Below are 115343 nucleotides of genomic sequence, written 5' to 3' on the forward strand. Positions count from 1 at the left end.
CGTGAGCATGTCGGGCGGTCGCTGTGTGAGGCTGCGTTCGCGGAGATGCGTGCGGCCGGGGTCGAGGTTGTGGAGATCGGGACGGGTGGGGACGAGTTTCACGCTCCGGCCCGGGCGTTCTACGAGAGCCTTGGATTGATCAAGGTTCCGGTGGCCGTGTACTTCGGCGTGCTCTGAGGCGAGGGGTGTCGGATTTGGGGTTGGGCGTTCGTAGTACGGGTGAGAGGCGGCTGTGGGCTGCCGGGACGAAGGGTGACGCGCGATGCCGAAGTACCTGATCTCGTTCGAGAAGGGCGCGATGGACCACATCCCGGAGGGGGACTTGGGCGAGGTGGGCAAGGCTGCCCATGCGGTGTGCCAGGAGGCCAGCGACGCCGGGGTCTTCGTGTTCGGGGGTGGGCTGAGCTACGACGACGGTGATGTCGAGCATGCGGTTGTGGACGTCGACGGGTCGGTCACCGACGGGCCGTATCTGGAGGGCAAGGAGCTCATCGGCGGGTTCTGGATCGTCGACGTACCGACTCGGAAAGCGGCGCTCGAGTGGGCCGCGAAGACCGCGGTCGCCTGCCGCTGTGCACAGGACATCCGCAAGTTCGGCGGCGACCCGGAGCTGGACGAGATCGTGTAGGCAACCGTCCGGGCCGTCAGAACTTGCTCTGCCTGGGGAAGGCGGAGTGGAACTGGCGGCCCCGGGCGGGCTGGCTTCGGGCTGGCCTGGCTGAGTCAGGGGTGTGCCAGTGGTGCGAGTGCCTGGTGCAAGGGGGTGTTGTCAGGGTCGTTGTGTGACTCGACGACGGGAGATTTTGATGTATGACGTGGTGGTAGTTGGGGCCGGGCCGGTGGGGTTATTTCTTGCTTGTGAGCTGGGGCTGGCGGGGTGTTCTGTGCTGGTGCTCGAGCGGGAGGCGGATGAGGTGTCGCCTTGGCGGGCGATGCCGTTGGGGATGCGGGGGTTGTCGGCGGCGTCGGTTGAGGCGTTCTATCGGCGGGGGATGCTGGGGGAGGTGCTGGAGGCTTCTGGGCGGCCGGCGGATCTTGAGGAAGATGAGCCGTTGGCGCCTCGGCGGGTGGGGCATTTTGCGGGGATGATGCTTGATCCGGGCAAGGTCGACCTCGCCGCGCTGCCCCACAGGCTGCCCACCCCGGCGCCGGGCGGCGCGATGACCAGCCTTGAGGCGGTCGAAGGGGTGCTGGCGGAGCGGGCGGCCAAGCTGGGCGTGGAGATCAAGTACGGCGTGACGGTCGATGCGCTGACGCAGTACGAGGACAAGGTTGTCGTTGGCAACGAGTACGAGGCGCGCTGGGTTGTCGGGTGTGATGGCGGGCGGAGTGCGGTGCGCAACCTAGCGGGCTTCGAGTTCGTCGGTACGGAGCCGGAGTTCACCGGCTATGTCATGCACGCCACGGTCGCCGAGCCCGAGATGTTGAAGCCCTGGTTCAATCTGACGCCGACGGGCATGTACCTGCAGATGCCGACGACGGGGCACCTCGGGATGATGGACTTCGACGGTGGCGCGTTCGATCGCTCGCAGGAGCTGACTCGCGAGCATCTGCAGGAGGTACTGCGGCGCGTGTCGGGCACCGACGTGACGGTGAGCGAGGTGCTGCGCGCGTCGAGCTTCACCGATCGGGCGATGCAGGCGACGACGTACCGGCGAAGGCGGGTGCTGCTGGCCGGCGATGCTGCTCACATTCATTCGCCCCTGGGCGGGCAGGGGCTCAACCTCGGCCTCGGCGACGCGATGAACCTCGGCTGGAAGCTCGCAGCGACGGTCAAACAACAAGCGTCGGACGGCCTCCTCGACAGCTACACGATAGAGCGGCATCCGGTCGGCGCGCGGGTGCTCGACTGGTCGCGCGCGCAGGTGGCGACGATGGCGCCGGGATCCCAAGCGCTGCAGGGGCTGGTGCGCGAACTGCTGGAGACACGCGACGGTACGACGTACGCGTTCGAAAGGTTGTCGGGGGCATCTATCCGGTACGACCTCGACAGCGCGCAACCGCTGGTCGGCCGGGTTGCTCCGGAGTTCCGGCTCGAGGACGGCACCCGGCTCGCCGACCTGATGCATGGCGGCGAAGGCGTCCTTCTCGACTTCACCCAAGATCTGCAGGGCGCGGCAACCGACTGGGAAGGCCGGATCCGGTACTCCGGAAAGCCGGCCAAAAACGACCTAGGACTGGCCGCCGTCCTGATCCGGCCGGACGGCGTCGTCGCGTGGGCAGCAGCCAACCACGACGTCGAAGGCTTCGAGCAGGCCGCAACGCGTTGGTTCGGCGTCAGCTGACCCCGAGGACATCCTCGACCAGTCGGCGCCAGTCTGACTCCGCGCCTTCGCGCGTCACCTCGGCGAATCGGGCTTCGCCGAGGTGGCGTCGCGTGTCCTGCTCGATCCGGACCGCGTCCAATTGCGAAAGTCCCACCCGCCCGTAGACCGCGGTGCCGGCTGCGAGCAACCGGGCTGCCTGTTCGTACTCGCCGACGCGAGCAGCCAGGTCCGCCAACCCGACAAGCATCGGCCCGAGCAGGAACGCGAGTCCCACCTCTGACGCCGCCTCCCAGGCAGCCACTCGGTGAGTACGGGCCTCCTGGAGATCGTCGGCCAGGTACGCGCGCAGGTCGTGGAGCTGAGCGCGAACACTCGCCTGCGCAGCGGCATCGCCTAACAGGGTGGTAGCGAGGCTGACCTGACGGCGAGCCTCGTCCACATCGCCGGACAGGCGAGCAAGCCCGGCCTTGGCGAGCGCCAGGGCAGCCAGGGCGTACGGCCAGGTGACCCCCTCGGCGAGCCGCTCGGCCTCGACGATGGCGGCTGCGCTGGCGTCGCGATCGCCCATCAGCCAGTACAGCATCGCCTGCTGGGTCCGCGTCTCGATGACATCCTCGATGGCGCCGAGCTCGGTGAGGACCGTGACCGCCTCTTCGTAGTACCCGCAGGCACGGGCGTACTCGCCACGGGTCGCCAGTTGGGTCGCCAGCTCGGACTCTGCCAGGTAGATCCCGAACCGGTCGCCGAGGACCCGGAACTCCGCGAGCGACAACTCCACCTGGGCCTCCGCCTCCGGACCGCCCTGGCCGAAGAGGGTGCGCATCTTGCCGACCTGCCAGCGCGCCAAGGCCGCGACCCACGGGTCCTCGCTGTTCAGTTGAGCCTCGAACGCGGGCAGCGCCTCCGCCGGCGCCTCGAGCAGGCGTTCCATCGGGATCACCAGGCCCAGCATGGGGTGTTTGCTCGTACTGAGCTGGCTGAACCGGTACGCCTTGCGGATCCACTCCTCGCCCAGGTGCTCGTCGCCCTGCCCGGAGGTCACGTACAGCACCACCAGCCCGTACACCAGAGCGCGGACGTCATCGGGCACATCGCCGGGGAGCTCGACGGCCGCGAGCGCCAACTCAAGGCCTTCGCTACGGCGCCCGCCCAGCCACCAGTACCACCCGGTCGCAGCCGCGAGCCGCATTGCCGTCTGCCCGTCTCCAGCCGCGATCGCTCCCCGCAGCGCGGCGCTGAGGTTGTCGTGGTCGGCCCTGAGCAGAGAGAGCCACTCCAGTTGCTCGGCCCGACGCAGATGCGGCTCTGCGGCCTCGGCGAACTCAGTGAAATAGGTGAGATGCGCCTGTCTGGTCTGGTCCGATTCGCCAGCCTCGGCAAGCCGATCCGCGGCGTACTCCCTGATCGTCGTGAGCATCCGGTACCTCGGAGCGCCGTCGCCCACGGGGACCAGCAGCGACTTCTCGGCCAGTGAGGTGAGCAACTCCAGTACTTGATCCCGCTCGACGTCGTCACCGGAGCAGACCCGCTCGGCCGCCTCCAGGCCCGCTCCGCCCGAGAACACCGACAGCCTGCGCAGTACCGCCCGCTCGGCGTCGGTGAGCAGCTCCCAACTCCAATCGACCACCGCGCGCAACGTCTTGTGTCGCGGCAACGCAGTACGGCTTCCGCTGGTCAACAGCCGGAACCGGTCGTCGAGCCGGTTGGCAAGTTGCTCGATGGTCATCGTGCGCAGCCGGGCCGCGGCGAGTTCGATCGCGAGGGGCATCCCGTCCAGCGCCAGGCAGATCCGGACCATCAACGCCTTGGTGCGTTCGTCGGTCCCGAGGTCCTTGCGTACTGCGCCGGCCCGATCCCGCAGCAACCGAAGCGCCGGTGAAGCGTCGCTGGTACCGGTCGGCAGGGCCAGCGGCTCGACCTGCCACAACGCCTCGCCGGTGATCCCGAGCGGTTCTCGACTCGTCGCCAGGATCCGCAGGCGCGGGCATTCGCCGAGCAGCCGTCCGGCCAGCGTCGCCACCGACTCGATCACGTGCTCGCAGTTGTCCAGGATCAGCAGCAGTTCCCGATCGTTGATCGCGGCAACCAATCCGTCCACCGGGTCCGACGTCGGTGACGTACCGACCAGCGCGTCCCTGAGGCCGAGAGCGGCGAGCGCGGTCTGTGCCACGTCGCCTCCCGCACCGATCGGGGCGAACTCGATCAGCCAGATCCCGTCGGTCATGACACCGATCGTCGTCCGCGCGGTCTCCGTCGCCAGCCGGGTCTTACCCGCGCCGCCCGGCCCGATCAGCGTGGTCAGCCGGTGCTCCGCGACCAGTTCGCGCACCGCGGCGACATCGGCGTCCCGGCCGACGAAACTCGTCAGCTCGGCCCGCACATTGGTCTTCCGCGTCTGGCCCAACTCGCCGCGCAGCAGTGCGACATGGAGGGCCGAAAGCTCGGGCGAAGGATCGACGCCGAGCGCGTTGGCCAAGGCTTGTCGCGTCCGCTCGTACAGGACCAGCGCTTCGCTGTCGCGACCGGCGGCCACGAGCGCACGCATCAGCCCGGCGACCAGTCGCTCCCGGAGCGGATACGCGGCCACCGCGTCGGTCAGCTCCGGAACCAGTTCGGCGCCGTTGCCGAGCGCGACCTCGCCTTCGAACCAATCCTCCATCGCCGTCAGCCGCAGCCCGTCGAGCCGGGTCGCCGCCGCATCGAACGCCTCGCTGTCCTCCAGACCGACATCCTGGAAGGCCGCACCCCGCCATAAGGCAAGGGCCTCGCGCAACAGCCGTACCTGCCGCGGACCCTTCTCGGTGCGCGCCTGGCTGACGAGGCGTTCGAACTCCAGGGCATCGACCGCCTCGGGTTTCACCGTCAACCGGTAGCCGCCCGTTTGCCCTTTGACCGCCCCTTCCGGCAGCACCTTCCGCAGCCGGGAAACCAAGCGCTGCAAGGCATTCGCTGCCTCGGCCGGCGGTTGCTCACCCCAGATCCAGTCGACCAGCGTCGCCTTCGGGACCGTACGCCCTGCCTCCAGTGCAAGCGCGATCAGCAACGCTCGCAGCCGGGCACCCGGTACGTCGGCCAGGCGCCCATCGCCCGCCCGAACCTCGAATGACCCCAGTATCCCGATCTGCACCCGACAGATCTTGCCATCTGACCGGCCCGACCCGCCGACCCGTGCCTCCCACCGGCAGGTCAGTCGGCGAACCGTGGTGTCAGAACGAGAGATCGCGGAGCTGGCGGCGCGAGGTCAGGTCGAGTTTGCGGTAGATGTTGCGGAGGTGGGCGTCGATCGTGCGCGGGCTGAGGAAGAGGGTGGCGGCGACTTCCTTGGAGGTCGCGCCGCCGGCGACCTTGGCGGCGATCAGGCGTTCCTGAGCGGTGAGCTGATCCAGCTGGTTGACCCCGTCACGGCGTGGGCGTTGACCGGTCGCGGCGAGTTCGCGAGCTGCTCGCTCGGCGAATCCGTTGGCGCCCATCTCGGCGAGCCGTTCGTGCGCGGCCTGGAGTTCCACCCTTGCCTCGGCGCGACGGGACTCGCGGCGTAGCCATTCGCCGTACAGGAGTCGTGCGCGGGCATGTTGAGCCCGTACTTCGGTCTGCGCGAGCAGATCAATTGCCTCCCGGAACCGGCTGTCCGTGCTCGCCGACGACGGATCGAGCAGCGCCTGCGCGAGAAGGTGTGAAGCGACGGCCCACGGTGTCGGGTTGGTGCGGGCCAGTGCGTCGATTCGCTCCAACGCAACGGCTGCGTCCTCGGGGCGGCCGGCTCGGGCGGCGGCCTCGACGAGTTCCGCGTCGAGGGTCCACACGACGTACGAACCGCGTTGCTGTTCTTGCTGGGCGGTGAGCCCGGCCTTGAGCGCGGCTGGATAGTCGCCGAGGCCGTTGCGCAGTACTGCGGTGGCGTAGAGCTCGGCGACGATCTCATCCCGGCCGACGCGCTCGTGCATGCCGGCCAACAGTTCTTGGAACTGGTCCGCCTCGCCACGCCAGGCAGCGAGGATGAATTCGGCGAAGGCCAGGTTGACGGTGCCTGCAGCCTCGTCGACGGCGCGTGCCTCTTCCAGATCGGCAGCCGCTGCGTCGAACCGGCCGAGCATCGTCTGGCCGATGGCATGGAACTTCAACGCCTGCGGCAGTACCGCGAAAGCCGATTGCCGGCGAGCCAGTTCGACCTGCCGACTGGAGACCTCATCCATCGCCTCGGCGTCGCACAGGTCGATCGCCATCATGCAGATGAGCTCCATCCACCAAGGGCTGGTGAACTCCGTCGTACGGAACGCGTCCACCGCAAGGCGCATCGTCGGTACCGCCTTCTCGGCCGGCAGCATGGCCTGGTCGAGTAACGCGTCCAGCAGCCGGTCGACCGGGCGTGGTTGCTCTGGCGTCGGTACCTGGTCACGGATGCGGGTGCCGAGCTGACGCAGCCGCCCGGGCAGGCGGTCGAGGAACATGGCGGAGGAGAAGGCTTCGAGGTAGGTCTCCCTGGCCTTGTCCGGTTCGAGATCGGCGGCGGCGCTGACGAGTGCCGCGGTGGCCTCGGGGCTGCGGTCGACGTGGAGGTCGATCAATGCCTTTTGGAGCCGGGCGTCGGCTTGGTGGGCTGGCTCGAGGGGGCGGCGCTCGGCGTGGGTGAGCAGCTCGCGGGCCTCGGGGAAGGCACCCAATCGCATCCTGAGCCGGGCTGCGGCTAGGAGGCGGCCGCCCTGGTCGGCGGCGTCGGGGGTCAGTTGCGCGGCACGTTCGAGGAATGCGGATGCGGCTGCGAGGTCGCCGCGTCGTTGCGTTCGCTCTGCCGATTGGGTCAGTTCGGCGGCGACGTCCTCGTCGGTGTCGATGACGGCGTGCGCTCGGTGCCACGCGCGCCGGTCGGGATCGAGCTGGCGATCGGTCGCTTCGGCGAGTGCTGCGTGCAGGTTTCTGCGGGTGCCCGGAGTTGCTGCCTGGTACGCCGCTGCGCGGACGAGCGGGTGGCGAAAACGTAGCCGTGGACCGAGTACCACCAGGCCGTCGTCCTCCGCGTCGGCCAGGGCGGCGGGGTCGAGGTTGAGCAGTTTGGCGGCTCGGCGCAGCAGGCCTAGGTCGCCGACCGGCTCGGCGGCCGCTAGCGCGACGAGGGATTGAGTTGCCGGTGGCAACCGTAGTACGCGGCGGGTGAACTCGTTCGCCAGGACGTCGACGACGCTGTCCCGCGGCCGGTCGTCGCGGTCGGCGGGCAATGCCATCGGGCCGTCGTCGTGCCCGAACTCCAGCAGTGCAAGCGGGTTGCCGCGGGCCTCGGCGAGGATCCGATCGAGTACTTCGCTGTCGACGCCGGCTCGCGTGGACGACTGCAGCAGGGTCAGCGCGTCGTTCTCGTCGAGACCGGCGAGCTGGAGTCGGGGGAGCTCGGGGAACGCGGCGGTCGGCCCGGTGGCTAGGGGGCCGCTCTCGCGGACCGCGAGGACTATGGCGAGCTGTTCGGAGGCGATGCGGCGGGCGACGAAAGTGAGGACTTGGCGGGTACCGGCGTCGATCCACTGGACGTCGTCGATCACGCAGCAGACCGGCTGGCGGCGGGCGACTTCGCAGAGCAGGCCGAGGACCGAGACGCCGACCATCAGGGGACTCGGCGTGGTGCCGTCGCCGAGTCCGAAGACTGATTCGAGTGCCCGTTGCTGCACGGCGGGAAGTTCGGCGCGGTGCTCGATCACCGATGCGCAGAGCTGGTGCAGGGCGGCGTACGGGAGATCGCGCTCGAACTCGGTGCCGTCCGCGCGGAGGATCAGCCAGCCGTCGAGCCCGTCGGTCACGGCTTCGATCAGCGAGGACTTGCCGATTCCCGCCTCGCCGACCACGACGATGGCTCCGCCGCGACCGTCGGCGGCCGCCTGGGTCACCTCGCCGATCGCCTGCAGTTCCGCCTGCCGGGCCACGAACTGCATCGAGTCGGCTCTCCTCGGTAGTCGTCTTACGTCTGCGCTGGGCGCCATCGTAGGTCAGCGGCCGAGCTACCTACGTACGCGATCTACGTAGTTTTCGCCGACGCGCCACTTGCCCTCGCCACGGCATCGTCTTACTCGTCAGCACGACACTTTGGACGAAGGGACAGCGAGATGATCACCGAGGTAGAGCTGCCGGGAATCGTCGAACCGGACGGCCTGCGGCTGCGTCAGCGGGAGGTCCCGCAGCTCGCGGCCGGCCAGGCGCTGGTCCGGATGGAGGCGACCGGGGTCTCGTTCGCCGAGCAGCAGATGCGCCGCGGCCGGTACTACGATCAGCCGCCGTTCCCGTTCGTACCGGGGTACGACGTCGTCGGGGTGATCGAGGCGCTCGGGGACTCTGCGGCCGCCGGGTTCGCCGTCGGGCAGCGGGTCGCCGCTTTGACCAAGGTCGGGGGATGGGCGGATCGGCTGGTACTCAACACAGCCGACCTGGTCCCGGTACCGGATGGTGTCGGTGCTGAGGAGGCCGAGGCGCTGATCGTCAACGGCGTGACGGCCTGGCGAATGCTCCGGATCGCTGGGGTCGAGCGCGGCGACACCGTCGTCGTCCTGGGTGCGAACGGCGGCGTGGGATCGCTCCTGGTGCAGTTCGCCCGGTACCTCGGTGCGCAGGTCATCGGGACCGCTTCCGGGCGTCATCTGCCGTACGTGCGTGAGCTCGGCGCGATCCCCGTTGATCGGCAGCAGGACACCGTCGCCGCGGTCAAAGCGATCGCGCCGGACGGAGTGGACGCGGTCTTCGATCACGTCGGTGGTACCGGGATCCGGAACTCGTGGTCGATGCTCGGACGCGGCGGATACCTCGTGTCGTACGGGACCGCTGCTACTCGTGACCAGCAGGGCAACGCCAAGCTGCCCGTGCTCGCGCTGATCGGCCGACTGGTCACCTGGAACCTGCTGCCCAATGGCAGGTCCGCCACCTTCTTCAACCTCTGGGCCGGCAAGGCGCGACGTCCCGAGCGCCACCAGGCCGAGCTGCGAGCCGATCTGGAAGCCGTCTTCGGACTGCTTGCCGCAGGTGAGATCACCGCTCGCATCGCGCGTGCCTTCCCGCTGTCGGACGTAGCCGACGCCGTCCGCTACGCCGAATCCGGCGCCGCCGCCGGCAAGGTCGTCCTGGTCCCCGACACACTCTCCTGACCCCGTCCTCCACAGCTCCGTCAGTTCGGTCTGCCTGCCGGCCCCTTCACGCCGCCCGCCATGGGCTGAACCCCCAACCACAGCGCGACTTCGGCAGTACCGTCGCAGAAGTCACACCGGCGAGCGGGCGATTCGCTCGTATGTTGGTGAGGTGACTGACGACGCGTGGGCAGGGTTGGTGGATTCTTTCGCCGAGGGAGCTTATGCCTCGGCGAAGGGGCTTGTCCGTACGTACGTGATGCACCAGCAGTTGCTCGAACACCTGGCCGGGCCGCCGGGGACCGTACTTGACGTCGGTGGCGGTGCGGGGCATCAGTCGTTTCCATTGGCGCAGGCTGGTTATGAGGTGACGCTGCTCGATCCATCGGCGGCGATGCTGGACAAGGCGCGAGAGCGGCTCGATCGGTTGCCGGAGGAGGTCCGGCGGCGGGTGACGCTTTTGCAAGGTGATGGTGAGAAGGCTGTCGAGGCGGTTGGTGGGCGGGTCTTCGATGCTGTGTTGTGTCATGGCGTGCTCGGGTACCTCGAGCAGCCGGACGGTTTGGTCGATCAGTTGTGCCAGTGCGCTGTCCCGGGTGGTCTGGTGTCGATCATGACCGGGAACGCCCAGACGATGGCGGTGCGGCCGGCGCTGGAGCAGCGGTGGGCGGATGCGTTGGCGGGGTTCGATTCCGTCGAGGAAGTCGGGGTGCTGGGGGTGCCGACCAGGGCCGACACGGTCGAGCACCTCAGCGAGTTGCTGTCGAAGCATGGGGTCGAGGCTTTGCAGTGGTACGGCGTGTGGCTGTTCACCGATTGGCTCGACTTCAGCGGGGTCGAGGTGGATCTCAGCGACTCAGAGCGGGTCGCCGCGATGGCTGCCGTCGAGTTGGAGGCGAGCAAGCGGGATCCCTATCGGCAGCTCAGTCGGCCTTTCCATCTGGTGGGGCGTCGGCTTCCGTAGTACGGGCTAGCTGGCGGCCTTCTTGATCAGCGCGGTGAGCTGCTTCTCGACGGCGGGGGTCAGCTTGGTGAGGGCCCAGGACGTCGGCCACATGTCGCCGTCGTCGAGGTTGGCCGGGTCGTTGAAGCCGAGGGTGCTGTAGCGGGCCTTGAACTTGTCAGCGGGCTGGAAGAAGCAGACGATCTTGCCGGCCTTGGCGTAGGCGGGCATCCCGTACCAGGTCTTCGGCTCGAGTTCCGGGGCCTCGGACTTGACGATGGCGTGGATCCGCTCGGCGATCGAGCGATCACCCGAGTCGGCGATCTCGGCGATCTTCTCCAGGACCGCGGCCTCCGCTTCCTCCTTGTTCGCCGCCGCCTTGAGTTCGCGGGCCCGCTCCTTCATCGCCCCCTTCTCTTCCTCCGTGAAGCCGTCGTACGACTTCGACTTGGCGGTGGTCTTCTTCGCGGTGCTCTTCGTTGTGGTCATGACCTCAGCCTACGAACCCGCCGCCGTCCGGTGCTTCTCGAAAACTGATCGATCTCTCATGTGCAACTAAGGGTTGCGCATCGGCTGGAGTCGGGCTAGCTTTATGTGCAACAAGAAGCTGCGCATGAACCTCGAGAGGAATCGAAATGGTAGACATCCTGCACAGAGTCGGAGTGAAGTCCTCGGTGGCCGAGGTATACGCGACCCTGACCACGATCGAGGGCCTGGCCGGCTGGTGGACCACCCAGACCACGGGCGAGGCCGGCCAGGTCGGCGGCGTGACGGAGTTCAAGTTCGGCCCCGGCGGCTTCAACATGAAGGTCTTGGAGCTGGACCCTGACAAGCGAGTCCTCTGGGAGGTCGTCGAAGGCCCCGAGGAGTGGATCGGCACCCACGTCATCTGGGACCTGGAGCAGGTCGACGAGTGGGCCATCATCCACTTCAAGCACGAAGGCTGGAAGGACCCCGTCGAGTTCATGTCCCACTGCAGCACCAAGTGGGCCATCTTCCTGATGAGCATCAAGTCCCTCGTCGAAACCGGCAACGGCTCCCCAGACCCCACCGACGTCCCCATCAGCAACTGGCACTGACCCACCCCAGCCTCCGTGTCCCGCTCGACAGGAGGTACTGCCCGTACTGCCCCCAACCTCCGCCCACACAAGCGTGCGCCCCGACCAGCCCGGCCACTACCTCCTGTCGAGCGGGACAAGTTCGAGCGCAACCTGCCCGGACGAAGCCGCCGCCACCGGCAGAAACGACGGGTTCGCTGCGAACCATCGCTATCGTGCAGGCGTGGCAGATCCCGTACTACGCCCGCTGCTCTTCCTCGACGTCGACGGCCCCCTCATCCCGTTCGGCCCGGCCTCCCAGCCGCACCCGACCTATCGGACCGGCTCGCAGCCAGCGGGCGACAACTCGAATCCGTTGCTCGATCGGGTCAATCCGTCCCATGGCCCGCGCTTGGAGGCGCTGGGGTGTGAGCTGGTCTGGGCGACCACCTGGATGACCGACGCGAACGACAGCATCTCCCCGCGACTCGGGCTGCCGGACCTGCCTGTGGTGATCTGGCCGGATCCGGGCGATGACGATGAGCGATCCGGCTTGCACTGGAAGACGCGTGCCCTGGTCGACTGGGCGGCGGGACGGCCGTTCATCTGGGTTGACGACGAGCTCACCGACGTCGATCGCGCCTGGGTGCAAGCCAATCATCGAGGGCGGGCTTTGCTGCACCTGGTCGATGCGGGGATCGGCCTCGGCGAGTCCGACTACCTGGCGATCAGTACGTGGATGAGTGGAGAGGACGGGTTGTAATGACACGTATGACTGTTGAGTTGTTTGCTGGGGTGGCGGTTCGGAAGGTCGTCTACAACGATCCCGATGGGAATGAGCTTGGGTATGGCGGCGGGCCTGCTGAGGGCTAGGGCTTCGGTGGGGCGACGGTGTCCAGCCAATCGCGGTACCAGCGGGTGAAGGTCAACGCGGTGCCGTCCGCGGAGTGGAGTGGGCGGTAGCCGTTGTCGTCGGCGGTTTCGTCTGACCACATGTGGCCGCGGGCGGGGCCGGTGATGACCAGGGCGTGGCGTAGGGCGCAGCCTAGGTGGCTCAGGTAGAGCAGGCCGATCGAGTGTTCGGGGTCGAAGGCAACGGCGTCGTGGTGCTTCCAGTACTCCTCTTCGGCCGCCTCATACGCCTCCGGAGAGGTGAAGTCCGCCGGAGCAGGCGGCTCGGGCAGCCCCTCGGCCGGGTTGAAGGCAGCGACGTGGGGGAACGGCTGGCTCAGCGTGTCCAGGCCGGTGAGGTCGGCGCCGTCGCCTTCCCATTGCCAGCGCCCGTTGATACGGCGTACAGGGAAGAGCCCGTACGCCGGACCTGCTCCGCCACGGCCCGCTTGCAGCAAGAAGGAGCGGTAATCGTCGGGCAGGTCCACCTGGAGCTGGTCCTCCAGGTCGGCGAGATCTGCGGGGCTCAGTGGCGGCTCGAGTCTCCAGTGATGGAGTTGCGAGCCGAGGATGGCGGTCGGGAACGGGGCTCTGGTCAGGCGCTGGAGCCGATCGCCGACATCGGACCAATCCGGATGCGTCACGGGTGGCAGGCTACCGCGAGCGCGTGGTTCAAGACGGCCACTAGCGCCGGAGTCCATTCATCCCCAGTATGTGTCCAGGGGAGGTGGGGGAGTTGCTGGAGGGGAAGTTCCGGCTGCCCAGGCGGCGGCGCGGCGTAGTCGAGCGCGAGCGCTTGGGGGAGCGGCTGGCCGTGTCGACCGGGTTGACGCTGATCTCCGCGCCCGCCGGCTTCGGCAAGACGACCTTGCTGACCGAATGGCTGGCCGCGGACGGACGCAAGGCCGCCTGGCTCTCACTCGACGAGCGGGACAACGATGCCGCGTCGTACTGGTCCTATCTGGTCGCTGCCCTCAAGACCGCCGCTCCCGACGTCGGCGCCACCGCGGTCTCCTTGCTGCAATCCACCCAGCCACCGATCGAGGCAGTACTTTCGGCTCTGCTCAACGACCTCGGCACCATCGAGTACGACGTTGTGCTGGTGCTGGACGATTACCACGTCATCGAGGCCCGCGAGATCCACGACGGCATGGCGTTCTTCGTCGAACACCTTCCGCCCCAGATCCACCTGGTGATCGCGAGCCGGACCGATCCCGCGTTGCCGCTGGCCCGGATGCGAGCGCGGGGCGAGCTGGTCGAGATCCGGTCGGCGGAACTGCGGTTCACGGCCGACGAAGTCGCGGAGTACCTCAATGGCGTGATGGGGCTGTCGCTCACGGCGCACGACGTCGCAGTACTGGAAGGGCGTACCGAAGGCTGGATCGCCGCATTGCAACTGGCCGCGCTCTCGATGCAGGGGCGCGACGACGTCAGCGGGTTCATCGCCGGATTCGCGGGGGATGACCGGTACATCGTCGACTACCTGGCCGAAGAAGTGCTGCAGCGGCAGCCCGAGGACGTGCAGAGCTTCCTGCTCCAGACCTCCGTCCTCGACCGGCTGTGCGGGCCGCTGTGTGACGCCGTCACCGGGCAGGTCGGTGGGAAGGACCGGCTCACCGCGATCGAGCGAGGCAACCTCTTCCTCTTCCCGCTCGACGATCAGCGCCGGTGGTACCGGTATCACCAACTCTTCGCCGACGTCCTCCAAGCGCACCTGCTGGACGAGCAGCCGGAGGTCGTCGCCGGGCTGCATCAGCGGGCCAGCGCATGGTACGAGGAGAACGGCGAGCGGGCCGAGGCGATCCGTCATTCCCTTGCAGCAAAGGATTTCGAACAGGCGGCGGCTCTGGTCGAGCTGGCCATCCCGGACCTACGCAGGACGAGACAGGAGGCCGTCGTACGGGCCTGGCTGCGGGCGTTGCCCGACGACGTGATCAGCGTCCGGCCGGTACTAGCGGTGACCTACGCCGGAGCCCTACTGATCGGCAGCGAGCTGGACGGCGTCGAGCGCAGACTCCAGGAAGCCGAGCGCTACCTGACAGGCGACGAGGAGATGATCGTCGTCGACCACGACGCGTTCAGCCGCCTCGCCGAATCGATCGAGACCTATCGAGCCGCCCAATCCCTGACCCTCGGAGATCTCCCAGCAGCCGTCACCCATGCCAGCCAAGCGCTCGCCATCGCAGCCGAGGACAGCCACCTCTGGCGCGCCGCCTCCGCCGGCCTGCTCGGCCTCGCCTACTGGTCCACCGGCGACCTCGAAGCAGCACACGAAGCCTGGACCGCCTGTACTACGGGATTGCAAGCAGCTGGCTACACCTCAGACGCCCTAGGCTGTGCGATCGCCTTGGCCGACATCCGCCTAGCGCAGGGCCGCCCCAGCGACGCGATGCGAACCTTCGAGCAAGCCCTGTTGCTCAAACCCGGCCAAGGCGAACCAGTACTCCGCGGCACCGCCGACATGTACGTCGGACTGGCCGAGCTGCACCGCGAACGCAACGACCTGCAGGCCGCGACCCAGTACCTGGCCAAGGCGCGGGCCGTCGGCGACCAGGCCAGCCTGCCGCAGTACTCGTATCGCCGCCGCGTCGCGATGGCCCGGATCCGTGCCGCAGAAGGCGATTTCGCCGCAGCGCTCCAGCTGCTCGACGAGGCGGAGAGTGTCTACGTCGGCGACTACTTCCCCAATGTGCGCCCGATCCCGGCCGTGCGCGCGAGAGTGTGGCTCGCGGCGGGGGAGCTCGACAAGGCGCTCGGCTGGGTGGCCGACCAGGGGCTGACTGTCGATGACGACCTCAGTTATCTCCGTGAGTACGAGCACCTCACCCTGGCGCGCGTGCTCTCGGCCCAAGAAGCAGGCTCGTTTCTGGACCGTCTCCTGGCCGCCGCGGAGGACGGCAAGCGGACCGGAAGCGCGATCGAGATCCTCGTCCTGCGAGCTCGCCAGGCGTCTGACAGCCAAGCGGCGCTCGCCGACCTGCAACGGGCGCTGACCCTGGCCGAGCCTGGCCGCCACGTCCGGATCTTCGCCGACGAGGGCCAGCCGGTGATCTCCCTGCTCCAAACCCTCGCAAAACAAGGCGAAACCCGAGCCAAGCGTGTCCTCGAAGCAATCGAGAGGACGGGCCGTGCCATGCCGGCCAAGCAAGGCCTGATCGAACCGCTCAGCGCGCGTGAGTTCGACGTACTGCGCCTGCTCGGCACCGAACTCGACGGCCCCGGCATCGCCCGCGAACTCGTCGTCTCGCTCAACACCGTGCGCACCCACACCAAGCACATCTACGCCAAACTCGGCGTCACCAACCGCCGCGCCGCGGTCCGCCGGGCCGGCGAGCTCGAGCTCTTCTCCCGCTGAATCACCACCGTGAATCACCACTTGTGGTGACGCCGGCTCACCACATCGCCGCCTAGCTTGCGGTCATGGACGAACCGTACGAAATCCGCCTCCAAGGGCATCTCGACGCCCGCTGGGCAGCGTGGTTCGACGGGCTCGCCCTGACCAACGAGAGCGACGGCACGACCGTCATCAGTGGACCGGTGGCCGACCAGGCCGCGCTGCACGGCCTGCTGCAGAAGGTCCGCGACACCGGCCTGCCGCTGCTCTCCATCCAGCGACATAGGGAAAGGGCACCATGACCACCATCACTCGCACCACCGCACCGCCAAAGGCCGACTCGTTGCGAAGGACGGCGCTGGTGGCGGGCGTCCTCTACCTGATCACCTTCGTCGCGTCGATCCCGGCGCTCCCGCTCTACTCGAACCTGGTCGGCGACCCGAGGTACATCCTCGGCTCCGGTTCCAGCGCGGGGGTCTTCCTCGGCGGCGCGCTCGAAGTCATCACCGCACTAGCGGGCATCGGTACTGCGGTAGTCCTGTTCCCGGTCGTGAAGCGCCAGAGCGAATGGCTGGCCCTCGGCTTCGTCACCTCACGCGTGATCGAAGGGGTGTACATCGTCGTCGGCGTCAGCGCCCTGCTCTCGGTGGTGACGCTCCGCGACAACCCGATCGCCGGTGCGGACCCAGCCGCACTCATCGCCGCCCAGCAGTCCCTCGTCGCGATCCACGACTGGACCTTCCTCCTCGGCCCCGGCGTGATGCCCGGTGTGAACGCGCTCCTGCTCGGCACCCTGCTCTACCGATCCGGCCTGGTACCGCGCATCATCCCGCTGATCGGCCTGGTCGGCGCCCCGATCTTCCTCATCTCCGCCGTCGCCCTGATCTTCGGCGCCTACGACCAGCTCTCCCTCCCGTCCGGCATCGCCACCGTCCCCATCTTCATCTGGGAACTCTCCCTGGGCCTCTGGCTCACCTTCAAGGGCTTCAAGCCGTCCCGCATCACCGCGGGTAACTGAACCACCCCCTCGCCTGCCGAATGCATAGGTCCGCAGGCGAGGGGTGACGTAGTCTCCAGAAGATCTGGTGTCGGGCTAGTGAGGTGAGTGGTTTGCGGTTTATTCGGGGGCAGCAGCCGGAGCAGGATCTGACGTTCAACGATGTTTTCCTGGTACCGAACCGGTCGGCCGTGCAGTCGCGGCTGGACGTGGATCTCGGCACCCGGGACGGGAGCGGGGCTTCGATCCCGATCGTCGCGGCCAACATGACCGCGGTGTCGGGGCGGCGGATGGCCGAGACGATCGCCCGCTGTGGCGGGCTGGCGGTGATCCCGCAGGACATCCCGGTCGAGGTGGTGGCCGAGGTCGTCTCCTGGATCAAGGAACGGCACCCGATCTACGACACCCCGCTGGTGATGGCGCCCTCCGGTACGGTCGGCGAGGCGCTCAATCTGCTGCCGAAGCGCGGCCACGGCGCGGTGATCGTGGTCGAGAACGGCCGCGCGATCGGCGTGGTCACCGAGGCCGACTGCGAAGGCGTCGACCGGTACGCCCAGCTCGAGGGCATCATGTCCCGCGAACCGCTCAGGCTGCCGGCCGGGATCGCGGCGGAGGAAGCGTTCAACCAGCTGTACGACGGGCACCACCGGCTGGCGCCCGTGACGGACGAGGACGGCCGCATCGTCGGCATCCTCACCCGCCAGCGCGCCCTCCGCGCCACCCTGTACGACCCCGCGGTCGATGCCCAGGGCAAACTCCGGGTAGCGGCCGCGATCGGCATCAACGGCGACGCCGAACAGAAGGCGAAGTCCCTGCTCGACGCCGGCATCGACCTGCTCGTGATCGACACCGCACACGGTCACCAGGAGCGCATGCTCGACGTACTGCGAACAGTCCGCGCCCTAGACCCCAAGGTGCCGATCGTCGCGGGCAACGTCGTCACCGCCGAGGGCGTCGAGGACCTGGTCGAGGCCGGTGCCGACATCATCAAGGTCGGGGTCGGTCCCGGCGCGATGTGCACCACGAGGATGCAGACGGCTGTCGGCCGGCCGCAGTTCTCCGCAGTACTGGAGTGCGCGACCCGAGCCCGTGAGCTCGGCAAGCACGTCTGGGCGGACGGCGGCGTACGGCATCCGCGGGATGTCGCGCTCGCACTCGCCGCCGGAGCGTCCAGCGTGATGATCGGCTCCTGGTTCGCCGGCACGTACGAGTCGCCCGGGGACCCGCATCGCGACAGCAACGGCCGGATCTACAAGGAGAGCTTCGGGATGGCGTCGGCTCGCGCCGTCCGACTCCGTACCGACGACGACACCCCTTTCGAGCGCGCTCGCAAGGGCTTCTTCAGCGAGGGCATCTCGACCGCCCGGATGTACCTCGACCCCGAGCGCCCGAGCGTTGAAGACCTGCTCGACTCGATCGTCTCCGGCGTCCGCAGTTCCTGCACGTACGTCGGCGCCACCAACCTGGAGGAGTTCCACCACCGCGCCGTCGTCGGCATCCAGAGCGCCGCCGGCTACAGCGAGGGGAAACCGCTCGACACCAGCTGGTGAGCGTGGGGCAGACTGGACCTGTGAAGGGTCGACACCTGCTCGCCGGTGCCATCGCGCTGCTGCTTTGCGCAGCCGGACTGGCCACCGTCGGAGGCGATGAGGCGCCTGCCCCTCGCCAGCGGGCCGAGCTCACCATCGTTGCCCTCGGCGACTCGGTCACCTCCGGCGTGGCCTGCCGATGCACCGCGTTCCCACGGCTCTACGGCCGGCTGGTTGCCGAGCGCACCGGTGTATCCGTTGCCGTCGACAACCAAGGCGTCAGCGGGATGAACTCCACCGGCCTGCTCAACCAGCTGAGGCACTACCACTCGGGCATCAGCGAAGCCGTCCAGGCCGCGAACCTCGTCCTGATCACCATCGGAGCGAACGACTTCTCCGGCCACGAGGACGCCGTCACCCGAGCATCCTGTACTCCGGTCGTGCCCGGCAGTTGCGTCGCCAAGGAACTCAGCCGCCTGCCCACCAACCTGCACCAGATCCTGACTCGCATCCACGCCCTACGCCCCGGCGTCCACGTGGTGATGACCGGCTACTGGAACGTCTTCCAAGACGGCCAAGTCGCCCGCAAGCTCTACACCTCTGACGGGATCGAGGCGTCCTTCGCCCTCACCCGCGCGGCGAACGCAGCCGTCGCCGAGGTAGCCCGGACCGAGGGCGCGACGTACGTGGACATCTTCACCCCGTTCGAGAAGCCGGGCCTCGACGTCACGACCCTGCTGGCGCCGGACGGCGACCACCCCAACGCCGCCGGCCACGCCCTGATCGCCCAGACCCTCGCGACCGCAGACCTTCCGGACCTGCTAGCGCACTAGTGCCCGCTACGCGCGAGCCGGAAGCCGAGGTCGTCGATGTGGAAGGTCGGGTGGCTCTTGCGCCGGCTGGAGGCTCGGCAGGCGTTCGGCGGATCGTAGGCGCCTCCACCCCGAAAGACCCGGTACGGTCCGTACGCCGCCGAGTGGAGGTCCCAGGTCCACTCCCACACATTGCCGAGCAGATCGTGGAACCCCCACCGATTGGCGAGCTTGCCGCCGACCTCGTGCACCCGACCACCCGAGTTGTCCCGGTACCAGGCGATCTCGTCCAGCTCGCCATACCGTTGCTCAGGGCCCCCAGTACGGCAGGCGTACTCCCACTCCGCCTCCGACGGCAGCCGATACCCGCTAGCGGTCCAGTCGCAGCTGACCTGCTCCCCGTCCCGATCCCCATCAACCAGCGCGTACGCCGGTAGCAGCCCCTCCGCCGTCGATAGCGCGTTACAGAACCGAACCGCATCCAGCCACGACACATCGGTAGCCGGCAACTCACTAGGTCCACCTTCGTACTGACCCGTGGTGACCGTACAGGCGGCCAACCGGAAGGGCGCCACCTCCGCGACCCACGACCCGCCCGACCCCTCGTCCCGCAACGCAACCTTGCCACCCGGAAGCTCAATCATCAGACCCCGGACGCTAACACCGTCCGCGGCCTTCAGATGATCGCGTCCAGCACGTCGTTGAAGGCCTCCGTCGAGCTGGGGTGGGTGTAGATGGAGTCGCGGAGCTCGGATGCGGTGATGCCGTGGCGCATCGCGAGCGTGACGGTGTTGATGAGTTCCTGGGCGTCGACGCTGAGCAGGGCGGCGCCGAGGATCTGGTCGGTGTCCGCGTCGATGACGAACTTCATCAGGCCGCGGGTCTCCTCGACGATGTAGGCGCGGGGCATCGCGATGATGTCGGCGACGTTCTGCCGGGCAACCTTGATGTTGCGGCCGTCGGCGCGCGCCTGCTTCTCGGTCAGCCCGACCGTGGCCAGCGGGGGAGACATGAACAGCGTCGCCGGTACCGCCACCCGGTCCGTGGTCGAGCGCTTGCCTTCGCCGAGGAGTTGGTCGAGCACGATCCGGCTGTCGTCCAGCGAGATGTACGTGAACTGGGGACCACCGTTCACATCGCCGAGCGCGAAGATGTGGGGCTGGCTGGTGCGCAGGTACTCGTCGACGGCGACCGCGCCGCGCTCCGTCGTACGGACTCCTGCCTTGCCCAGGTCGAGGCCTTCCGTCACCGGGGCGCGGCCCGTCGCTGCGAGGACCGCGTCGACGGTCAGGGTGTGCCGGCGACCGCCCTTCTCGTACACGATCACCGTCTCGGTGGCCTCGTCGCGCACCTCGATCACCTGGGTGCTGGCGATGATGTCGACGCCTTCGTCGGTGAGAATCTGCTCGGCAGCAGCCGCAACGTCGTCGTCCTCGCGGCCGAGGATGCGGGGCGAGGACTCGAGTACGGTCACCTGGGAGCCGAACCGGTGGTAGATCGACGCGAACTCGATACCGAGGTACCCGCCGCCGATCACGCCGAGCCGGCCGGGCAGCGTCGTGTTCTTGATCAGGTCGACATTCGTCACGAGCCGTGAACTGTCCCGCAGGCCGGGGATGCCGGCGATCACCGGCGCCGATCCGGTGTTGATCAGGATCGTCTCCGCGGTCACCAGGATCCGGTCCGAACCCTTGCCGACGGCAACGGTATGCGGGTCGGTGAAGGACGCCTCGCCGGTGATCACGGTGATCGTGTCGGCGCCGTTCATGGCGTCGTAGTTGCCGGCCCGGAACAGCGACGTGAGCGCCTGGACCTCGCCGACCGCGTGCTCGAACCACTCCTGCGGAGAGTCGTCGGGGCGCCGCTTGCCCGAGTGGTGCACGAGCGCCTTGGTCGGCACACAGCCGACGTTCGGGCAGGTGCCGCCGTACATCTGGTCCGACTTCTCGATCAGTACGACGCGCTTGCCCTCGCGCCCGAGGGCCGCGGCGGCGAGCTTGCCGCCCTTGCCGAAGCCGATCACGATCACGTCCGCGTGCAGGGTGTTGTTGTCCATGGAGCTAGTCTCGGAGTGAGCAAGTGATCCGCACTAGCTGCTTTCAGCTCGATTTTCATCGCGAGAGTCTCACATGGACCCGATCAGTCACCTCATCGAACTCGCCCGCGTACGCGCCGTGCTCGACGTCCGCTGCCTGCTGGCGGCGTCAACGGTGATGGAGGTCGCGGCTTACGGCGACTCCGACACCGCCTTCCATTTCCTGCTCGACGGTGAGTGCACCCTCGAGGTGGCCGACAAGTCCTATCCGCTCACCGCCGGCGACGCAGTCCTGCTCCCCACCAGCCCACCTCACAGAATCCGTACCTCCGGCACCGCCCCACTGCAAACCTCAACCAAGACTCCAGGCCAGGCCTTCGGCACCATCCGCACGACGAGCTCCAGTGCGGACGGTGTGATCGACCTCTTCTGCGGCCACTACACCTTCGGCTCGGCGGCCGGCCTCCTGCTCGCGCAAACCCTGCCCGATCCGGCCATCGTCTCGTTCGCGCAGGACGACGAAACCGTCCGGACCATGTGCGGCCTGATGCGCCACGAGGCGAACCACAACGGACCCGGTACCACCGCGATCCTCTCCTCCATCTGCACAGCCATCCTCACCATGCTGCTGCGCAACTCCACCCCCAAACTCCCCGACACCACCCTCTGGACCGCCACCGCCGACCCCCGGATATCCCAGGCGATCAACGCGATCCTGCAAGCCCCCGCCAAACCCTGGCCGATCGAGAAGCTGGCCGCCATCGCCACGATGTCCCGAGCCACCTTCCTCCGCCACTTCACCAAGTCCACCGGCACGACAGTCGGCGCCTTCCTCACCACCATCCGCATGATGCACGCAACGGATCTCCTGGCGGACCCTGCACTCACGGTCGCCTCAGTGGCCACCCGAGTCGGCTACGCCTCCGAATCCGCCTTCACCCAGACTTTCCACCTCGCCACCGGCACAACTCCCGGCCGGTTCCGACGCACCAGGGCGGTGCCGCCGAACAGCTGACGGCACCGCCCTGAGTGGTTGTGGCTTATGGAGTTGGGAACTTCAAGCGGACGATGACGTTGTCGATGCCGCTTGGGGTGCCGCCGTTCATGTCGGCGTTGGTGGAGGTGAGCCAGAGGGCTCCGTCGGGGGTTTTGGTGACGCTGCGGAGGCGGCCCCAGCGGCCGGAGAAGACGGCTTGGGGAGTGCCTACGCCGGTACCGGCGGAGTTGATCTGGGTGACCCAGAGCTGCTGGCCGGTGACGCCGGCGATGTAGATCCAGTCGTTGACGATCTCGACACCACTCGGGCCGGCCTGCGACGTGGACCAGGTCCGCTTCGGCGCGATGTAGCCGCCGCAGTCGCCGATGGTTCCTTCACAAGCAGGCCAGCCGTAGTTGCCGCCCTTCTGGATCAGGTTGAGTTCGTCCTGGCTGTTCTCGCCGAACTCCGCGGCCCACAGTTGCCCACGGGAGTCCCACGCCAGACCTTGCGGGTTGCGGTGGCCGTAGCTGTAGACGTAGCGCGCGTTGCCGCCTTCGCTGAAGAACGGGTTGTCGCTCGGCGCGCTGCCGTCGGCGTTCAGCCGCAGGATCTTGCCGTTCAGCGAGCCGCGGTTCTGCGAGTTGCCGCTGTTCTTCGCGTCGCCCACAGTCGCGTACAGCTTGCCGTCCGGCCCGAACCGCAGCCGGCCGCCGTTGTGGTACCGGTTCTTCGCCAGCCCGGTCAGTACCGGCTCCGACGTCGTGGCCAGCACACCGTTCTCGTACTTCATCCGCACGATCCGGTTGTCGTTCGCGGCCGTGTGGTAGAAGTAAACCCAGTGGTCGGTGCTGAAGTTCGGCGACAACGCCAGCCCCAGCAGACCGCCCTCACCCGTCGTGGTGACAGCGCCAGGGACCTTGCCCAGCGTGGTTTTCTGCCCGGTCGACGTCACCAGCAGTACTTCGAAACGGTCCCGCTCGGTCACGAGCGCCGAGCCGGATCCGTCCGGCAGGAACGCGACGCTCCACCCGAGGTCGACCTTCGCGATGTCCCGGTCGTACCCGGGAATGCCGCCCGTCCCGGTGCTAGCCGTCCGCACACTCACCGCGTTGCTCGGACCCGACGCATTGCCATCAGGGTCGCGTGCCTTGACCGTGAACGAGTACTGCGTATTGGGAGTCAGGTTCGTGATCGTGGCCGTCAGCGAGCTCGTCGTCGACACCTTCGTCGCGCCTTGGTACACGTCGTACCCGGCGATGCTCCCGCTGTTGTCGGTCGACGCGTTCCACGCCAGCCCGACACTGTTCGAGGTGATCGACGTCGTGCGCAGGTTGCCGGGCACGCTCGGCGGCTGCGTGTCACCGCTCGTCGGTGTCGTGAACGCAACCACGTTGCTCTGCTGCGAAGCGTTGCCCGCGGCATCGAACGCGCCCACGGACACGTCGTACGCCGTATTGGAGGTCAGCGTGTCGACCGTGGCCGTCAAGGTGTTCGCGTCGACCACCTTGAGCACGTTGCCGCCGCGGTTGATCTCGTACCGGACCACGCCGACGTTGTCGGTGGCGGCCGTCCAGGTGAAGGTCGCGGCGTTCGACTTGATGTTGCTGACGGCAAGGTTCCCGGGAGCCGACGGCGGCGTGGCGTCGTCGTTGGTCGGGGTGACGGTCAGCTTGTCCGCATTCGGGCCGCCGTCGGCAGTGGTCGCGCGAGCGCGGATCTTGTTCGTGCCGGCGGCCAGGGTCAGCCGGACGGTCTTGGTCTGCCAGCTGGTCCAGTCGCCAGTACCGGGGAAGGTGATGCCGACCGCGCCGGCCACCCCGTTGACGGTGAAGTCGAGCGGCCGCTGGGCGGTCGTACCGTTGGCGTAGCGAAGCGTCACGTCGGCCGGTCCGGCGGGTGCCGTCACCGTCCACTCGACGTAGCTGCCGACGAGGTTGTCGTAGTTCACGAAGCCGGTACCGGTGTAGCCGGCGTGGTTCGACTCGACCACGCCTTGGGAGATGGTGGCGTTCTCGGCCTGGTAGTCGGTGGATGCCGCGGTCGCGGCCGGAGTGAGGGGTGCGAGGGCCAGCGTGACGGCCACGGCCGACAGGCCGCTGAGCAGCGCACGCCGAAGGGATCGACGGGTCATGGAGGTCTCCTGATGTTCCGGGGCGGAAAGGAGCTGCAGGAACCACAATCAATAGTTAGGAAAGTTTCCTGTCCTAACTACCAGTTGGCATCACACCACTGTCCGTCGAAGACTGTCAACCCTCCGGGAATGCGCTTGCCCAACGAACCGGTTCAGCTGACGGTGATCAGCACCTTGCCGGTGGCGCCCGCTTCGACGGCCTGGTGCGCCTCAGCGGTCTGAGCCAGATCGAAGGTGTGCAGGGGGAGACCTGCTTCCTCGCCGACGGGCAGGACGCCGGCCGCGATCGCCGTACTGATGTCCTCGGCCGCGGCGGTGATGGCTTCCGCGCCGACGCTGTAGAGCAGCAGGAACTGGTACCGGGCGTTCAATCCCATGTTCGCGCGGATATCGAGGGTGATCGGCTGGTTGCCGTCGTTCGCGTAGATCGCGATGGTGCCGCGAGAGTTCAGGACCGCGAGGTTGAGCTCGTTGTTGGCGCCGGCGGCCACCTCGACGATGATGTCGACGCCGTCCGGAGCGAAGGACCGGATCTGCTTCGCCGCATCCTCTTCGCGGTAGTTCACGACGTGATGCGCGCCTGCGGCTTCCGCATACTTGGTCTTCCCCGGGCTGGTCGTCGCGATCACGGTCGCACCCGCCCAGCGAGCCAACTGAATCGCCGCGTGCCCAACTGCGCCGGCGCCGCCCGCGACCAGAACGACCTTGCCCTCAAGCGCACCCGGCGACAGTCGAGTCGGCCCACCTTCGGCAACCGTCAACGCACGATGCGCCGTGATTGCCGGTACGCCGACGCTCGCGCCGAGCTCGAATGAAGCGTCGTCCGCCAACGGAAAGACCCGCTCAGCCGGCAGCGTCGTGTACTCCTGCGCCGAACCGCTGAGCGGCCGCTGGTACGCAGCCAGTGTCAGCCAGACCCGGTCGCCGACGTTGATCCCCTCCACGCCGGGGCCGACCGCGTCGATGGTCCCCGACCCGTCCTGGTTAGGGACCGACTCAACGGCCTCACCGCCGTACAGCCCGGTCCGCGCCTTCCAGTCAGTCGGATTCACCCCCGACACCGCAATCTTCACCCGAACCTCACCCGCCGCAGGTTCAGGAACCTCACGCTCAACAAGACGAAGAACAGAGTCGGCCGCACCAAGCTGGTCAAACACGATTGATCTCATGCGAAGTACAGCCCCACAACCTCCCCACCTATTCCACCCAACCCAACCCGAAGCCGCAGCCGGGCTAGCTGGTTGAGCGACGGCCGCCCGTATGTGGTGCGACTGCTTGCGCATCGCCCCGGCGGATTGCCGGTCGCGTGGCTACTGGTGCCGAAGCCAGGCTGGCCGGTTGAGCCACGGCCGCTCGAACGGAGTGCAACCGCTTGCGCAACGCCTCGGCGGGTGGCGGTCGCCTTGCTGCTCGTGCTGTAGCTGGGCTGGCTGGTTGAGCGACGGCCGCCCGCATGGGGTGCGACTGCTTGCGCAACGCCCCTGCGGGTTGTCGGCCATGAGACTGCCGGTGCTGGGGTCGGGCTGACCTGTTGAGCCACGGTCGCTCGAACGGGGTCCGGCTGCTTGCGCAAGCTCCGGCCGCCAGGCCCCGGCATGGCCGACCGGTTTGGTCCGTACCGCGTAGGCCGCTGACGCACACTCGCTGCGCTGAGCGATTGTGGCTGTCTGGAAACTATTCGTCGTGGTGTGCAAGTTAGTTACCACCTACCCGCAGGTAGCGTCGGCATCACCCCAAACCCCACCATTCCCAACGGTCAGCCCGGCCAGCCCGACGACGACGGCCGTCGGGCTGGCCGCCGACAGGGTGGACCCGCCCGGAGTTCCGTAGCCGCGTCGGGTCGCACGGATCGGGCTAGGGTCGCGCTTGGGCCCTGCCCGCCGGGGCGTTGCGCAAGCGGTGGCGCGCAGTTCGGGCGGCCGTTGCTCGCTTGTGGTGGATCAGAGGCGCGGGTCCCGGGGGTCCCGGACGTCGCGGTGTTCTTCTACGACTGTGGTGTGGGTGGCTCGGGTGCGTTGGCTGTTCAGGAGGAGGAACAGGGCTATGCCCAGCGCGCCGGCGCCCATCAGGATGTAGCCGACCATGGTGAGGTCTACGCCGCTGATCCGGTCCGAGACGGCGAATGCGAGTACGCCGCCAACGGCGAGCAGAAAGATTCCTGCGCCGATACCCATCAGATTCCTCCAGGTTTCAGGCACCGTCCTGCCCGGGGCGGCGGGCGGCGCCCACTCCGCGTACCCGGGTGGCCGACAGGGCAAACGGTGCCAAGGGGGCTGGTACCGGAATCTGTATGCGGTACACGATGTTGGGCAGAACAGGCCGGTTGTGACGTGGTGCACGGCGGACAAACTGGGTACCAGGTAGGCTCGGTCTGTTTGTGGAGGGGAGTATTCCTTCGCGGCAGCGTCGTCATCACGGTGAGCCTTGGGCCCACCCGGTGCTGTCGGTCCGAGAACCCGCGGGCGGAAGAGACCTCCGGACCGCCCTTGTCGACGTCCGGAGGAAAACCATGGTCTCTGCCGTGCCTGCTCAGGTGTGGATCCTTACGATCGTCGGTCTGCTGGCGATCGTCGCCTTCGATCTGATCGTGATCGCCCGCCGCAACCACACGGTCACCATCAAGGACGCGACCCGCTGGGTGCTGTTCTACGTCGGGCTGGCCGCCGTCTTCGCTCTGCTGCTGTTCGTCTTCAAACCCGGTGACGCGTCCGGCTCGGAGTTCGTCGCCGGGTACATCACCGAGTACAGCCTCAGCGTCGACAATCTGTTCGTCTTCGTGATCATCATGGCCAGGTTCGCGGTCCCGTCGCTGGCCCAGGACAAGGTGCTCTACATCGGCATCGTCGTCTCGATGCTGCTCCGCGCCGTCTTCATCCTGGCCGGCGCCGCCGCGATCGCCGCGGCCAGCTGGGTGTTCTACATCTTCGGCGCGTTCCTGGTCTACACCGCGGTCCGGCTCGCGCTCGAAGGCGAGAACGACGAGACGGACTTCCAGGAGAACGTGGTCATTCGCGGTATGCGCCGGATCCTGCCGCTGCAGCACGACTACGACGGCGCCAAGCTGGTCAGTACGAACTCCGCCGGCAAGAAGATGCTCACCCCGCTGGTGATCGTGATCTCCGCGATCGGCATGGCCAACGTGATCTTCGCGCTCGACTCGATCCCGGCGATCTTCGGCCTGACCCAGGACGCGTACGTCGTACTGACCGCCAACGCCTTCGCGCTGATGGGCCTGCGGCAGCTGTACTTCCTGATCGGCGGCCTGCTCGAGCGGGTCATCTACCTCAACGTCGGCCTGTCCGTGATCCTCGCCTTCATCGGCGTGAAGCTGATCATCGAGGCGCTGCACGGCTCGCACATCGACGACATCGGAGCAATCCACCTGCCGCACATCGGGATCGCCACCTCGCTCGGCTTCATCGCCGGAACCCTCCTCGTGACGACGGTCGCCAGCCTGATCAAGACCGGCCACGACCGCCGCCGCGTGGAGGCCGAGGTCGACTAGCTCTTCGCCGCTTCTGCGGCCGGTACTACGTTGCGCGTATCCGGCCGCAGTCGCAGGTAGAGCAGCGGGATCGGGGACAGGATCAGCCCCGAGACCGTCAGCGCGGTACGGATCGACGTCGCCCCGGCCAGCGCCCCGAGCGGGGGACCGCCGGCGACCTGGCCGATGGCGTTCGCCTGACCGACCATCGAGATCACCGTCGCGCGTGACTTCGAGTCGAGGTTGCGGTTCAGCCAGGCGGACTCGATCGGGTAGCTGATGGTGGCCGCGATCGCGCCGAACCACATCGCCGCCAGTGCGATCCAGAGCTGCCCGGCGAGGGCGAATCCGATCACGCCGGCCAGCTGGAACAGGCTGAGCAGGGCGAGCAATCCATTCGGGTGCAGAGAGTTGACCCGGTCGGCCGAGACCTTGTTGACCACTAGCGAAGCGCCCAGCGCCAGGAATGTACCGATCAGCGAGAAGACCGTGAACCAGACAGCCGGATTGGTCGTACCGAGCAGGTCGGGGAAGTGGAAGTCGGACAGGATCTTCACCGACCACAACCGGTCGAAGGCCTCACTGGACAGCCCTGAGATCAGGCTGATCAGCACCAGGGCACGGACCACCGGGCGGCGCCGGGCCACCGCCAGACCGTGCTTGAACGTGTCGGCCATCTGCTGGAAGTTGTCCCGCTCGGCGGCCGGGGTCGGGTGGAAGTTCTGCTCGCGCATGAAGAAGAACAGGACCAGGGCGAGCAGGATCATTCCGATGCCCGCCACCTTCATCGGCAGGCTCAGGCTGAGCAGCCCGATCGCACCCGCCGAGACGGTGCCGGCGATCTGCGCGGCCAGCGAGATCTGCTGGCTGCGGACGAAGATCGGGCCGACGTTGTCCTCACCGAGTTCGTCGGTGATCCAGGCCTGGTCGGCGCCCGAGGTGAAGGTGTAGCCGAGTCCCCAGATCACCTGGGCGATCAGGATGGCGAAGAACGCGGGAACGAAGCCCTGGAGCAGGAACGAGACCCCGATCAGGGCGAACCCGATCAGCACCGACAACCGCCGGCTGCGCAGGTCGGCGACGATCCCGGTCGGGATCTCGAACAGGAAGCAGGCGATCTCCATCGTCGTCCCGACCAGGACGAGCTGGAGCGGGCTGAGCCCGACTTCCTTGATCTGGTAAACGAGGTTGAGGGTGAAGGTCAGCGCGGAAAGATAGGCCCAGACGCCATGGAAGGCGTAGTAGGTCCGGGCCGGATCGGCCCCTCGGTAGGCAGGAAAAAACGGCATCGTGGCTGTACTCCTGAAAGCTACACGTCAGTTGGGCATGACAAAGCGCGACCGTGCTGGGCGACGGTCAAAGCGCCGGACGTGACGCACAACGGCACAGCTCGCCTGACAGTTGTGTCAGTCAGCGGCGGAAGTGCGCTTTCAGGAAGAAGCTTGCATGTCGCCGATGCTAAACCAGACTTCGGGTCGCCGCCCGCGAATTTCGTTACTCGCGGGCACCGAATACCCGGTTGGGCAGCCTCCGCAGGGGTACCATCGAAGAAGCCCGGCCCGGCCGTTCCCCCGTGATGGTCGGGTCGGGTCTCATACTGGCCGGGTGCTATCGACACTGCGGGACGTCACCGCACGGCTCGAGCTGACCTTCGAAAGTTTCGAGGAAACCCGCCCGGCCGACGCGGACTCGGTCGGAAACGGCAACTGGCTCGGGCACACTCCGACCGGGCAGTGCCTGGTACTGCGGCGCTATCACGTACTGCGCACCGAGGCCGACCTCGCCTACGAGAGCGCGGTACTACATCACCTCACGGCCAAAGGGTGGACCGTGCCGACGCCGGTCGCGGGACCGGTCTGGCACGACGGGCGGCTGTGGGCGGCGACGCGGTTCGTGCCGGGCAAGCCGCATGCTGCGGAGACCGCCGAGCAGGTCGAGAAGCGGGGGTCGGTACTTGCGCGGCTGCATGCCGACCTGCGGGAGCTCGAGCTGGGGCAGCGGCACGGGTTCTTCCAGGGATGCGATCTGGAGGCGATGGGTGCCTTCCAGGATTGGGATCCCGGTGTTGTTGCCCTGCGCACGGAACGCGGTGATCTGGCTGACTGGGCCGAGGCGGCGATGGCCGAGGTCAAGCAGCTCGTTGCTGGGAGCAACTTATCGACATTGCCGCAAACGGTGGTGCACGGCGACTTCGCGGAGTGGAACCTGCACATCACCGATGACCGGCTGAGCGGGATCATCGACTTCGATCTGGTGCATGCGGACAGTCGGTCGTGGGAGTTCGTGATCGCGCGCGTTCATCGGTCGCCGGGGCTGCTGACCGGTTACCAGCGGACGGCGACGGAGCTGGGCATTCCGTTGAGTGAGGAAGAGATGGCCGCGATCGACCCGCTGCAACGCGTCTTCCGGGTCAACATGGTGATGGCTGAGCTCTGGTCAGGACCTCGCACGGGGCGTTTCGACGTACCGATGATCGAACGGCAACTGGGTCGCACCGGCACTCCCAAGCCGTAGGGTTCAAGCCATGCCTGTGCTTGTTGAACCGGCCCTGCCCACTGGAATCCTGCGCGATGAAGAGCAGCCTCGGTTGATGGGTGACGGGCTGGTGCTGCGGCCGTGGGGTGTCGACGATGCGCCGTTGGTGCGGGAGGCCTTTGAGTGCCCGGATATCCAGCGGTGGCACGTTCGTCGGCTTGATACTGCTGAAGAGGCCATCGAGTGGACTGTTCAATGGCCTTTGCGGTGGGCTGCCGAGGAGGCTGTGAGCTGGGCCATCGTCGATGACGGCAATGAGCCGGTTGGGCAGGTGGGGCTGCGCAGCATCTCGTTGGCGGAGGCGGTGGCCGGAGTTTCGTACTGGGTGCTGCCGGCCGCACGGGGACGAGGACTGGCCGTGCGGGCTGTGCAGGTTATGTGTGATTGGGCTTTCGGCGAGGTCGGCCTCCATCGGTTGGAGAACCATCACTCGACCCTGAACGACGCCTCCTGCCGGGTCGCGGAGAAGACCGGTTTCGCTCACGAAGGAACGCTGCGGCAGGCGATCAAGCACGCCGACGGCTGGCACGACTGGCACGTCCACGGCCGCCTCCGCGCCGAAGTACTCGGCGGCCAGTGAGAACTCAAGTCTTGACATAAGCGGCAGGCAGCGGTTGACTGCGATATAGTTCACTAAGGAAATAAAGTCAGTGCATCAGGTCAAGGGTCGCAGCTCAGAGTGACCCCACCTGGCGCGCTGCCGGCCGCCCAGGTCCCGTGGAGTCCCGCGGGACCTTGTGGCGTTTGTTGCTATAAGCAACAAATCTGCCGAGCTTGTGGAGTCGGCCGGAAATCCTTGTAGGCAAGGCCGGAGCCGTCATGGTCAAGGTCCGGTATCGACAGTGAATGTTGCTCTTCCACTCATCGGGGTTCTGTGTCATTCTCCCGGTGGAAGCCAACATCCTATCGGATATCGGTTTGGCTCCGAGAAGTCAGCGGATCGTCACAGTACGTGCGGCAACACCGAAGGGACGCAGGTGTGAGCGGAACGATCGAGGTGAAACCGGCGCCGACAGCGCCGGCGCTGAATCAGGCGGTGAGAACGCCCCGGAAGATACCGCGGCCGAGCCGCTGGACCGAGGCGCGGCGCAGTTTCCGCCGGCACTGGCAGCTCTACCTGCTGATCATCGTCCCACTCGCGTACTTCGTGGTCTTCAAGTACATCCCGATCTCCAACGCGGTGATCGCGTTCAAGGACTACAGCCCGGTCAAGGGACCGTGGGGCAGCCCGTGGGTCGGCTTCAAGAACTTCGAACTGTTCTTCCAGAACCCGGTGTTCTGGACCCTGGTGAAGAACACGTTCTTTCTCGCCGCCTACACCGTGCTGGCCAGCTTCCCGATCCCGATCATCCTGGCGATCGCGCTGAACGAGATCCGGGTCGGCGTCTTCAAGAAGACGGTGCAACTCGTCACCTACGCGCCGTACTTCATCTCGACCGTGGTCGTGGTCTCGATGACGATCCTGGTGCTCTCCCCGCAGCTCGGGTTCGTGAACGACGCGATCGGGCTGTTCGGGATCCCGAAGATCGACTTCCTCGGCCGGCCGGACTACTTCCGGCACATCTACGTCTGGTCCGACGTCTGGCAGACCACCGGGTACTCCGCGGTGATCTACCTGGCCGCGCTGGCCGGCATCGACCCGGCGCTGCACGAGTCGGCCCGGATCGACGGGGCCAGCCGGTTGCAGCGGATCCGGAACGTGGACCTGCCCGGCATCATGCCGACCGCGGTGATCATCCTGGTCCTCGGCGTCGGCAACATCATGTCGATCGGGTTCGAGAAGGCCTTCCTGCTGCAGAACCCGCTGAACACCGCGCAGTCCGAGATCATCGCGACCTACGTCTACAAGACCGGCCTGCTGAACGCCGACTTCAGCATGGCGACCGCGATCGGGCTGTTCAACTCCGTCATCAACCTCGTCCTGCTGGTGGTCGTGAACTTCGTCGCCAAGCGGATCACCGGGAACGGACTGTGGTCATGAGCGTCACTCTGCAGGGAATCCGGCGGCCGGCCCGGCAGCCGAAGGGGTCGCAACGGACCGCGATCGAGGAGACCAGGACAGACAAGATCTTCCTGTTCGGCGTCAAGATCATGCTCTGGCTGGCGCTGATCGTGGTCGCCGTGCCGCTGATCTACATCGTTGCCAACTCGTTCAGCAGCCCGTCGGCCGTCAGCGGCGGCCGGGTACTGCTGTGGCCGATCGAGCCGAGCATCAAGGCGTACCAGGAGGCCTTCAGTGATCCGTTGATCATGAAGGGCTACCTGAACTCGTTCATCTACGCGATCGGCGGCACGCTGATCAGCGTCACGCTGACGATCGCGATCGCCTATCCGTTGTCGCGCCGGACCTTCTACGGCCGCAACGTGATCATGAGCGCGCTGATCTTCACCATGCTGTTCTCCGGCGGCCTGATTCCCACCTACCTGGTGGTCCAGGACCTCGGCATGCTGAACACCCGCTGGGCGATGGTGATCCCGAGCGCGATCGGGGTCTGGCAGGTCATCATCGCGCGGACCTTCTTCCGCTCGACCATCCCGGACGAGCTCTACGAAGCGGCCACCATCGACGGAGCCAGTGATCTGCGGTTCCTCTGGTCGATCGTGATCCCGTTGTCCAAGCCGGTGATCGCCGTCATCGCACTGATGTACGCGATCTTCCAGTGGAACAGCTACTTCGACGCCCTGATCTATCTGAAGGATCCAGGCCTCTACCCGTTGCAGATCGTGCTGCGCAACGTGTTGATCCTGAACACCCTGACCGGATCGACCACTACCACCAACCTGGCGCAGCAGCTCGAACAGCAACAGCTGGCCAACGTTTTGAAGTACGCGCTCATCGTCATCTCGAGCCTGCCCGTACTGATCATCTATCCATTCGTCGCTCGCCACTTCACCAAGGGCGTGATGGTCGGCGCGGTCAAGGGCTGAAAAGCCCATCCAGAAAGGAAACACAGCAATGCGCTCATCCGTGCGCACGGTCACCGCCTTAGTCGCGGCCGGCCTGCTCGCCACCGTGGCTGCGTGCAGCTCCGACAAGTCCACCGGGGCGACGAACGAGACGTCGGCCGACGGCAAGGTGATCATCGACACCTTCACGCCGGCCGACCAGACCATGAACCTGGACACCAACCAGGTCACCAAGATCATGAGCGACAAGTTCAAGATCCAGTTCCGCTGGCAGACCACCACCTTCGACGCCGGTCCGGCCAAGGAGAAGCGGCAGATCGCGCTGGCCAGCAACGACTACCCGGATCTGTTCTTCCTGATCCCCTGGGTGGACGCGTTCACGCAGGCCGAGGTGCTCAAGCTGGGCCAGCAGGGCGTCGCCCTGCCGCTGGAGCAGCTGATCAAGGACAACGCGCCGAACATCCAGAAGGCGCTGGACACCAACAAGACCTACAAGGAGATGTCGACCGCACCTGACGGTCACATCTACGCGCTGCCGCAGTGGGCCGACTGCTTCCACTGCAGCGCGTCGGACAAGCTCTGGATGAACAGCGCCTGGCTGAAGAAGCTCGGCCTGCAGCAGCCGAAGACCACCGAGGACCTGCGCAAGGTGCTGCAGGCCTTCAAGACCCAGGACCCGAACGGCAACGGCAAGGCCGACGAGATCCCGATGACGTCGGACGTCCAGGACAGCAGCCTGATCGCGTACCTGATGGGCGCGTTCGCCTACGACCCGGTCGGCGCGAACAACGGCGTCCGGTCGCTGCTCGCCCTGAACGGCGACAAGGTGGTCACCCCGGTGAACGCCCCGGCGTGGCGCGAGGGTCTCAAGTACATCGCCTCGCTGTACAAGGAAGGCCTGATCGACCAGGCCGCGTTCACCCAGAACGCGCAGGCGCTGCAGGCCCAGGGCAACAACCCGAAGGCGATCACGCTCGGCTCGGTACCGGTACTGCACCCGTACATCTTCGTCCAGGCCGACTCCAAGGACGGCCGGGACCGGCAGTACGACGCCGTCCCGCCGCTGACCGGCCCCGAAGGCAAGAGCTACACGGGTTGGAACTACCCGAGCTCCACCGGTTACACCTTCATGCTGACCAACAAGGCCAGCAAGGAGGCTCAGGTCGCGGCGATCAAGATGCTCGACTACATCTACACCGATGAAGGTCAGATGACGACCAACATGGGTCCGCTGGGCGTCGGCTGGAACAAGCCGGGACCGGGCGACGTCGCGCTCGACAAGAGCACCAAGCCGCTGTACAAGCCGGTCCAGAACGCTCCGAAGAACATCAGCTGGGGCGCGCTGGGGCAGTACAACAACACGCTCGCCTTCCGTAACGCGCAGGTCGTCCCGACCGACGCCCTGTCCGGAGCGGGGTACGAGCGGCGGCTGTTCGACGCCACCAAGCTCTACGAGACGCACTTCGACAAGTCGCAGTACTTCCCGCAGACCTCGGTCTGGCCGGACCCCAGCCTGAGCGGCGAGCTGGCCACCCTGCAGACCAACCTCAACTCCTACGTGAACCAGAACCAGCTGGCGTTCATCACCGGTTCGAAGAACCTGGACACCGACTGGGACGCGTACGTGAAGGGCCTGGACAGCACCGGGATGCCGCGCTACCTGGAGATCAACCAGCAGGCCTACGACAAGTACAAGGCCGGCAGCAAGTAAAGCACCCCCCTCCGGCCGTACCGGGAGCTCCGTCCAGCTCCCGGTACGGCCGTCCCTCTGCCTTCCGCCCCCTGCCTTTAAGGAAGCTCGCTGTATGTCGCACGAACTGTGGTTTCGTACTCCGGCGCCGGACTGGTTCGAGGCGCTGCCGGTCGGCAACGGGCATCTCGGCGCGAAGGTGTTCGGCCGGGTCGCCGACGAGCGGATCGCGCTGAATCTCGACGATGTCTGGTCGGGCGCGGGTGCACGGAAGCTGGCGGTGACCGACGGGCCCGAGGTGGTGGCCGACATCCGCCGGCTGCTGCTCGAGGAGGGCGACCGGTACGCCGCGACCGAGCGATCACGTGCGTTGCAAGGGCCGCTGGTCGAGTCGTTCCAGCCGCTGGGCGACCTGCTGATCACGTCGCCTGGTGATGCTTCGGAGTACCGGCGGTCGTTGGATCTGCGGACCGGGATCGTTGCGATCGACTACAGCCGTGGGGGAGTGCGCTTCCATCGCGAGACCTATGTGTCGACGCCGGACCAGGTGATGGTCTGGACGATCGAAGCCGATGCGCCGGGTGCTATCGACGTCGACCTCGCACTGACCAGTCAGCACCCGATCAGCCTCGACGCAGCGGACATGACCGCGACGATGGTCGGGCGTGCCCCGTCGGATCTGACCATCGAGTACCGGACCAGCCCCGACCCGATCCGCTACGAGGAAGGCCAGGGGATCGGCTTCGGCGTCGCCCTGCGCGCCTTCGCCACAGGTGGAACGGTCACCGCAACTGATGCCGGTCTCAGCGTTCGCGGTGCCGACAGCCTGACCGTTCTGTTGTCAGCAGCAAGTACTTTCCAAGGCTGGTCCGTTGTCCCTGGCTCCGATCCTGCCGTTTCGTTGCGCGAGGCAATTGACCTGCTCGAAGCGGTCGACCTCGGCGAGCTCAAGCAGCGGCATCTCGATGACCACATCACCCTGTACGACCGGGCCGGTCTGACCCTTGGCGAGCCGGTCGACCTGCCTACCGACGAACGCGTCAGCGCGGTCGCTGCCGGTGGTACCGATCCTGGACTGAGTGCGCTCATCTTCAGCTTCGGGCGCTACCTGTTGATGGCGTCCTCCCGGCCCGGAACGCAGGCCGCCAACCTGCAGGGCATCTGGAACGAGGACCGCCGCCCGATGTGGGCCAGCGACTTGACCAACAACATCAACACCCAGATGAACTACTGGCCCGCCGACGTCACCGGCCTGCGCGAGTGCTTCGACCCGTTGACCGACCTGCTCACCGGCCTGGCCGAGTCCGGCTCCGAGACTGCCCGGATTCTGTACGACGCACCCGGCTGGGTCTCACACCACAACTCGGACATCTGGATGGCGAGCTGGCCGGTCGGCGACGGCGGCGACGACCCCGTCTGGTCGATGGCGGCCACCTGTGGCGTCTGGCTCTCGGCGCATCTGATGGAGCACCACCGCTTCCACCCGGACCTCGACTTCCTGCGTGACAAGGCGTATCCGGTACTGCTCGGCGCGGCGGAGTTCGTGCTCTCGATGCTCGTCGAGGACGGCGAGGGACGGTTGCAGTTCATCCCGTCGACCGCGCCCGAGCACCACTTCTTCGTACCGTCGGGCGAGAAGGCGTCGGTCGACCTCACCACGACGTACGACAACTGGCTGATCCGCGAGTTGGTCGCCAATGTCGTCGAGGCCGAGGAGGCGCTTGGGTTGTCGAGCGAGGTCGCCGCGCGCGGGCAGGCCGCAGTACTACGGTTGCCGTCGATCGAGCTCGCGGAAGACGGCCGGATGATGGAGTGGCAGACCGACTGGCCGCCCTCCGAGTTCGACCATCGGCACCAGTCCCACCTCTACGGGCTGTACCCGGGTGCACAGATCGACCCGGCCGGTACGCCGGAATGGGCGGCTGCCGTGCGTGCCTCTCTCGCAGTACGGACGTCAGGCCGGCCTGCTGGCGGGTGGACCAGCGCGTGGCTGATCGCCTTGTGGGGAAGGCTCTTCGAGCCCGAGAAGGCGGCGGCCGTCCTGCGTGACTACACGAGCCGGCTCGTCTCGGACAACCTGCTCCACCGTGACGGCGACATCTTCCAGATCGACGCCAACTTCGGCCTCACGGCAGCCATCGCCGAACTCTTGATCCAGAGCCACACGGACGTGATCCACCTGCTGCCCGCGTTGCCTGCCGAGTGGCCGGACGGCTCGTACATCGGTCTGAGGGCTCGTGGAGGCCTTGCCTTCGACGTCACCTGGGCAGGCGGTCAGGTGCAGAAGGTCTCGGTGACCGCGGAGGTCGCAGGGACCTTCACTGTCCGTGTTGCCGATCGTGACGCCGTGGAGATCTCCATGTCAGTAGGAGAGACGGCCATCCTCTGATTAGGTTTGCCTATCCAAAGTTGTTGTAATCTCAACCAGGCCCCCAACTGGTTGAAGAGATAGGACAGCTTGTGAGTGGATCGGCTCGGCGGTTGGTCGCCGGCGCGATGATGATGGCGGTGCTGCTGGCGGGATGTGGCAGCAACGACAAGAAGTCGGCGGACACCGGCGTCGGTGACACGGACGTGGCGACCGGTGGGCGGCTGTTCTCCACTGCCGATGCGGAGACCGCGAAGCTCGGCTCGGATGCGCAGCCGGGGGCCTTCCCGCGGACGGTCAAGCACGCGCTCGGTGAGACCAAGATCGAGAAGAAACCCGAGCGGGTCGTCGTACTGGACAGCGGCGAGCTGGACGACGTGCTCGCTCTCGGCATCACGCCGGTGGGGATGGCGACCAACTCCGGGCAGACCGGCGTACCGAGCTATCTGGCCGACAAGGCGCAGGGCATCAAGACGGTCGGCAATGTCAGCGAGCTCAACATCGAGGCGATCGCCGCGCTGAAGCCGGACCTGATCCTTGGCTCCAAGCTGCGCGCCAATGACCTCTACTCCAAGCTCAGCGCGATCGCCCCGACCGTCTTCAGCATCCGGCCGGGGTTCCCGTGGAAGGAAGACTTCCTGCTGGTCTCCGAGGCGGTCGGCGAGGAGACCAAGGCGGTTCAGGTGCTGAACGACTACCAGAAGCGCGCCACCGAGGTGAAGGGCAAGATCGACGGTTCGCCGACGATCTCGCTGGTCCGGTTCCGGCCGGGGGAGATCCGGCTGTACGGCAACCTGTCGTTCATCGGCGTGATCCTGAAAGACATCGGGCTGCCGCGGCCGAAGGTGCAGGACGTGCAGGACCTGGCTGTGGAGGTCTCCGAGGAGAACATCGGCAAGGCGGACGGCGACTGGATCTTCTACTCCAGTTTCGGTCCCGCGACCGGTACCAAGGAGAACCAGGTCGTCGGCGGGGCGATCTGGAAGGCGTTGCCCGCGGTCAAGGCAGGCAAGGTCGCGCGGGTCAACGACGAGGTCTGGTTCCTCGGCCTCGGCCCGATCGGGGCGATGGCGACGCTGGACGACCTGGAGAAGCTGCTCGGCGGTAAGAGCTAGGTCGTAGGTTCGCCGCCCACGGGCAGTAGGCCGCGGGCGGCGAAGACCTTCTTGGCGGTGAAGATCGCGTTCAGTGCCTTGGGGAAGCCGCAGTAGCCGGCGGCGTGGGTGAGGGCCTCCACGATCTCGGTCGGGGTCAGGCCGACGTTGAGGGAGGTGCGCACGTGCACCTCGAGCTGCGGTTCGCAGCCGCCGAGGGCGGTGAGGATGCCCAGCGTGACGAGCTGCCGCTGCTTGGGGTCCAGGCCGGCGCGGGCGTAGATGTCGCCGAAGCCGAACGCGACGATGTGGTGGGCCAGGTCCGGCGCGATGTCGGCCAGTGCCTCCATCACGGCGGGGGCCGAGCCGCCGTCGACTGCGTTCAAGACGGCGGCGCCACGGTCGTACCGGGCCTGCTCTTCGGGGCTGTCGAGGCTGGGGGCCGGCGCGAAGGATTCAGTCATGCTTCGCACGGTAAGCGGTCGAAGGGTTACTCCGGGACACGACCCCGGTCGGTGACCGGGATGTGTGGCGCATGTCGCTTGACCGCTTCGGCGAGGGCATCGAATTCGAGCGGCTTGCCCATGATCGCGTGGGTGCCGGGCCACTGCCGCGATGGACCCCAGTGCCTTGAGTCGCCGGCCTCGGGATGGGTGATGACGACCAGATACGGGTCCCAGCCCTCGCCGTCCTCGCCGTGATCCCAGTGCCGCTCCACCCGGCAGATCCCGTGTACCTCGTCCCAGGGCAGGATCTGCGGCTGGTCGCCGCCGAGGTAGACGCGGTCGGCGTCGACACACAGCAGTACTTCGTCCGAGTCGGCTTCGTGGCGCGATTCGGCGGTGGTGATCGCGCCGACCAGGATGAGGATCGGCAGGCCGATCGCGAAGATCAGCGGTGCTCCGCCCCAGGACAGCCAGATGGCCTCCAGCGGTCTCCGCATGGGGGAGTCGGTGATCACGGCCCACAGGACGGCGCCGACGGTGAGCAGGATCTCGAGGGCGACGAGCAGCGCACCGACGTACAGGATGGACAGCGTCGTGCCGAGCCCGGTACGCCGTACGACGAACGGCTCTGTAGTCGTGTCCTCACGCATATCCCGCATTGTCGGTGCGTGGAGGGTCCCACGCCAGAAGTCACGGCGATTCGCGGTAACACCCGCGCTCTGTCGGCGATAGTCAGGCATAGGACGACCCGTGACCAGAGAGGGTGGATCGTGGCGGCCAAGTTCGAGGTCTACAAGGACGCGCGAGGTGAGTACCGGTTCCGGCTGAAGGCGCCGAACGGGCAGATCATCGCGAGTTCCGAGGGGTACAAGAGCAAGGATTCCGCACTGAACGGGGTCGCGTCGGTGAAGAAGAACGCCGCCGACGCCCTCGTGGACGACCAGAGCTAGCGCCCTGGGTCAAGGGGGTCCGGGTCCAGGCCTGTTGCCTTGGGCAACGGGTCTGGAGCCGTACCTTCGGACGGTGCGGTGGTACCAAGGGATGAAATGAGCCCGCCGTCGGGATGATCGGGGTCGCCCCGGCTTTGGTCCGGGACGGGCGTGGGCAAGAATCGACCTCATGTCCGACCGCCAGACACTGCCCAACCGCCGCAAACCCGGAGCCGGCCGCCGTAAACCGGGTACCGGGCGGGCTTCCTCGCGCGCCGCTTCGCGGCAGCAACGCAAGGGCGGCAGGTGGCGCCGAGGCTGGTTCATCGCGTTGCTGGCGCTCCTGGTCACGCTGCCTCTGCTGTTCCACCGGCGGATCCCGAACTCGTTCGGCAACCTCGGCAGCCTGGTCGATACCTTCCTGCCGTGGGTCGGCGTCGCCATTCCTTTGCTCGCCGTCGCGGCGATCGTCCGCCGCTCTGCTACTGCTGGGGTCGCGCTGCTGGTGCCGACGCTGGTCTGGGGAATGATGTTCGGCAACGCGCTGATCCCGGGCAAGGGCGGTGGCGCGGCCGATGTGCGAGTGCTCTCCCACAACGTGGACGCGGCCAACAAGGATCCGGAGCAGACCGCGCAGGACCTGCTCGCGGCCGATGCCGACATCGTCGCGCTGGAGGAGATCACTCCGGCCGACCTGAAGATCTACAAGGCGCAGTTCGCTGAGACCTATCCGCACGTGGTTGCGCGCGGCACGGTCGCCCTCTGGTCGAAGTTCCCGGTTGAGGAGAGCCAATCGGTCGACGTCGGCTTCGCCTGGACGCGTGCACTGCGTGCCGAGGTCGCGACTCCGCAGGGCAAGGTCGCGGTCTACGTCGCCCATCTGGCTTCTGTCCGGGTAGGCACCAGCGGCTTCACCTCTGACCAACGCAACAACACCATCAAGCAACTGGGCCAACAGATCGCCCAGGAAAAACTGGCCGGCGTGATCGTCATGGGCGACTTCAACGGCACCGCCAACGACCGCAGCCTCGCCCCCCTCACCTACGGCCTCCGCTCAGCCCAAGGAGCCGCCGGCTTCGGCTTCGGCTTCACCTGGCCCTCCAAGTTCCCCATGGCAAGAATCGACCACATCCTCGTCCGAGGAGTCACCCCCACGAAGGCCTGGGTAATGGACTCAACCGGCAGCGACCACCGCCCTGTTGTGGCCGAACTCCGCATCTGACGGCCAGCCCGCCACCCGTCAGGCCAGCTGGCGGGTCTGCGACGGCTGGCTGGTTTTGGTGCCGCTGGCGTGATGCAGCGCGCTAGCGGCACGATAACCCGCCAGCGACGACAGGCATCGACCTGCCGTGTCGGCTATGCCGCTGGCCGGCTGTCGACCTCCGCACCCGCCCAGTCGTCTGCGGTCGTCGGCTGGGCGAGTGCGTGGACGTTTGAGTGGACCGGCTTGTCGGTCGGCCCCGGTATGCGGAAGGCCGCGATCGGTTGTCTTCCCGCACGGTCAGCTCGGCTCGGCGGGTGTCTACTCTCGATGCGCGCGACGTAGGAGCGCAGAGCTGGGTGGGTATGAGCGTCGAGTGGTGAGCTACGGAGGAGCGAGCGGCGAGGCGGCGTGGGGATGCCTGGGGTGGGGTGCTGCGGTGGGTGTGCTCGTCAGGCTTCGGCTAGGCCGTGGCGGTAGGCGTAGCGGACTGCTTCGGCGCGGTGGCGGGCGCCGATTTTGGCGAAGGTGTTGTTGATGTGGGTTTTGACGGTGGTTTCGCCGATGAAGAGGAGGTCGGCGATCTCGGCGTTGCTCAGGCCTTGGGCGATGAGTTTCAGGACCTCGCTCTCGCGGGCGGTGAGGCCGTCGTTGCGGGGGGCCGGGGTCGGGTTCAGGCCGGCGATCAGTTTGCGGGAGACCTCGGGGTCGAAGGTCGACTGCCCGGCGGCTGTTGCGTGCAGAGCCGCGCCGATCTCCACCCGGCCGGCGTCCTTGGTCAGATACCCACGTGCTCCGGCCCGCAGCGCCAGTGCGATCGATTCGTCATCGGCGTACGTCGTCAGTACCAGAACAGCAACCTCCGGGTACTCCGCGGTGATCCGTGCCGTCGCCTTCACCCCGTCAAGCACCGGCATCCGCAGATCCATCAACACCACATCCACCCCACCAGCAGCCACAACCTCAATCGCCTGCGCCCCGTTACCGGCCGCTCCCACCACCTCGACCCCATCGATCAGCCCCAGCAACGCGACCAACCCTTCACGAACAACCTGCTGATCATCCGCAACCACCACCCGCACCACCTGCTCAGCCATGCACCACCACCCACTGACCAACACCCGGTACCACCACGGGCTGCCCAGCGCCCGGTACCAATGTCAGCTGGCCAGCATCCGGCGCCAGCACGCGCATCGACGAATCAGGCATCTGCCACCTCCGCGATGACCAGCCAGCCGTCGCTGACTGGGCCGGCCTCCAGGCTGCCACCGACCAGGGCCAGGCGCTCCCGCATCCCAGCTAGCCCGAAACCGTTGTTGGCTGGTCCGGCCTCCGGCTGGCTGCGGTCGAGCGCAGGTAGCTCTCGCATCCCGGCCAACCCGAAACCGCTGCCGGTTGGGTCGGCTCCTGGCTTGCCGCCATCGAGGGTGAGTTGCTCCCGTGCCTCCGCGAGCCCGGGCCTGTACCCGGGCGAGGCGGTGGGATCCAGGAGCGGATCAGCCGGGTGCCGGTCCTGTGCTTGGCCCGTTGTCGGGTTGTGGATGGTTAGGCGGAGGGGGGTGTCGTAGGAGAGGTGGATGGTGATGGGTTGGGTGGGGGCGTGGCGGGCGGCGTTGGTGAGGGCTTCTCGGGCGGCGCCTAGGAGGGCGACGGTGATGCCTGAGGGGGTTGGTCGGGGAGTACCGGATTTTGTTGTTGTGACCTTGGTTTGGTGGTCCGTGGAGTGTTGGTCGGCCAAGGCGGTGAGGGCCTCGGGTAGGGATGGTGCCTCGTCGGAACGTAAGGCGGCGACGGCGCTTCGGGCTTCGACCAGGCCTTGGACGGCGAGGCGGCGCGAGCGGCGTACGCGATCCAATGCACCGGCCGTGTCGTTGCGGTCGGCAAGCAATGCTTCGGCTAGCTCGAGTTGCACCGACAACGCACCCAAGGAATGGGCCAGTACGTCGTGGAGGTCGCGCGCGATTCGGCCGCGTTCGTCCAGGGCGGCTGCGCGGGCGTGCTCCTGTTGGGCTAGCTGCGTCTGCTCGAGCAACTGCGCCGTCTGACGAGCCTGTACTTCGTACTGCCGCCGATTGAGTCCGAACGCGACCAGGATCGCCGTCCACATCAACTGGCTCAAGTACCAGCCGACCGAGCGATCCCACCACACCGCCGAGAGCGCGAAGGCAATGGCGCAACTGATGCCGACGGCAATGATCGGGCGGTTGCGCCAGGGATGCACCATCACGGCGATGTCGGTGAGCGGGATGAGTACGAGCACGAGCGCGTTCGACCCGGATACGCCGGTGACGAGCGCCGAGCTGATCGCGGCGTACGCGAGGAAGCCGAGCGCCCAGTACGGCCGGTAGTTCATCAGGAAGGTACCGGCCAGGAAGGTGACCAGGCCGACCCCGAGCACGACCCAGACCCAGCGTTGCTCCGGCCGCGCGGTCGCCAGCACGCCGATCGCCACGGCCGACGTCATCGCCCGGCCGAGCCAGCCGGTCTCGCCGAAGATCGCCCTCGTGTTCACCTGCTCGAGTACTCCTCAGCCTGTCGATGTGCTTTGGACTGGACGACTACCGACTGGACCAGCAGGTTGGCGCCCAAGGTCAGTAGGAGCGACCCACCGCCAGAGGTGATCGTCGCACCCAAGAGGTGCCCCACGCCGGCAAGACCCAGCCGGAGGACGAGGTAGCCGACCATGATCCCGAGCCCGGGCAGCCCGAGTCGGTAGAACACTTTCGGACCCCGATGCTCGACCTGCGCGACGCGTCCGGTGGCCAGTCCGGCGAAGAGCGCGAGCCCGACGCCGAGGATCAGCAAGGTGATGTCGAGCGGCCCCAGCTCGGCGCCGGTGAGCTTGTCGTGCAGTTGGTAGAGGCCGATACCGGCCATCACGAGTGGGCCGCGCCAGACGTCGGTGTCGGAGTTCTCCAGCTCCGACCAGGACAACCGGCGGGCGAGGACGGCGATCACGATCACGACCACGATCGCGGCATTGGCAAGGGAAGAAATCGACATGATCCTGAAGTTAGAAAATTACTGCCACGTTTCGGACCGCCTATGGGTGGAGATCGGGGTGGAGAAACCCACCGGCGCGGCCCGGTGGGATCGAGTGCGGCGAGGAGAGTAACGTTCCTCACCGGTAGCGTCACTAAGCGTCAGGACGACGATGCGGAGGCCGGCTTGTGTTAGCGCAAGACTCGATCCTGCGGCTCGATGCCACAGCGATCGACTACATCATCATCGCGTTGTACTTCACGTTCGTGCTCGGCATCGGATACCTCGCCAAACGCGCGGTCTCGAACAGCCTCGACTTCTTCCTGTCCGGGCGATCACTGCCCGCCTGGGTGACCGGCCTGGCGTTCATCTCGGCCAACCTGGGCGCGATCGAGATCATGGGCATGTCGGCCAACGGCGCGCAGTACGGGATGCCGACCGTGCACTACTTCTGGATCGGCGCGATCCCGGCGATGCTGTTCCTCGGCGTCGTGATGATGCCGTTCTACTACGGCTCCAAGGTGCGCAGCGTGCCGGAGTTCATGCTGCGGCGGTTCGGCAAGACGGCGCATCTGGTGAATGCGATCAGCTTCGCCGTCGCCCAGGTGCTGATCGCCGGCGTGAACCTGTTCCTGCTGGCCACCATCGTCAACGTGCTGCTCGGCTGGCCGATCTGGCTGTCGCTGATCATCGCCGCGGCGATCGTGCTCAGCTACATCACCCTCGGCGGTCTGTCCGCGGCGATCTACAACGAGGTGCTGCAGTTCTTCGTGATCGTCGCCGCGCTGCTGCCGCTGACCATCATCGGCCTGCACAAGGTCGGCGGCTGGCAAGGACTGGTCGACAAGATCACCGCCGATCCCAACGGTGGCAGCCAGCAGTTGCATGCCTGGCCGGGCGAGCAGCTAAGCGGTTTCACCAGCAGTTGGCTGTCCGTGATCGGGGTCGTCTTCGGCCTCGGCTTCGTGTTGTCGTTCGGCTACTGGACGACGAACTTCGTCGAGGTGCAGCGCGCGCTGGCCAGCAAGAACATGTCGGCCGCCCGGCGGACCCCGATCATCGGCTCGTTCCCGAAGATGTTCATCCCGTTCATCGTGATCATCCCCGGCATGATCGCCGCCGTCGCGGTCCCGGAGATGCAGCAGCTCAAGGCCAACAAGGGTGACGGTTCGGTGACCTACAACGACGCGTTGCTGCTGCTGATGCGCGACCTGCTGCCGAACGGCATGCTCGGCCTCGCCATCACCGGTCTGCTGGCCTCGTTCATGGCCGGTATGGCGGCGAACCTCAGCTCGTTCAACACGGTCTTCACCTACGACCTGGTCGAGCGGTACATCGTCAAGGACCGCGACGACGCGTTCTACCTGCGGCTCGGCCGCTGGGCGACCGTCGGCGGCACCATCGTCGCGATCGGCACGGCGGCGATCGCCTCCGGCTACAGCAACCTGATGGACTACCTGCAGCAACTGTTCTCGTTCTTCAACGCCCCGCTGTTCGCCACCTTCATCCTCGGTATGTTCTGGAAACGGATGACGGCGACGGCCGGCTGGGTCGGCCTGGTCAGCGGTACCTCGACGGCGATCCTGGTCTTCATCCTGTCGGAGACCGGCGCGATCGACCTGCCCGGGCAAGGTGCGAGTTTCGTCGGCGCCGGCGCGGCCTTCGTGGTCGACATCCTGGTCAGCATCGTGGTGAGCATGGCGACCAGACCGAAGACGGACGAGGAGCTCAAGGGGCTGGTCTACTCGCTGACCCCGAAGCAGGACCGGACCGAGGTCGCCGAGGAGGGCGACCACGGCTGGTACCGCAAGCCGACCGTGCTGGCCGGCATATCGCTGGCGATGGTCGTCGTGCTGAACATCGTCTTCGGCTGAGAGGGGCGGACAGATGGCAGACAAGAAGAAGGCCGGCGCGTTCGACATCCGGGTGGTGATCGCGCTGCTGATCGCGATCTACGGGGTGGTGCTGACGATCCTCGGGATCATCGCCGACCCCAAGGAGGTCGACAAGGCGGCCGGTATCAACATCAACCTGTGGGGCGGGCTCGCGATGCTCGTCTTCGCGGGCATCTTCATCCTGTGGGCCCGGCTGCGGCCGATCGTCGTACCGGTGGAGAAGGCGAGCGAGTGACCTGTCGGCACCACTGGTCGTGGTAGGACCAGTGGTGCGTGTCCGTTTGACGAACATCGGCGTCCGGGCAGATCCTGCTGCTCGGACGTCGATGTTCCTACGCTCGGTAGTACCCGAACAGGAGGAATCCGAGATGACGATCACGCAGAGCCGGACGGATCTGCCGGCGCTGGCCACGCAGTACGCCGAGCAGGGCTTCGTACTGGTGAAAGGCCTGCTCAGCAAGGAAGAAGCGGCCGCCTACCGGGAGACCAGTCACGCGTTGCTGGCCCGGCTGAACCGCGAAGACGACCCCACCTGGCAGTCCGCGATGGGTATGTCGAACGCGAAGACCCGGCTGCAGCATCTGCACGACGCGCAGTTCTACGACGCGGCGTTCTCGAAGCTGCTGGTGGACCCGCGGTTCACCGACGTGGCCGCTGCGGTGATGGGGGTGGAGGACGTCCAGCTGCACCACACCAAGCTGTTCGTGAAGCCGCCGGAGAACGGGTCGCCGTTCCCGCTGCACCAGGACTATCCGTTCTTCCCGCACAAGTACCACCGGGTCGGCGCCGCGATCTTCCACTTCGACGACGCGCCGGAGGAGAAGGGCTGCGTCCGGGTGATCCCGGGCAGCCACCTCGCCGGGCCGCGGGAGCACGACCCCGAGGGGTCGTTCCACCTTCCCGACGTACCGTTCGACGACGCCGTCCCGCAGCCTGCCGAGGCCGGCGATGTCCTTTTCTTCACCTACCTGACCGTCCATGGCTCCGGCGTGAACGTCAGCAGCGAGCCGCGCACCACTTGGTTGGTCCAGTACCGCGACCCCTCCGACCCGCCGACCGTGAAGACCCATGATCACTCGCTCGGGCAGGGCATGATCCTGAGAGGGATCGACCCCACCGGTCGCGGTTCGGTGTAGGAGGTTTGCTTGAGCCTGGCAACGGTCGCCGCGGCGGAGCGGTTCGTCGACCTCTGGGGGCTCTTGGAGTCCTGTGAGGTCGGCGAGTTCCGTGCGGACTTCGTGAGCTGGGGGCATTACCGGCCGGAGTACTGGCGTAACTACTGGCACAGCCACTCCTTCTATGAGGTGTGTCTGGCCTACTCCGGTGAGGGACGGTTCAACTGTGGCTCGGCGGAGTACGACGTCAGCGCGGGGGATCTGTTCCTGGCAAGGCCGGGTGATGTGCACGAGATCGAGTCCAGCCGGTCGGCGCCGCTTGGGATCGCCTTCTGGGGCTTTACTTTCCGCCCGACGTCCGTTGTCTCCGGCACCGGATGGTGGTCGGGGCTGAATCGGCCGGACGGGCCAGTGATGTCGCGCGAGCTGGGTGGGCTGCCTGGTCTCGTCACTGCGTTGGCAGGTGAGGCTGCGGAGCCGCGGTCCGGGTACGGCGAGGTAGTGGCGGCACTGGGGGCTGCGCTCGTGCTGGACACGGCGCGGGCGTTCGCACTCGACCAGGATCTGTCGGTGGCTCCCGTAGTACGGGAGAGAGGGTTGGTGGTGGTTGAGGCGATGCAGCGGCATCTGCTGGACAACCTGGCTCGGCCGGTGACCGTACGGGAGGTGGCGGCTGCAGTACATCTGTCGGAGCGCCACGCGGAGCGGCTCTTCCGGCAGGTCATCGGGGCGTCGATGATGTCGACGCTGCGCCGGATGCGGCTGGAGCTCGCCGCGCAACTGCTGTTCGACCCGGCGTACACGGTGACCGAGGTGGCGCGCGCTTGCGGGTACTCCGACGTACGGCCGTTCTCCACCGCGTTCAAGCGGCATTACGGCCGTACGCCCGGAGAGTTCCGGCGTACCGGCGGAACCTCCTTCGTCTGATGCGGTAATCTATGGCTATGCGAGTGACCCTGCTCCTTAGTTAGCCGTACTGGCGCCTTCTGAGCGCTGACCAGTACGGCGTCCCCTCCTGTGCGAGGGGATTTTTTATTTGCAGGGTTCCCAGGTCATCCCTAGAACGCAGGAGTACGACGGTGAGCGAGCACGTGGAGCACGAGGCGGACGACGCGATCGACCGCGGCGGCTACGACTTCAACGCCATGCAGGCCAAGTGGCGGCCGGTCTGGGAGAAGCTCGACCCGTTCAAGGCGAAGGACGACGGCTCGGCCGAGCGCCGGTACGCGCTGACGATGTTCTCCTACCCGTCCGGTGACCTGCACATGGGCCACGGCGAGGTGTTCGCGCTGCACGACGTGCTGTCCCGGTTCTGGTTCCAGCAGGGCTACGACGTGCTGAACCCGATCGGCTGGGACTCCTTCGGGCTGCCCGCCGAGAACGCGGCGATCAAGCGCAACGAGCACCCGGCGACCTACACCTACGCCAACATCGAGACCCAGGCGGAGTCGATCCGCCGGTACGCGCTGAGCTTCGACTGGTCGCGACGGCTGCACACGTCCGACCCGGAGTACTACCGGTGGACGCAGTGGCTGTTCCTGCGGTTCTTCGAGAAGGGTCTGGCGTACCGCAAGGCGTCGTACGTGAACTGGTGCCCCAACGACCAGACCGTGCTGGCCAACGAGCAGGTCGTCCAGGGCCGCTGCGAGCGCTGCGGCTTCGAGGTGACCAAGCGCGAGCTGACCCAGTGGTACTTCAAGACCACCGACTACGCCCAGCGGCTGCTGGACGACATGGACCAGCTGCAGTGGCCGGAGGAGATCCTGCTGCAGCAGCGCAACTGGATCGGCCGGTCCGAAGGTGCCTTCACCGGCTTCCAGGTGGAGGGCCGCGAAGAGCCGATCAAGGTCTTCACCACTCGCCCGGACACGCTGTTCGGCGCCACCTTCCTGGTCGTCGCGCCCGACTCCAAGCTGGCCGCGGACCTGGTCACGCCGGATCAGCAGGAGGCCTTCGACGAGTACCTGAAGGCCGTCAAGGCATCGACCGAGATCGAGCGGCTGAGCACCGACCGGGAGAAGACCGGCGTCTTCCTGGGCTCCTACGCGACCAACCCGGTGACCGGCGAGCGGATCCCGATCTGGGCGGCCGACTACGTGCTGTCGGACTACGGCACCGGCGCGATCATGGCCGTACCCGGCCAGGACTCGCGCGACTGGGAGTTCGCCGAGAAGTTCGGCCTGCCGATCGTCCGTACCGTCCAGCCGGAAGAGGGCTTCGACGGCAAGGCGTTCACCGGCGACGGCCCGGCGATCAACAGCTCCAACGCCGAGATCAGCCTGGACGGGCTGGGCGTCACCGAGGCCAAGTCGACGATCATCGACTGGCTGGAGGACAAGGGCCTGGGCGAGCGGACGATCAACTACCGGCTGCGCGACTGGCTGCTGAGCCGGCAGCGCTACTGGGGTGCGCCGATCCCGATCATTCACTGCCCGGTCGACGGCGAGGTAGCGGTACCTGACGACCAGCTGCCCGTCGAGCTGCCGGACCTGCGCGGTGCGGCTCTCGCTCCCCGGGGTGTCTCGCCCCTGGCGTCGGCCCGCGACTGGGTCGAGGTCAGCTGCCCGAAGTGTGGCGGGCCCGCCGAGCGGGACACCGACACGATGGACACGTTCGTCGACTCGTCCTGGTACTTCCTGCGCTACATCTCGCCGGACTACACCGAGGGCCCGTTCGACCGGGCCGCGGTGGACCGCTGGATGCCGACGTACCAGTACGTCGGTGGCAAGGAGCACGCCGTACTGCACCTGCTGTACGCGCGGTTCTTCGTCAAGGCGCTGCACGACATGGGCATGATGGACGCCACCGAGCCCTTCACCCGGCTGATGAACCAGGGCCAGGTGATCAACGAGGGCAAGGCGATGAGCAAGTCGCTGGGCAACGGGGTGAACCTGGGCGACCAGCTGGACGCCTTCGGGGTCGACGCGGTCCGGCTGACGATGGTCTTCGCCGGTCCGCCGGACGACGACATCGACTGGGCCGACATGTCGCCGGGTGGGTCGCTGAAGTTCCTGCAGCGGGCCTGGCGGCTGGCCGGGTCGGTCGAGTCTCCGGTGGGCGTTGATGTCAGCACCGGTGACCTGGCGCTGCGCAAGCTGACCCACAAGACGGTGCACGACGCGACCGAGCTGGTCGAGTCGTACCGGTTCAACGTGATGGTCGCCCGGGTGATGGAGCTGGTGAACGCCACCCGCAAGGCGATCGACTCCGGCCCGGGGGCGTCCGACCCGGCGGTCCGCGAGGCGGTCGAGACGGTGGCGATCCTGCTGAGCCTGGTCGCGCCGTACACGGCCGAGGACATGTGGGAGAACCTGGGTCACGAGCCCACGGTCGCCAAGGCCGGCTGGCCGAAGGTCGACCCGGCGCTGCTGGTCGAGGACTCGGTGATCGCCATCGTCCAGATCGCCGGCAAGGTGAAGGACCGGCTGGAGGTGTCGCCCGACATCTCCGACGCCGACCTGGAGCAGCTGGCGCTGGCGTCCGAGGCGGTCCAGAAGGCACTGGACGGCCGGGGAACCCGCAAGGTCATCGTCCGCGCGCCGAAGCTGGTCAACATCGTCCCTGCCTGAGACGCTGCACGGATGCGTTCAGAGCTGATCGACGTTCAGACCGGCGGCCGCGAGGTTGTCTTCGATCTGACCAGCAGGTGTGAGCAGTTCGTCGCCGCTGAGGCCCACCAGGCCCAGGGCGACGGACTGCTGCACCTGTTCGTCCCGCACGCGACTGCTGGGATCGCGATTCTGGAGACGGGCGCGGGGAGCGACACGGACCTGCTCGCAGTACTGGAGGAGTTGCTGCCGCGCGACTTCCGCTGGCAGCACCGGCACGGTACGCCGGGGCACGGGCGCGATCACGTGCTGCCCGCGCTGATCCCGCCGTACGCGTCGATCCCGGTGATCGGCGGCCGGCTCGCGCTCGGTACCTGGCAGTCCATCTGCCTGGTCGACACCAATGTGGACAATCCCCAACGGCAGGTACGCCTTTCCTGGTTGCCGAGTTAGCTGTTTTTTCAATGGACTCGCAGATTGTTCATGCCTTATTGCGATGTTGCCGAATGCGTTACGTATGCGAAACACGTCTCCGCTTGAATACTCGGCATGGCGGCCCTGGAGAACCTGCGTGAGCACTGGCTCGTGGTTGGCACCGAGCTCCTGGTCCGCGCGACCCGGGGCATTTGCGACGGCAGTCTGCTGAATGCGGATTCGGGCCGCGCCGACACCCGGGCCCGGATCGAAGAATGGACCAGTGTGCTGTCTTTGTACGCACCTGTGAATGAAGTGGATTCAGTACGCGTCAGTGCCTGACGCGGCAAACAATCGTTTGCCTGCTCGCCGTCTCGATCCCTGGTCACCGGGTGCGTACGGGCCCGACACCCCTGTCACGCTATGTTGTGGGGGGACTGTGAGGCTCTGAATGGGGTGACGGGCTTTGTCGGACGCGGATGGCCGGGCTGAGGAGAGGCGTGGTTTCGCCGATCTCTTGCTTGACCTGAGGGTCCAGGCAGGACTGTCACAGGAGGAGTTGGCCGACAAGGCCGGGCTCAGCGTGCGGACCATCCGCGAGCTCGAAGCGGGCCGGGTCGCCCGGCCACGCAAGGATTCTGTACGCCTGCTCGCTGAAGGTCTCGGGCTGCGCGACGGCGACGCCGGCCGGTTCCTGGCCGCCGCCGGTCATGCGACGGTGCGGCCGGTCATCGCGGTGGCTGATCCCGCGCCGACCGGGTTGCGTTGGCGAGGTACCAGGCCGATCCCGGACGGTCTCGTCGGGCGCGAGGTCGAGCTGGCGGAGATCGAGAAGCTGCTGCGGCAGAACCGGCTGGTGACGCTGGTCGGGCCGGGTGGAGTCGGCAAGACGGAGCTCGCGCTGGCCGCTGCCGATCGGGTCTCGTCGGTCGACACGGCCGTGGTGGTCGTCGACCTCACGACGGTGCAGCGCGATGCCGCAGTACCGTCAGCGATCCTCGATGCTTTCGGTACGGCTCCTGGGACGTCGGATCTGGATGACGTGTTGTCCGGGCGCAAGCCGGGTGACCTGGTGATCGTCGAGGACAACGCCGAGCACGTGCTCGACGGGGTCGCGACCGTGGCGAACCGGATGGTGCGCAGCTTCCCGGGGATCGGCGTACTGGTGACTTCGCGGATTCCATTGGGGTTGCCGGATGAGGTCGTGCGTCGGGTGCAGGTGCTCGGCGTACCGGCCAATGACAAGGATCTGGAGGAGATCGCGGCGTCGCCGGCCGTGGTGATGTTCTGCCGGCGGGCGGCTCGGGTGCGGCCTGACTTCGCTTTGACTCCTGAGAACGCGGCGACGGTTGCTCGGCTTTGCCAGCGACTGGATGGCTTGCCGTTGGCGTTGGAGCTTGCGGCTGCGCGGGCTGGGTCGTTGTCGGTGGAGACGATCCTGGCGGCTCTGGATGACCGGTTCCGGTTGTTGTCGGGGCCGCGGCGGTTTGGGGCGCCGCATCAGCGGACGTTGGCGGACACGATCGCGTGGAGCGTCGACGCGCTGTCGGATCCTGCGCGGCAGTTGCTTTATCGGGCCTCGATGCTCGGGTCGCCGTTCACCTTGGACGCGGTGGTGGGGGTGTGCACGGGTTCGCCGATCGACGCGTTGGACGTTCCGATGCTGCTCGCTGAGCTGGTGGACAAGTCACTGCTGCAGCCGGTGCTGGAGTTCGAGGCGCTGTACGGCGCGCGGTACAAGATGCTCGAGACGATCCGCGAGCACGCCTATGCGGGGTTGTCCTCGCAGGGTACCGACCTGGTGGAGTTCAAGGATCGGACTGTTGCGTGGTGCTCGACGTACGTCGAGTCGCTGGACGGGGCCTGGTCGAGCCCGGACCGCGAGCGGCGCTACCGGGCGGCCAACGCGAACTCGGCGACCTTCGAGGTCGCCCTGGAGCGGGCATCGGCGCTGGGGGACTGGGACACGGCTGCGGCCATTGTGCTCGGGTTCCGGATCGCGTGGCAGTACCAGGCGAGCGTGGCCGAGAGCGGGATCCAGTGGGCGAGCGTGTGCGCGGAGAACGTCCACGACAAGGAGGTCAGCGGTCGACTGCTCGCTATCGCCGGCCGGCTGTCCAACCTGACCGGTGACGTCCGAGCCGCTCGCCGGTACTACGGGGAGGCGCGGACACTCATCTCGCCGTCCTCGGAGATGGGGCTGATGGCCCGTGGCGGGTGGGTGTCGTCCGGGTCGCTCCTGCTCGACACACTGAGCTTGGCGGAGATACCGGCGCTGGTTGATGACGCCTTGAAGCATGGCGATGTGCAGCGGTCTGCGACGGTGCAGGCGATCTGTGGGCTCGCGCTGGCTCGGTGGGGGCGGCTGCCTGAGGCCAAGGAGCTGCTGCTCGCTTGGGAGGCCGCGCTGGCTAATCCGGGGGTGTACCCGGATGAGATCGCGTATATGGCGCTGAGCCGGGTTGAGTCGGAGCTGGGGAATCTTGCGGAGGCTCGCCGCTGGGCTGAGCTGGCGCGGGGGAGTCAGGCTTCCGATGACCCGGAGCGGACCAAGGTGGCTGGGTGCCTGGCGATGGTGGAGTTCCAGGCTGGGCGGTACGAGCTGGCGCAGGCGCTGATCGATGAGGCTGATGCTGACATTCGTGGGCATCGCGGGTACTTCGACTACCTGGTGATGCTGTACCGGAGCCGGCTGGCCCGGCGTACGGGGGACTTGGAGCAGGCTAGGTCGTCCATCCGGGACGCGGTGAGCCGGTTGCTGGTCGAGGGACGGGTTGTTTACCTGCTGGACGTCATGCCTGAGGCTGTGGCCGTGCTGCATGCGTTGGGGCAGCACGAGCAGGCCGATGCGCTCTGTGGCCAGCTACTGGCCTGGCAACGCACGATGGACCCGCCCATGCTCCCCACTGCATGGGCCGTCCTACAGGAGTCCTGCGAGAGCGCCCCGGTCGCCGAAGGCTGGCCCCTGCCGGACCCCGCCGAAGCAGTACGCCACATGGCCGACGAACTCCTCGCTGCACTGTCCTAGCCCGCACCCCGCACCCCGCACCCCGCACCCCGCTCTCGGCGCTCCGCCTCCGCACCCCGCTCTCGGCGCTCCGCCCTCGCACCCGCACCCGCAGTCCTCCCCGCGCCCCCGCCGTCCTCCCGACGCCAGCGCGGTCCCTCGCCGGCGCCCACGCCATTCCACCCGGCGCCATTTGTCCCCGCGCTCACGCCGTCCCTCCCCACCCCAACGCCTGGCGACCGGGCCTCCACTCCCTTCGCCTTCCTTCCCTTGCCGCGTCGAAGGGTGCTGGCGCCTGACGAGCCAGCTCGGGTTTCGTGACGGGGATCGGTGGAAGCTGCCGGGGAACTGCCGGTGCTTCTGCCTCGTCCGGACATGGCCTGCGGAACAAGAATTACAGCCGTAGGACAGGTTCCACGAGACAGAGATCCGAGACCGGGTTCGAGCGATACGGAAGGAGGCGATGACCATGCCGAGGCAGACATGGCTCGCCGGACTGCCGGGAAGCTCGGCCAATCCGGAGCAGGCGACGCGGAGGACATCCGGCAGTCGGACGGTGGGGGCGCCGAACAACTGCCGAGATCTCCGGAGTGCTGGCTCGTGTGGAGCTGCCCTACCTCACACCGGGGGCCGTGCACCGTCAGGGCACGTGACCCGGGGCGGGGTCCCAGCAGCGACCAGGCACACGACACAGGGGACGAGTGCCGGTCCGGTCGACACGGGAAAGCCGGCGGGTTTGGTCACCCGCCGGTGGGTCGACCGCTGGGGCTCCCCGGGGGATTGCGGTGAGCCTCACAGGGGACGGCTCGCCGCGTAGCCGGTACCAAGCCATGTGAGCTGACACCGAGGGGGAGTCAGCTCTAGCGGCGAGGTGGAGGACCACACAGGGGATGGTCCCTCCACCTCGCCGAGGCGGATCAGGTAACGGCTTGGGCCAGTACTGCGGTCTTGTCGAAGGCGTAGCCGACCATCCAGTGCGGCTGGAGGCGGCAGTACGCGATCTCGTCGGCCCAGCTGGAGGGGGAGCTGCCGTAGTGGGCCACCAGGTGGGCCTCGATCTCGGCGAAGTCAGGGTGGTCGGTGGTGAGGAACTCGACCTGCCCGTGGCTGAAGACGCCGATCCGCTCGCCGTCGACGTACGAGATGCTTGCGGCAGGTCTGGCCTTCAGTTGGCGTGCCTTGGCCGCCTGCATCGACGTGGTGAACACCCAGCGAGCATGCAGGAAGTGGCCGTCGACGGCGCTGATCCTCGGCTCACCCTTTGCGGTCACGGTAGCCAGGTTGAGCGTGCACATGCCTTGCAGGATCCGGACCAGCTCGGCGGCGGTCAGCCGCCGCTCGTCGCTGATGATCTCGCGCAGATGCTCCGTGGAGCGCTCGTAGGCCGCCTCGAGCAGCCGCTGCAGGTCCCCGACTTCCTCGCTCGTCTCTTTCATTGACCGAGTCTGACACCGGGCGCGGACGAAAACTGTCCGGTAACCTCGCTGCATGTCAGCCCGCGTGCACGTCGTCACCGACTCCACCGCGGGTCTGTCGGCGCACGAGGTGCTCCGGCTCCCGCTGACCGTAGTACCGCTGCAGGTGGTGATCGGCGGGACGGCGTACGACGACGGCGCGACCAGCTCGGACGCCGTCGCGGAGGCGCTGAAGACGTTCACCCCGGTGTCGACGAGCCGGCCCGCTCCTCAGTCGTTCGCGGACACGTATGCCGAATGCGCCGAGGCCGGGGCCGAGTCGATCGTCTCGATCCACCTGTCCGGCGACATGTCGGGGACGTTCGAGGCGGCCATGATCGGCGCCAAGGAGTCGCCGATCCCGGTGCGAGTGGTCGATTCGCGGTCGCTGGGGATGGGGTTGGGCTTCCCGGTCCTCGCTGCTGCTTTGGCTGCCGCTGACGGGGCGGACCAGGCGGGCGTCGAGGCGGCTGCCCGCGCGCGGATGGCTGCGGTCTCGTCGTACTTCTATGTCGACACCCTCGAGTACTTGCGCCGCGGCGGCCGGATCGGAGCAGCCCAAGCCCTGCTCGGTACTGCGCTAGCAGTCAAGCCACTGCTGACCATCAGCGGTGGGCGGATCGTCCCGCTGGAGAAGGTCCGCACGTCAAGCCGCGCAATCGCCCGCCTCGCCGACATCGCAGTCCAGCGCGCCGGTGACGGCCCGGTCCAGGTAGCCGTCCATCACCTGGCCAACCTCGACAAGGCCCAGACCCTCGCAGACGGCCTAGCCGACCGCCTCCCACAGGCGGAAGAAATCGTCCTCCGCGAGGTAGGTGCAGTAATAGGCGCCCACGTCGGCCCCGGCATGCTCGCAGTAGTAATCGCTCCCCGCTGACCCCCGGCATGCCCGTGGTAGTAGTCCCTCCCCGCTGCCCCCCGGCATGCCCGCGGTACCCCTCGCTTCCCGCTGACCCCCGGCATGCCCGTGGTACCCCTCGCTTCCCGCAGACCCTCGGCATGCTCGCGGTACCCCTCCCTCCCCGCTGACCCCCGGCATGCCCGCGGTACCCCTCGTTTCCCGCTGCCCCCGGCGTGCTCTTGTACTCATCCGCCCCTGCCAACCACAGCGACCCGGCGACGCTTGTCCCGGCGATGCCCGCTGGTGCCAACGCAGGGTGCTGAACCCGGACGGGGATCGTCCGCTAACAGTCCTACGCTGAGGCATGGCCGAGACGGATGGTGTTGACGGGTGGCGGGTTCTTGACGGCGGGCTGAGCGCTTGGTTCGACTCGCCGTCGTTGAGCGTCGGGGCGGCATTCGCCGGTCGCATCGTCGGGTTGGTGGGCGGGCGGGGGATGCCGGATCTGGATCTGCGGGGTGGTGGGGTTCGGGTGCGTATCGGCGTACCGGGAACTGAAGCGGGTGATGCTGACGTGGAGCTGGCTGACGCGATCTCGGCGGCGGCTCGGGAGCTTGGGATGGCTGCGGATTCGGCGGGGCTGCAGGAGTTGGGGGTGGCGGTCTCTTCCACCGACTTGCTTCCGGTGGTGTCGTTCTGGCGTAGCGCCTTTGCCTATGAGCCGGTGGGCAGTGACCGCTTCGGGGATTCGTTGCGGCGGGATTCGGGGATCTCGTTCCATCGACTGGAGCAGCCGCGGCCGTTGCGCAATCGGTTCCATGTCGACGTGAGCCGGATGCCTGACGCGGTGGAGGAGTTCAAGGCGGCTGTCGGGCAGGAGTCGTACGGTCCGTGGGGAGTTGCGCTCGCCGACCCCGACGGCAACGAGATCGACCTTGTCCCGGGGAGCGAGCTTGCCGATGGGCCGGCGACCGCTGACTGGCGGGTGCTGTTCGGCGCGATGACCTTCTACCCGACGACTTCCGCTGCGCAGGCAGTCCAGCTGGCGACGGCTGTTGCGCGTCTCGCCGACGAGGCCGGTCGGCCGTTGCTGGTGGATCTGCGCCCGGACGGCGTCACGATCGACAGCGGGAAGGACCAGTGGGAGAACGACGTCGCCGAGTTTGTTGAGCTGGCCGCGCGGATCCAATCGGCCGCGCGCGAGCTTGGGTTGTCGGCGGATCTGGGGCGGCTGCGCTTCGTCCAGTTCGGCATCGACGCGGTCGACGTTGCCGCAGTACGGGCGTTCTGGACGCGCGTACTCGGCTATCACGAGGACCCTCGCGGCAACGACATCTACGACCCGCGACGCCTCAACCCAACCTTCATCTTCCAGCAGATGGACGCCGCCGACGAGGCGCGCCGCCGCCAGCGCAACCGAACCCACCTCGAACTCTCGATCCCGTCTGACCAGCTCCAGACCCGCCTCGACGCAGCCGTCGCCGCCGGCGGACAGATCTTGCCCACCGACCGCCCGGGTAGCCACGCCGTTGCCGACCCAGAAGGCAACGAACTCAACCTCCTCACCGCCTGACCCAACCTCTTCGACTACTTACGGTTCTGGTACTTCGCGCGCTCCGCCTTGGTGAGGCCTTAATGCCTTGTGGATAACGGAAAACGGCCGTCCTGATTTGCGCGCGAGCAACTACACAGCGTATTATCGAACACATGTTCCCCTCTGATCTGGATGGCTACGGCGCCCGCGAGACTCTCGCCGCGCTGGTGGACGTCCACGATCTGCAGCGCCAGGCCGACCTCGCCGAGATACGTCTCGCCCTGCACTTCGCGGACCTGCACCCTGACCCCGCGACACTCTCTGGCGAGGTCGCGATGCCTGGTGGGGAACGCGGCATCGTGTACGGCGGCGCGGGCTGTCCCGCGGTCGCCGAGTTCGCCCCAGCGGAGTTCGGCGCCGTGACCGGTAGGTCAACGGGGGCCGCGGCGACCTTCCTCGGGCAGGCGCTGGCGCTGCGGCACCGGCTCCCGCAGACGTACGCGCAGGTGCTTTCGGGACACGCGACGGCTTGGAAGGCGCGCAAGATCGCCACCGCCTGTATGGAACTGTCAGAGGAAGCGGCCGCGATCGTCGACCGCAGAGTCGCCGCCATCGTCGACTCGGTCACTCCGCTGCGACTGGCGAACATCGTCAGGGCGGCGATGTGGCAGGCCGACCCCGAGGCGGCCCAGGCCAAGGCCGAGGAGAGGGCCCGGAAGCGAGGGGTGTGGGCCGGACGATCCGATGAGTACGGCACGACGATGTTGTTCGTCCGTGCCAGCTCGGGTGACGTGATCCGGTTCAAGGCGACCGTCGATCAGGTCGCCGACGCGCTGGCAGCCCTTGGCGACAAGGATTCCAAGCAGCAGCGTCGCGCGAAGGCACTTGGCGTACTCGCCGACCCAGCACTGGCCGACAAGCTCCTCCAGGTCGCCCACCACCTGACTGCGACCTCCGTGGTCGTCGGCAGCGCCGATACCGACCCAACGGCCAGCGCCACTCCAGACGCGGCTCCCGATGCAACCGCCGACGCCCAGAAGGCCGACTGTCCGCCAACCGGGCCGGCGTTGGTACCTGCCCCCGATTCGGAGCGGCAGCGGGACGACTTCGACCGCGAACCTGAGAATGACGCCTACACCGAGGACGCTCCGCACCCCAGCGACCCTGCCTTCGACGACTACCTTCCCGATCCTTCGCAGCGAACCGATGAGCCCTGGTCGTCCGACCGGACGGACGAACGGCAGGAATCGGATCGCGGTATGGATTGGGCCGCGCGCCGGGACCTGGCCAAGAAACTCGATGCCATCCGGCAGATCGCCCACACCGGGCGGAGACCCAGACAGACGGTCCTCTATGCCCACATCACCGACGAGGTTCTCCTCGCCGGGCAGGGCGTCACGCGCGTCGAAGGGTATGGCCCGGTCTACGTCGACCGGCTGCACGAGCTCCTCGGTCATGACCAGGTGGTCATCCGGCCGGTGATAGATCTCAGGGTCGGTGTCAGCGCTGACGCCTATGAGATCCCTCGCCGGATCCGCGAACAGGTGAAGCTCACCTACCCGGTCGAGCAGTTCCCGTACGGCACGGCCACGACCACCGACAGCATCGATCTCGACCACATCGAACCCTTTGATCCGCACGGACCACCGAAGCAGACCAGTACGGCGAACCTCGTACCCCTGCGGCGATTCAGCCACCGGGTGAAGACCCATGGCGGCTGGGGATTCCGGCGCATCGACGAACTCACAGTGGAGTGGACGACTCGCCACGGATTCGTCTTCCATGTCGATCACCTGGGGACCCACCGCGTCGACGACGGTGACTGAGGTGGTTGTCCCCAGGCCGAGAACTTCCTCCGCCGGATACCGGAAAGGCTCGTACTTTCCCTGGTGTGAAGCTCTCCCGCCGACCCCCACCCCCGGACCCGGAAGCCCGCCGACAAGCCCTCTCCCGCCTCCAGGGCGCCAGCCATCCACGAGAAGGCCGAGACCCCGACGAAGTCAGAGGTGGCTGGACCCCGCCGGTAGCTCTGCCCGACCAGCTGAAAGGACCGCTATGGACACTCCAACCTCGCCACGTGGTCGTGCTCGCCCTCGTCCTTGTCGTCGGATTGGTGTGGGCGGGCTATGCGCTCTTCCGTACGAAGCCCGAGCCGATCCCCAATCCACCAAGCAGCCTGACGTCCGGTTCACCTGTTGCGTCACCAGACCAGGGGACGCAATCCGTTGGTACGCCGCCCGCCGGCACACGGCCTCCTGCGACGCAGCCTCCGGGCGCGCCGGCCACGATAGTGGTGGATGTTGCCGGCAAGGTCCGGCGCCCTGGGCTGGTTCGCGCACCGGCGGGCTCGCGAGTCGCGGACGTACTGGCTGCCGCGGGCGGAGCGCTCCCAGGGGTGGACCTGACGACGCTCAACCTCGCTCGCCAGGTCACCGACGGCGAGCAGATCGTCGTCGGAGTCCCATCACGTGCACCCGCCGGCACTCCAAGCACAGGACAGCCAACCGGTACGCCGGGAACCTCTGCTGACACGCCCCTCGATCTGAACACAGCAACCCTCGCCCAGCTGGACGCCTTGCCAGGCGTCGGCCCGGTCCTCGCCCAACGCATCCTCGACTGGCGCACCGAACACGGCCACTTCACCACCACCGACGAACTCCAAGAGGTCCCCGGCGTAGGCCCCAAAAAACTCGAATCTCTGAAACCCCATGTCCGAGTCTGACCCCGAGACTGAGCCGCCTGACGAGACCGTCGACCTGCGCTTGCTCATCCCGGCAGGCGCCGGCTGGCTGACGGCCGCGCTCCTGCTGGGCGCTAACGCATCAGCTGCCTTCTGGACTGCGGCGGTGACTGCAGTTGCCACGGGTCTCGCAATGGCCGCCGCTCTGCTTTCGGAGGCAACGCATCGACGGTCCGAGCTGGGCCGGCGTGAGCGTTTGCGGTTGCCTTCGTGGACTGGGCTGTCTGGCCGTCCGGGGTTGGCTCGGAGGGTGGTGGTTACTGCCGTGGGGGTTGGGGTTGTTGTGGTGGGGATGGCAGTGGCGGCTGGCTGGCAGGTGGAGAGGTTGCAAGCGGGGCCGGTGATGGGGTTGGCGCAGTCGGGGGCTGCGGTGAAGGTTCGGTTGAAGGTGGTGGGGGATCCGGCGGTCCGGAGTACGCCGGGGAGCAGACGCCCGCCGTATGTGATGGTTCGGGCGACTGTGGAGGAGGTGAGTGGGAGGGGATCGGCGGCCCGGGTTCGTACGCCGGTGTTGGTGATTGGGACTCTGCGGTGGAAGGAGGTGAGGTTCGGCCAGCATGTCGAGGCGACTGGGCGGCTTGGGTCCGTCGACAAGGGCGGTGAGGTGGCTGCGATGTTGTCGTCGCGGGTCGCGCCTCGGGTACTGGATGAGCCTGCCTGGTGGTTGCGGGCTGCTGAGCGGGTTCGAGCCGGGCTGAGGCAGGCAGTAGCCGGGGAGCCGGAGGCAGTACGGGGGTTGGTACCGGCGCTCGTCATGGGTGACGAGTCACGACTACCACCTGAGTTGGCCGAGGATTTCAAGACGACCGGGCTGACGCATTTGTCGGCTGTGTCCGGTACCAATCTCACGCTCCTGTTGGCGTTCGTACTCCCACTAGCGCGTCTCCTCGGCGTACGGGCTCGCGGGTTGACCGTCGTCGGACTCGCCATGGTCGTGGTGTTCGTCGTGCTCGCTCGGCCTCAGCCGAGTGTGCTGAGGGCGGCCGTGATGGGGCTCGTCGCCTTGGCTGCGATGGCCGGTGGTGGCGGGACTCGGCGCGCGGCGCGGAGCCTTTCGGTCGCGGTGATCGCTTTGCTGTTGGTCGACACATCGCTCGCGAGGTCCGCCGGGTTCGCCCTGTCGGTGCTGGCGACCGCGGGCATCGTCCTTCTCGGACCGAGCTGGCGCGACGCGCTCGCCCGCTGGATGCCGATGCGCCTCGCCGAGGCTCTCTCTTGTCCGCTCGCCGCACAACTCGCCTGTACGCCGATAGTCGCCTGGCTCTCCGGTCAGGTGTCAATGGTCGCCGTCGCAGCCAACCTGCTCGCGGGACCGGCCGTCGGTCCAGCGACGATCCTCGGCTTCGGTGCAGCCGGGATCGCCTTACTGAGCGTGGATCTGGCTCATCTTCTCGGCTGGCTCGCTGGCTGGCCGGCGCGATGGATCATTCTCGTCGCGGAGAAGGGCGCCGACCTGCCTGGTGCTTCGAGCAGTTGGCCCGCGACGGTGATCGGCATTGCCGTGCTGACTCTGCTCTGCATCGCCCTGGTGCTCGGCCTGCATCGGATACTCGCGCGTCCGATCGCGATGCTGCTTGCTCTCGTTCTGCTGGCCGTCGTCATCTTGCGGCCGATCCGCTCGCTGGGCTGGCCGCCCGACGGCTGGCTTATGGTCGCCTGCGATGTCGGCCAGGGCGACGGGCTTGTTCTGCACGCGGGGCGCAGTACGGCGATAGTCGTCGACACCGGCCCTGACCCCGCAGCCATTGACCGCTGTTTGAGTCAGCTCGACGTGAAGTACGTGCCCGTCGTCGTGCTGACCCACTTCCACGCAGATCACGCGGGTGGGCTTGCGGGTGTTCTGCGGGGGAGGAAGGTCGGCGAGATCGAGGTGACTCCGTACTTCTCGCCACCCGCCGAGTACAAGCGCGTGCTCGAGTTGGCCGCCCAGCACCAGATCCCCATCCGGCCGGTCACTTACCGGGAGAAACGCACGATCGGCCCGGTCAGCTGGACCTCACTCTGGCCCGCTCGAGTACCAGCGCTCACCGGCAAGTCCTCCGCAACCAGCAGCGACGAAGGCTCACCCGAAAACAACGCCAGTATCGCCCTGATGACCGAGGTGGCAGGCCTCCGCCTGCTCCTCACCGGTGACCTCGAACCCGAGTCCCAACGCGCCGTCCTCGCCACCGGCGCCGACCTCCGAGCCGACGTCCTGAAGGTCCCGCACCACGGCTCCGGCCAGCAGGACCCCACGTTCATCGCCGCAACGAAGGCCAGACTCGCCATCATCTCCGCCGGCCTCAACAACGACTACGGCCACCCCGCACCCCGAACCCTCGACCTCCTAACCCACCAAGGCATGAAAATCGCCCGCACCGACACCTCCGGCTCAATCGCCCTACTAGCCCCCAACCACCACCTCTCCATCACCACCCAACGAACCACCTCCTGAACCCACCCACCGCACGGGCGTCTGCGGCAACTGGCGGCGAGCCGGTTCGTGGACGTCGCCCGGCGTATGTGCTTCTGCGCCACCTGCAGTCGGGTCGCTGGAAGCCGCCGCCGCACCGGCTTCCGAGCCACCTGGGGTCGGGTTGGTGGATGCTGCCCGGCGTACCGGCTTCTGCGTCGCCCTGCGATCGGCTGGTGGAGGCGTATCGGCGTACCGGCTTCTGCCGCCCTGCGATCGGCTGCTGGTGGAGGCTGCCCGGCATACCGGCGTACCGGCTTCTGCGGACCCGGCGAACTGGGTGGTGGAGGCTGTCCGGCGTACTAGGTTCTTCGGCAACCGCGGATCCGGCTGGCCGGCGATCCGGCTTGTGCGCCGGCCTGCGATCGGTTGACGGAGGCTGCCCGGCGTACCGGCTTTTGCGCACCCGGCGGACTCGCTGGTGGAGGCTGTCCGGCGTACGGGCTGCTGTGGCATCGTGCGATCGGCCAGTGGGGGCGTCCGGGCTTCTGAGCCACCGGAGTCGGGTTGGTGGAGGGGTACCGGCGTACCTGCTTTTGCGGACCCGGTGAGCTGGGTGGTGGAGGCCGTCGGGCGTACTGGGTTCTGTGGCACCCCGGGGTGCGGCTGCTGGAGGTTGGCCGGCGTACTGGCTTCTGCGCCGCCGTGCGATCGGCTGCTGGAGGCCGCCCGGCGTACCGGCGCTTGCGCACCCGGCCGACTGGCTGGTGAGCGCTGTTCGGGGTACGGGCTTCTGTGGCCCCGGGGTCTGACTGCTGGAAGCTGGCCGCCGTACGGGCTTCTCCGCCGTCTGTGGTCGGCTTGTGGAGGCGTACCGGCTTGCAGCTGGTGGAGGCTGTCTGGCGTACGGGCTGTTGTGGCACCCTGCGATCGGCTGGTGGAGGCGTCCTGGCGTGCGGGCTTCTGAGCCACCTGGGTCGGGTTGGTGGAGGCTGCTCGGGGTGCCGCGTACCTGTTTTGCGCACCGGCGAGCTGGGTTGGGGAGGTTGTCGGGCGTACTGGGTTCTGCGGCACCCTGGGGTGCGGCTGCTGGAAGCTGGCCGGGTACCGGCTTCTGCGGCGCTGAGGATCAGGTTGGTGGAGGCTGCTCGGCGTACCGGCTTTCTGGTGGCCGGTGAATCTGGTTGATGGGGCTGCGCGGCGGGCCGCGTCCCTAGGTCGTTCGGTGAGGCGGTTGCTGAGGGGCGGTTGGCGAGGTAGGTCACGCGGCGGTCGGTGGACGGGCGTTGGATGCCAGCTGGTGAGTGCGTGTGGTGGAGGTCAGTTGGCGGGTTGGGTGTTGGGAGGGGGAGTGTGGGTGGGGATTGTCGGTGGGGCGTGGGATGCTTGCGGGCGTTATGGCTGCTCGAAAGAATTCTGCGCCCAAGCTTGGCGATGTGCTGCTTGTTACTGGTCCGGAGGCGTTTCTTGCCGATCGGGCTGTTCGGTCTGCGATTGCTGCCGTGTCCAAGGGCGGCGCTGAGATCGAGGTGACTGAGCTTGGTGGGGCTGATCTCGATGTCGGTGTGTTCGCCGAGCTGACTGGGCCGTCGCTGTTCGCGGCTGAGCGGGTGATGGTGCTTCGGACGCTGGAGAACTTGCCGGCTGAGATGGTGCCGCATCTGCTTGAGTACGCGGGGGCGCCGTCTGAGGACGTGCTTGTCGTGCTGGTCCACTCGGGTGGGCAGAAGGGCAAGGGGGTTCTCGACAAGTTGCGGAAGGCTTCGGTCAACGAGGTTGTCGCGACGGCGCCTAAGACGTGGGAGTTGCCGCAGTTTGTGCTGGGTGAGATCCGGTTGCTCGGGGGCAGTATTGATGAGCGCGCGGCGACGGCGTTGGTCGATGCGGTGGGGCACGATCTGCGGGCGTTGGCTGGGGCTTGTTCGCAGCTTGTCTCCGACTCGGGTGGGCAGCCGGTTAGCCCTGAGCTGATCGGGCAGTACTTCGGTGGTCGGGCTGAGGTGACGAGTTTCGCGGTCGCGGACGCGGCGATTGCCGGGCGGACTGAGCCGGCGCTCGAACAGCTGCGCTGGGCTCTGGATTGCGGAGTTGCTGCCGTGCTGGTGACCAGCGCGATGGCGGGTGGGTTGCGCGGGTTGGCGAAGTACACGAGTGCGCCTAGTGGTCTCCGCGAGGCGGATCTGGCGCGCGAGGTCGGCGTACCGCCGTGGAAGTTGAAGACGCTCAAGCAGCAGGCGCGTGGGTGGACCGCTGGTGGGCTTGCGGCGGCGATCAAGGCGGTCGCGCAGGCCGATGCCGACGTCAAGGGTGCGTCAGGCGATGCCGGCTATGCGCTCGAGCGGATGGTCATCACTGTCAGCCGCGCCCACGGCCGCCGCCAGCCCGCCTGAGCCACCGCAGAAATCACAAACCCGCCCGCAACTCAGGGGTCGGGAAGCACTTCTGGGCGCGCAAAAACGACCGGCCTCGGTTTGTAGCGGGAGGCCGGTCGTCAGGCGTGGATCAGAGGGAAGCGGCCTTCTTGAAGATGGACGACTTCCGGTTCGCAGCCTGGTTGGCGTGGATGACGCCCTTGCTGGCTGCCTTGTCGAGCAGGCGGGCGGCAACGCGGGCCTGCTCCTGCGCCTTCGCGGTGTCGCCGGTGTCAGCAGCCTCGCGGAAGCGGCGGACAGCCGTCTTCAGGGTCGACTTCACCGACTTGTTGCGAAGCCGCGCCGCCTCGTTCTGGCGGTTGCGCTTGATCTGGGACTTGATGTTCGCCACGGATGCAGAGCCTCGATCAGTGTTTGGGATCAGTACAGGAAAAGTTTGGTGCCGTGCACGGGTGAGTACCAACGCACACGCGCGAATGAACAGATTACCAACAAGCCCCCGTCAGCACCAAACCGAGTGATCACCGGCTCAGGCGCAGGAGCAGCCTCAGGACTCCAGGCTCGCCTTCAGCTTACCCAGCGTCTGGTGGATGCCGTACCGGTTGATCTTCGTCCGGTCCCCGAACATCCGGGCGAACACCGCCTTCAGCGCCGCCGGCCGCCGGTCAGTCCAAGACTCAGTCACAGTGCACCCCGACCCCGAACCAGAGCCCGTCGCCGCGAACTCATACGTCCACAGCGCCACAGGCACCGGCCCGAACGTGATCCGGAACGAGAACCGTTCACCCGGTACCGCCTCGACCACCTCGCCCTGCGTGAACCACCGAAACACCCCGGACCGATTGAGCCCGATGAACCGCGACCCCACCCCAGGAACCCCGCCCGTACTCCACCGGACCCCGGTGCACTCCGGACTCCACTCCGCCATCCGCGACAGCTCGCTCACCTGCTCGTAGACCTCCAGCGGCGACGCGGCAACCTCGATCGACTCACTGACATCCGCCACGTCGCATCCTCCAGCTAGGGGTAGCCGAGCTCCGGTCCCGCCGGTACATCCTTCTGCGGCCCGTCCTGGATCCTCTCGCATGCCCCGCTGATCACATCGCACCGCACCGTCATCTGGCGATCCGTACCCAGCCCCGCGGAGTTCAGGAGATGGGTGGAGTCCTCCCAGACCGCCTCGTGGTCGGCAGTGACGACCAGAGAGGAGACCTTGAAGCCGGTCTTGGCAGCGGTATCCACCAGAAAGGCCTGCGTGCTGCCTCCCGCCTCAGTCACCAGGACCTGCCCGTCAGGGGACAAGGTGCCCCCGGTACCTCCGCACTCCTGCAGGGTGGTCGTCAGCTTGTTGGTGGCCTCCAGCGTCACCACCCGCACGCACAGGTTCGCGCTGGAGGCCGGTGAGGACTGATCACTGAGCAGCATCCGATCAGTACCCCGGTACGCCGTGAGCTGATGCCCGTCCGTGTCCACACTGACCGGCGTCCCACCCGGCTCCCAGACCTGTGTAGTCGCATCCTTGTCCCGGTCGCGCATGAACCAGACCCCATGGCTGTTCCACCCCACCACCTCCGCATTGGTGGTCGCAGCCGTCGAAGCCAACCGCTTGCCGGTAGCAACCGACACAGTGACGACCGACGCAAACCCCTTGCCGCCAGGAGCGACATACGCCAACTGGCTCCCATCCTGCGACAAGGCCGCCCCGTCACCCGTCACTGGCCCGAATGACCGGTACTTCCCGTCAGTACTCAGTACCCCCACCTCAGCCGCGTCAGAGCCCGACTGCCGGTACGTCACCCAGCCACAGTCGACCCGCCCGATGCTGTACACCTCCTGCCCGCCCTGCAACGGCACCCGAACGCCCCGGTCCTCCAAATAGCCGCCCTTCAGGGAAGCCATCGTGAACGGCACCGACGGCGGCGGCCCGAACGGCAGCTTGTTCAGCTCGGCGTACTCCGGATCGCTGTACTCCCGCTTCGAGAAGCTCAGCGCCTCAACCGGAGGCGGCGTCGGGCACAGACTCCCCGCAGGTGGCGCCGAGTGCTCACGCGAGATCGCCAGCGGCACAGCCACCGCAGCGATCACCGCGGCCATCGCCAGCCCACCCACCAGTACCGGCACCCACCGTCGCTCCGAGGAGGCCGGCTGCTCCGTGGGGAACAGTTCCGGCGGTACTGCGTTGTCCGGCACGGTCCGGGCTGCGGCGTCGAGGGCTTCCGACAGCCGTTCTTCTAGATGCTTGGTCATCGGTCCTCCTTCAGCTTGTGGCCCAGACTCTTCAGCGCGCGGGACGCGGTCGATCGCACGGAGACCTCACTGATGCCGAGGGTCTGCGCGATGTCGGCGTCGGACAGATGCAGATAGAACCGCATCACCAATACTTCCCGCCGCCGGGCCGGTAGCGTCGCGAGCGCCGCCAGTACCTCCCGGCGGTCCTCGCCGATCATTGCCGCGCTCTCGGCCGACCAAACCGCCGGCTCGGGCTGGCCCCGGTGCAGCAGGGCGAGCTTGCGGCGCCGGAGTACGGATCGGCTGGTGTTCAGGACAGCGGACCGCAAGTAGGCCTCGATCCGAGCGAGGTCCTTGATGCTGTCCCAGCGCCGGTATATCGCGGCGAAGGACTCCTGTACCGCGTCCTCGGCCGACGGCCGGTCCCCGAGCATCAGCAGCGACAGCCGCACCATCCCGGCCCACTGTTCCCGGTACAACCGGGTGATAGCAGCCTCCCGATCCGGCGCAGCCCCAGGCGGCGCCGAAGCTCTGCTTCCCCCACCAAGCATCATGTCGCTCACAGTAAAGAGACACCGGCTCAGCGCATTTGTTGCAGCTCAGGCCGGTGAGAGACCGTGGATGCGGAAATGGTTGGTCTGTCATGGGATGATTGGGCAGTTGCCCGACTCCTCAGACGACGAACTGGAATTCTCCGTGCCCGCTGGCCCCACGTCCGTTCCGCAGCCCGGTCGCACCGACCCGACGCTGATCCGGAACTTCTGCATCATCGCCCACATCGACCACGGCAAGTCGACGCTGGCCGACCGGATGCTGCAGATCACCGGTGTCGTCGACGGCCGGGCGATGCGCGCGCAGTACCTGGACCGGATGGACATCGAGCGCGAGCGCGGCATCACGATCAAGTCGCAGGCCGTGCGGCTGCCGTACGCGCCGCAGCCGGACTCCCCGGGTGGGCTGCTCGCCCCGGACGGTACGACGTACATCCTGAACATGATCGACACCCCCGGCCACGTGGACTTCACCTACGAGGTGTCCCGGTCGCTGGAGGCGTGTGAGGGCGCGGTGCTGCTGGTCGACGCGGCGCAGGGGATCGAGGCGCAGACACTGGCCAACCTGTACCTCGCGCTGAACGCGGACCTGCACATCATCCCGGTGCTGAACAAGATCGACCTGCCGGGCGCCCAGCCGGAGAAGTACGCGGCCGAGCTGGCGCACATCATCGGCTGCAAGGAGTCCGACGTACTGCGGGTCTCGGCGAAGACCGGCGAGGGCGTCGAGGCGCTGCTGAGCGAGATCGTCGCCCAGGTGGAGCCGCCCAAGGGCGTGAAGGACGCACCGCCGCGGGCGCTGATCTTCGACTCGGTCTACGACACGTACCGCGGCGTGGTCACCTACGTCCGGGTGGTCGACGGCGAGCTGACCCACCGCGACAAGATCAAGATGATGTCGTCCGGCGCGGTGCACGAGATGCTCGAGGTCGGCGTCATCTCCCCGGAGCCGATGAAGTCGCCGAGCATCGGCGTCGGCGAGGTCGGCTACCTGATCACCGGCGTGAAGGACGTCCGCCAGTCCCGGGTCGGTGACACCGTCACCGCGGCCATCCGTGGCGCGACCGAGGCGCTCGGTGGCTACAAGCACCCGCAGCCGATGGTGTACTCCGGGCTGTTCCCGATCGACGGCGACGACTACCCGACGCTGCGCGACGCCCTCGAGCGGCTGCAGCTCAACGATGCGGCCCTGCAGTACGAGCCGGAGAGCTCGGGCGCGCTCGGGTTCGGCTTCCGCTGCGGCTTCCTCGGCCTGCTGCACATGGAGATCGTCCGCGAGCGGCTCGAGCGCGAGTTCGACCTGGACCTGATCTCGACCGCGCCGAACGTGGTCTACCGGGTCACGATGGAGGACGGCAAGGAACACGTCGTCACCAACCCGAGCGAGTTCCCCGACGGCAAGATCGACGAGATCTACGAGCCGGTGGTCCGGGCGACGATCCTCAGCCCGAAGGACTTCATCGGCGTCATCATGGAGCTGTGCCAGACCAAGCGGGGCAACCTGCTCGGGATGGAGTACCTGTCCGAGGACCGGGTCGAGCTGCGGTACACGCTGCCGCTGGCCGAGATCGTCTTCGACTTCTTCGACCAGCTGAAGTCGAAGACCAAGGGCTACGCGTCGCTGGACTACGAACCGACCGGCGAGCAGGCGGCCAACCTGGTCAAGGTCGACATCCTGCTGCAGGGCGAGACGGTCGACGCGTTCTCCGCGATCGTGCACCGCGACAACGCCTACGGGTACGGTGTGGCGCTGGCCGGCAAGCTCAAGGAGCTGATCCCGCGGCAGCAGTTCGAGGTGCCGATCCAGGCCGCGATCGGGTCCCGGATCATCGCCCGCGAGTCGATCCGGGCGATCCGCAAGGACGTCCTCGCCAAGTGCTACGGCGGTGACATCACCCGGAAGCGCAAGCTGCTCGAGAAGCAGAAAGAGGGCAAGAAGCGGATGAAGATGGTGGGCCGGGTCGAGGTCCCCCAGGAAGCCTTCATCGCCGCCCTCAAGACCAACGAGCCGTCGGAGAAGGCCAAGAAGTAGTGCCGGTCGACATCCCCGCGGAGTTCCTCAAGGTCGGTACGCGCGGTCCGGACTGGGCCGACTGGCTGGACAGGTTGCCGAAGCTGGTCGGCGAGTTGCTGGCTCAGTGGGAGCTGCGGGTCGACGGCGGTTCGGCGTACGGGGAATGTGCTTTGGTGGTACCCGTTCTCGCCAAGGACGGTACGCGCGCGATGCTCAAGGTCCAGTTTCCGCACGTGGAGGCCGAGACCGAGCATCTCGCGTTGCGCGCCTGGGACGGGAACGGTGCGGTCAAACTGCTGCGGGCCGATCCGCGCCGGTTCGCCTTGCTCCTGGAGCGTCTGCAGCCGCGTGACCTGACGACGGTGGGCGACCTCGAGGCCTGCGAGATCGTTGCCTCTAGCTACAAACGGCTGCATGTCGCCGCGGGGCCGCAGTACCGGCCCTTGTCGGGCGAGGTGAAGCAGTGGATCGAGGGCTTCCGGCAGCTCCCCGCCTCGGCGCCCGTGCCGCACCGGTACGTCGAGCAGGCGATCTCGCTGGCCACCGATTTCGCCTCTGACCCGGCCTGCGACGGCAAGCTGATCCACAGCGACCTGCACTACGAGAACGTACTGGCCGCGGACCGCGAGCCGTGGCTGGTGATCGACCCCAAGCCGCTCTCCGGAGACCCGTACTACGAAGTCGCGCCGCTGATCTGGAACCGCTGGGACGAGGTCGTCGCCACCGGCGATATCCGCTTCCGGGTCCGCCAGCGGTTCTACACCGCCATCGACACCGCCGAGCTGGAGGAAGAGCGCGCCCGCGACTGGATCGTCGTCCGCCAAATGGTCAACGTCCTCAACGCCCTCCGCGCCGCCACCCCCGACGCGTTCCTCCCACAGGACTGGCTGACCCGCAACATCGCCATCGTGAAGGCCATCCAGGACTAAACCGGTAGCAGGATGCGCCATCACGAGAGAGCATGGCCGGTATGCGCGTGCTGACGGTGAATGTGGTGGAAGGGTTGATTCCGGGGCCCAAGGAGACGGGGTTCACGGCGATCGACAAGTGGCCGCAGGCCGGGCGGGTCGGGGTGGGTTTGCGCGGACTTGCCGGTGACCGCGTGTGCGATACGGAGAACCATGGCCGGCCGGACCAGGCGCTCTACGTTTACGCCGAGGAGGACGCGAACTGGTGGGCCGGTGAGCTCGGGCGAGAGATTCCCAGCGGGCTGTTCGGTGAGAATCTCCGGACCGACGGCCTGGACGTCACCGGGGCCTTACTGGGTGAGGTCTGGCGTCTCGGTGACGAGGTCGAGGTGATGGTCCGCGCTCCACGGATCCCGTGCATCACCTTCCAGCACCGGATGGGCGAACCCCGTTGGGCCAAACGGTTCCATCAAGCAGGTCGTCCGGGTGCATATCTGCGGGTCGTCCGCACCGGGTCGATCGCGGCCGGGGACCCGATCACGATTGTTCATCGCCCTGACCACGAGGTCACCATCGGCCACTTCTTCGGTGACCAGAATCCGGCGAAGATGCAGGCCATGCTCGATTCGGGCGTCGACCTGTGGGACGAGATCCGCGACACCGCGAAGCGGGTCGCTGCCCGTCACTCGGTCGGTCTCGGCGCGGAGTACAAGGAGCTGTGAAGGGGCTGATTCCAGAGCCGGGGCCGCTGCGGCCGCTGGCTCTCGCGACGCTGCTCAGCCGGGTCGGCAACGGGCTGCTGATGACGGTCAGCGTGCTCTACTTCAACCGCATCGTCGGCCTGTCGATCGCGCAGATCGGTCTCGGGCTGACCATCGCGGGACTCTTCGGCCTGCTGGCCGGCATCCCACTCGGGCACCTGGCCGACCGCCGTGGACCGCGCACGCTGTTCGTCATCCTGGGCGCGTCCGTCGCCGTACTGTCCCTGTCCTACCTGCTGGTGGAGACGTTCTGGCAGTTCCTCGGCGTCGCCATCGTCCTGACGATCCTGGACCGCGGAGCCGGCAGCGTCCGGGCAGCGCTGATCGGCGCCGTGACCACTGGCAGCGGCCGGGTGGCTGCTCGCGCCTACCTGCGGGCGATCACCAATATCGGCATCATGGCCGGCGCCGGTGTCGGAGCGCTCGCGCTGCACTTCGACACCGCCCTGGCCTACCGGGTGATGTTCGTGCTCGACTCCGTTCTCACTCTCACCTCGGCCTTCGTCATCCTGGCCGTCCCGCGGGTCGCGCCGCAGCCGAAGAACGAGGACGGCCCGGTCTGGGTCGCGCTGCGCGATCGCGGCTACCTCGCCGTCGCCGCGCTGAATGCCGGGATGTCCATCCACTACGCCGTACTGGACGTCGCGATCCCGCTGTGGGTGGTCGATCACACCCAGGCGCCGCGCTGGACGGTCGCGCTGCTGCTGGTGGTCAACACCGTGGTGGTGTCGCTCTTCCAGGTCAGGTCGAGCCGGGGAATCGCCGATCCGACCAGCGCCGCCAAGGCCACCCGGACGGCAGGATGGTTGCTGCTGGCATCAATGGCCTTGTTCGCCGGCGCCTCAGGTGGCGGGGTCGTCGTTGCAATCACGCTCCTGGTGCTGGGCGCGTTCGTGCAGGTGATCGGGGAGCTGCTGCAGTCGTCGGGCTCGTTCCTGCTCAGCTACGACCTTGCGCCGAACCAGGCCCAGGGGCAGTACCAGGGCGTCTGGGGAACCAGCATGTCGATCAGCACGATGGTGGCGCCGACCGTACTCGCACTGCTGCCGCTCGGCCTCGGCGTGCCGGGGTGGATCATCCTCGGTGTCTGGTTCGCCGTGATCGGCGTCTTGTTCGTACCGGTGGTGCGCTGGGCCGCCACCCGCCAAGCTCAGCAGATGGCGGCCCAGCCCGTTTAGGAGACGGTCAGGCTGTCTGCGTTCGGGCCGCCGTTGGCGGTTGTTGCGACTGCTTTGATCTTGTTGCTTCCGGCCACCAGATTCACGATGATCGTCTTGTCCTGCCAGGTGTCCCAGTTGCCGGTACTGGCGAACGCCAGCCCTGACGAGACGACTGTGCCGTTGACGGAGACGTTCATCGGCCGGTTCACCGTGGTGCCGTTGGCGTACCGGAGTACGACCGTGGCCGGACCCGCGGCAGCCGCGTTGACCGTCCACTCGACGGCGCTGCCGACCGCGTTGTCATAGTTGACGAAACCGCGACCGGTGAAGCCCGTGTGGTTCGACTCGACCACGCCGGACGTGATCGTCGCGTCCTCGGCCTCGTAGACGACCGGCTGAGGATCAGTCGGGCCGCCGCCGTTGCCGGGGATCGTCTGCGTCGCGGTGTTCCACCCGGACACCCGCACCGACGGCGAGGCGCCGTTCAAATCCGCCGTCCGGTACGACGCCCGCAGCACCACCGTCTCGCCTGGCCAGAGCGAGACCGCGTTGTCGTTCCATTGCACCGGCAGTACAGGCTTGCCCGCCGCCCCGACGATGTGCGCGTCGAGGTAGAAAGCCGGTGTCTTGGCCGTCGACGTGTTCTTCAGCGTCACCGTGGTCGTCGTCGTGTCACCAGCAGCGGTCGTTGAAGCGTTCGCCGAGACGGGCACCTGGGCCAGACTCGAGAGCCCGCTCAGGTCGGCGTAGCTGGTGGTCGGCGTGTAGTACCAGTCGGTGTTGTTCCAGTCGAGCGTGTCCGCCTTCGTGGACAGCCAGTACACATTGCGGCTGACCTCGACGCCCGACGAGTTCGTCAGGACGAGCTTCGCCAAGTACGTCGTCGAGAGCCCGCTGACCGCCGGGATCGTCAAAACAGTCGTCTTCCCACCGTCACCCGGCACCGACACCGACGCGGACTGGTTGAACTTCTCCGTGCCGTCGATGTTGTAGAGCTTGACCGAGGCCGTCAGCCCGGAGGCCGCCGCGTGGTTCTGGTTGATCACGGCAACGGACTTGGTGTCGTAGGAGTACTGGATGTGCAGCGGCTCGTTCGCCTTCTTGGCGCCGTAGTACGCGCCGTTCTGGTCGAGGTACGTGTCGAACAGCTGCCAGTGCAGCGACGTCCAGCCGCTGTTGAGCATCCAGTAGATCAACCCGGTCGACGGGTTCGACGAGTCGGTGAAGTTCCGGTTGTGCGACTCGAACTCGGACCGCACGTTCTCGTACGCCGCCAGCTGAGCTTTCTTGACGTAGTCGGCCAGGTTCGCAGGAGCTCCGTACCGGCCGGTCAGCGCGTTGCCGAACAGCTTCAGGTTGCCGAAGGTCGACGACGAGGACCGGTGGTACTGCGTCGCCGCCGGGTTCTTCCAGAGCACGTCGAGCTCGGCGGGCGTCAACATCCGCTGCAGCGTGTCCATGGTCGGGATGTCCGGTCCGGCCGAGGTCTCCGAGTTGAAGCCCCAGGCGCCGCCGGAGTCGGTGTGCGCCTTGTCGTACCAGTAGTTCGGCGGCACGTAGTCGTAGGGCCCGTTCATCTTCATCCCGGAGCTGCCGAGCTGCGGCGACGACTTCGCCGACGCGGCCGGGATCACCGGGGTCTTCCAGTCCGCGGCGTTCAGCGCGTCCAGGTAGTTCTTCTCGATCGTCGCGTTCGGCGCGAAGTCGCTGCCGATCAGGAACGTCAGCACGCTCGGGTGGTTGCGCAGCCGCTCGGCCTCGGCCGTCATCGACGACTTGGCGGTCACATAGTCCTCGGCGGTCCAGGTGTTGCCCTGCTCGCCGCCGTTGACCTGGCCTTCCCACTTGTCGCAGCATTCCCAGCCGGGCATGGTCAGGACGCCCAGCTGGTCGGCCAGGTCGAAGAACTCGTCGGGTTCGATGTGTCCCTCGAGCCGGACCGTGTTGAGGCCCAGATCCTTGACGTACTTGAGCTTGTCGGCCGCGTACTTCGCATCCCAGCGCAGGAACAGATCCGGCGACCAGCCACCACCCTTGACCAGCAACGGCCGGCCATTGATCGAGTACGCCCGCCCGCCACTGCTGTTGAGCGGCGCCTTCACGTCCCGTACTCCGAACTTCTCCGACGCGCTGTCAGACGTAATACCGGACACCGACGCGGTCACGTCGAAGGAGTAGAGCGGCTGCCCGCCCATCCCAGCCGGCCACCACACATTCGGGTTGTCCACCCCGACCGTGGCGAACGTGACGGTCTTCTTCTCCTTGGCCGCAAGGGAGATCGACTGACTGACCGGTACGCCGGCCACGGTACCGCTGACCGTCGTCGTCACGGCCGCCGTCGAGTCGTTGCGGACATCGACCTTGGGCGTCAGGTCGACGTGGTTGAGCGCCGGGACCGTCAGCTTGGTGACGACATGGGCGTTCCGCAGCGCGACGGGACCGCTGTGCCGGACGACGACGTCGCGGACGATCCCCATGTTCTGGTCGGGCGGCGTCTGGGCCCAGTCGATCCAGCCCATCGTGAGGTCGTTGTTCGGGTCGTTCGGGTAGACCTTGAACGCGACCGAGTTGCTGCCGGCATGGACCTGCGCGGTGATGTCGAGGTCATGCCGGGTGTACGCGCCGGCGGTCTGGGTCTTGTCGGCCACCCGGACCCCGTTGACCCAGACGTCGGTACGGGACAGTACGCCGCTGAAGTCAAGGTAGGTGCGTTGACTCGGGTCAGTCACCTGGATGTCGGAGCGGTACCACCACGGCACGGTGAACTGGGCCTTGTCGACGTTCTTCATGTTGGTCGAGAAGAACGGGTCCGGGTACTTGTTGTTCTGCAGCAACCCGGCGAACACGGTCGAGCGCGACGAGACCGGCAGCCAGCCGGTGGTCGGGAAGCCCGGCTTGGTGACGGCGGAGTCGTCGGAGACCTGGGCAGAGGTCTGCAACAGGAAGCTCGGGATCGCAGCGGCAGACGGTGCTGCCTCTGCTCTGGGCAAGGCGCCGGCGGCGGGGATCGCCGTACAGACGCCGGCGACCAGGGCGGTCGCGAGTAACCAATGGGGCAAGCGCAGCATGGATGGGCCTCCTGGGGCGGGAGTGGGCCGCTGATCGTTAAGAAAGTTTCCTAATAATCAAAGCCGATGCTAACGCCGCGAGAACCCGCTGACAACGGACAGCGCAGGATTGACTCCGCCGTGTCAGGGCGTCAGTGGGTGGGTTCCACGTAGCCGAGCGCCGCGGAGATCTTGCGGGCCGCCTCGATCGCGGCCGGTGCCATCAGGGCTACCTGGGCGATCGACTGCTCCAGCGACAGTGTCGAGATGCTGACTGCGGCGATCGCCGTACCGGTGTGGTCGTGGATGACTGCAGCGACGCAGCGGATGCCGGGCTCGTTCTCTTCGTCATCCAGGGCATAGCCGCGGGACCGGACCTGGATCAGGTCGGCCTTCAGCGAGGCTGCGGTGGTGTGAGTCAGGGGAGTGCGGGCGGGCAGGCCGGTACGGGTGACTAGTGCGTCGAGCGCCTCATCGTCCTTCTCGGCGAGCAGCGCCTTGCCGATGCCGGTGCAGTGCAGCCAGAACGCCTTACCCACGCGCGAAGGCATCCGGTACGGCTTGGGGCCGTCGAGCCGGGCGACGTAGATCGCCTCGTCGCCGTTGAGCAGACCGACGTGGACAGTACAGCGGGTCTGGGCGACCAGGTCGGCCAGTACCGGCCGGGCAACCGTGGCCAGGTCGACGTTGGTGAGCGCGTGGCCGGCGAGCCGCAGCGCCTTCGGGCCTGGGTGGTACGAACCGTCCTCGGACTGCGCGACGAATTCGTGTTCGACGAGCGAGGCCATGATCCGGTGCACGGTCGATTTGGCCAGGCCGGTGGCCGTCACCACGTCGGTGAACCGGGAGTGCTCGAGGACGGCATCGAGCACCATCAGCGTCTTGTCGATGGCCGAGGGCGAACTCATGTCGCTCATCCTGTCACCTCTTATCTGGCTAGCCAGCCACCGTCGACGGCCAGTACGTGTCCGTTGACGTAGTCGGATGCTTCCGAGGCCAGGAAGACCGCGGCGCCGACCAGGTCCTCGGGCCGGCCCCAGCGACCGGCCGGGATGCGGTCACGAATGGCCGCCTCCCGGTCCGCGTCGGCCCGTAGATCGGTCGTGTTGTCGGTACTGATGTACCCGGGAGCGATCGCGTTCACCTGTACGCCGGCCGCGCCCCACTCGTTGGCCAGCGCCTTCGTGAGCCCGGCGACCGCATGCTTGCTCGCCGTGTACGCCGGAACCGTGATCCCGCCCTGAAAGCTCAGCAGGGAAGCGATCGTGATGATCTTGCCGCTGCCGTGCGCGACCATCGCCGCACCGATCGGACGAGTGACCGCCCAGGTGGAGTTGAGGTTCACGTCGATCACGTGCTGCCAGTCGGCCGCCCCCGTGGCTGCCGCTGGCGCGCGCCGGATCGTACCGGCGTTGTTGACCAGGATGTCGATTCGGCGACCCGTCGCAGCGGCTCCCTCCACCGCTGCGATCGCCGCCTGTTCGACCGCTGCCGGGTCGGCGAAATCGGCCGTGACGATGGACGCCTCGCCGCCGCCGTTCTCCTTGATCGCTTCCAGCGTGTCTTCCAGGGCGGCGTCGCGCGCCATCAGGATCAGGTCCGCACCGGCCGCTGCCAACCCGGCGGCGATGGCGGCGCCGATACCCCGGCGCGCGCCGGTAACCAATGCGGTCTTGCCCGTGAGGGAGAAAGTCACCGCAAGTCCTTCACGTCGACACCGTCCATGTCCGCGAAGGCCTGGTTCTCGCCGGCCATCGCCCAGACGAAGCTGTACGCCGCGGTGCCGACGCCGGAGTGGAGCGACCAGCTCGGCGAGATGACGGCCTCGCGGTCGGCGATGATCAGGTGCCGGGTCTCCTCGGGCTCGCCCAGCAGGTGCACGATCCGGTCCGACTCGGGCAGCCCGAAGTACAGGTAGCACTCGGTCCGGCGGTCGTGGGTGTGGGCGGGCATCGTGTTCCAAGTGGAGCCCGGGTGCAGGGTGGTCACGCCGAGCACGATCTGGCAGCTCTGCACGCCGTCGGCATGGATGTACTGGTCGATGGTGCGGCGGTTCGCGGTCTGCTGGTCGCCGAGTTCGAGCCGGTTGCCCTCGCCGGGCTGGACGAGCGTGGTCGGGAAGTCGGTGTGCGCTGCCGCGGAGAAGAGGTAGAACGCGGCGTCGGTCCCTTCGAAGACGACCTCGCGGGCGCCGCGGCCGGCGTACAGGCAGGCGCCGGTGACGAGCTCGAACTTGGTGCCGTCGACGGTCACGGTGCCGGGGCCGCCGACGTTGACGATGCCGGCCTCGCGACGCTCGAGGAAGTACTCGCTGCGCAGCTCCGGCCAGGTGCCCAGGGTGAGCGGGCCGCTGACCGGGCTGGCCCCCGCCAGCACGATCCGGTCGTGGTGGGTGAGCACCGCGGTGATCGTGTCCGGGGTGAACAGGTCGTCGACCAGGTACGTCCGGCGCAGCGCGGCGGTGTCGAACCCGGGCACCTGGTCGGGGTGGGTGGCGTGCCTGACCTGGAGGGCTTTCTGCGGCGAATTCACAGAACAAGGTTCTATCTAGCGGAACAATCTGTCAAACCTTGTCCGCGTCATGGGCTGAACGTTCCCGATTGGTGTCGGTCCTTGTTCCACCTATTGACACCTGGTTCTGGTGGATGGAACCTTCCTTCACATTCCGCCCTTGCAGGACAAGCCATCTTGGAGGCTTCCGATGACAGCGCTCGACTGGACGGTGCTGGCCGGCTACTTCGTGCTGATGGTGCTGATCGGCCTCTGGTCGCGCACCAAGATCAAGACGGTGGTGGACTACTTCACCACCGGCGGCCGGATTCCCTGGTGGTTGTCCGGCATCTCGCACCACATGTCCGGCTACAGCGCGGTCATGTTCGTCGCGTTCGCGGCGGTCGCCTACACCTACGGCATCACCGTGTACGTCTGGTGGGCCGTCTCGATCGGCGTCGGGGTCGGCATCGGCGCGTTCATCTTCGCCGCCCGCTGGAACCGGCTGCGGTCCAAGCACGGCGTCGTGTCTCCGCTGGAGTACCTCGCCAAGCGCTACAACGTGCCGACCCAGCAGGTGCTCGCGTACTCCGGCGCGCTGCTGAAGGTCGTCGATATCGCGGCGAAGTGGGTCGCGATCGCCGTCCTGCTGAACGGCTTCACGGGCGTACCGATGCGCTGGGGCATCCTGCTCACCGGTGTGGTGACGATGCTGTACGCGACGCTGGGCGGACTGTGGGCCGACGTGCTGACCGACTTCGGCCAGTTCGTCATCCAGGCCGCGGCCGGGATCGCGATGTTCGTCGGGGTGCTCTCGCACCTGGACGGCATTCCCACGCTGTGGAAGATGTGGGACCAATTGCCCGAGGGGCATGGGTCGGCGCTGAACGGGCCGTATACGCCGATCTTCTTGATCGCATTCCTGTTCATCAAGACCTTCGAGTACAACGGCGGCATGTGGAACCTGGCGCAGCGCTACATGGCGGCACCGTCCGGCTCCGAGGCGAAGCGGTCCGCTCTGCTGTCGTCCGCGCTCTGGCTGGTCTGGCCGCTCGTCCTCTTCATCCCGATGTGCGCCGCGCCGCTGCTGGTGCCCGAGCTGGCGAAGCCCGAACAGTCGTACGTCGCCTTGTCGCAACTGCTGCTCCCGAGCGGTCTGATCGGGCTGGTCCTGGCCGGCTTCTTCTCGCACACGATGGCGATGGTGGCCTCGGACGCGAACGCGATCTCGTCGGTGATCACCCGCGACCTCGGCCCGGTCCTGGTGCCGAAGCTGCGCACGTTGAGCGACGCGGGCATCCTCAAGTTCGCCCGGTACACCACGTTCACCTTCGTCACGGCGAGCATGCTGATCGCGATCATCACCAACGGTCAGGGCGTCGTGCTCAAGATCGTCGTGGACCTGGTGGCGGCGACGATGGGACCGATCGCGATCCCGTTGATGCTCGGTCTGCTGCCGTGGTTCCGGCGGTCCGGGTCGCGCGCGGCGATCGCCTCCTGGGCAGCCGGCCTGATCGTCTGGTCGATCGTCAAGTGGGGCATCGGCTCCACCGACACCACGTTGGTCGTCGCGTTGCCGCTGGCAACTTCCCTGGTCGTGTACGTCGGCCTCGGCCTGCTGCTACCCGAACGCCGCGAGTCCGTAGACGCGCTCCTCGACTCCCTGAACTCCGACCCCGACAAGTCCGACGAGGTGCTCGCCAGGCGAACAGCCGCCGTCAACTGATCCCCGATCTGGAACAATGTTCCACGACGCAGAACCATCGCCCCATCTCTGAGGAGCTGTTTTCCTATGCCGAACATCACCGTCGAACTGCTCTCCGGCCGCACCCTCGACCAGCGCCGCGAGTTCGTCGCCGCCGTCACCGACTCCGCCATCGCCATCCTCGGCGCCAAGCGCGAAGCCGTCCGCATCGTCTTCCAGGAGATCGAGAAGTCCGACGTAGCCAACGGCGGCGTCCTAGTCTCCGACAACTAACCCCACCCACCGCTGCGTCTCGGCCGACGCAGCACCCCGGCCCGGCCCCCTCCCGCCCCTAGGGAAGGCCGGGCCGGTTGGGGTTTCAGCTGAACTTCGCGGCGAGCGACTGTTGGGCGATCGTGGCCAACTGCTCAGCCGTTAGACCGACCTCGTTCATAGCCGCCTGGTGCTCTTGTGAGAGCTTGACGTTGCTCACTCTCGGGTTGTCGGTGTTGAGGGTGACCGGCACGCCGGCGGCCAGGAGCTTGTGGATCTGGTGGTGTGCGTAGCTCGGAGCTGCTCCGGTCTGTGTGTTGCTCGTCAGCGAGACCTCCAGCGTTACGCCGTGCTCAGCCAGCCACTCCATCAGTTGTGGATCCTCAGCGGATCTCACCCCGTGGCCGATGCGCTCGGCACCGAGGTGGTTGACCGTATCCCACACGCTTTGTGGGCCGGCCGCTTCGCCTGCGTGGATGGTTACGTGCAGCCCGGCATCCCGCGCCTTGCCGAAAGCGTCAGAGAACAACTGCGCCGGGAAGTTCGCCTCATCGCCGGCCAGATCGACAGCACAGAAGCTCTCCCGCCGCGACAGCAAGGTCGCCATCTGCTGCTCGGCCGACCCGGCCCCGAGATGCCTGACCACGATCCCGATCAGCCCAACTGGCAGTCCCCGTCGAGCCGACCGCTCCGCGACCGCATCCGACACCGCGTCGATCACAGCTTCAGCCGCCAAACCGGTGTCGTGGGCAATGATCCCCGGGCAGTACCGCAGCTCGAGATAGTCCAGCCCGTCATCGAACGCGTCATCAACAGCCTCGCCAGCAGCGCGGCTCCAGTCGTCCAGCGAGGACAGCACCCCGATCGCGACATCGACCTTCGCCAGGTACGGGAGCAGCCCGCCCTCGGAGCCATCGGCGACGAGCGCAGTACGGGGCTTCGATCGGGACGCGAGCTCGTGGCCGGTCCGGGCGGCGACGTCGAGCACCGTGCTGGTCCGGACGGCCCCTTCGAGGTGCCGGTGCAGGTCGATCAAAGGCAGCGTCATGACATCTCCAGCGTCGCGGCGAAGGTTTCAGCGATCTCACGATCAAGCTCCTGCGGCACAGCCTGTACTCCGGGAGCCGCGGCGCCGGTCGCAACGAGCGCAAGCGACCGCGCCTGAAGCGTAAGCCCGAGATCCATCGCCTCGATCGGATTCCCGCCCGCGCTGACCAGGTTGATCATCCGCGTCTGCGCCAGCACCGTGATCCGACGACCGTCCGGCTGCTCGTACGTCTCATGCAACGCCGTCAGCCGCGCAGAGCGTTCGTCGACGGCAACGGCCGCGCTCGCCGCGGGATCGGTGACCGAGCCACCCGAACGCGCCCCGAGCCGGGTCGGCGGCCCGAGGCGTCGGAGGTCAAGCTCCCACGGGTAGTGCCCGACTCCGGCGATCACCGAATTGTCGGGTAGCGCGGCGATGCCTTCGTCGGTGATGACATCGGGCTGGCCGGTGGCCAGGAACAGCAGCTCGGTCTCGGCGAGGAGCGTGTCGAGCCGGCCGACCTGGTGACCGTCGAGGGCAGCTTCCAGGCGACGGTACGGGTCGAGGTCGGCGACGCTGACCCGAGCGCCCAACTGCCGCAACGTCTGCGCGACTCCGCGGCCGCAGGGTCCGTAGCCGGCCACGGTCGCCCGGGCGCCGGGGATCATCCGGTTGGTCGCGTTCATGAACCCCTGGACCACCGACTGCCCGACTCCCCAGCGGTTCTCGACGAGCAGCTTGAGGTAGCTGTCGTTGATCACGATGACGGGGAACCGCGGCTGGTCCTCGCGTTGCCGCAGGAGCAGGGCGCCGGTCGTCGTCTCCTCGGTGCCGCCGAGGAAATCCGCGGGCAAGCCCTTGTCGAGCAGGGCGCGGATGAGATCGGCGCCGTTGTCGAGGACGAGGTGCGGGTCACAGGACAGCACGTCCTCGAGCCGGGGAGCGTCGTCATCGGCGGCCGCGCGGACATGGACTCCAAGCGTGATGAGCCAGTCGGCGACGTCCTGTCGCGTAGTACCGGGTGAGCCGGTCAGCCAGACTTCGGCGCCGGCTTCGATCAGCAGGGCGCAGAGGACGGCTGTCTTGGGCTCGATGTGCAGGCAGATGGCGATCCGCAGGCCGTTGAGCGGGGTGAGATCGGTGTCGAGCAGGAGGGGCATGTTCTGTGCCGCCCAGCGCACGTCGGCATGGGTGAACAGGGAGAGGTCGTGCATGAGTGATCCTTCGCAGCGAAAGGAGAAAGGTGACGGTCGGCTCGGCTGAACAGCCGCCGGCCTACTGGTACAGGTCGCTGTGGTACGAGTGGTCGCCGAAGATCACCGCGGCACGCACGGCGGATCGGTCCGTCTCACTCAGCACCCTTTGAGGGTAACCCACCTCGGTGGTCGCCTAGGCTTGACCTCATGCGAGTAGGAGTGTTTGGAGCAACCGGTCAGGTCGGCGGCGTGATGCGGCAGTTGCTGGTGGAGCGGAAGTTTCCGGTCGATGAGATCCGGTACTTCGCGTCCGTCCGCTCGGCCGGTAGCCAGCTGGCGTTCGGCGACGAGAAGATCACCGTCGAGGACTCGGCGACGGCCGACTTCACGGGACTCGACCTGGCGCTGTTCTCCAACGGGAAGACGGCCTCGAAGGAGTTCGCCCCGAAGGTCGCCGCGGCGGGCGCCGTCGTGGTCGACAACTCCTCTGGCTGGCGGATGGATCCCGGCGTACCGCTGGTAGTTGCCGAGGTCAACCCTGGCGACCTCGACCACCTGCCCAAGGGCATCGTCGCCAACCCAAACTGCACCACGATGGCCGCGATGCCCGTGCTCGCACCGCTGCACCGCGAGGCCCGCCTGACTCGCTTGATCGTCTCGACCTACCAAGCAGTGTCGGGCTCCGGCGGCGTCGGCGTACGAGAGCTCGAGGAGCAGACCCAGGCACTCGCTGCAGATGCTGGCCGCCTTGCACTCGGCACCGACGGCATCACCCTGCCGCAGCCTTCTGTGTATGCCGGTCCGATCGCCTTCAACGTCCTCCCGCTGGCCGGCTCGATCGTTGCCGACGGCACCGGCGAGACCGACGAGGAGCAGAAGCTCCGCAACGAGAGCCGCAAGATCCTGCACATCCCGGACCTGCTCGTGGCCGGCACCTGCGTCCGCGTCCCCGTCTTCACCGGCCACTCCCTGAGCATCCACGCCGAGTTCGCCGACCCCATCACCCCCGAGCGCGCAACGGAGCTGCTCGCCGCTGCTCCCGGTGTAGAGCTAGCGGACCTGCCGACGCCCCTGCATGCCGCCGGCAACGACCCGTCCTACGTAGGCCGAATCCGCCAGGATCAGTCGGTCCCCGGCAACCGCGGCCTGGTCCTCTTCGTCTCCAACGACAACCTCCGCAAGGGGGCCGCCCTCAACGCGGTCCAAATCGCCGAACTCCTCCAGCAGCGCGCCTAGCCTTCAGCTCTTCCGCCGGCCGAAGAACCCTCGCCGTTTCGGTTCGTCCTGAACGGCGACGGTCACCGGCGTGCCGTCGGCGAGCCCGGTGGTCTGCGCATGGATCTGCCCGGCCAAGTTGATCGCGACCACGAAGTCCATCACCTGGAGATTCGCCGGCTCGATCACCCCACCGAGAACCGGCGGCGTGGTGAAGTCGACGATTTGATCCGCTCCCGGCACCAGCCCGCGCCGCAACGCTGCGTCCGCCAGGTCGATCAGAAGCTCGTCCTGGACCTCAGGCCGATCGAGGTCGGTCTGCAGTTGCTCCTGATCGCTCCAGCGGTGCGTCAGCGTGCCGGCGATCGGATCGAGCAACCAGAAGCCGTCGTCCGCGGCCAGGAAGACGTGACCGAACATCGTCGCGCGGATCGGCCGCTTGCCGGCCAGGTCCAGCCATGCCCATCTCTCCAGCGCACCGGCGTACTGCTCGTCGGTGAAGCTTTTGATGAAGTCCATGGGCGAAGGCTAGGACTGGCTCGGGTCAGCAGCGGTAGTAGTCCTTGGTGTAGATGCCGTTGACGGCTGACAGGGTGTGGTCGTAGCAGCCGCCGGTGCCCGTGGCGCGGTAGCGGACTGTTTGGGTGCCGGTGGCGTGGCGTTGGTCGCGGGGGACGTTGTAGATCCACGCGGCGCGGCCGTCGTAGGTCTCCTCGGTACGCCGATCCGCCAGCGTCACCGGGCCGAGTCGGCTCGTGGTGTGGCTGCGGTCGGCGATGGCGAGGTCGGTGATGACGTCGTACCCGCCGGGGATGGTTGCGTTGGGCAAGAAGCTGATGTAGCCGTCCTTGCTGTACGTCAGGTCGGTGCGGTCGACGCGTGCGCCGGTCGTCACGGTCGAGAGGTCGCGCCAGGACGCGTCGAGGGTGTCGCGGGATTCGCCGGCCTCCCAGACGTGCTTGCTGTCGTTGGTGATCGAGCGTTCTACGGTCGTGCGGATGCGCCCGGCCGACGTGTCGACGTACCCGCTGATCTTGAGCGATCGGGATGCCTTCATCACGACGGATCCGGCGGCGTTCGGCTCGCCGGTGACGTTGTCGGTCTTGGTCAGCGGCGATACGGCGTACGAGGTGAGCTTGCCGTGGGTCTGCTTCGAGTGCGCGTCGGTCCAGACGTGCAGGTTGGGCACCGTGAACCAGCCGCTCTGCCCGGCCGGTACGCCGACCACGTGGACGCGGAACTCGTGCGGCTTGCCGTCGCTGACCAGGCCGGCGAACGGGGTCAGGTCGTACGTCAGCGGCTTGATGTCGAAGGCGCGCGGCGCGGGGGAGGGGCGCCACTCGTACGGGTTCGACCAGCCGCCGGTGTAGATGTACGGGTACGGCAGGGCGATACCGGCTGTCTTGCCGTCGATCTGTACTTCGACCTCACGGTACGGCGAACCGTCCGGGCACGAGTAGCCCGTCTCGACGGGTGCCGAGGTGTCCCAGAACTCCTCACAGCCGCCGCCGGAGCCGGTGACGTAGACCTCACCGAGCAGGCGAGACGTGTTGCGCGGGAGGGTCGCAGTACCGACCAGGTCGGAGTCTTCGCGGCGCTGGTCGGTGAGGGGGAGGACGGCGTTCGCAGTACGGGCCGCTGGGGCGCCGTGGCCGGTTGTGTAGAAGTCGAGCGTGACGACGATGTCGAGGACGCCGGTGTAGGTCTGGTCGACGACGTTGCCGAGCTCCATCACGACCGGCTGGGTGGTCCGCAGCAGGGGGCTGTACGACGTGACGTCCTTCTCGACCTGCCAGCTGATGCCGTCGGGGCTCGGCTCCGGGGTCGACGTGCGGAACACGCCCACGCCACCGATCGTGATGTGGCCGAGGCGGTCGTACTGGACGCCCTTGACCGAGCCCTGCATCCGCAGGACCACCTTCGACCACGGACCGCGGCAGGCGGCCGGGGGCGTGTAGGTGGAGGTGTACGGGTCGAAGTTCTTGAAGCCGTTCCGGACGATCTCCACCGAGCAATGCCGGGTGTTCGGCACCGCGACAGGCGGAGCCGGCGTCCGGGGATCGGAGTAGTCGCTGCCGAACTCCGGCGGCGGCGGGGCCGCCGTCGCCGGGGACAGGAATCCGAGGAATAGGACGGACAGTGAGACGAGAGCCACAGACCGTGCGCGCATGTTGCGGAAACGTAATCGAGATGGTGCGCGTGAGCAAGCGATCGCCATGGCCAGCGCTTGACCCGGACCATTACTGTTCGGTTACTTGACCCCCCGTGGAGGCCAGACATGAAGCCCGTTGCCGACGGTCCCCAGCTCGCGTTGCTCAGCAACCGCAAGGAACACCTCGCGCAGATGTTCCTCGATCGCGTCGCCGCGACGCCCGACCGTGAAGCTTTCAGAGCCCCGACGGGCGACGGCGGCTGGCGGTCCGTCAGCTGGCAGGAGACCGAAGTCCTGGTACGCCGCCGCGCCGCGGGGCTGGTCGCGCTGGGGGTCGAGCCGGAACAGCGGGTCGGTATCGCCGCCAGCACCCGGCTCGAGTGGGTCCAGTGCTACCTCGCGTCGATCCTCGCGGCCGCCGCGACCACGACGATCTACCCGACGACGATGGCGGCTGACGTGTCGTACATCGTGGCGGACGCCGAAGTACAGGTCGTCTTCGCCGAGGACGCCAGCCAGGTCGACAAGCTGCGCGCCCACAAGTCGGACACCCCGTCGCTGCACAAGATCGTGCTGCTCGACGGCGAACCCGACGAGCGCGACGGCGACTGGGTGATCACGCTGGCTGCGCTGGACGCCTTGGGCGCGAAGCAGCTGGAGGCCGAGCCGTCGACGGTCGATGACCGGATCGCGCAGGTCCGGCCCGAGCATCTGTGCACGCTCGTCTACACGTCGGGGACGACCGGCCGGCCGAAGGGTGTGCGGCTGCCGCACTCGGTCTGGACGTACGAAGGCGCGGCGGTGGAGGGCATCCGAGTGCTGAGCCCGGACGACCTGCAGTTGCTGTGGCTGCCGCTGTCGCATGTCTTCGGGCAGGTGCTGCTGGCCGTACAGTTCCAGATCGGCTTCGCGACGGCGATCGACGGGCGGGTCGACAAGATCGTCGAGAACGCGGCGGCGGTCCAGCCGACGTTCATGGCGGCGGCGCCGCGCGTCTTCGAGAAGGCGCACGGGCGGATCGTGACGATGATGGAGTCCGAGGGCGGGGTCAAGGCCAAGCTGTTCCACTGGGCCTTCGGGGTCGGTTCTTCTGTGTCGGCGTTGCGGCAGCAAGGGAAGGAGCCTGGCGGCGTACTGGCTGCTCAGTACGCTCTTGCCGACAAGCTCGTCCTGTCGAAGATCCGGGCGCGGTTCGGTGGGCGGATCCGGTTCTTCGTGTCCGGGTCGGCTGCTTTGGACAAGAAGCTCGCGGAGTGGTTCCACGCTGCTGGGCTGTTGATCCTCGAGGGGTATGGGCTGTCGGAGACTGCGGCTGGGTCGACTTTGAACCGGCCGGATCGGTACCGGTTGGGTAGCGTCGGGCCGATCTTCCCGGCGGCGGAGTTCAGGATCGCCGAGGACGGCGAGATCCTGATCAAGGGTCCTGGGGTGATGAGCGGCTATCACAACCTGCCGGAGCAGACGGCCGAGGTGATCGATGCCGACGGGTGGTTCCATACCGGGGACATCGGGCACTTCGAGGACGAGTTCCTCTTCATCACGGACCGGAAGAAGGACCTCTTCAAGACGTCTGGCGGGAAGTATGTCGCTCCGCAGGTGATCGAGGGGCGCTTCAAGATGATCTGCCCGTACGCCAGCCAGTTCCTTGTCCACGGCAACCAACGCAACTTCGTCAGCGCCCTGGTGACGCTCGACCCTGAAGCGATCCAGCCGTGGGCTGACGCGAACGGCCTGGCGGGGAAGTCGTACGCCGAGATCGTCACCTCTTCTGCCGCGCAGAAGCTCGTCCAGGGCTATGTCGACGAGTTGAACGCCGGCCTCAACCGCTGGGAAACCATCAAGAAATTCACCATCCTCGACCGCGACCTGACGGTAGAGAGCGGCGAGATGACCCCCAGCCTCAAGCTGAAGCGCAAGTACGTCGAGACGACCTACGGAGACCTCCTCGACAAAATGTACGACTAAGGAAACACCCCACGCCGGCTCCGCCGTCCGCTCCTTCGTCGCGTCCGCGTTCGCTGAGCTCCCGCCCACCCTGGGCGCGGGCTCCTACGTCGCCCGCTTGGTGACAGCGTTGCGTGGGAGCCCGCCGTTGCGGGTGACTGTGGTTGGGCGGACGTTGCGGCGCAGCCCCGCTTGGTCCGGCCGGTGTGGACGAGCTGACCCCACGCTGGCTCCGCCGTCCGCTCCTTCGTCGCGTCCGCGTTCGCTAGCTCCCGCCCACCCCGGAACGCAAGTTCCTCCGTCACCCGCTTGGCGAAGGCGATGGGTGGGCGCCCGGCGTTGGGGGGCGAGGTGGTTGTCGCCGTTGCGGCGCCGGCTCCGATTGAGTCGGCCGGCGCCGCGTTGTTGGCTTGGCTGCGTGGCTTCGGCGCCAAGCCATTGCCTATGACAACCGAACCGGTACTCGAGGACTAGCTGGTGCGGAAGGCGGTGGTGAAGTGGTCGGCGGCCTCTTGCTGGGCCTGTTGGGCCTTGTCGAGTACTGCGGCGGCGCCGAAGAACTCGTGCATCATGCCGTCGTAGCGGCTGCTGGTGACTGCAACGCCGGCTGTCTCCAGGTTCGTGGCGAACTGCTCGCCCTGGCTGCGTAGTACGTCGCGTTCGTCGGTGATCACGAGCGTTGCGGGGAGTCCTGCCAGCTCCTCCTTGCTGAGGTCTAGCAAGGCGATCCGGGGATCGGTGGCTGCTTCCGGTACGCCGTGGAAGGCGTGCATGGCCATCCACGATAGGAGCGGCCTGTTCAGCGGCCGGGCATCGGCCGCGTCCGCGAACGAGTCACCCCACTGCTCAGCTGTCGTCAGCGGATAGACCAGCACCTGGGCGACAGGCAGAGGTTCGCCGGCCTCCTGCAATTGCAGGGAGGTCGCCGCGGCGAGTGTTCCGCCGACCGACTCGCCACCGATGGCGATCCGGGCCGGATCGCCACCGAGTTGGCTGGCGTTGGTCTGGAGCCAGCGGTAGGTAGCGAGTACGTCGTCGTGAGCGGCCGGGAACACGTTCTCGGGTGCCCGTCGGTACTCGGGCGACACGACGATCGCGCCGGTCTTGTTCACCAGTCCGCGGCAGGAAGCGTCGTAGGTGTCCACGTCGTACAGGACGAACCCGCCACCGTGGATCCAGAGGATCACCGGCAACGGTGCCGATCCGGCACCTTCGGGCTGGTAGATCCTGACCGGCAGCTCGCCGCCGGCGGTGCCGAGCAGATTGATGTCTTCGACCGACCCGACCGGCTCGGGATCAGTCGACTTGCCATCAGCTTCAAGGATCTTGTGGACGGCGTCGACCAAGGTGGGCTGGCGGCGGGCTTGCTCGGGTTTGAGGATCTCGAGCGGCTTCGGGTCGAGACCGGCGAAAGTGTCGATGAGTCGCTGCGCTTGTGGGTCGAGCAGGCCGGAGGCATCGGTTCCGAGGACGTGGATTCGCCCGCTCGCCTTGTCGCGTAGCTTGTCGATTACTGCCGCACCTGCGTCGGCCAGCTTGTGGCCGAGGCCGCTCGACGGCCCGGCCGGGTGGGAGTAGGTCGGTGCTGTGCGTTTCGCCGCGAGGAACTCCTCGCCCAGTTCGGCCATTCGCTCGGCGCCGGCGCCGTAGCGCATTTCTGGCAGGAAGATCGTCTCTTCCTCGTTGGCGTGCTCGCGAATGTCCTTGATGATGGCGGCAAGCGCCCGCTCGAACTCGGGCTCGCCCGGCTCGGTCCGTTCGACGGTCTTGACGAGGTCCTTGACCTCCGCGTGCTCGGCGATCAGCTCCTCGGCGTCGTCGTTGCGGCCGAGGCGCTGGAGTTCGGGGTAGAAGGTGCGCTCTTCCGCATCGGCGTGCAGGGCGACCTGGAAGCAGATCTGATCGGCGAGGACCTGTCGGTCGCCACGACCAGCCTCGATGTGCTCGAAAAGCCGGTTCACCGCGGCATGGTCGTTGGTGATCATGTGGTCGACGTCGCCGGGTTGGGTCGGGTAAGGCAGTGCCATTGTCCGAGCTCCTGAAACCTAGTTGATGTGACGGTTGGTGCCTCGATGCCCGCGCCGTGCGCTCAGGTGCCGAGATCCGAGGGGTAGGAGGTCTCCCAGTCGCGTTGCTCGACCTCGAGATCCAGACCGGCGTCTTCGCCCTCGACGGTGACATGCGACATCGCCGTCGTGGGGGTGGCGCCGTGCCAGTGCCAGCCTCCGGGGGGATTGGTGATCACATCGCCCGCTCGCACCACGTGAACGGCGTTTTCGTCGGCGACGATGCCGACGCCTTCGGTGATGACGAGGTGCTGACCATGCTCGTGGCGATGCGGCACGGTGCGCGCGCCGGCCGAAAAGTGCACGCCCATCGACTTCTCGTCGGGCAGCGCACAGGGCAGCGGCTGGACCTTCACACCGTCGGGATCGTTGAACAGGGCCTTCAGCGCATCCGGGACCGGGCCGCCTTCAGCAGCGTCGGCAGTGGCGAACTCATCCATTTTTTACTCCTTATTGGCTCGGGGTACCGGATTCACAGTAGGAACTCGAGCAGGCAGGTAACAGTGGCGGATACGACGCATAAAGCATCATTTCCGACACCAGGCTGCCGGGCTCGGTGCTGTCCGCACCGAGCACGACAGTCCTGTCCGGAGGAGCGATCAGTTGAAAAGCGAGAGGGGAATCGAGTCGGCTAGGAGCTTGTAGCCCGCGTCGTTGGGGTGCAGGTTGTCGACGCTGGCGTAGGGAATCCGCATCGAGTCGGGGTTGAGCGGGTCGCGGATGGTCGCGTCGAAGTCGATGACGGCGTCAGCCGCGCCGCTGCTGCGGATCCAGTCGTTGACCGCGTGCCGCTTGGCGACCACGTCGGGCAGCGAGTAGGTGGTGAACAGCCCGCGGGCAGGGAAGATCAAGCTCCCGCTGGGCGTGATGGTGGTGGCGTAGACCTTGATGCCACGGGCGTGCGCGGCGTCGATGAGTTGCTGCATGCCGGCGATGACCTGCTCGGCGCTGATCGGCTCGGGGTGCCGGCCGGGAATTCCGATGAACGGCGGATTGGCCAGATCGTTGATGCCGGATTCGACGATGATGTATTTGACGTCGGTTCGGGACAGGACGTTGAGGTCCAGTGATTTCAGGGTGCTCGGCCCGATGTTGTCGAAGAGGAATCGCTGGCCGGCGACGCCTTCATTGAGCACCGAGACATTCTGGTAGGCGGAGTTCGCCTGCAGTCGCTCGGTCAGGAAATCGGGATAGCGGTTGTTCGCGTTGATGGTGGACATCAAACCGTCGGTGATCGAGTCGCCGAGAGTGACCACGCTGCGAGCAGTCGGTGCGCCGATGACATCGACTCCGCTGAGGAAATAGTACGAAATGCCGTTCGGGAGGAACGGGACCGATGTGAGTGGCAGGACCGGATTCATGCCGCTGACATTTCCGAGCGCCAGGTAGTTCACCTGGTTACCGATCGTGTGCTGGGTGGCTGCCCCGGTCAGGTTCGGGACGTAGAAGTCGATGACCAGGTTCTCCAGCGCGCGGACCGGGAACGGGACCGGATCGGAGTACCGGTCCTGACCGGCCGGAATCGTCACGGAGGTCGAACCGCCGAAGGTCAGCGGCTTGCTGCTGCCAGGGACGAACGCGGCGCCCTGGACCGCCGCGGCCAGAGTCGCGGCACTGACCAATTGGCCGGGGAAGTTGTTGACGCTGGTCGGGAGCGGGGGGACACCCAGGCCGGCCGGCAGGTTGTCGATTCCGGCCACCTGCTTGGCGATTTTCGCATCCTGGAAGGTGATCGGCTGGGTGCCGTAACGGTTGGTGAGCCGCACTCGGGCCGTCTCCCCGCTGAGGTGCGGCCGGACGATCTGCCGCAGCGTCTGGGCAGCGAACGTGAGCGGCATGCCGAGCGTGTTGTCCGGACCCAGCGGGGTCATCGGGGTCGCCGACCAACTCCCGACCCAGTTGTCCGTCGTGACCTGCGTGGCTTCGGTCGGTGCGGCCGTGGCCGTGGTCTCCGCCGCTGTCAGGCCGAGAGTTGCCATCGCCAGGGCGAGTAGCAGCACTCGAACCTTCGTTCCGGCTGATCGTCGCGTTCTGATGGGTAACACAGGGGACTCCTTCATCGTCGAACAAGGAAAACTTGCGCACTCGATCACCGGATATCCACTTGAATTAAACGGATGATTCCGGTCTGCGCGCAGGGCAGGGGGTACCGCCGGCAAACGGGCGGAAGAAGACGCAGGGATACCTCGGGCCGCGAGTACGGAGTTGCCCATGAACAGGCATGGATTCGCGCCGTGCGAGGAAATCTCGGACGACATTGGGGCGACGTCAGCCGCGCCGGTAAGAAATATCGCTAAAGGTGCGGAGCAGTTTGCTGTACTCCACGACAAACGGTAGATGCCGGTCAGGAAAGTTGGCAGATCTGGATCCGACGCTTTCGACACCAAAAGCGCCCGATCGGGGCTACGGTCATCCCACCAGCCGTTGTGTTCAGGAAGGATTGGTATGGATGTCGGGCTGATCGCCATCGATGGTGTCGCCGACTTCGGTCTGTGCGCGCTGCTCGAAGTACTGAGTACCGCGGTCTCCCTGCGGAGCGAGACCGATGACGGGGCGGAGCCCTGGACGGTGACCCAACTGGGACTCGGGTCGGAGGTGCTGACCGGGTTCGGGCATCGGGCCCCCACTACTCCGATCGCGAGCCTGTCGCGGTTGCCAGACGTGTTGGTGGTGCCGGCCGTCAGCACCAGGCAGGCCACGGAGTTGATCGAAATCCTCAGCAGTTCACAGAACAGGCCGATCCTCGAGTTGCTGAGCCAGGCTCGTTCTCAGCAGGCAGAGGTCGCGGCCGCGTGCACAGGCACGTTCTTCCTCGCCGAGGCCGGCGTGCTCGATGGCGAGATGGCGACCACCAGCTGGTGGTTGGCGCCGATCTTCCGGCGCCGCTACCCCAAGGTCGACCTGCAGGAGGGGCTCATCCTCAGCCAGAGCCAGGGCGTCACCACGGCCGGTGCGGCCTTCTCCCACATCGATCTGGGCCTGGCGATCATCCGGTCCCACAGCCCGGAGCTGGCCGAGTTGGTCGATCGGTATCTGCTGATCGGATCCAAAGCCAGTCAGGCCGCCTTTGCGATCCCTGCCGTGATGGCCGGCTACGACCCACTCACCAGCGCCTTCGAACGCTGGGTTCGCGAGCACCTGGCTCAGCCGATCCAGGTCGCCTCCGTGGCCAAGCACCTCGGTGTCTCCGAGCGCACCTTGCAGCGAACGACAGCGGAAGTACTCGGCATGAGCCCGGTGGAACTGATCAACGCGATCCGCCTGGACAAAGCCACCCAACTACTCCGCACCACGAATCTGACTGCCACCGAGATCGCGACCCGGGTCGGTTACCTCAACGTGAGCACCCTGCGAGGCCTGTTCCACCGCCGCGGCACGACGATGAGCGAACTACGCCGAAGCGCACCGAAGCGGATATGACGCCACTCAGGTCAGTGAGCTGGTTTGGGTAGGTAGCCGGTGCGGGCGAAGTAGTCGACGTAGGTCATGAAGGTCTGACTGCTCAGGGGTGGATGGTCGGGGAGGGTGGTGGTGAAGGTCAGGTCGCTCCAGCCGTGGCCGGTCATTTCGGTGAGGAAGATGTCTAGGACGGGGGCGGCGGCGTTGCCGGGGTGGTTGCGGATTTGGTCGGTCCAAGGCTCTAGGGGCAGGTCGGTGAGGGTGTAGCCGGCTGTCCGTAGGTGGCTGATGATCGTGTTGAAGGTGGTGCGGTGCGGGTTGGTCAGGTGAAGAACCTTCCCGGGGCCAGGGGTGGCATCGGCGGTGGCTCGGGCGATGTGGTCAACGGGGACTAGGTCATAGCTCGCGTCGATACCGGTGGGAACTGTGCCGGACTGGATGCAGCCTTTGAGGATTTGCCAGAGGAGGTCTCGGGTCTGGCACGCGCCGGTGCGGGTGTGGCCGAGGATGCGGGGCAGTCGGTGGATCGCGGTTGGTAGGCCACGTTGGTCGGCTTGGCGCACCAGGTGTTCGGCGGCCCACTTGGTCTGGGCATAGCCGCCGCGCAATGCGTCTGGCGGGCCGGGTGGGTCGGACGGAGTGATCGGGCCACCGTGGGCGGGTGCCTCGGCGAAGACCTCGATGGTGGAGATGTGGTGGAAGATCGACGGATGGTGCCTGGCGGCCAGGCGGAGGGCCTCTTGGGTGCCAGCGACGTTGGCGGTCTGCAGTGCGGCGTACGGATGTACTGCGCTGACGTGGGCCCCGCAGTGGTAGACGGTCTCGACGGTAGCGGCGAGGTCGTCGAAGTCCGTCTCGGTCAGGCCGAGCAGCGGTTGGGACAGGTCGCCGGGATGTACGCGGACCGAGTGTTCGAGGTCGTCGTCCCATAGGTCGTAGGCGTCCATCGCCGTGCGGAGGCGGTGGTGGGCAGTCGCCGCATCGGCTCCACGGACCAGGCAGTGGACGGTACGGCCGCGGTCGGCCAGTTCGCGTACGAGGAAGGCGCCGACGAAGCCGGTCGCGCCGGTCACCAGGCATTCGTCGCCGGTCGGGTGGGCGGCATTGGCGGCCGGAACGATCTCGGGTGCGAGCTGTACGGCGAGGTCGGGCCGCTGCTCGGGTTCGGTGGTACCGGTCAGCAGTTGATGCAGATGGCCGGCGAGTTGGCGCGGCGTGGGGTGCTGGAAAGTCGCGGTGACCGTCAGCCGGATTCCGGTGAGGGTGTGCAGGCGACCGAGCAGAGCGGCCGCCGCAAGGGAATCGATGCCAACATCGGGGAAACGCTGATCGGCCTCGACCGGCTCAAGGGTGCCGAGAACCGTCGCGGCCTGGACGCAGACCGCCCCCAGCAGGTCTTCCAAGGTCTCCAGGATTTCGACGCCGACCGGTCCCGCAGGTACCAGCCCGGCCGGAGCTGGGTCAGGCAGTGCGTTGCGGTCGAGCTTGCCGTTCGGGGTCTCGGGCAGCTCGTCGAGCTCGACGAGGGCCGCGGGGACCATGTAGCCGGGCAGCCTGGATCGCAGGGTCTCGCGGAGTGCGGCGAGGTCGTGGCCAGTGGGAGTGAGGTAGCCGATGAGGCGGTCGTCGCGGACGACGACAACGGCGTTACGGACGGCCGGTACCTCGCGCAGAACGGCTTCGATCTCACCGGGTTCGATCCGGTGGCCGTGCAGCTTGATCTGGTGGTCGGCCCGGCCGAGGCATTCCAGGTCGCCGTTCGGCAATCGGCGTACCAGGTCGCCGGTGCGGTACAGGGTGCCGGGGCCGAATGGGTCCGGCACGAAACGCTCGGCGGACAGGTCCGGCCGGTTGCGGTAGCCCTGGGCAACGCCGTCGCCGCCGATGTACAGCTCGCCCGGCAACCCCTGTGGCAGCAGGCGCATGTGCTGGTCGAGGACGTGACAGGTGGTGTTGGCGATCGGCCTTCCGATGGTGATGTCTTCGCCGGGCCGGACGCGGGCGGCGGTGGACCAGATGGTCGTTTCGGTAGGTCCGTACAGGTTCCACACGGTGTCCGCGCGCGCGAGTAGTGCGGCTGCCAGGTCCCGGGGCAATGCTTCACCACCGCACAGCAGTCGCAAACCGCGAGCGTTGGTCCAGCCTGCGTCGATGAGCATCCGCCAGGTGACCGGGGTGGCCTGCAGGACGGTCGCGTCGCTGACGGCCAGCAGGTCTCGCAGAGCCGGACCGTCGCCGACTACTCCCGCCGGGGCGATCTCGACCGTGCCACCGGTGATCAGCGGAAGAAACAGTTCGAGGCCGGCGATGTCGAAGCAGATGGTGGTGATCGCGAGGATCTGGTCGGCAGCGGTGAACCCGGGGGTGGTGGCCATCGAGCACAGGAAGTTCGTCAGGCCGCGGTGAGTGACCTGAACGCCCTTGGGTCGGCCGGTCGACCCGGAGGTGTAGATGACGTAGGCCAGATCGTCAGCCCGACCGGGTTGGGATGGGAACGGCACGTCGGGTAGCGCGCACCGGTCGAGAATCACCTTGTGGCCGGGCGCATTGTGCTCCAGGCTCGCCTGGGTCACCAGGAGTGCGACCTGCGCGTCGGCGAGCATGTAGGCAATCCGGGCAGCGGGGTAGACCGGGTCTAGTGGCACGTAGGCCGCACCTGCCTTCCACACCGCCAGGAGGGTCACCAGTAGATCGGCTGACCGCTCCAGGTACACACCAACACGGTCGCCCGGCCCCACACCCTGCTCGGCCAGCAGCGCGGCCAGCCGGCCGCTGCGCTCATCCAGTTCGCCGTAGCTCAACTGCTGTCCGGCAAAGACCACCGCTACGTCACCAGGGCGGGCATTGGCTTGCTCGGCGAACAGTTCATGGGTACGCAGGTCTCGCGGGTACTTCACCCGGCTCGCCTCGCCGTCAGCCAGCAGCCTTCGGGCAGTCGCGGCTGACACCAGCGGCGCGTGAAGGGTCCCATCGGCTGCGCAGTACGCGGCGAAGCCTTCGGCGAGGTCCGGGTTATCGGTCAGCCAGGTACAAACACCGTCACGGATCCGGATCACCAGCTCGGTCCCGGGCGCGGGCGCAGATTCAGTTCCGACCTCGATCAGCACTGGCAGCTGTGGCGCGGCCAAGCTCGGCTGGCGGATCAGCAAATCCCGCAGATAGCCGGTACGAATTTGCTGGCCGATCCGGAACGGCACCACCTCCGACAGCAAGCCGTGGGCCGGCGTACGCAGGCCGATGTCGAAGACGTCCTCGCCTGTCAGCTCGGCCAGGTAGGCCACCGCCGCGTCGGCCACCTCCAGATCGGTCATCCCAGCTGGCAACTCGACGCGATGAGCAGTGCCTAGCGCGCTCAACCCGCGCAGCGGTCGCAGCTCCCGTAACCTCCGCCGCCAGAACCCCTCGTGCTGCAGGCCGACACGCTCCGCTTGGGTCGCGTCCTCGTCCGGCTCCGGCAGTACTACGCCCGGGCGAAGCTCATGCGGACCGACCTCCACCAGTAGGTCGCCCGCGCCGGTCGCGACCCGGATTGCCGTCTCCTCCACGGCCACCACGGTGCCCGGGGGCGGTTCGCTCGACCACAGCTCGCAGACCTGCGCGCTCCGTACCAACAGCCAAGCGTCGGCGGTCCGTACCCGGCACATACCGAACCGATTCTGTCCTGGCCCGAAGTCCGTCGCCCGGACCAGAGCCTCCAGCTCGACAGCCGTACGGCGCCACGACAGCATCAGCCCTGGCCGATCCAGCCGCCCGTGATAGCTGCGCTGGCTCAGGTCCTGCGAGGTCCGTTGCTCGTTGCCCTCGGCAAGCTCATCGACCAGGACGGTGAACGATTCCAGCCCGGCCTGCAGGCACTTCAGGTTCAGCGAATGGCTCGTCTCGCCGTCGGTGACCGGGAAGGATCGCTGGGCCAGGACGTCGCCCGCATCCGCTTCCTCCGTCATCACATGCCAGGTGATCCCGTGCACGTTACGCCGGTCGGCCACCGCCCACGCTGCAGCGTTGACCCCGGCATCCCGCGGCAGCACCGCGTCGTGAAAGTTGACCGCCATCCGCCGCGGCAACGCCAGTACCTCCGCCGGCAGCATCCGCAGATGAACCACGCTGAACAAGACATCGAACGGCTCGCCGGCCGGCAGCGACTCCGCTACGTGGAACCCGCGCTCCGCCGCCAACTCCCGAACCTCCGGCACCTCGGACGCCACCCCACACACCCAGTGACCCCGCTCCGCCAGTACCGACGCACACTCCACCACCAGCGAATTCCCGCCGATCAACCACGCGGAGAAAACGGCACGCATTACTCACCCGTCAATCACTCTCAGTTATCAGACCGTCGCTGATCGTAGAGGGAAGACGTCACGTGCATGTCACAGCGCAGCGAACCGAAAGCCCGGTCGGCTGGGTGGTCGCGGTCCTCGACTACACCCAGATCAAAACCATCGCCATCGACGCCACCTGAGCACCCAATGGCCGCGACTCAGGACCGGGACGTTCAGGCGGCGCCGCAGGACTTTCGGATGGTGATTTCTGGGCGCAGGAGGATTTGGCGGCGGGCGAGACCGGGCTGCTGTAAGCGCTGGAGCAGTAGCTCGGCGGCCGTGCGGCCGAGCAGTCGCTTGGGTGGGGCGACAGCTGTGAGCGGGACGTCGGGTATGTCCGCAATCTCGTCGTCATAGGCAACTAGGGCAAGATCATCGGGTACTGCGAGTCCGCTGCGCCGGGCCGCCGATACGAGGAGCCCTGCCTGGCGGTCGCCGAAGCATAGTGCGGCGGTACAGCCTGCGGCGAGCAACCTGCGTAGGCAGTTGTCAGCGGTGGCCGGGCCCCATTCCTCCAGCGCCTTCTGGAACACCGTCGTACTGCCGCCGAGCTCCGCGATGGCCCGACGGTAGCCGAGGGCAACGGGTTCGGCCGTCGGGCTGGGGGAGCGGAGGGCCAGACCGATCCGGCGGTGCCCGAGCGCGGCCAGATACTGCACGGCCTGATAGGCGCCGGCCGCGTGGTGGGTGCACACGTGCTCGGTCTCGTCGTTCAGGGCATTGCCCCGACGCTCCATCAGGACGACCGGGACGGGCAGCTCGGTCAACCGGCGCAAGTAGGACTCCGTGGGTTCGGGGCCGGTCAGGGTCGGGGCGATCAACAGACCGTCGACATCTGCTGCCAGCATCTCCCGGATCAGCTTGGCCTCGATGTCCTGGCTGTACTCCGAGCAGGCGAGCTGGATCCGGGCACCGGTCTCGGCCCGGACGTCCTCGATGCCGCGCAGGATCTGCGGGTAGTAGAAGGTCGAGTGCGGGACGATCACCCCGAGCAGGGCGGGCCGGGTGTGCTCCGGTTCGCCGCCGCGGACGAACGTCCCCGCGCCCTGGCGTCGGCGTACCAACCCCTCGGTGACCAGGTCGTCGACGGCGCGGCGGACGGTACTGATCGAGACCGAGTAGCCGACGGACAGCTCGCGCTCGGTCGGCAACCGGCTGGCCGACGGTCGGGTGCCGTCGAGGATCTCCGCGCGCAGCCGGTCGGCGATCTGCTGGAACTTCAGCCCCGGGGCCACCTCCGGATCGTCCATGGTGGTGTCCTCCTCGCTCGTGATCCTAGCCAGAAGCACTATGCCATGAATCCACGATTCATCTGGTCGGTCAGATGCAGAATCGTTGTCCTCATGGCCGATGCTCGCCCGCGAAGCACCTCATGGTGTGAGTAGTCATTCGGTAAACATCTGCAACTGACAGGTTGACCGAGCCTCCCGGCGAATCTAGTTTTCTCGCCAATCGGCGGCCTGGGCTGCCGGCGTTTCCCGATCACCAAGGAGCTCCTCGTGCCGTACTCCCACCGCGGTGCCGCCGCGCCGCGTCGAGTCCGCCGGCTGGCCGGTGCGCTGCTCGCCGTGATCGCGGCCGTCGCGACCGTGACGCAGCCGTCCGCCGCGCTGTCCCGGCCCGTCCCGAGCGACACGGTCAACATCGATCACTCCGCTGCCCCCACGCCGCGGATGATCCTGCGCTCGGAGTCCTGGGCGAAGACCACGGCGGCCAGCATGAAGAAGACCGCCGACGACGCCGTCTCCACCGGCCTGGCCCAACTGGGCTGGAACACGGTCTCCTTCGACGACACCTGGGCCGTCCGGTCGGACTGCACCGACTGGGACGCCAGCGCCACCGTCGTACCGAACTGCACCAACGGACGCGACACCACCACCGGCAACCTCATCCCGTCACCGACGAAGTACCCCAATGGCCTGAAGGATGTCGGCGATTACTTGCACAGCAAGGGCTTGTCGTTCGGCGTCTACGCCAGCGGCGGCAGGTACATGTGCGATTCCGGCGGGCGCTCGGCAGCGGCTCCCGGCAGCTACGACAACTTCGAGAAGGACTTCCGGTACTTCGCGAGCGTCGGCGCCGACTACATCAAGCTCGACTACTGCGGTGAGCCCAACACGACCAACAAGTGCTGCTACTCCATCCTCGACACCGACCTCGAGATCGACACGGCGATCGAGTCCTCGCGCCGGGCAGCCGCCGCGCTCAACGCGATCAAGAACGACACCGACCCCGCGAAGCGCCGGTCGATCATGCTGAACATCTCCGCACCGGCGTACGCGAACTGGAAGAACGACACCTGGGACACGGCGCTGTACCGGCGCATGCTGGACAGCATCGGTCCGGCTGGACATGCATACCGCATCGGCGGCGACGTCGGCGGCGCGAACTGGGCAGGCACTGTCACGCTCGTCGATATGGTCGAGAACCTGCGCTCCTACGGCAAGCAGGGTCACTTCCTCGACCCCGATCGGCTGTACTTCGACGACTCGGCGTTGTCCACCGCCAGCAAGCTCGGCGGCTATGCGATGTGGGCGATGCAGAACAGCCAGATGGTCGCGATGATCCGCAACTCCGACAACAGCGGCGCCATCTCGACCACGCAGGCCGACCTGATGAAGAAGGCCGACCTGATCGCGGTAGGACAGGACCCGCTGGCCGTACCGGCGAAGCGAGTCGCCCGGGGTACCGGGTACGACGTCTTCGCCAAGCCGTTGAGCAACGGCGACTATGCCGTGGCGATCATGAACCGTTCGGCCAGCGCGGCGGTGACCGCCTCGACTTCGGGCTCGGTGGTTGGTACGTCCGCGACGGCGTTCACGCTCACGTCGATCCTCGGACCGGATGTCACATCCATCGACGCGAACGGCGGCTTCAGCGTCACTGTGCCCGCGGGCTCGGCCGTCATGTACCGCCTCAAGGTCGCCGCCACCGCCACCTACTCCGGCTTGAACTTCGGGCCCGACGGCTCACACGCCCGCAACGCCACCGCGATCACCGACGGCGACGCGCCGACCGCGGGCAGCTGGGACGCCAGCGGCCGCACCCTCTCGTCCGACCGGCTGGCCGGCAACGCTCAGCTGCCGGACGGTACGGCGGTCAGCGTCAAGGCCGGCCAACCCGTCACGATCGGCGGCGTCGGCTACACCTGGCCGAGCACCACGTCCGGCAACTTCGACTCCGTCAAGCCGGTCGGTCAGACGATCCAGTACGCGTACACCGGCTCGAAGGTGAACTTCCTCGGCGCCTCAGGCATCGGCGAAGCCGGCGGCACCATCCGCCTCAACTACAGCGACGGCACGTCGAGCACCTCCACTTGGGGCTTCCCCAGCTGGAGCTGCGCAACCGGTACGACCTACCCGGCAACGCTCGCGTTCAAGGTCTTCGGCCGCAACAGCACCACCGGCCCCTCGGACGCAGGCACGGCGTACTGCACTTACACAAGGTCGGTCCCGATCACCTCCGGCAAGACCCTGGCATCAATCACCCTGCCGAACACCCCAAACATCCGCATCTTCTCCATCAAAGCAACCTGATCCAGCAAAAGGCTCACTGGTAGTGCGTTCGTACGGCGAGCCGGCGGAACTCCCCTCGCCGGCTCCGCCGTGGGGTTTGAGAGGGTTTGTGCATGAGATTTCCGTTGCGCGTCGTGCTCTGGGTCTACGTCGCGTTCAACCTGTTGCAGGCCCTCGTCCTCACCTTCGATCCCGAGCTCACCGATCGTGCCTATCTCGGTGGCGAAATGACGCCGACGCGCCACTTCCAGTGGTACTCCGTTGCCGGGTACCACGTTCTGATCATCGCCGTAACGATCATCGCGATGACGTTGCCGCGTGCGGTCGACCGGCGCAAGCTCGTCCTCCTCAACGCGCTGATGTACCTGCTCTGGGACGCGACCTCCCAACTCGTCTACTGGGGTCACGAGATCGGCATGGCTACCTCCGACCTCGTCACCAACGCCGGGGTCAGCATCGTCACCGCTCTGATCCTCTTCGCAGTCGCCTACTTCGACCGCGACTCCGTAGCTCTACGTCCGGATCAGCAGGATCACCTCTGAGGCCTGGGACGGGTCGTGCTGTCTGGTTTCGAGGCAGACGAGACTGCTGTGTACTCCGCGCAGCTTCGCCGCGATCTCCGCTTCGGCGAACTGGTCCGCGACCGCCGCCGCTGCCAGCAGACCGATCCGCAATGCCGGCCCGTGGGACCGGGCCAAGGATGGCTGCCTGGCGATCGACGCGACCCGCTTCGCCGCGACGGCCGTGAGCCGCCGGGCGAGGATCCTCCAGGTGACGCGGTCGCTGGTGTTGTCTGCCCCCGGATACAGGTAGTCGGACCATTGGGCCTTTTTCAACAGAGAGCCGATCTCCTTGAGCGCGAACTCTGTCTCCTCGGGGATGACCGGCTCGACGGCGGCCGAGGCCGGGAAGAGTGCGGCGAGGTACTCGTAGAACTCGGTGAGTACCTGGCCAGGCCGGTACTTGTTCCGGCTCGGCTGCCACAGCGACAGCAACAGGCTCAGTGCCGTCACGGCGATCTCGAACTCCGACCCCGAGATCTCTCGCTCATGCCGTCGCGGCGACTGGGACGGCCGGCCGATGGCCAGGCTGTCCTCGAGCCCTCGCTCGGGAGTCCGGAGATCTCGTACCAGCATGAGTACGTCGTCGGCCTGCAAAGCTCGGGTCAGCACGATGTCCAGCGCCTGTCCGACCGCTTCGGAGATCGGCCGCAGTCCGCGAAGCATCGCTGTGAGATCCCGGACCGGTTCGGGTGACGCTGGGAACACCTCGAACTCCGCCACCGCGTCGGCGAACTCAGTGACCCGCTCGGTCAGCTGGATCAGCTCCCGGTCCTGCGTCATGTCCCCGCTGCGGCTGCGGGCCAGCGCGCGGTCGATGTGATTGGTCTTGCCCTCCAAAGCAGGGGTCTTGCTGACGGCCAGTTTCTCGAGGCGTTTCAGCCCCACCTTGAAGTCATGTACCCGGGCCCGCTCGGGATTGCGCTCGAGACAGAAGCTCAGGACGAACGGCAGCACGGATTCCACCGTCAGCAGATCGCGCCGGATTGCCTCCCGGCGGACTTCAGGCGTCCCCAGGTACGGATGCGTGACGGCGTTAGGGACATACAGCCTCGGACCGGCGTAGACCCGTTCCTCTTCCTCCTCGTCGTCGGCATCAGCGGCCAACTGCATGACCGGGAGCTCGGCCACTGGGTCCTGGAACCAGATGCTGCGCTGGGTCAGGTCGACCACGACCTCGGTCATCGGGTCCGCCAGTTCGCGGCGCGTGGGCAGTCGATAGGCGGTCCCGTCCTCGAACAGGCCATTGACCCACGCAACCATCTTCTCCACATGCAGCGCCTGTACTCCGACGGCTTCGGCGACATCATCCTGCCCGGTGCTCCGCCGCTGGGTGCTCTGAGATTGCCCCGTACTTCCCTGAGCTGGGGTGGCAACGTTGCCATCCCATTCGACGTACAGCCGGTGCAGCGACTCGGGAACAGGGCTCGCGCAGATCACGGCCCCGTTGGCCAAGGTCACGGTGTGCCGCAGCGACCGCGATGCCCTGACGGCCGCCAGTAGCTTCCGGTGGACATCGCGATCAGAGGTGCTGCTGGTGGACGGCTCTGCGTACAGCAGTGTGTCCAGGCGCTCCAGTAGGTCCGCGTCGACTTCTCGCGCCTCAGCGGCGCAGTCATAGGCCAGTGCCAGGGATTCGACCGAGCCGGAGGTGAGACACGCCTCGACCACGGCCGAAGCATCGGCGTTCGCGGCCCACAAAAGGATCGTTTCGCGCCACCACGGATCATTCACCATCTGCGGTAGCAGATCGGCCGAGGGGAGGTCCCGGATCGCCACCGCCGCGAGGTACTCCTGCAAGGTCTGATGGGCGAAGGCGTACTTCCCGAGCTCCCGTTCGATGAAGAGACCGCTTTTGGTCAATTCGTCGAGGAAGCCGTCCGCGGTCACGTCGCGGGGGATCCGTGCCAGGGCCGGCCCGATGATCTCGTTCGCGGTCGACAGCGCGACGTCACGAACCTGCCGCGTCATCATCGCCAGCGCCAGGTCGCGGACCACCTTCGCGCGTTGCTCCGCCTTCAGGCCGGACCCCACCGGCAGGTTCTTCGCCTCCTGCCGGCGCTGCAGGAGCAGGGCGCACATCTCGTCGTACAGCGCGGCCCGGCTGCCGGGCAGTGCTCCGCGGTACTTGTGCACGTTGGCGATCATCGTCAGCAACATCGGGTTCGCGGCCAGGTCGTACAGGGCCGGCTGCCGGCGCATCCGCTGCAGGAGATCGTCGGCGTGGTTCTTGGCGATCGTCGAGGTCCGCTCGGTGTTCTCGTCCGTACTGCGACGCTCGATCGCGAGATACCAGTTGTGTACGAAGCGGGAGATCTGCTCGCTGGTGAAGCGGCGGACCTGCAGGACATCGGCCCCGGTGAGGGGATTGGCGTGGTAGCCGTGCGGCCGCGAGGTAAGAACGAAGCTGTTGCTCGGATAGCGTCGTACCTGATCCTGTACCCAGGCCGAGGTCAGCTGCCGGTGTTCCTCGGCAGCCACCTCGTCCAGCCCGTCCAGCATCACGACGCAGCGACCACGACCGAGGTTACGCTCGAACCAGTCGGCCGGGACCATTCCCTTCAGCCACGCCACACCGGCCAATAGCTCCGGAATTGTGATGCCCGGAGTCTGGAGAATGTCCTGGACATGGTCACGAAGATAAAGAACAAGAGGTAGTGACCGTTTGCGCCGCCGACCCTCTCCTAATGCCATGGCAGTCCGGCGCAACAAGGTTGTCTTTCCTGATCCAGGACCTCCGATCACCGCGAATACCCGCGTCCCGCCGCCACGCAGGAAAGAGTCGAGGGCTTTGCGTTCTCCGACCTGGATCTCGGTTCCCACAAAGGGTTCGCGGGTGGTCGACTGTAAGGCAGTCGGCGCCAGGCTCACGTCCACGTAGACATCGCGCAGCCGCAGCGAATACTCGCCCTGGGTGGCCATCCCGAGCAGTTCGACATCGCGAACAGTCGACAGCAACTGCCGGATATATCGCGAGCGATAACTATTGATGATTGCGCTCACGCGCCGATCCAGGCCGACGGTGATGCGCTGGATCCACAGCTCGCTGACGGCCTTTCCGACGCGCAGTGAGAAGCGTCCGGCAAACATCAATGCCCAGTAAGCCAACAGCACCAGCAGGCTGACGAACAGATTGTCGCGGATCCACGGCCGTAACCATCCACTCACGGCGGCCGGTGGGCCGAGCGCCACCATGACCGCCAATACCCGTGTGGTGAATCCATCCCCCTGCTGAGCAGAATCACTCGTCACCGGTGTCTCCCCCATTGCCCAGAAATGCCGACGAGCAAGAGACGATACTCACAATGAGCCGTTTGGCAACCGTCAACGATCCGGCACAGATATTGCGTCGGATTCCGTTGTCCGGGCCGGATTCGGACAGGAAACGTTTCCGGCGGTATCAGCCGCGTGCGGACTCGATGGCTAGCTCTCAGGGGTAGGTCTTCGTCGCGGTTGCCACCGGCTCCCGCCCGCATCACAGATGGCGGCGGCGGCCCTGGCGGCAGCGGTCCAATGGGTGGTCTGGCCCTTTCGGGGCGGCGGGGGCGGGTGTCAAGATGCGAGGGTTGGTATACCAGGAGGCGCCGGCAGTCGATGAGCCTTGCAAGTTATCCGGCAGTGACGGTTACTGCGGTCGCTATGTCGCAGGAGCGGGATGACTTGCGCGGTATCGCTCGCGTTCAGTGGTCGGACCCTCACGGTGGGTTGGAAGACAGCTCGATCGAAGATGTCATCCGCTGGCTCGACCACAGTGGCGGTATCGCCTACGTCGCCGAGCCGGACGGGCGTCGTGGGCCGCGGATCCGTGCCGTCGGCGTGAATCTGCAGCGGTATATCCGGAGCAACCCTGACGACGAGACGGCCGACGCACTGCTGAAATTGCCCCGGCTTGACCAAGTCGTCCGCCCCGATCGAAGGTCGAGATCCCGCAGGGCCGCCCGCCAACCAGCATGGCTTTGGACCCCCGGAAGGCGAGCCAGACCAGCCATGTAACCACGCCTCGGTGGGGCCCGGAACCCAACGAGGTTCCGGGCCCCAATGGCTGGTTACTGGGTGCCGAAGACCTCCAGTTCCATCATGTCCATGAACTGGCAGCCGCCGAAGGGGCCGGGGCAGTTGTTGGTGATGTCGGGGATCTGGGGGCTGAGCATCCAGAACTTGACGAACTTGATGCCGGTGGTGTTGGCGGTGGGGGTGACCTCGTTGTAGCGGAGGCGGTTGGCTGCGCCGAAGGTGCCTTCGGCCGCGGTGGCCCAGGTCGTACCGTCGGCGGACGTCTCGATCCGGTAGCCACCGGTGGCCGCGCTGCCTGGGTCGCCACAGGTCTGTGACGGGTCGACCGAGAAGGTGGTGATGTTCACCGTCGCCGGAAGTGCCACCACGATGAACTTCGGGATGGGAGTGTTGGTCGGAGTGCCGGCGTTGTCGCCGGTGGTGCTGCCCCAGCCGGTGCCCTGGGACAGGTCGATCGCGTACGGCGGTGTGCAGGCCGGCGCGAAGTCCGGGCCGTTGAAGGCCGTGATCGAGCCGCCACCCGCGGCGGCCGCCCAGTCACGGCGTGGGGTGAAGTTGACGGTCGAGCCACCGGCGGCGATGGTCACCGCCTGGTTCAGGATCTCGTACGCACCGCCGGCGACGACCAGTTTCGGGTACGTTCCCGGCAGCACGCCGTCGATCGAGTACTTGCCCTGGGCATCGGTCACGTCGGCGTAGTCGCCCGAGTAGCCGGAGTCATGGCCGGCGATGAACACCAGCGCGTTCGGTATCGGCGCACCGGTGAGCTTGTCCGTCACCGTTCCTTGCAGAGTGGCGCCGCCACCGGTCGGTGGTACGTGGAAGTCCTCCGCCGGGGCGGTGTCGCCGGCGTCGACGACACCGGCGAACCAGCCCATGCCGCGCGTCGCGAAGATCCGCCAGAGAGCGCCGGCATCCTTGCCGCGGTTGACGACCTGGTCGGCCTGCAGGATCGCGTTGCGCATGTCCAGCAGGGACGGGTCGGACGGGGACAGCTCCATCGCCCGGGTCACCAGCGAGATCGTCCTGGTATGACCGAGGCGCTCGCGGACGTCCCACAGCACCTGCGCCCAGTACTCGCCGATGTCGTGCACCTCCGGCCCGCGCAGGCCGAGGTTCGGGAAGTCGGCGAAGGTGTAGCCGCCCGGTGTGCCGTCGAGCGCGACGCAGGTCGGGGCGGTCGAACCGACCCGGCAGTCCATCGCCTCCTTGCGGAACAGCCCGCCCGCAACGGTGTAGGTGCCTTCCTTGACCTCGCCGTCGCTCCGGCTGTTCCGTTGGAGGCCTGTCGTGACGAGATTGTCCATCGCGTAGAAGTCGCTCCAGCCCTCGCCCATACCGCCGGCCTGCACGCTGTTCAGCGTGGAGTTGCCGGAGGCATCGACCACGAGCCGGTTGGACAGGCCGTGGGTGTACTCGTGGTAGAGGATGCTGGCGTCGTTCGCCGAACTGGTCGGCACGAACCGATCGGCCGGGTTGGCCGGGTTGTGGAACAGGTACATCTGCATGGTCGGCGAGGTGCCGTCCGGTGGCGTGTTCATGTTCGCGTTGTCGACGTGGTTGCCGTCGGGCAGTCCGTTCGCGGTGTTGGCGCCGTCGATCGCGTTCAGCAACACCGGGTCGCTGCCTTTGGCCTCGAAGTTCCCGGCCGCGGGGGTGAACCCGATCGGCGACTTCTGCAGATAGTCGTGGAACTTGCTGGCCAGGTAGAACGCCTGGGTCACGTCCTGGTTCAGGTTCGTCCGCCAGGAGTTCGCCGTCGCCGGGTCCCAGGTACAGACGAAGGCGACCGAGCACTGCGGATTGCTGGCAAACGGCACCAGCCGGTACTCCGCGGTGGTCCTCGTGCCGGGCACCTTGACGGTCTCACCGGCTCCGGCCAGGTCATCGTCGTTGATGTCGGCGAATGCGTCGACCGACGTACCGTCCTGGAGCGTCTGGGCGCCCTTCTGGAGGTACCCGGCCTTGAAGAAGTTGACCTTCCGTTGAGTACCGCCCTTGGCCGCGCCGGGGTAGTAGTCCGTCACCAGGCCGTCGCCGTTGGCGTGGTCGACCAGCGGCCGGCGGTACAGGACGCTGCCGGTCGACGCGTCGATCACGTGGCTGTAGATCAGTGTGCCGCCGGCTTGGGTGTACGTCGCCCAGCCCGCGCGCAGTCCGGCCGGTGTGTAGAACCAGACCCGCTTGGCGTAGTCGCCGTTGCCCCACTTCCTGCCGTCGGCGACGGTCTTCACGCTGGTGGTCGCAGTCTTGCCGCCGACGTCCTTGGCAGCGACCAGCCGGGCGCCGTCCGCGGTCACCGAAAGGGCAGCCGCGCGGGCGGCGAGCCCGGCCAGACCAGGCACTGGCGAGCCCATGATGGCGATCAGCTCACCGCGCTTGGTGACGTGCCCGATGATGCCGTTACCGAAGACCGGGGTGCCGTTCACCACCTGCTCCCAGGACAGGTGCCGGGATCCCTCGACATCGCGGTAGTTCTTGCGGAGCCGTAGCGTCCGGAGGTCGTTCTCGGACAGCCGGAAGATCTCCGGGTGTGCCCGGATGTAGTCGAGCACGATCCTGGCCGGTGGTTTGCTGCTGGGACCGGTGAGGAACCCGTTCAGCTTGGCCACCTGCTTCGGTGTACCGGTCGCCGGGTCCACCGAGACGATGCCCTGCGGCCCCAGCGAGTCGCGGAACTTCTCCGCGGCAGCACCCTCTTTGGCCATCGTCTTGGCGGCCTGCGCGTACGCCGCGCGCGCACTCGGCGTGCGCGCGTCGTAGAACCCCTTCGCTTCCCGCTGCCCTGGTTCGGCCTGGACCGCGGATGTGCCCGGGTCGGCCTTGGGCAGCGAGCCGGCGGCGTTCGCCCCTGAGCTCATGGTCATCGCGAGAACGGTGGTCGTCACCGCGCCGATGGCCAGGAGCCCCCTCCCTTTACGTACTGTCGTCATGGCTACGCTCCGTCGAGATTGTCGCGGGCGGGCACAAAAGACCCCTCGGCCGGACGATATGCCCGCATCCACCGGCCGTGAAGAGCGCAGTCCGGCGCTGTTCGCCTGTGATAGATCTGTGCGAGAACGGCGGGACCCTACCGACCGCGACTACTGCTTGGGCGTTGTGGTGATGGACTTTTGGTAGATGTCCGCGTAGGTGGGGGAGTCCTTGACCAGGTCGTCGCTGAAGGCGGCGATGTCGGTGCCGATGAGGTCGGTGACTCCCTTGCCGGTCGCGGCGCCCTCTTCGAAGAAGTCGACCAGGTCTGAGAGCAGGTGGCCGTCGACCAGGTCGACGGGGCCGACCTTGAAGAGGTACCGCTGGATCTCCTGGTAGACGATCTGGTAGTCCGGCGGGAGCGTCTTGACCCGTGCCTGGTGTGCCCGCCATTGCTTCTTGCCGTCGATGATGTCTCGGATTCCCACGTCAGTCTCCTAGCTTGGCCAGCTTCTTGGCGACGTTCCTGTTCAACTGCTCGCGCCACTTGTCGCGGTAGGTCCGGGCGCCTTCGCCGCCGGCCAGCGCCGCGCTGAAGCCCACGATGTCGTCACCCACCACCTGGTAGATGCTTTGCCCTTCGGCGGCTGTCTCCTCGAGCAGCCCCAGTGCGCCGTCGAGGATCGGCAGCAGGTTGCGGCCGGTGAAGTCCGAGTAGGGCGAGAGGTGAGTCTTGATCTCGTCCCAGGCCGCCCGGTAGTCGGCCGGCAAGGCTTCGGCCCTGGCTTCGAACGTCTTCCATTCCCTGCTGAGATCGCTGCCGGTGATGGTCTCCCAGAAGTTCATCTCCCGCCCTCCTTGAGCTTCTCGATCCGTGATGTGACGTACTCCCACTTCGCCCAGAACGTCGCGAGTTCCTCGCGCCCGGCGTCGTTGAGCGCATAGAACTTGCGGGCCGGACCCTGTCCGGACGGCCGTTTCGTCACCTGTACGAGCCCGTTCTTCTCCAGCCGCAGCAGGATGGTGTAGACCGTCCCCTCGACGACGTCGGCGAAGCCGAGCTCGTTCAGCTGACGCGTGATGGCGTACCCGTAGGTCTCTTCGCTGCCGATGATCTCGAGCACACAGCCCTCGAGCGTGCCCTTCAGCATCTCCGTCAGGTCATCCATCGCAGGTCCTCTTCGTCCCGTCAGTACTCAGTGGCACTGAGTACCACTATACGGTACCACTAAGTAGTAGAAACTAGGCCGACTGACTGTCCGGTCCTGTTCGCGGGAGTGGATTCGGAAGTGGCCGGATCAGGACAGGAAACGTTTCCGGCGGGGAGCGCGGGGGCAGAGTGAGAGGGATTTCGGGCGATCGTCTTCTGGGGAGATGGTGTTCGAGATGCCGGCAGGGTTTCCGCGTTCCGGATGGGTGGACGACTCCGCTGCGATTGACGTGCGGTTGGGGCTTGCCTTGCGAGCCGGGCGGTCCGCTTTCGTGACGCTGACCGGCGGCGATGCGGGTCAGGCGCTACGCGATGCGGACATCGTGCTGGCTGAGGCGGATCCGGTGCGGGCGTTCGAGGTGTGTTGGCACGCCTTGTTCACGCTCTCGGTGGTGGGGATTCCGGCGCGGGCGCATTCGGCTGTGCTGGCGGTGCGGAAAAGGGTTGCAGCTCAGGGCAGCGAGTGGGCGCTGGTCGAGATGGATCTGCTGCAGGTCCGGATCCTTCAGAGGAAAGGCGATCTGCGGACGGCGGCGACCGTGCTGCGGATATTGTTGCGGAAGGCAATGGTTTTGCAGGACAGGCCGTTAGCGCTGCGGATGGTCTGGGGTTTGGCCGAGGTGGCGAGGTTGGCCGGCACAAGGACCGTGCCGAAGGTGAAGGGACGAGGGGGGGTGCCGCTCTGCGACGCGGGGCAGGCGACGCCGGAGGGGTTGATGGCTCGTGGGGCGGCGCAGGTGGGTGTGGAGCAGTTCGGGGCGGCGGTACGGACGTACCTGGAATGTGGTGAGTTGCTGGCCGAGGCTGGGGTGGACAGCTCTGAGGTGATTCGGTGGCGGCCTGCTGCTGTGGAGACTCTGCTGCGGTTGGGGCGGTCGGCGGAGGCTGGTCGGCTCGCGGAGGAGAATCTTGAGCGGGCGTTGCTTGTTGGGACCGACGGTGCGATCGGGTTCGCGCGGTACGTGGTGGCGTTGACGCGGCCCAGGTGTGAACGGGAGTCGCTGCTGGTGGAGGCCGTCAGTAGGTTGCAGGATGCGGGGCAGCTTCTGGATGAGGCCTTTGCCCAGTACGAACTGGGCAAGGTTTTGCACAAAGGCGCCGCCGATTGTCATCTGCTTCGGGCGATTCAGCTTGCGGACGACTGCGGTGCCCGGCCGCTGGGGGAGCGGGCGCGGGCACTCGCAGGGCCATCGCTCGGCACACTCGGCGGCCTGACGGCGCAGGAGCGGAAGGTGGCGCGGTTGGTGGCGGCCGGCTTGTCGAACCCGGAGATCGCGAAACAGCTCTTCCTGGCTCGCCGGACGGTGGAGTTCCACCTGTCCGGCGTCTATCGCAAACTCGGGCTCACCGGCCGCCACGACTTGACCCAGCTGCTCAGTGAAGGTGAAGGCGCTTGAGATTCAGGACATGCTGACGCCGAAGTCCCGGTTGGCGGTGGCGAAGTCCTGGAAGCCGATCCGCGGGCCGGCGCCGCGGGTGACGGTGCCGTTGGCGATCAGGCCGGCGTCGCCGCGCGAGTAGACGGGACCGCCGGAGTCGCCGCCGCGGGCCGCGTCCTGGCCGTTCATCTGCTCGCCCTCGACCAGGTCCTCGCGATCGTTGTAGAAGAACAGCACCTTGATGTTGCAGACCGGTCCGCCGGTGGCCGCCGCGCTGGTGATGCCGCTCTGGCACAGGTACTGGCCGACGAAGACGTGACCCCAGTACGGGACGTTCTCGACCAGGCCGCTGTTCCCGTCGCCGACGTACAGCTGCGGGTCGACGTTGTTGGTCGGGATCAGCGCGATGTCGTGGTCCTGGTTGCGCGGGCCCATGTTCCCGATGTACTCGCCCTGCCCGTCGGCGAACTGCTGACCCGACTGGCCACAGTGCGCGGCGGTGAGGATGTACGGCCGGTACTGGCCGTCCCGCACACCGAAGCCGGTCGTGCAGATGGCTCCGGCCGACTGGTTCCAGAGCCGCGCTCCACCGATCCACGGCGACCAGTCGTCCCCGCGGGACATCGGCTTCAATGGCTCCTCCGCGACAACACGGACCGGTACGCCGGTACGCCGCCGCAAGGTCTGGCCGAGATCGGCCGCCGCGCGATGCGATGGGCTGACGCTCAGTACGAGGCCGCTACCGTCGCCCGGGTTCTTCACCGCGTCGACCCCGGCGCCCGGGTTCTGTTGCTGCCAGCTCGCGATGGACCGGGCAGCCTGGTCGAGCTCGCTCTTGGAATGGACGGCGCCTGCGATCCGTACCGGCGCTATCTTCCCGGCGGACGACACGGCCTGCTGGACCCGCGCCGGCGGCGTGCCCTTCCACCAGAGCACCACGGCGTCGTCGGCGAGCACAATGCCCGCAAACCCTTGCAGCGCAGGCGATTCCGCGACGACGGCCAGCTGCTCGGCGGCCTCGATCAACGGCCGTTGCGCCAACATCTGCCGATCCGCGGCGGTGAGTGCCTTGGCAGTGCCTCTCGATTCGTCCGGGCTGTTGGTGGATGGCTCGGAAGCCTCGGACGGTACTGCAGTGAAGGCGGCCAGCAGGGCGACAGCGGCGATACCAGCACCAGCGAAACGAGCACGACCAGGTGACTTACGCATGAGCGATCCTCACGGTTGGGGGCGGTCCGCCCACCATGAGGACCCCCGCTCGCAGGTGTCAACGCAACTCCCCAAACCCTACGGAGGTACCGATGCGGCAGATGTCCCGCTTAAGGCTGGTGACCCCACGCCGGCTCCGCCGTCCGCTCCTTCGTCGCGTCCGCGTTCGCTTGCTCCCGCCCACCCTGGGCGCGGGTCCTTCGTCACCCGCTTGGTGAAGGCGGTGGGAGCCCGGCGTTGCGGGTGGCTGCGGGTTGGTGACCATTGCGGCGCAAACCTCATGGTCCGGCCGGTGTCGCACGCCGTTCGGGTAGACGGTCGCCAGGTCCCTCACCACCCGACCTCCGGGGTGGGTCTGGCATCGCCTGGGCCGATGGACTTGTCCTATAGAAGGAGCTGTTAGCCGAGGTTGGATTGGGCTATGACGTTGGTGATGGTGATGTGGACTGCGGTGAAGCCTTGTTCTACGAAGGTTTCGGCTAGGGCGTCTGCTGGGTGGGTGGGGTAGTAGCGGTCGGCGATGCCCTTGGCGACGTGGGTGATGTGGGCTGGGTCGGCGGAGGTTCGGGCTTGGCCTTCGAGGGTGACGAAGCTGTAGGGCTGGTTGGTGTCGCTGATGCAGACTGCTACCCGGCCGTCGCGGGTGAGGCTTTTGCCTTTGACGCTGCCGGGGGAGAGGGCGAAGGCGAGTTCGTTGCCGTCGAGGACGAAGCAGACCGGAGTGACGTGGGGGCGGCCGTCGGCCCGGGTCACGGACAGGTGGGCGAGTCTGGTGCCTTCGGTGACGAAGGATCGCCATTCGGTGTCGGTCATTGTGGTCATGCCAATGACGGTAGGTTCGATCGACCGATCATGAAAAGCGATTGTTTCTGATCAAGATGATCAGGATCGACTATGGTTCAATCCGTGGTTGATCTTGAGTTGCGGCATCTGCGGGCTATGGCTGCCATCGCCGAGGAAGGAACGTTCGGGCGAGCGGCTGTGCGGCTGGGCTACACCCAGTCGTCGGTGAGTCAGCAGATCGCGGCGCTGGAGCGGGCGCTTGGCGGCGCCGTTTTCGATCGACCCGGTGGGCCGAGGCCGGTGCGGCTCACACCGCTTGGCGAGGTGGTGCTGAGCCACGGCCGTGAGTTGCTGACGCGATCGGAGGCGCTGACCGACGCGGTCGATCGGTTCCGTGCAGGCAGCGGCCGGATCGACATCGGCACCTTCCAGAGCGTGTCCAACCTGATCCTGCCGGCCGTCGTTCGTCAGTTGCTGGACGAGCACCCTGGCTGCGACATCCGGCTGTCCGAGGTCGAACCCGAGGATCCGAAGATCGGTGATCTCGACCTGCTGTTCCACGACGGCCGGATCGAAGGCGACGTCGAACACGTCAAGCTACTCGACGAGCCGTACCTCCTAGTGGCAGCGGCCAACGCGTTCCCTCAAGGCCCGGTACGGGTGGAGCTGCTCGACGACGCTCCGATGGTCGCCTGGCCACCCACCTACCACCAGCGATGGCTGGAGCGAACGCTTACCAAGTACGGCGCCAGACCACGCATCGTCTTCCGAACCAGCGGCCACGAAACCATCCTGTCGATGGTCCGAGCCGGCATCGGCTCAGCAGTCCTCCCATGGCTGGCCCTCCATGGCTCCGACGCAGCGTCCGACGACCGCCTCACCCTCCACCAGCTACAACCGTCGCCCACCCGCGAGATGTACCTCCACTGGCCGGCCGAACGCACCCACTCCCCACTCGCAACCCGAGCCATCGAAATCGCCATCGAAGCCGCCGAGGAGCTCGCCGCCCAGATCTAGTTCGGCGCCGTTGCCGCGGGGTTACGCCGCTGTGAGTTGGGTGCCGGTACTGCCGGCGATGACTGTGGTTGCGTCGTCGAGTGAGCCGATGGCGGCTCGGCCATGGGTGTCCTGGACGAATTGGCGGGCGGCAGCCACCTTGGGGCCCATGGAGCCTGGTGGGAAAGTCAGGTCGGTCAGGTCCGCGAGGGTGATGTGGTGGAGCGGCCGCTCGGACGGGGTGCCGAAGTCGAGGAAGACGGCCTTCACATCGGTGAGCATGACCAGGAGGTCGGCTTTGAGATCGGTGGCGATCAGGGCGGCGGTGAGGTCCTTGTCGACTACCGCGTCGATGCCGTGACGGCCGGATGGGCCCTCTGTGACGGGGATTCCCCCGCCACCGGCGAGGACGACGGTCGTCCGGTGCTGTAGAAGGGTCTGCGCGGTTTCGAGTTCTACGACGCGTCGGGGACTCGGGGAGGCGACGACGCGGCGCCAGGAGTTGCCGTCCTGGTGGACGGTCCAAGAGTTCTGTCCGGCCAGCTTGCGGGCCTCGGCTTCGGGATAGCCGGCGCCGATGAATTTGCTGGGTTCGGCGAAAGCAGGGTCGTTGCTGTCGACAACAGTCTGGGTGACGAGGGTGATGACCGGCTTGGTCAGGCCGGCGTTGGCGAGGGTCTGCTGGATCCAGTACCCGATCATTCCCTGGGTCTCCGCGACGAGGTCGCTGAGCGGATACGAGCGGGACAGGGCGTGATCCGCCAGGCTTTCCAACGCCAGCAGCCCGACCTGCGGGCCGTTGCCGTGGACGATCACCACCTCGTGGTCGGCGGCGATCTTCGCGAGTGCCGGCGCGGCCGCTTCGAGATGCGCGAGTTGGACGGCGGCGTCGGGTGGCTCACCGCGGCGCAGTAGGGCGTTGCCGCCGAGTGCGATCACGATGCGCATGCCTGTCAGCGACCAGTACTGACGTGTTGGCCGAGTAGGTCGAGTACCTCGTCGCGGACCTGCGCCATGGTTGCGTGGTCGGCCGCCTCGACGTTGAGACGGAGCAGCGGCTCGGTGTTCGACGGACGCAGGTTGAACCAGCCGCGGCCGGGCAAGGTGATGGTCAGGCCGTCGAGGTGGTCCGCGGCAACATCGCGGTAGTGGTTCTCGACAAGGGTGAGAGCGGCGGGGACGTCTTCAAGGGTCAGGTTGATCTCACCGCTGGCGACGTACCTCGAGAACTCCCGCATCAGCGCGGAGAGCGGCTGCGCCGACTGACCGAGCGCTTCGATGACGTGCAGGGCCGCGAGCATGCCGCTGTCGGCGTTCCAGAAGTCC

Annotated in this window: 93 protein-coding genes (2 of these 93 running past the window's edge); 51 read left to right on the plus strand and 42 right to left on the minus strand. The window is 67.0% G+C overall.

Annotation, left to right across the window (positions count from 1 at the left end; translation table 11 throughout):
- From OHA70_RS24005 to OHA70_RS24015, 3 genes are all read left to right on the plus strand, one after another.
- Positions 1 to 177, plus strand: the 3' end of a protein-coding gene (locus OHA70_RS24005) for a GNAT family N-acetyltransferase (RefSeq protein ID WP_328321288.1). It extends 306 nt beyond the left edge of the window; the window shows 177 of its 483 coding nt (coding positions 307-483); the start codon falls outside the window, past its left edge; the stop codon is at positions 175 to 177.
- Positions 178 to 262: 85 nt separating this feature from the next.
- Positions 263 to 628 (plus strand): YciI family protein, encoded by a 366-nt coding sequence (locus OHA70_RS24010; protein WP_328321290.1) that lies wholly within the window; start codon positions 263 to 265, stop codon positions 626 to 628.
- Between the two features lie 178 nt (positions 629 to 806).
- Positions 807 to 2285 (plus strand): FAD-dependent monooxygenase, encoded by a 1479-nt coding sequence (locus OHA70_RS24015; protein ID WP_328321292.1) that lies wholly within the window; start codon positions 807 to 809, stop codon positions 2283 to 2285.
- On the opposite strand, the gene OHA70_RS24020 is transcribed toward OHA70_RS24015, so the two are convergent.
- The gene (locus OHA70_RS24020; RefSeq protein ID WP_328321294.1) at positions 2278 to 5394 is read right to left on the minus strand and encodes a BTAD domain-containing putative transcriptional regulator; all 3117 of its coding nucleotides are present in this window, start codon (positions 5392 to 5394) and stop codon (positions 2278 to 2280) included. The two genes, OHA70_RS24015 and OHA70_RS24020, sit on opposite strands and share 8 nt — an antisense overlap.
- A 79-nt stretch (positions 5395 to 5473) precedes the next feature.
- Positions 5474 to 8185 (minus strand): ATP-binding protein, encoded by a 2712-nt coding sequence (locus tag OHA70_RS24025; protein WP_328321296.1) that lies wholly within the window; start codon positions 8183 to 8185, stop codon positions 5474 to 5476.
- A gap of 171 nt (positions 8186 to 8356) precedes the next feature.
- Here OHA70_RS24025 and OHA70_RS24030 point away from each other — a divergent pair, with 171 nt between their 5' ends.
- Together OHA70_RS24030 and OHA70_RS24035 are read left to right on the plus strand one after the other, a co-directional pair.
- Positions 8357 to 9385 carry a medium chain dehydrogenase/reductase family protein gene (locus OHA70_RS24030; RefSeq protein WP_328321298.1) on the plus strand — a complete coding sequence of 343 codons (1029 nt, stop codon included), beginning with the start codon at positions 8357 to 8359 and terminating at the stop codon, positions 9383 to 9385.
- A 151-nt stretch (positions 9386 to 9536) separates the two neighbouring features.
- Positions 9537 to 10328 (plus strand): class I SAM-dependent methyltransferase, encoded by a 792-nt coding sequence (locus OHA70_RS24035; RefSeq protein ID WP_328321300.1) that lies wholly within the window; start codon positions 9537 to 9539, stop codon positions 10326 to 10328.
- A gap of 6 nt (positions 10329 to 10334) precedes the next feature.
- Here OHA70_RS24035 and OHA70_RS24040 read toward each other — a convergent pair whose 3' ends face one another.
- Positions 10335 to 10796 carry an iron chaperone gene (locus OHA70_RS24040; RefSeq protein ID WP_328321302.1) on the minus strand — a complete coding sequence of 154 codons (462 nt, stop codon included), beginning with the start codon at positions 10794 to 10796 and terminating at the stop codon, positions 10335 to 10337.
- Between the two features lie 146 nt (positions 10797 to 10942).
- Between OHA70_RS24040 and OHA70_RS24045 the strand changes: the two genes are divergently transcribed.
- Positions 10943 to 11386 (plus strand): SRPBCC family protein, encoded by a 444-nt coding sequence (locus OHA70_RS24045; protein WP_328321304.1) that lies wholly within the window; start codon positions 10943 to 10945, stop codon positions 11384 to 11386.
- Positions 11387 to 11588: 202 nt separating this feature from the next.
- Positions 11589 to 12107: an HAD domain-containing protein gene (locus OHA70_RS24050; RefSeq protein ID WP_328321306.1), complete on the plus strand. Its 519-nt coding sequence runs from the start codon at positions 11589 to 11591 to the stop codon at positions 12105 to 12107.
- A gap of 106 nt (positions 12108 to 12213) precedes the next feature.
- On the opposite strand, the gene OHA70_RS24055 is transcribed toward OHA70_RS24050, so the two are convergent.
- The gene (locus tag OHA70_RS24055) at positions 12214 to 12879 is read right to left on the minus strand and encodes an SMI1/KNR4 family protein (protein WP_328321308.1); all 666 of its coding nucleotides are present in this window, start codon (positions 12877 to 12879) and stop codon (positions 12214 to 12216) included.
- Between the two features lie 83 nt (positions 12880 to 12962).
- Between OHA70_RS24055 and OHA70_RS24060 the strand changes: the two genes are divergently transcribed.
- From OHA70_RS24060 to OHA70_RS24080, 5 genes are all read left to right on the plus strand, one after another.
- Positions 12963 to 15590 carry a LuxR C-terminal-related transcriptional regulator gene (locus OHA70_RS24060; RefSeq protein WP_328321310.1) on the plus strand — a complete coding sequence of 876 codons (2628 nt, stop codon included), beginning with the start codon at positions 12963 to 12965 and terminating at the stop codon, positions 15588 to 15590.
- A 65-nt stretch (positions 15591 to 15655) separates the two neighbouring features.
- Positions 15656 to 15871, plus strand: a complete 216-nt coding sequence (locus OHA70_RS24065; protein ID WP_328321312.1) for a hypothetical protein — start codon at positions 15656 to 15658, stop codon at positions 15869 to 15871.
- Positions 15868 to 16587 (plus strand): DUF4386 domain-containing protein, encoded by a 720-nt coding sequence (locus tag OHA70_RS24070; RefSeq protein WP_328321314.1) that lies wholly within the window; start codon positions 15868 to 15870, stop codon positions 16585 to 16587. Before OHA70_RS24065 ends, OHA70_RS24070 begins: the two co-directional genes overlap by 4 nt.
- Before the next feature lie 92 nt (positions 16588 to 16679).
- Positions 16680 to 18116: a GuaB1 family IMP dehydrogenase-related protein gene (locus OHA70_RS24075; RefSeq protein ID WP_328321316.1), complete on the plus strand. Its 1437-nt coding sequence runs from the start codon at positions 16680 to 16682 to the stop codon at positions 18114 to 18116.
- Between the two features lie 20 nt (positions 18117 to 18136).
- On the plus strand, positions 18137 to 18928 hold the full coding sequence (locus OHA70_RS24080; protein ID WP_328321318.1) for an SGNH/GDSL hydrolase family protein: 792 nt from the start codon (positions 18137 to 18139) through the stop codon (positions 18926 to 18928).
- On the opposite strand, the gene OHA70_RS24085 is transcribed toward OHA70_RS24080, so the two are convergent.
- Positions 18925 to 19551, minus strand: coding sequence for a formylglycine-generating enzyme family protein (locus tag OHA70_RS24085; RefSeq protein WP_328321320.1), 627 nt, complete (start codon positions 19549 to 19551; stop codon positions 18925 to 18927). The two genes, OHA70_RS24080 and OHA70_RS24085, sit on opposite strands and share 4 nt — an antisense overlap.
- A gap of 32 nt (positions 19552 to 19583) precedes the next feature.
- The gene (locus tag OHA70_RS24090; protein ID WP_328321322.1) at positions 19584 to 20963 is read right to left on the minus strand and encodes an FAD-dependent oxidoreductase; all 1380 of its coding nucleotides are present in this window, start codon (positions 20961 to 20963) and stop codon (positions 19584 to 19586) included.
- 73 nt (positions 20964 to 21036) lie between these two features.
- On the opposite strand from OHA70_RS24090, the gene OHA70_RS24095 reads away from it, so the two are divergent.
- Complete coding sequence (locus OHA70_RS24095) at positions 21037 to 21957, plus strand: AraC family transcriptional regulator (protein WP_328321324.1); 921 nt, start codon at positions 21037 to 21039, stop codon at positions 21955 to 21957.
- Positions 21958 to 21982: 25 nt separating this feature from the next.
- Here the strand turns inward: OHA70_RS24095 and OHA70_RS24100 are convergent, their stop codons facing one another.
- The 3 genes from OHA70_RS24100 to OHA70_RS24110 form a co-directional block, all read right to left on the minus strand.
- Positions 21983 to 24052 (minus strand): PQQ-dependent sugar dehydrogenase, encoded by a 2070-nt coding sequence (locus tag OHA70_RS24100; RefSeq protein ID WP_328321326.1) that lies wholly within the window; start codon positions 24050 to 24052, stop codon positions 21983 to 21985.
- 152 nt (positions 24053 to 24204) lie between these two features.
- Positions 24205 to 25221, minus strand: a complete 1017-nt coding sequence (locus OHA70_RS24105; protein WP_328321328.1) for an NADPH:quinone reductase — start codon at positions 25219 to 25221, stop codon at positions 24205 to 24207.
- Positions 25222 to 25992: 771 nt separating this feature from the next.
- A complete protein-coding gene (locus OHA70_RS24110) occupies positions 25993 to 26226 on the minus strand; it encodes a DUF6458 family protein (RefSeq protein ID WP_328321330.1) in 234 nt (77 codons plus the stop codon).
- A gap of 347 nt (positions 26227 to 26573) precedes the next feature.
- On the opposite strand from OHA70_RS24110, the gene OHA70_RS24115 reads away from it, so the two are divergent.
- Positions 26574 to 27557, plus strand: a complete 984-nt coding sequence (locus OHA70_RS24115) for a TerC/Alx family metal homeostasis membrane protein (RefSeq protein WP_328321332.1) — start codon at positions 26574 to 26576, stop codon at positions 27555 to 27557.
- On the opposite strand, the gene OHA70_RS24120 is transcribed toward OHA70_RS24115, so the two are convergent.
- A complete protein-coding gene (locus OHA70_RS24120) occupies positions 27554 to 28825 on the minus strand; it encodes an MFS transporter (protein WP_328321334.1) in 1272 nt (423 codons plus the stop codon). The two genes, OHA70_RS24115 and OHA70_RS24120, sit on opposite strands and share 4 nt — an antisense overlap.
- 316 nt (positions 28826 to 29141) lie before the next feature.
- Between OHA70_RS24120 and OHA70_RS24125 the strand changes: the two genes are divergently transcribed.
- The 7 genes from OHA70_RS24125 (at position 29142) to OHA70_RS24155 (ending at position 38151) form a co-directional block, all read left to right on the plus strand.
- A complete protein-coding gene (locus OHA70_RS24125) occupies positions 29142 to 30050 on the plus strand; it encodes a phosphotransferase enzyme family protein (RefSeq protein WP_328321336.1) in 909 nt (302 codons plus the stop codon).
- 10 nt (positions 30051 to 30060) lie between these two features.
- Positions 30061 to 30651 carry a GNAT family N-acetyltransferase gene (locus OHA70_RS24130; protein ID WP_328321339.1) on the plus strand — a complete coding sequence of 197 codons (591 nt, stop codon included), beginning with the start codon at positions 30061 to 30063 and terminating at the stop codon, positions 30649 to 30651.
- Positions 30652 to 31107: 456 nt separating this feature from the next.
- Positions 31108 to 32052: an ABC transporter permease gene (locus OHA70_RS24135; protein ID WP_328321341.1), complete on the plus strand. Its 945-nt coding sequence runs from the start codon at positions 31108 to 31110 to the stop codon at positions 32050 to 32052.
- Positions 32049 to 32999, plus strand: a complete 951-nt coding sequence (locus OHA70_RS24140) for a carbohydrate ABC transporter permease (protein WP_328321343.1) — start codon at positions 32049 to 32051, stop codon at positions 32997 to 32999. Before OHA70_RS24135 ends, OHA70_RS24140 begins: the two co-directional genes overlap by 4 nt.
- 28 nt (positions 33000 to 33027) lie before the next feature.
- On the plus strand, positions 33028 to 34689 hold the full coding sequence (locus tag OHA70_RS24145) for an ABC transporter substrate-binding protein (protein WP_328321345.1): 1662 nt from the start codon (positions 33028 to 33030) through the stop codon (positions 34687 to 34689).
- Positions 34690 to 34783: 94 nt separating this feature from the next.
- Positions 34784 to 37057 (plus strand): glycoside hydrolase family 95 protein, encoded by a 2274-nt coding sequence (locus OHA70_RS24150; protein WP_328321347.1) that lies wholly within the window; start codon positions 34784 to 34786, stop codon positions 37055 to 37057.
- A 71-nt stretch (positions 37058 to 37128) separates the two neighbouring features.
- Positions 37129 to 38151, plus strand: coding sequence for an ABC transporter substrate-binding protein (locus OHA70_RS24155; protein WP_328321349.1), 1023 nt, complete (start codon positions 37129 to 37131; stop codon positions 38149 to 38151).
- Here OHA70_RS24155 and OHA70_RS24160 read toward each other — a convergent pair.
- A complete protein-coding gene (locus OHA70_RS24160) occupies positions 38148 to 38594 on the minus strand; it encodes a carboxymuconolactone decarboxylase family protein (protein WP_328321351.1) in 447 nt (148 codons plus the stop codon). The genes OHA70_RS24155 and OHA70_RS24160 overlap by 4 nt on opposite strands.
- A gap of 26 nt (positions 38595 to 38620) precedes the next feature.
- On the minus strand, positions 38621 to 39226 hold the full coding sequence (locus tag OHA70_RS24165; RefSeq protein WP_328321353.1) for a hypothetical protein: 606 nt from the start codon (positions 39224 to 39226) through the stop codon (positions 38621 to 38623).
- Between the two features lie 120 nt (positions 39227 to 39346).
- Between OHA70_RS24165 and OHA70_RS24170 the strand changes: the two genes are divergently transcribed.
- Positions 39347 to 39526, plus strand: coding sequence for a YegP family protein (locus tag OHA70_RS24170; RefSeq protein ID WP_328321355.1), 180 nt, complete (start codon positions 39347 to 39349; stop codon positions 39524 to 39526).
- A 169-nt stretch (positions 39527 to 39695) separates the two neighbouring features.
- Positions 39696 to 40727, plus strand: coding sequence for an endonuclease/exonuclease/phosphatase family protein (locus OHA70_RS24175; RefSeq protein ID WP_328321357.1), 1032 nt, complete (start codon positions 39696 to 39698; stop codon positions 40725 to 40727).
- Positions 40728 to 41158: 431 nt separating this feature from the next.
- Here OHA70_RS24175 and OHA70_RS24180 read toward each other — a convergent pair whose 3' ends face one another.
- The 3 genes from OHA70_RS24180 to OHA70_RS24190 form a co-directional block, all read right to left on the minus strand.
- Complete coding sequence (locus OHA70_RS24180) at positions 41159 to 41803, minus strand: response regulator transcription factor (protein ID WP_328321359.1); 645 nt, start codon at positions 41801 to 41803, stop codon at positions 41159 to 41161.
- 104 nt (positions 41804 to 41907) lie between these two features.
- Entirely contained in the window at positions 41908 to 43218 is a 1311-nt protein-coding gene (locus OHA70_RS24185) for a histidine kinase (protein WP_328321361.1), read from the minus strand.
- The gene (locus OHA70_RS24190) at positions 43215 to 43709 is read right to left on the minus strand and encodes a hypothetical protein (RefSeq protein ID WP_328321363.1); all 495 of its coding nucleotides are present in this window, start codon (positions 43707 to 43709) and stop codon (positions 43215 to 43217) included. The genes OHA70_RS24185 and OHA70_RS24190 overlap by 4 nt, the downstream gene beginning before the upstream one ends.
- 167 nt (positions 43710 to 43876) lie before the next feature.
- On the opposite strand from OHA70_RS24190, the gene OHA70_RS24195 reads away from it, so the two are divergent.
- From OHA70_RS24195 to OHA70_RS24230, 8 genes are all read left to right on the plus strand, one after another.
- Positions 43877 to 45562: a sodium:solute symporter family protein gene (locus OHA70_RS24195; protein WP_328321365.1), complete on the plus strand. Its 1686-nt coding sequence runs from the start codon at positions 43877 to 43879 to the stop codon at positions 45560 to 45562.
- Between the two features lie 13 nt (positions 45563 to 45575).
- Positions 45576 to 45818: a hypothetical protein gene (locus tag OHA70_RS24200; protein ID WP_328321367.1), complete on the plus strand. Its 243-nt coding sequence runs from the start codon at positions 45576 to 45578 to the stop codon at positions 45816 to 45818.
- A gap of 133 nt (positions 45819 to 45951) precedes the next feature.
- Complete coding sequence (locus OHA70_RS24205; RefSeq protein ID WP_328321369.1) at positions 45952 to 46719, plus strand: phytanoyl-CoA dioxygenase family protein; 768 nt, start codon at positions 45952 to 45954, stop codon at positions 46717 to 46719.
- Positions 46720 to 46728: 9 nt separating this feature from the next.
- Positions 46729 to 47625, plus strand: coding sequence for an AraC family transcriptional regulator (locus OHA70_RS24210; RefSeq protein ID WP_328321371.1), 897 nt, complete (start codon positions 46729 to 46731; stop codon positions 47623 to 47625).
- Between the two features lie 152 nt (positions 47626 to 47777).
- Complete coding sequence (leuS, locus tag OHA70_RS24215; protein ID WP_328321373.1) at positions 47778 to 50267, plus strand: leucine--tRNA ligase; 2490 nt, start codon at positions 47778 to 47780, stop codon at positions 50265 to 50267.
- Positions 50268 to 50279: 12 nt separating this feature from the next.
- Positions 50280 to 50699 (plus strand): YjbQ family protein, encoded by a 420-nt coding sequence (locus tag OHA70_RS24220; RefSeq protein ID WP_328321375.1) that lies wholly within the window; start codon positions 50280 to 50282, stop codon positions 50697 to 50699.
- A gap of 96 nt (positions 50700 to 50795) precedes the next feature.
- On the plus strand, positions 50796 to 51002 hold the full coding sequence (locus OHA70_RS24225; protein ID WP_328321377.1) for a hypothetical protein: 207 nt from the start codon (positions 50796 to 50798) through the stop codon (positions 51000 to 51002).
- Positions 51003 to 51126: 124 nt separating this feature from the next.
- Positions 51127 to 53688, plus strand: a complete 2562-nt coding sequence (locus OHA70_RS24230) for an ATP-binding protein (protein ID WP_328321379.1) — start codon at positions 51127 to 51129, stop codon at positions 53686 to 53688.
- An 896-nt stretch (positions 53689 to 54584) separates the two neighbouring features.
- Here the strand turns inward: OHA70_RS24230 and OHA70_RS24235 are convergent.
- Positions 54585 to 55103, minus strand: coding sequence for a pyridoxamine 5'-phosphate oxidase family protein (locus tag OHA70_RS24235; protein WP_328321381.1), 519 nt, complete (start codon positions 55101 to 55103; stop codon positions 54585 to 54587).
- 52 nt (positions 55104 to 55155) lie between these two features.
- On the opposite strand from OHA70_RS24235, the gene OHA70_RS24240 reads away from it, so the two are divergent.
- From OHA70_RS24240 to holA, 7 genes are all read left to right on the plus strand, one after another.
- A complete protein-coding gene (locus OHA70_RS24240; RefSeq protein ID WP_328321383.1) occupies positions 55156 to 55998 on the plus strand; it encodes a DegV family protein in 843 nt (280 codons plus the stop codon).
- Positions 55999 to 56326: 328 nt separating this feature from the next.
- Entirely contained in the window at positions 56327 to 57535 is a 1209-nt protein-coding gene (locus tag OHA70_RS24245) for a VOC family protein (RefSeq protein WP_328321385.1), read from the plus strand.
- 134 nt (positions 57536 to 57669) lie between these two features.
- Positions 57670 to 59322: a DUF222 domain-containing protein gene (locus OHA70_RS24250; protein WP_328321387.1), complete on the plus strand. Its 1653-nt coding sequence runs from the start codon at positions 57670 to 57672 to the stop codon at positions 59320 to 59322.
- A gap of 467 nt (positions 59323 to 59789) precedes the next feature.
- Positions 59790 to 60218: a ComEA family DNA-binding protein gene (locus tag OHA70_RS24255; RefSeq protein ID WP_328321389.1), complete on the plus strand. Its 429-nt coding sequence runs from the start codon at positions 59790 to 59792 to the stop codon at positions 60216 to 60218.
- The gene (locus OHA70_RS24260; RefSeq protein ID WP_328321391.1) at positions 60205 to 62670 is read left to right on the plus strand and encodes a ComEC/Rec2 family competence protein; all 2466 of its coding nucleotides are present in this window, start codon (positions 60205 to 60207) and stop codon (positions 62668 to 62670) included. The genes OHA70_RS24255 and OHA70_RS24260 overlap by 14 nt, the downstream gene beginning before the upstream one ends.
- A gap of 145 nt (positions 62671 to 62815) precedes the next feature.
- On the plus strand, positions 62816 to 63061 hold the full coding sequence (locus OHA70_RS24265; RefSeq protein WP_328321393.1) for a hypothetical protein: 246 nt from the start codon (positions 62816 to 62818) through the stop codon (positions 63059 to 63061).
- Between the two features lie 964 nt (positions 63062 to 64025).
- A complete protein-coding gene (gene holA / locus OHA70_RS24270) occupies positions 64026 to 65018 on the plus strand; it encodes a DNA polymerase III subunit delta (protein WP_328321395.1) in 993 nt (330 codons plus the stop codon).
- A gap of 112 nt (positions 65019 to 65130) precedes the next feature.
- On the opposite strand, the gene rpsT is transcribed toward holA, so the two are convergent.
- The 4 genes from rpsT to OHA70_RS24290 all read right to left on the minus strand — a co-directional run bounded on the left by rpsT (position 65131) and on the right by OHA70_RS24290 (position 67783).
- Complete coding sequence (rpsT, locus tag OHA70_RS24275; RefSeq protein WP_328321396.1) at positions 65131 to 65391, minus strand: 30S ribosomal protein S20; 261 nt, start codon at positions 65389 to 65391, stop codon at positions 65131 to 65133.
- A gap of 156 nt (positions 65392 to 65547) precedes the next feature.
- On the minus strand, positions 65548 to 66006 hold the full coding sequence (locus OHA70_RS24280; protein WP_328321398.1) for an SRPBCC family protein: 459 nt from the start codon (positions 66004 to 66006) through the stop codon (positions 65548 to 65550).
- A gap of 14 nt (positions 66007 to 66020) precedes the next feature.
- A complete protein-coding gene (locus tag OHA70_RS24285) occupies positions 66021 to 67247 on the minus strand; it encodes a hypothetical protein (protein ID WP_328321400.1) in 1227 nt (408 codons plus the stop codon).
- Positions 67244 to 67783: a SigE family RNA polymerase sigma factor gene (locus OHA70_RS24290; RefSeq protein ID WP_328321402.1), complete on the minus strand. Its 540-nt coding sequence runs from the start codon at positions 67781 to 67783 to the stop codon at positions 67244 to 67246. The genes OHA70_RS24285 and OHA70_RS24290 overlap by 4 nt, the downstream gene beginning before the upstream one ends.
- Before the next feature lie 142 nt (positions 67784 to 67925).
- Between OHA70_RS24290 and lepA the strand changes: the two genes are divergently transcribed.
- From lepA to OHA70_RS24310, 4 genes are read left to right on the plus strand one after another with little or no spacing between them, the layout of a single operon-like run.
- Positions 67926 to 69812 (plus strand): translation elongation factor 4, encoded by a 1887-nt coding sequence (lepA, locus tag OHA70_RS24295; protein WP_328321404.1) that lies wholly within the window; start codon positions 67926 to 67928, stop codon positions 69810 to 69812.
- A complete protein-coding gene (locus OHA70_RS24300; RefSeq protein ID WP_328321406.1) occupies positions 69812 to 70723 on the plus strand; it encodes an aminoglycoside phosphotransferase family protein in 912 nt (303 codons plus the stop codon). Before lepA ends, OHA70_RS24300 begins: the two co-directional genes overlap by 1 nt.
- A 41-nt stretch (positions 70724 to 70764) precedes the next feature.
- Positions 70765 to 71424, plus strand: coding sequence for an MOSC domain-containing protein (locus OHA70_RS24305; RefSeq protein WP_328321408.1), 660 nt, complete (start codon positions 70765 to 70767; stop codon positions 71422 to 71424).
- Complete coding sequence (locus OHA70_RS24310; RefSeq protein WP_328321410.1) at positions 71421 to 72641, plus strand: MFS transporter; 1221 nt, start codon at positions 71421 to 71423, stop codon at positions 72639 to 72641. Before OHA70_RS24305 ends, OHA70_RS24310 begins: the two co-directional genes overlap by 4 nt.
- Here the strand turns inward: OHA70_RS24310 and OHA70_RS24315 are convergent.
- The 4 genes from OHA70_RS24315 to kduI all read right to left on the minus strand — a co-directional run bounded on the left by OHA70_RS24315 (position 72638) and on the right by kduI (position 78202).
- Positions 72638 to 75691 (minus strand): glycosyl hydrolase 2 galactose-binding domain-containing protein, encoded by a 3054-nt coding sequence (locus OHA70_RS24315; RefSeq protein WP_328321412.1) that lies wholly within the window; start codon positions 75689 to 75691, stop codon positions 72638 to 72640. The two genes, OHA70_RS24310 and OHA70_RS24315, sit on opposite strands and share 4 nt — an antisense overlap.
- A 131-nt stretch (positions 75692 to 75822) precedes the next feature.
- Positions 75823 to 76587: an IclR family transcriptional regulator gene (locus tag OHA70_RS24320; protein ID WP_328321414.1), complete on the minus strand. Its 765-nt coding sequence runs from the start codon at positions 76585 to 76587 to the stop codon at positions 75823 to 75825.
- Positions 76588 to 76598: 11 nt separating this feature from the next.
- Positions 76599 to 77366, minus strand: coding sequence for an SDR family oxidoreductase (locus tag OHA70_RS24325; RefSeq protein WP_328321416.1), 768 nt, complete (start codon positions 77364 to 77366; stop codon positions 76599 to 76601).
- Entirely contained in the window at positions 77363 to 78202 is an 840-nt protein-coding gene (gene kduI / locus OHA70_RS24330) for a 5-dehydro-4-deoxy-D-glucuronate isomerase (protein ID WP_328321418.1), read from the minus strand. The genes OHA70_RS24325 and kduI overlap by 4 nt, the downstream gene beginning before the upstream one ends.
- Before the next feature lie 169 nt (positions 78203 to 78371).
- Between kduI and OHA70_RS24335 the strand changes: the two genes are divergently transcribed.
- Positions 78372 to 79886, plus strand: coding sequence for a sodium:solute symporter family protein (locus OHA70_RS24335; RefSeq protein ID WP_328321420.1), 1515 nt, complete (start codon positions 78372 to 78374; stop codon positions 79884 to 79886).
- A 66-nt stretch (positions 79887 to 79952) separates the two neighbouring features.
- Positions 79953 to 80138 carry a tautomerase family protein gene (locus tag OHA70_RS24340; protein ID WP_328321422.1) on the plus strand — a complete coding sequence of 62 codons (186 nt, stop codon included), beginning with the start codon at positions 79953 to 79955 and terminating at the stop codon, positions 80136 to 80138.
- An 85-nt stretch (positions 80139 to 80223) separates the two neighbouring features.
- On the opposite strand, the gene add is transcribed toward OHA70_RS24340, so the two are convergent.
- Both add and OHA70_RS24350 read right to left on the minus strand, forming a co-directional pair.
- Entirely contained in the window at positions 80224 to 81165 is a 942-nt protein-coding gene (gene add / locus OHA70_RS24345) for an adenosine deaminase (RefSeq protein ID WP_328321424.1), read from the minus strand.
- Positions 81162 to 82358: an adenosylhomocysteinase gene (locus OHA70_RS24350; protein ID WP_328321426.1), complete on the minus strand. Its 1197-nt coding sequence runs from the start codon at positions 82356 to 82358 to the stop codon at positions 81162 to 81164. Before OHA70_RS24350 ends, add begins: the two co-directional genes overlap by 4 nt.
- Before the next feature lie 189 nt (positions 82359 to 82547).
- Between OHA70_RS24350 and OHA70_RS24355 the strand changes: the two genes are divergently transcribed.
- Positions 82548 to 83576 (plus strand): aspartate-semialdehyde dehydrogenase, encoded by a 1029-nt coding sequence (locus tag OHA70_RS24355; RefSeq protein ID WP_328321428.1) that lies wholly within the window; start codon positions 82548 to 82550, stop codon positions 83574 to 83576.
- A 3-nt stretch (positions 83577 to 83579) separates the two neighbouring features.
- Here OHA70_RS24355 and OHA70_RS24360 read toward each other — a convergent pair whose 3' ends face one another.
- Complete coding sequence (locus tag OHA70_RS24360; RefSeq protein WP_328321430.1) at positions 83580 to 84074, minus strand: hypothetical protein; 495 nt, start codon at positions 84072 to 84074, stop codon at positions 83580 to 83582.
- Between the two features lie 25 nt (positions 84075 to 84099).
- Positions 84100 to 85725, minus strand: a complete 1626-nt coding sequence (locus OHA70_RS24365; RefSeq protein ID WP_328321432.1) for a peptide-N4-asparagine amidase — start codon at positions 85723 to 85725, stop codon at positions 84100 to 84102.
- 108 nt (positions 85726 to 85833) lie between these two features.
- On the opposite strand from OHA70_RS24365, the gene OHA70_RS24370 reads away from it, so the two are divergent.
- Positions 85834 to 87672 carry an AMP-dependent synthetase/ligase gene (locus tag OHA70_RS24370; RefSeq protein WP_328321434.1) on the plus strand — a complete coding sequence of 613 codons (1839 nt, stop codon included), beginning with the start codon at positions 85834 to 85836 and terminating at the stop codon, positions 87670 to 87672.
- A 449-nt stretch (positions 87673 to 88121) separates the two neighbouring features.
- Here the strand turns inward: OHA70_RS24370 and OHA70_RS24375 are convergent, their stop codons facing one another.
- The 3 genes from OHA70_RS24375 to OHA70_RS24385 form a co-directional block, all read right to left on the minus strand.
- Positions 88122 to 89678, minus strand: a complete 1557-nt coding sequence (locus tag OHA70_RS24375; RefSeq protein WP_328321436.1) for an alpha/beta hydrolase fold domain-containing protein — start codon at positions 89676 to 89678, stop codon at positions 88122 to 88124.
- Positions 89679 to 89740: 62 nt separating this feature from the next.
- Positions 89741 to 90157, minus strand: coding sequence for a cupin domain-containing protein (locus OHA70_RS24380; protein ID WP_328321438.1), 417 nt, complete (start codon positions 90155 to 90157; stop codon positions 89741 to 89743).
- A 159-nt stretch (positions 90158 to 90316) separates the two neighbouring features.
- Positions 90317 to 91717, minus strand: coding sequence for an SGNH/GDSL hydrolase family protein (locus OHA70_RS24385; protein WP_328321440.1), 1401 nt, complete (start codon positions 91715 to 91717; stop codon positions 90317 to 90319).
- 445 nt (positions 91718 to 92162) lie between these two features.
- Here OHA70_RS24385 and OHA70_RS24390 point away from each other — a divergent pair, with 445 nt between their 5' ends.
- Complete coding sequence (locus tag OHA70_RS24390; RefSeq protein ID WP_328321442.1) at positions 92163 to 93137, plus strand: GlxA family transcriptional regulator; 975 nt, start codon at positions 92163 to 92165, stop codon at positions 93135 to 93137.
- 11 nt (positions 93138 to 93148) lie between these two features.
- On the opposite strand, the gene OHA70_RS24395 is transcribed toward OHA70_RS24390, so the two are convergent.
- Both OHA70_RS24395 and OHA70_RS24400 read right to left on the minus strand, forming a co-directional pair.
- Complete coding sequence (locus tag OHA70_RS24395; protein WP_328321444.1) at positions 93149 to 97417, minus strand: amino acid adenylation domain-containing protein; 4269 nt, start codon at positions 97415 to 97417, stop codon at positions 93149 to 93151.
- 194 nt (positions 97418 to 97611) lie between these two features.
- Positions 97612 to 98688: a GntR family transcriptional regulator gene (locus OHA70_RS24400; RefSeq protein WP_328321446.1), complete on the minus strand. Its 1077-nt coding sequence runs from the start codon at positions 98686 to 98688 to the stop codon at positions 97612 to 97614.
- A gap of 249 nt (positions 98689 to 98937) precedes the next feature.
- On the opposite strand from OHA70_RS24400, the gene OHA70_RS24405 reads away from it, so the two are divergent.
- Together OHA70_RS24405 and OHA70_RS24410 are read left to right on the plus strand one after the other, a co-directional pair.
- A complete protein-coding gene (locus tag OHA70_RS24405) occupies positions 98938 to 100974 on the plus strand; it encodes a glycoside hydrolase family 27 protein (protein ID WP_328321448.1) in 2037 nt (678 codons plus the stop codon).
- 92 nt (positions 100975 to 101066) lie between these two features.
- Positions 101067 to 101495, plus strand: coding sequence for a hypothetical protein (locus OHA70_RS24410; protein ID WP_328321450.1), 429 nt, complete (start codon positions 101067 to 101069; stop codon positions 101493 to 101495).
- Here OHA70_RS24410 and OHA70_RS24415 read toward each other — a convergent pair.
- The 5 genes from OHA70_RS24415 to OHA70_RS24435 all read right to left on the minus strand — a co-directional run bounded on the left by OHA70_RS24415 (position 101466) and on the right by OHA70_RS24435 (position 109609).
- The gene (locus OHA70_RS24415; RefSeq protein WP_328321452.1) at positions 101466 to 104765 is read right to left on the minus strand and encodes an NACHT domain-containing protein; all 3300 of its coding nucleotides are present in this window, start codon (positions 104763 to 104765) and stop codon (positions 101466 to 101468) included. The genes OHA70_RS24410 and OHA70_RS24415 overlap by 30 nt on opposite strands.
- Positions 104766 to 105559: 794 nt before the next feature.
- Entirely contained in the window at positions 105560 to 108460 is a 2901-nt protein-coding gene (locus OHA70_RS24420) for a M36 family metallopeptidase (protein ID WP_328321454.1), read from the minus strand.
- A 150-nt stretch (positions 108461 to 108610) separates the two neighbouring features.
- Positions 108611 to 108928, minus strand: a complete 318-nt coding sequence (locus OHA70_RS24425; RefSeq protein WP_328321456.1) for a DUF1048 domain-containing protein — start codon at positions 108926 to 108928, stop codon at positions 108611 to 108613.
- A gap of 1 nt (position 108929) precedes the next feature.
- Positions 108930 to 109286 carry a DUF1048 domain-containing protein gene (locus OHA70_RS24430; protein WP_328321458.1) on the minus strand — a complete coding sequence of 119 codons (357 nt, stop codon included), beginning with the start codon at positions 109284 to 109286 and terminating at the stop codon, positions 108930 to 108932.
- Complete coding sequence (locus OHA70_RS24435; protein ID WP_328321460.1) at positions 109283 to 109609, minus strand: PadR family transcriptional regulator; 327 nt, start codon at positions 109607 to 109609, stop codon at positions 109283 to 109285. Before OHA70_RS24435 ends, OHA70_RS24430 begins: the two co-directional genes overlap by 4 nt.
- Positions 109610 to 109826: 217 nt before the next feature.
- On the opposite strand from OHA70_RS24435, the gene OHA70_RS24440 reads away from it, so the two are divergent.
- A complete protein-coding gene (locus OHA70_RS24440; protein ID WP_328321462.1) occupies positions 109827 to 111047 on the plus strand; it encodes a helix-turn-helix transcriptional regulator in 1221 nt (406 codons plus the stop codon).
- 3 nt (positions 111048 to 111050) lie between these two features.
- On the opposite strand, the gene OHA70_RS24445 is transcribed toward OHA70_RS24440, so the two are convergent.
- A complete protein-coding gene (locus OHA70_RS24445; RefSeq protein ID WP_328321464.1) occupies positions 111051 to 112238 on the minus strand; it encodes a hypothetical protein in 1188 nt (395 codons plus the stop codon).
- Positions 112239 to 112637: 399 nt separating this feature from the next.
- Positions 112638 to 113060 (minus strand): PPOX class F420-dependent oxidoreductase, encoded by a 423-nt coding sequence (locus OHA70_RS24450; RefSeq protein WP_328321466.1) that lies wholly within the window; start codon positions 113058 to 113060, stop codon positions 112638 to 112640.
- An 84-nt stretch (positions 113061 to 113144) separates the two neighbouring features.
- Here OHA70_RS24450 and OHA70_RS24455 point away from each other — a divergent pair, with 84 nt between their 5' ends.
- Positions 113145 to 114038: a LysR family transcriptional regulator gene (locus tag OHA70_RS24455; protein WP_328321468.1), complete on the plus strand. Its 894-nt coding sequence runs from the start codon at positions 113145 to 113147 to the stop codon at positions 114036 to 114038.
- Positions 114039 to 114059: 21 nt separating this feature from the next.
- On the opposite strand, the gene OHA70_RS24460 is transcribed toward OHA70_RS24455, so the two are convergent.
- Entirely contained in the window at positions 114060 to 114965 is a 906-nt protein-coding gene (locus tag OHA70_RS24460; protein ID WP_328321471.1) for a carbamate kinase, read from the minus strand.
- 5 nt (positions 114966 to 114970) lie between these two features.
- A protein-coding gene (locus OHA70_RS24465; protein WP_328321473.1) for a phosphomannomutase/phosphoglucomutase crosses the window boundary here: on the minus strand, positions 114971 to 115343 show its final stretch. It continues 986 nt past the right edge of the window; the window shows 373 of its 1359 coding nt (coding positions 987-1359); the start codon falls outside the window, past its right edge; the stop codon is at positions 114971 to 114973.

The organism is Kribbella sp. NBC_00382, from assembly GCF_036067295.1.
GTDB lineage: Bacteria > Actinomycetota > Actinomycetes > Propionibacteriales > Kribbellaceae > Kribbella.

Bases quoted from the DNA above. Each gene is read 5' to 3' on its own strand.
- OHA70_RS24430 (WP_328321458.1), bottom strand. From the start codon at position 109,286: ATGAACTTCTGGGAGACCATCACCGGCAGCGATCTCAGCAGGGAATGG.
- OHA70_RS24145 (WP_328321345.1), top strand. From the start codon at position 33,028: ATGCGCTCATCCGTGCGCACGGTCACCGCCTTAGTCGCGGCCGGCCTG.
- OHA70_RS24400 (WP_328321446.1), bottom strand. From the start codon at position 98,688: ATGGACGATCCGGAGGTGGCCCCGGGGCTGAAGTTCCAGCAGATCGCC.
- OHA70_RS24220 (WP_328321375.1), top strand. From the start codon at position 50,280: ATGCGTTCAGAGCTGATCGACGTTCAGACCGGCGGCCGCGAGGTTGTC.
- OHA70_RS24165 (WP_328321353.1), bottom strand. From the start codon at position 39,226: ATGCGTGAGGACACGACTACAGAGCCGTTCGTCGTACGGCGTACCGGG.
- OHA70_RS24315 (WP_328321412.1), bottom strand. From the start codon at position 75,691: ATGCTGCGCTTGCCCCATTGGTTACTCGCGACCGCCCTGGTCGCCGGC.
- OHA70_RS24045 (WP_328321304.1), top strand. From the start codon at position 10,943: ATGGTAGACATCCTGCACAGAGTCGGAGTGAAGTCCTCGGTGGCCGAG.
- OHA70_RS24240 (WP_328321383.1), top strand. From the start codon at position 55,156: ATGTCAGCCCGCGTGCACGTCGTCACCGACTCCACCGCGGGTCTGTCG.
- OHA70_RS24190 (WP_328321363.1), bottom strand. From the start codon at position 43,709: ATGTCGATTTCTTCCCTTGCCAATGCCGCGATCGTGGTCGTGATCGTG.
- OHA70_RS24200 (WP_328321367.1), top strand. From the start codon at position 45,576: ATGGCAGACAAGAAGAAGGCCGGCGCGTTCGACATCCGGGTGGTGATC.
- OHA70_RS24120 (WP_328321334.1), bottom strand. From the start codon at position 28,825: ATGCCGTTTTTTCCTGCCTACCGAGGGGCCGATCCGGCCCGGACCTAC.
- OHA70_RS24090 (WP_328321322.1), bottom strand. From the start codon at position 20,963: ATGGACAACAACACCCTGCACGCGGACGTGATCGTGATCGGCTTCGGC.
- OHA70_RS24420 (WP_328321454.1), bottom strand. From the start codon at position 108,460: ATGACGACAGTACGTAAAGGGAGGGGGCTCCTGGCCATCGGCGCGGTG.
- OHA70_RS24435 (WP_328321460.1), bottom strand. From the start codon at position 109,609: ATGGATGACCTGACGGAGATGCTGAAGGGCACGCTCGAGGGCTGTGTG.
- OHA70_RS24260 (WP_328321391.1), top strand. From the start codon at position 60,205: ATGTCCGAGTCTGACCCCGAGACTGAGCCGCCTGACGAGACCGTCGAC.
- OHA70_RS24095 (WP_328321324.1), top strand. From the start codon at position 21,037: ATGGACCCGATCAGTCACCTCATCGAACTCGCCCGCGTACGCGCCGTG.
- OHA70_RS24010 (WP_328321290.1), top strand. From the start codon at position 263: ATGCCGAAGTACCTGATCTCGTTCGAGAAGGGCGCGATGGACCACATC.
- OHA70_RS24355 (WP_328321428.1), top strand. From the start codon at position 82,548: ATGCGAGTAGGAGTGTTTGGAGCAACCGGTCAGGTCGGCGGCGTGATG.
- OHA70_RS24130 (WP_328321339.1), top strand. From the start codon at position 30,061: ATGCCTGTGCTTGTTGAACCGGCCCTGCCCACTGGAATCCTGCGCGAT.
- OHA70_RS24360 (WP_328321430.1), bottom strand. From the start codon at position 84,074: ATGGACTTCATCAAAAGCTTCACCGACGAGCAGTACGCCGGTGCGCTG.
- OHA70_RS24040 (WP_328321302.1), bottom strand. From the start codon at position 10,796: ATGACCACAACGAAGAGCACCGCGAAGAAGACCACCGCCAAGTCGAAG.
- OHA70_RS24100 (WP_328321326.1), bottom strand. From the start codon at position 24,052: ATGACCCGTCGATCCCTTCGGCGTGCGCTGCTCAGCGGCCTGTCGGCC.
- OHA70_RS24320 (WP_328321414.1), bottom strand. From the start codon at position 76,587: ATGAGCGACATGAGTTCGCCCTCGGCCATCGACAAGACGCTGATGGTG.
- OHA70_RS24395 (WP_328321444.1), bottom strand. From the start codon at position 97,417: ATGCGTGCCGTTTTCTCCGCGTGGTTGATCGGCGGGAATTCGCTGGTG.
- OHA70_RS24380 (WP_328321438.1), bottom strand. From the start codon at position 90,157: ATGGATGAGTTCGCCACTGCCGACGCTGCTGAAGGCGGCCCGGTCCCG.
- OHA70_RS24440 (WP_328321462.1), top strand. From the start codon at position 109,827: ATGCCGGCAGGGTTTCCGCGTTCCGGATGGGTGGACGACTCCGCTGCG.
- OHA70_RS24410 (WP_328321450.1), top strand. From the start codon at position 101,067: ATGAGATTTCCGTTGCGCGTCGTGCTCTGGGTCTACGTCGCGTTCAAC.
- OHA70_RS24390 (WP_328321442.1), top strand. From the start codon at position 92,163: ATGGATGTCGGGCTGATCGCCATCGATGGTGTCGCCGACTTCGGTCTG.
- OHA70_RS24105 (WP_328321328.1), bottom strand. From the start codon at position 25,221: ATGAGATCAATCGTGTTTGACCAGCTTGGTGCGGCCGACTCTGTTCTT.
- OHA70_RS24375 (WP_328321436.1), bottom strand. From the start codon at position 89,678: ATGGCACTGCCTTACCCGACCCAACCCGGCGACGTCGACCACATGATC.
- OHA70_RS24235 (WP_328321381.1), bottom strand. From the start codon at position 55,103: ATGAAAGAGACGAGCGAGGAAGTCGGGGACCTGCAGCGGCTGCTCGAG.
- OHA70_RS24085 (WP_328321320.1), bottom strand. From the start codon at position 19,551: ATGATTGAGCTTCCGGGTGGCAAGGTTGCGTTGCGGGACGAGGGGTCG.
- OHA70_RS24110 (WP_328321330.1), bottom strand. From the start codon at position 26,226: ATGGGTATCGGCGCAGGAATCTTTCTGCTCGCCGTTGGCGGCGTACTC.
- OHA70_RS24065 (WP_328321312.1), top strand. From the start codon at position 15,656: ATGGACGAACCGTACGAAATCCGCCTCCAAGGGCATCTCGACGCCCGC.
- OHA70_RS24030 (WP_328321298.1), top strand. From the start codon at position 8,357: ATGATCACCGAGGTAGAGCTGCCGGGAATCGTCGAACCGGACGGCCTG.
- OHA70_RS24175 (WP_328321357.1), top strand. From the start codon at position 39,696: ATGTCCGACCGCCAGACACTGCCCAACCGCCGCAAACCCGGAGCCGGC.
- OHA70_RS24140 (WP_328321343.1), top strand. From the start codon at position 32,049: ATGAGCGTCACTCTGCAGGGAATCCGGCGGCCGGCCCGGCAGCCGAAG.
- OHA70_RS24150 (WP_328321347.1), top strand. From the start codon at position 34,784: ATGTCGCACGAACTGTGGTTTCGTACTCCGGCGCCGGACTGGTTCGAG.
- OHA70_RS24305 (WP_328321408.1), top strand. From the start codon at position 70,765: ATGCGCGTGCTGACGGTGAATGTGGTGGAAGGGTTGATTCCGGGGCCC.
- OHA70_RS24205 (WP_328321369.1), top strand. From the start codon at position 45,952: ATGACGATCACGCAGAGCCGGACGGATCTGCCGGCGCTGGCCACGCAG.
- OHA70_RS24025 (WP_328321296.1), bottom strand. From the start codon at position 8,185: ATGCAGTTCGTGGCCCGGCAGGCGGAACTGCAGGCGATCGGCGAGGTG.
- OHA70_RS24250 (WP_328321387.1), top strand. From the start codon at position 57,670: ATGTTCCCCTCTGATCTGGATGGCTACGGCGCCCGCGAGACTCTCGCC.
- add (WP_328321424.1), bottom strand. From the start codon at position 81,165: ATGACGCTGCCTTTGATCGACCTGCACCGGCACCTCGAAGGGGCCGTC.
- OHA70_RS24285 (WP_328321400.1), bottom strand. From the start codon at position 67,247: ATGACCAAGCATCTAGAAGAACGGCTGTCGGAAGCCCTCGACGCCGCA.
- OHA70_RS24290 (WP_328321402.1), bottom strand. From the start codon at position 67,783: ATGATGCTTGGTGGGGGAAGCAGAGCTTCGGCGCCGCCTGGGGCTGCG.
- OHA70_RS24070 (WP_328321314.1), top strand. From the start codon at position 15,868: ATGACCACCATCACTCGCACCACCGCACCGCCAAAGGCCGACTCGTTG.
- OHA70_RS24245 (WP_328321385.1), top strand. From the start codon at position 56,327: ATGGCCGAGACGGATGGTGTTGACGGGTGGCGGGTTCTTGACGGCGGG.
- OHA70_RS24445 (WP_328321464.1), bottom strand. From the start codon at position 112,238: ATGCGTAAGTCACCTGGTCGTGCTCGTTTCGCTGGTGCTGGTATCGCC.
- OHA70_RS24450 (WP_328321466.1), bottom strand. From the start codon at position 113,060: ATGACCACAATGACCGACACCGAATGGCGATCCTTCGTCACCGAAGGC.
- OHA70_RS24015 (WP_328321292.1), top strand. From the start codon at position 807: ATGTATGACGTGGTGGTAGTTGGGGCCGGGCCGGTGGGGTTATTTCTT.
- holA (WP_328321395.1), top strand. From the start codon at position 64,026: ATGGCTGCTCGAAAGAATTCTGCGCCCAAGCTTGGCGATGTGCTGCTT.
- OHA70_RS24350 (WP_328321426.1), bottom strand. From the start codon at position 82,358: ATGCACGACCTCTCCCTGTTCACCCATGCCGACGTGCGCTGGGCGGCA.
- OHA70_RS24160 (WP_328321351.1), bottom strand. From the start codon at position 38,594: ATGACTGAATCCTTCGCGCCGGCCCCCAGCCTCGACAGCCCCGAAGAG.
- OHA70_RS24460 (WP_328321471.1), bottom strand. From the start codon at position 114,965: ATGCGCATCGTGATCGCACTCGGCGGCAACGCCCTACTGCGCCGCGGT.
- OHA70_RS24370 (WP_328321434.1), top strand. From the start codon at position 85,834: ATGAAGCCCGTTGCCGACGGTCCCCAGCTCGCGTTGCTCAGCAACCGC.
- OHA70_RS24365 (WP_328321432.1), bottom strand. From the start codon at position 85,725: ATGCGCGCACGGTCTGTGGCTCTCGTCTCACTGTCCGTCCTATTCCTC.
- OHA70_RS24340 (WP_328321422.1), top strand. From the start codon at position 79,953: ATGCCGAACATCACCGTCGAACTGCTCTCCGGCCGCACCCTCGACCAG.
- OHA70_RS24225 (WP_328321377.1), top strand. From the start codon at position 50,796: ATGGCGGCCCTGGAGAACCTGCGTGAGCACTGGCTCGTGGTTGGCACC.
- OHA70_RS24335 (WP_328321420.1), top strand. From the start codon at position 78,372: ATGACAGCGCTCGACTGGACGGTGCTGGCCGGCTACTTCGTGCTGATG.
- OHA70_RS24180 (WP_328321359.1), bottom strand. From the start codon at position 41,803: ATGGCTGAGCAGGTGGTGCGGGTGGTGGTTGCGGATGATCAGCAGGTT.